Origin of the sequence: Stenotrophomonas sp. DDT-1, assembly GCF_001580555.1 — a bacterium.
In the GTDB taxonomy this organism is placed as follows: domain Bacteria; phylum Pseudomonadota; class Gammaproteobacteria; order Xanthomonadales; family Xanthomonadaceae; genus Stenotrophomonas; species Stenotrophomonas sepilia.
Genome location: NZ_LEKR01000011.1, coordinates 1 through 110650 on the forward strand (window position 1 = coordinate 1; position 110650 = coordinate 110650).

General features: G+C 62.6%; 125 protein-coding genes, 1 tRNA gene and 3 pseudogenes (1 of these 129 cut by a window edge). 41 read left to right on the forward strand and 88 right to left on the reverse strand.

All coding sequences use genetic code 11. The annotated features are described in order from the left end of the window. Nucleotides 1-190 precede the first annotated feature (190 nt). The 7 genes from AB839_RS07640 to AB839_RS07665 all read left to right on the forward strand — a co-directional run bounded on the left by AB839_RS07640 (nt 191) and on the right by AB839_RS07665 (nt 5183). Nucleotides 191-610: an HD domain-containing protein gene (locus AB839_RS07640; protein ID WP_061478903.1), complete on the forward strand. Its 420-nt coding sequence runs from the start codon at nt 191-193 to the stop codon at nt 608-610. Between the two features lie 127 nt (nt 611-737). Then, on the forward strand, nt 738-1949 hold the full coding sequence (locus AB839_RS07645; protein ID WP_061478904.1) for an MFS transporter: 1212 nt from the start codon (nt 738-740) through the stop codon (nt 1947-1949). A 150-nt stretch (nt 1950-2099) separates the two neighbouring features. Then, complete coding sequence (locus AB839_RS07650; RefSeq protein WP_061478905.1) at nt 2100-2369, forward strand: hypothetical protein; 270 nt, start codon at nt 2100-2102, stop codon at nt 2367-2369. A 124-nt stretch (nt 2370-2493) separates the two neighbouring features. Then, nucleotides 2494-2739, forward strand: a complete 246-nt coding sequence (locus AB839_RS07655; RefSeq protein ID WP_061478906.1) for a hypothetical protein — start codon at nt 2494-2496, stop codon at nt 2737-2739. A gap of 113 nt (nt 2740-2852) precedes the next feature. Then, complete coding sequence (locus tag AB839_RS07660; protein ID WP_005417258.1) at nt 2853-3101, forward strand: hypothetical protein; 249 nt, start codon at nt 2853-2855, stop codon at nt 3099-3101. 10 nt (nt 3102-3111) lie between these two features. Then, nucleotides 3112-3294 (forward strand): hypothetical protein, encoded by a 183-nt coding sequence (locus tag AB839_RS21465; RefSeq protein ID WP_134968024.1) that lies wholly within the window; start codon nt 3112-3114, stop codon nt 3292-3294. 185 nt (nt 3295-3479) lie between these two features. Beyond that, on the forward strand, nt 3480-5183 hold the full coding sequence (locus tag AB839_RS07665) for a PAS domain-containing sensor histidine kinase (RefSeq protein ID WP_061478967.1): 1704 nt from the start codon (nt 3480-3482) through the stop codon (nt 5181-5183). Between the two features lie 8 nt (nt 5184-5191). On the opposite strand, the pseudogene AB839_RS07670 reads toward AB839_RS07665, so the two are convergent. After that, nucleotides 5192-5923, reverse strand: a pseudogene (locus AB839_RS07670) (FAD-dependent monooxygenase); the annotation flags it as partial. A gap of 124 nt (nt 5924-6047) precedes the next feature. Between AB839_RS07670 and AB839_RS07675 the strand changes: the two are divergent. After that, a complete protein-coding gene (locus tag AB839_RS07675; protein ID WP_061478907.1) occupies nt 6048-8189 on the forward strand; it encodes a TonB-dependent receptor in 2142 nt (713 codons plus the stop codon). 192 nt (nt 8190-8381) lie between these two features. On the opposite strand, the gene AB839_RS07680 is transcribed toward AB839_RS07675, so the two are convergent. Beyond that, nucleotides 8382-8591, reverse strand: a complete 210-nt coding sequence (locus AB839_RS07680; RefSeq protein WP_061478908.1) for a hypothetical protein — start codon at nt 8589-8591, stop codon at nt 8382-8384. A 188-nt stretch (nt 8592-8779) separates the two neighbouring features. Here AB839_RS07680 and AB839_RS07685 point away from each other — a divergent pair, with 188 nt between their 5' ends. Both AB839_RS07685 and AB839_RS07690 read left to right on the forward strand, forming a co-directional pair. Beyond that, nucleotides 8780-11530: a UvrD-helicase domain-containing protein gene (locus tag AB839_RS07685; protein WP_061478909.1), complete on the forward strand. Its 2751-nt coding sequence runs from the start codon at nt 8780-8782 to the stop codon at nt 11528-11530. Nucleotides 11531-11557: 27 nt separating this feature from the next. Then, a complete protein-coding gene (locus AB839_RS07690) occupies nt 11558-12043 on the forward strand; it encodes a DUF6713 family protein (protein ID WP_229298463.1) in 486 nt (161 codons plus the stop codon). Nucleotides 12044-12334: 291 nt separating this feature from the next. Here AB839_RS07690 and AB839_RS07695 read toward each other — a convergent pair whose 3' ends face one another. Then, nucleotides 12335-13129, reverse strand: coding sequence for a M15 family metallopeptidase (locus tag AB839_RS07695; protein ID WP_061478910.1), 795 nt, complete (start codon nt 13127-13129; stop codon nt 12335-12337). 256 nt (nt 13130-13385) lie between these two features. Here AB839_RS07695 and AB839_RS07700 point away from each other — a divergent pair, with 256 nt between their 5' ends. Next, nucleotides 13386-15146: an adhesin gene (locus AB839_RS07700; protein ID WP_061478911.1), complete on the forward strand. Its 1761-nt coding sequence runs from the start codon at nt 13386-13388 to the stop codon at nt 15144-15146. Between the two features lie 589 nt (nt 15147-15735). Here AB839_RS07700 and AB839_RS07705 read toward each other — a convergent pair. Next, complete coding sequence (locus tag AB839_RS07705) at nt 15736-16518, reverse strand: hypothetical protein (protein ID WP_125893882.1); 783 nt, start codon at nt 16516-16518, stop codon at nt 15736-15738. Nucleotides 16519-16657: 139 nt separating this feature from the next. On the opposite strand from AB839_RS07705, the gene AB839_RS07710 reads away from it, so the two are divergent. Beyond that, complete coding sequence (locus tag AB839_RS07710) at nt 16658-17113, forward strand: GIY-YIG nuclease family protein (protein WP_012480680.1); 456 nt, start codon at nt 16658-16660, stop codon at nt 17111-17113. On the opposite strand, the gene mobF is transcribed toward AB839_RS07710, so the two are convergent. The 12 genes from mobF to AB839_RS07770 all read right to left on the reverse strand — a co-directional run bounded on the left by mobF (nt 17103) and on the right by AB839_RS07770 (nt 30459). Beyond that, nucleotides 17103-19937: a MobF family relaxase gene (gene mobF, locus AB839_RS07715; protein ID WP_061478912.1), complete on the reverse strand. Its 2835-nt coding sequence runs from the start codon at nt 19935-19937 to the stop codon at nt 17103-17105. The two genes, AB839_RS07710 and mobF, sit on opposite strands and share 11 nt — an antisense overlap. 63 nt (nt 19938-20000) lie before the next feature. Next, nucleotides 20001-20723 (reverse strand): HIRAN domain-containing protein, encoded by a 723-nt coding sequence (locus tag AB839_RS07720; protein ID WP_012480682.1) that lies wholly within the window; start codon nt 20721-20723, stop codon nt 20001-20003. Nucleotides 20724-20744: 21 nt separating this feature from the next. After that, the gene (locus AB839_RS07725) at nt 20745-22619 is read right to left on the reverse strand and encodes a helicase HerA-like domain-containing protein (protein WP_061478913.1); all 1875 of its coding nucleotides are present in this window, start codon (nt 22617-22619) and stop codon (nt 20745-20747) included. Further along, nucleotides 22597-23043 (reverse strand): ankyrin repeat domain-containing protein, encoded by a 447-nt coding sequence (locus tag AB839_RS21870; protein ID WP_230548553.1) that lies wholly within the window; start codon nt 23041-23043, stop codon nt 22597-22599. Before AB839_RS21870 ends, AB839_RS07725 begins: the two co-directional genes overlap by 23 nt. A gap of 416 nt (nt 23044-23459) precedes the next feature. Beyond that, nucleotides 23460-23687 carry a hypothetical protein gene (locus tag AB839_RS07735; RefSeq protein WP_099475959.1) on the reverse strand — a complete coding sequence of 76 codons (228 nt, stop codon included), beginning with the start codon at nt 23685-23687 and terminating at the stop codon, nt 23460-23462. Between the two features lie 227 nt (nt 23688-23914). Further along, complete coding sequence (locus AB839_RS07740) at nt 23915-24118, reverse strand: hypothetical protein (protein WP_012480686.1); 204 nt, start codon at nt 24116-24118, stop codon at nt 23915-23917. A 137-nt stretch (nt 24119-24255) separates the two neighbouring features. Continuing rightward, on the reverse strand, nt 24256-24780 hold the full coding sequence (locus tag AB839_RS07745) for a hypothetical protein (RefSeq protein ID WP_061478969.1): 525 nt from the start codon (nt 24778-24780) through the stop codon (nt 24256-24258). Nucleotides 24781-24866: 86 nt separating this feature from the next. Continuing rightward, complete coding sequence (locus AB839_RS07750) at nt 24867-27848, reverse strand: TraM recognition domain-containing protein (RefSeq protein WP_012480688.1); 2982 nt, start codon at nt 27846-27848, stop codon at nt 24867-24869. A 23-nt stretch (nt 27849-27871) separates the two neighbouring features. Beyond that, complete coding sequence (locus tag AB839_RS07755) at nt 27872-28204, reverse strand: hypothetical protein (RefSeq protein ID WP_061478914.1); 333 nt, start codon at nt 28202-28204, stop codon at nt 27872-27874. A gap of 65 nt (nt 28205-28269) precedes the next feature. Next, nucleotides 28270-29334, reverse strand: a complete 1065-nt coding sequence (locus tag AB839_RS07760) for a hypothetical protein (protein ID WP_232503858.1) — start codon at nt 29332-29334, stop codon at nt 28270-28272. 59 nt (nt 29335-29393) lie between these two features. Continuing rightward, complete coding sequence (locus AB839_RS07765) at nt 29394-30029, reverse strand: hypothetical protein (RefSeq protein ID WP_012480691.1); 636 nt, start codon at nt 30027-30029, stop codon at nt 29394-29396. A gap of 28 nt (nt 30030-30057) precedes the next feature. Beyond that, on the reverse strand, nt 30058-30459 hold the full coding sequence (locus tag AB839_RS07770; RefSeq protein ID WP_012480692.1) for a hypothetical protein: 402 nt from the start codon (nt 30457-30459) through the stop codon (nt 30058-30060). A 767-nt stretch (nt 30460-31226) separates the two neighbouring features. Between AB839_RS07770 and AB839_RS07775 the strand changes: the two genes are divergently transcribed. Beyond that, a complete protein-coding gene (locus tag AB839_RS07775) occupies nt 31227-32282 on the forward strand; it encodes a hypothetical protein (protein WP_235650001.1) in 1056 nt (351 codons plus the stop codon). 42 nt (nt 32283-32324) lie between these two features. Continuing rightward, nucleotides 32325-33209, forward strand: coding sequence for an HNH endonuclease signature motif containing protein (locus AB839_RS07780; protein WP_061478915.1), 885 nt, complete (start codon nt 32325-32327; stop codon nt 33207-33209). 224 nt (nt 33210-33433) lie between these two features. Here AB839_RS07780 and AB839_RS07785 read toward each other — a convergent pair whose 3' ends face one another. The 4 genes from AB839_RS07785 to AB839_RS21470 form a co-directional block, all read right to left on the reverse strand. After that, nucleotides 33434-34003, reverse strand: a complete 570-nt coding sequence (locus AB839_RS07785) for a hypothetical protein (RefSeq protein ID WP_235650000.1) — start codon at nt 34001-34003, stop codon at nt 33434-33436. Between the two features lie 35 nt (nt 34004-34038). Then, a complete protein-coding gene (locus tag AB839_RS07790; protein ID WP_061478917.1) occupies nt 34039-34635 on the reverse strand; it encodes a ParA family protein in 597 nt (198 codons plus the stop codon). 114 nt (nt 34636-34749) lie between these two features. Further along, the gene (locus tag AB839_RS07795; RefSeq protein ID WP_049430686.1) at nt 34750-35214 is read right to left on the reverse strand and encodes a hypothetical protein; all 465 of its coding nucleotides are present in this window, start codon (nt 35212-35214) and stop codon (nt 34750-34752) included. Beyond that, nucleotides 35205-35378 (reverse strand): hypothetical protein, encoded by a 174-nt coding sequence (locus AB839_RS21470; RefSeq protein ID WP_156476632.1) that lies wholly within the window; start codon nt 35376-35378, stop codon nt 35205-35207. The genes AB839_RS07795 and AB839_RS21470 overlap by 10 nt, the downstream gene beginning before the upstream one ends. Before the next feature lie 222 nt (nt 35379-35600). On the opposite strand from AB839_RS21470, the gene AB839_RS21025 reads away from it, so the two are divergent. Further along, nucleotides 35601-37331, forward strand: a complete 1731-nt coding sequence (locus tag AB839_RS21025; protein ID WP_162292566.1) for a type 4 pilus major pilin — start codon at nt 35601-35603, stop codon at nt 37329-37331. 162 nt (nt 37332-37493) lie between these two features. Here AB839_RS21025 and AB839_RS07800 read toward each other — a convergent pair whose 3' ends face one another. From AB839_RS07800 to AB839_RS07855, 12 genes are all read right to left on the reverse strand, one after another. Next, entirely contained in the window at nt 37494-38255 is a 762-nt protein-coding gene (locus AB839_RS07800) for a hypothetical protein (protein WP_024956683.1), read from the reverse strand. After that, nucleotides 38252-39169 carry a hypothetical protein gene (locus AB839_RS07805; RefSeq protein WP_061478918.1) on the reverse strand — a complete coding sequence of 306 codons (918 nt, stop codon included), beginning with the start codon at nt 39167-39169 and terminating at the stop codon, nt 38252-38254. Before AB839_RS07805 ends, AB839_RS07800 begins: the two co-directional genes overlap by 4 nt. Before the next feature lie 88 nt (nt 39170-39257). Beyond that, nucleotides 39258-39698 (reverse strand): DUF6573 family protein, encoded by a 441-nt coding sequence (locus AB839_RS07810; RefSeq protein ID WP_044570520.1) that lies wholly within the window; start codon nt 39696-39698, stop codon nt 39258-39260. A gap of 263 nt (nt 39699-39961) precedes the next feature. Continuing rightward, the gene (locus AB839_RS07815) at nt 39962-40435 is read right to left on the reverse strand and encodes a hypothetical protein (RefSeq protein ID WP_061478919.1); all 474 of its coding nucleotides are present in this window, start codon (nt 40433-40435) and stop codon (nt 39962-39964) included. 25 nt (nt 40436-40460) lie between these two features. Then, the gene (locus AB839_RS07820; RefSeq protein ID WP_061478920.1) at nt 40461-40715 is read right to left on the reverse strand and encodes a hypothetical protein; all 255 of its coding nucleotides are present in this window, start codon (nt 40713-40715) and stop codon (nt 40461-40463) included. Between the two features lie 359 nt (nt 40716-41074). Then, nucleotides 41075-41563, reverse strand: coding sequence for a hypothetical protein (locus tag AB839_RS21475; RefSeq protein WP_125895662.1), 489 nt, complete (start codon nt 41561-41563; stop codon nt 41075-41077). After that, a complete protein-coding gene (locus AB839_RS07830; RefSeq protein WP_061478921.1) occupies nt 41556-41888 on the reverse strand; it encodes a hypothetical protein in 333 nt (110 codons plus the stop codon). The genes AB839_RS21475 and AB839_RS07830 overlap by 8 nt, the downstream gene beginning before the upstream one ends. A gap of 48 nt (nt 41889-41936) precedes the next feature. Further along, a complete protein-coding gene (locus tag AB839_RS21480; RefSeq protein ID WP_125895663.1) occupies nt 41937-42761 on the reverse strand; it encodes a hypothetical protein in 825 nt (274 codons plus the stop codon). A gap of 3 nt (nt 42762-42764) precedes the next feature. Beyond that, nucleotides 42765-43163, reverse strand: a complete 399-nt coding sequence (locus tag AB839_RS07840; protein WP_061478923.1) for a hypothetical protein — start codon at nt 43161-43163, stop codon at nt 42765-42767. A 291-nt stretch (nt 43164-43454) separates the two neighbouring features. After that, complete coding sequence (locus AB839_RS07845) at nt 43455-43937, reverse strand: hypothetical protein (protein WP_061478924.1); 483 nt, start codon at nt 43935-43937, stop codon at nt 43455-43457. Between the two features lie 58 nt (nt 43938-43995). Continuing rightward, entirely contained in the window at nt 43996-44358 is a 363-nt protein-coding gene (locus AB839_RS07850) for a hypothetical protein (RefSeq protein ID WP_061478925.1), read from the reverse strand. Further along, the gene (locus AB839_RS07855; RefSeq protein WP_241776755.1) at nt 44355-44969 is read right to left on the reverse strand and encodes a hypothetical protein; all 615 of its coding nucleotides are present in this window, start codon (nt 44967-44969) and stop codon (nt 44355-44357) included. Before AB839_RS07855 ends, AB839_RS07850 begins: the two co-directional genes overlap by 4 nt. Before the next feature lie 413 nt (nt 44970-45382). On the opposite strand from AB839_RS07855, the gene AB839_RS07860 reads away from it, so the two are divergent. Together AB839_RS07860 and AB839_RS07865 are read left to right on the forward strand one after the other, a co-directional pair. Then, nucleotides 45383-45736 carry a helix-turn-helix transcriptional regulator gene (locus AB839_RS07860; protein WP_082783312.1) on the forward strand — a complete coding sequence of 118 codons (354 nt, stop codon included), beginning with the start codon at nt 45383-45385 and terminating at the stop codon, nt 45734-45736. A gap of 96 nt (nt 45737-45832) precedes the next feature. After that, a complete protein-coding gene (locus AB839_RS07865; RefSeq protein ID WP_143568383.1) occupies nt 45833-46129 on the forward strand; it encodes a hypothetical protein in 297 nt (98 codons plus the stop codon). Here AB839_RS07865 and AB839_RS07870 read toward each other — a convergent pair. Both AB839_RS07870 and AB839_RS07875 read right to left on the reverse strand, forming a co-directional pair. Then, on the reverse strand, nt 46126-46914 hold the full coding sequence (locus AB839_RS07870) for a hypothetical protein (RefSeq protein WP_054172066.1): 789 nt from the start codon (nt 46912-46914) through the stop codon (nt 46126-46128). The two genes, AB839_RS07865 and AB839_RS07870, sit on opposite strands and share 4 nt — an antisense overlap. Before the next feature lie 12 nt (nt 46915-46926). Further along, a complete protein-coding gene (locus AB839_RS07875) occupies nt 46927-47613 on the reverse strand; it encodes a uracil-DNA glycosylase family protein (protein ID WP_235649996.1) in 687 nt (228 codons plus the stop codon). Nucleotides 47614-47788: 175 nt separating this feature from the next. Here AB839_RS07875 and AB839_RS07880 point away from each other — a divergent pair, with 175 nt between their 5' ends. Continuing rightward, nucleotides 47789-48877 (forward strand): hypothetical protein, encoded by a 1089-nt coding sequence (locus tag AB839_RS07880; protein ID WP_143568382.1) that lies wholly within the window; start codon nt 47789-47791, stop codon nt 48875-48877. A gap of 144 nt (nt 48878-49021) precedes the next feature. Here the strand turns inward: AB839_RS07880 and AB839_RS07885 are convergent, their stop codons facing one another. From AB839_RS07885 to AB839_RS07900, 4 genes are all read right to left on the reverse strand, one after another. Then, entirely contained in the window at nt 49022-49219 is a 198-nt protein-coding gene (locus tag AB839_RS07885) for a hypothetical protein (protein ID WP_046272122.1), read from the reverse strand. Beyond that, complete coding sequence (locus tag AB839_RS07890) at nt 49216-49395, reverse strand: hypothetical protein (RefSeq protein WP_046272123.1); 180 nt, start codon at nt 49393-49395, stop codon at nt 49216-49218. Before AB839_RS07890 ends, AB839_RS07885 begins: the two co-directional genes overlap by 4 nt. Next, on the reverse strand, nt 49385-49753 hold the full coding sequence (locus AB839_RS07895) for a hypothetical protein (RefSeq protein WP_061478930.1): 369 nt from the start codon (nt 49751-49753) through the stop codon (nt 49385-49387). Before AB839_RS07895 ends, AB839_RS07890 begins: the two co-directional genes overlap by 11 nt. 222 nt (nt 49754-49975) lie before the next feature. After that, the gene (locus tag AB839_RS07900; RefSeq protein ID WP_061478970.1) at nt 49976-50590 is read right to left on the reverse strand and encodes a hypothetical protein; all 615 of its coding nucleotides are present in this window, start codon (nt 50588-50590) and stop codon (nt 49976-49978) included. A 62-nt stretch (nt 50591-50652) separates the two neighbouring features. Between AB839_RS07900 and AB839_RS07905 the strand changes: the two genes are divergently transcribed. After that, nucleotides 50653-50952, forward strand: a complete 300-nt coding sequence (locus tag AB839_RS07905; RefSeq protein WP_100443809.1) for a hypothetical protein — start codon at nt 50653-50655, stop codon at nt 50950-50952. 88 nt (nt 50953-51040) lie between these two features. On the opposite strand, the gene AB839_RS07910 is transcribed toward AB839_RS07905, so the two are convergent. Beyond that, nucleotides 51041-51574 carry a hypothetical protein gene (locus tag AB839_RS07910; protein WP_061478932.1) on the reverse strand — a complete coding sequence of 178 codons (534 nt, stop codon included), beginning with the start codon at nt 51572-51574 and terminating at the stop codon, nt 51041-51043. Between the two features lie 126 nt (nt 51575-51700). Next, entirely contained in the window at nt 51701-51895 is a 195-nt protein-coding gene (locus tag AB839_RS07915; protein WP_061478933.1) for a hypothetical protein, read from the reverse strand. A 347-nt stretch (nt 51896-52242) separates the two neighbouring features. Between AB839_RS07915 and AB839_RS21775 the strand changes: the two genes are divergently transcribed. Beyond that, on the forward strand, nt 52243-52686 hold the full coding sequence (locus AB839_RS21775) for a hypothetical protein (RefSeq protein ID WP_061478934.1): 444 nt from the start codon (nt 52243-52245) through the stop codon (nt 52684-52686). Between the two features lie 389 nt (nt 52687-53075). Further along, nucleotides 53076-54521: an EAL domain-containing protein gene (locus tag AB839_RS07925; RefSeq protein WP_241776756.1), complete on the forward strand. Its 1446-nt coding sequence runs from the start codon at nt 53076-53078 to the stop codon at nt 54519-54521. 477 nt (nt 54522-54998) lie between these two features. Here AB839_RS07925 and AB839_RS21490 read toward each other — a convergent pair whose 3' ends face one another. From AB839_RS21490 to AB839_RS07940, 3 genes are all read right to left on the reverse strand, one after another. Continuing rightward, nucleotides 54999-55205: a hypothetical protein gene (locus AB839_RS21490; protein ID WP_153643642.1), complete on the reverse strand. Its 207-nt coding sequence runs from the start codon at nt 55203-55205 to the stop codon at nt 54999-55001. A gap of 564 nt (nt 55206-55769) precedes the next feature. Then, complete coding sequence (locus tag AB839_RS07935; protein ID WP_032971128.1) at nt 55770-56384, reverse strand: hypothetical protein; 615 nt, start codon at nt 56382-56384, stop codon at nt 55770-55772. Between the two features lie 48 nt (nt 56385-56432). Next, nucleotides 56433-56666, reverse strand: coding sequence for a hypothetical protein (locus tag AB839_RS07940; RefSeq protein ID WP_106468504.1), 234 nt, complete (start codon nt 56664-56666; stop codon nt 56433-56435). Nucleotides 56667-57716: 1050 nt separating this feature from the next. Between AB839_RS07940 and AB839_RS07950 the strand changes: the two genes are divergently transcribed. Next, nucleotides 57717-58238, forward strand: coding sequence for a response regulator (locus tag AB839_RS07950; protein WP_061478936.1), 522 nt, complete (start codon nt 57717-57719; stop codon nt 58236-58238). On the opposite strand, the gene AB839_RS21030 is transcribed toward AB839_RS07950, so the two are convergent. Next, on the reverse strand, nt 58202-58630 hold the full coding sequence (locus AB839_RS21030; RefSeq protein ID WP_065427813.1) for a response regulator: 429 nt from the start codon (nt 58628-58630) through the stop codon (nt 58202-58204). The two genes, AB839_RS07950 and AB839_RS21030, sit on opposite strands and share 37 nt — an antisense overlap. Nucleotides 58631-58645: 15 nt before the next feature. Continuing rightward, a complete protein-coding gene (locus AB839_RS07955) occupies nt 58646-59656 on the reverse strand; it encodes a PAS domain-containing protein (protein WP_082783306.1) in 1011 nt (336 codons plus the stop codon). A gap of 44 nt (nt 59657-59700) precedes the next feature. Here AB839_RS07955 and AB839_RS07960 point away from each other — a divergent pair, with 44 nt between their 5' ends. The 4 genes from AB839_RS07960 (at nt 59701) to AB839_RS07975 (ending at nt 61938) form a co-directional block, all read left to right on the forward strand. Further along, nucleotides 59701-60225: an EAL domain-containing protein gene (locus tag AB839_RS07960; protein ID WP_235649995.1), complete on the forward strand. Its 525-nt coding sequence runs from the start codon at nt 59701-59703 to the stop codon at nt 60223-60225. Between the two features lie 567 nt (nt 60226-60792). Beyond that, nucleotides 60793-61269, forward strand: coding sequence for a chemotaxis protein CheW (locus tag AB839_RS07965; RefSeq protein ID WP_046272126.1), 477 nt, complete (start codon nt 60793-60795; stop codon nt 61267-61269). Nucleotides 61270-61386: 117 nt separating this feature from the next. After that, nucleotides 61387-61620, forward strand: coding sequence for a hypothetical protein (locus AB839_RS07970; RefSeq protein ID WP_125892000.1), 234 nt, complete (start codon nt 61387-61389; stop codon nt 61618-61620). A gap of 39 nt (nt 61621-61659) precedes the next feature. Then, nucleotides 61660-61938, forward strand: a complete 279-nt coding sequence (locus tag AB839_RS07975) for a hypothetical protein (protein ID WP_125892001.1) — start codon at nt 61660-61662, stop codon at nt 61936-61938. Between the two features lie 212 nt (nt 61939-62150). Here the strand turns inward: AB839_RS07975 and AB839_RS22025 are convergent. The 8 genes and pseudogenes from AB839_RS22025 to AB839_RS21880 all read right to left on the reverse strand — a co-directional run bounded on the left by AB839_RS22025 (nt 62151) and on the right by AB839_RS21880 (nt 69269). Further along, a pseudogene (locus AB839_RS22025) lies at nt 62151-64378 on the reverse strand (methyl-accepting chemotaxis protein). Beyond that, a complete protein-coding gene (locus tag AB839_RS07985; RefSeq protein ID WP_125892003.1) occupies nt 64378-64719 on the reverse strand; it encodes a hypothetical protein in 342 nt (113 codons plus the stop codon). The pseudogene AB839_RS22025 and the gene AB839_RS07985 overlap by 1 nt, the downstream one beginning before the upstream one ends. Before the next feature lie 114 nt (nt 64720-64833). Further along, entirely contained in the window at nt 64834-65217 is a 384-nt protein-coding gene (locus AB839_RS07990) for a response regulator (RefSeq protein WP_046429004.1), read from the reverse strand. Nucleotides 65218-65277: 60 nt separating this feature from the next. Next, nucleotides 65278-65706 carry a BLUF domain-containing protein gene (locus AB839_RS07995; protein WP_061478940.1) on the reverse strand — a complete coding sequence of 143 codons (429 nt, stop codon included), beginning with the start codon at nt 65704-65706 and terminating at the stop codon, nt 65278-65280. 61 nt (nt 65707-65767) lie between these two features. Then, a complete protein-coding gene (locus tag AB839_RS08000) occupies nt 65768-66043 on the reverse strand; it encodes a hypothetical protein (protein WP_049452609.1) in 276 nt (91 codons plus the stop codon). A gap of 93 nt (nt 66044-66136) precedes the next feature. Beyond that, the gene (locus AB839_RS08005; RefSeq protein WP_006375649.1) at nt 66137-66571 is read right to left on the reverse strand and encodes a BLUF domain-containing protein; all 435 of its coding nucleotides are present in this window, start codon (nt 66569-66571) and stop codon (nt 66137-66139) included. Nucleotides 66572-68407: 1836 nt separating this feature from the next. After that, a complete protein-coding gene (locus tag AB839_RS08020) occupies nt 68408-68815 on the reverse strand; it encodes a hypothetical protein (protein ID WP_061478942.1) in 408 nt (135 codons plus the stop codon). Between the two features lie 76 nt (nt 68816-68891). Next, entirely contained in the window at nt 68892-69269 is a 378-nt protein-coding gene (locus AB839_RS21880; protein WP_306765945.1) for an H-NS family nucleoid-associated regulatory protein, read from the reverse strand. Nucleotides 69270-69558: 289 nt separating this feature from the next. On the opposite strand from AB839_RS21880, the gene AB839_RS21040 reads away from it, so the two are divergent. Beyond that, nucleotides 69559-69933 (forward strand): HNH endonuclease, encoded by a 375-nt coding sequence (locus AB839_RS21040; protein WP_082783308.1) that lies wholly within the window; start codon nt 69559-69561, stop codon nt 69931-69933. A 275-nt stretch (nt 69934-70208) separates the two neighbouring features. Here the strand turns inward: AB839_RS21040 and AB839_RS08035 are convergent, their stop codons facing one another. The 4 genes from AB839_RS08035 to AB839_RS08045 form a co-directional block, all read right to left on the reverse strand. Next, nucleotides 70209-70823, reverse strand: a complete 615-nt coding sequence (locus tag AB839_RS08035; RefSeq protein ID WP_157805966.1) for a relaxase domain-containing protein — start codon at nt 70821-70823, stop codon at nt 70209-70211. Between the two features lie 10 nt (nt 70824-70833). Continuing rightward, complete coding sequence (locus tag AB839_RS21045) at nt 70834-71532, reverse strand: ankyrin repeat domain-containing protein (protein WP_157805965.1); 699 nt, start codon at nt 71530-71532, stop codon at nt 70834-70836. Nucleotides 71533-71730: 198 nt separating this feature from the next. Next, entirely contained in the window at nt 71731-72291 is a 561-nt protein-coding gene (locus tag AB839_RS08040; protein ID WP_061478945.1) for a hypothetical protein, read from the reverse strand. Beyond that, a complete protein-coding gene (locus AB839_RS08045) occupies nt 72288-72830 on the reverse strand; it encodes a hypothetical protein (protein ID WP_061478946.1) in 543 nt (180 codons plus the stop codon). Before AB839_RS08045 ends, AB839_RS08040 begins: the two co-directional genes overlap by 4 nt. Before the next feature lie 156 nt (nt 72831-72986). Between AB839_RS08045 and AB839_RS08050 the strand changes: the two genes are divergently transcribed. Next, nucleotides 72987-73535, forward strand: a complete 549-nt coding sequence (locus AB839_RS08050; RefSeq protein WP_061478947.1) for a hypothetical protein — start codon at nt 72987-72989, stop codon at nt 73533-73535. A 93-nt stretch (nt 73536-73628) separates the two neighbouring features. After that, on the forward strand, nt 73629-73967 hold the full coding sequence (locus tag AB839_RS08055; RefSeq protein WP_046272133.1) for a nucleotidyltransferase domain-containing protein: 339 nt from the start codon (nt 73629-73631) through the stop codon (nt 73965-73967). A 138-nt stretch (nt 73968-74105) separates the two neighbouring features. Here AB839_RS08055 and AB839_RS08060 read toward each other — a convergent pair whose 3' ends face one another. Together AB839_RS08060 and AB839_RS08065 are read right to left on the reverse strand one after the other, a co-directional pair. Then, nucleotides 74106-74897 (reverse strand): hypothetical protein, encoded by a 792-nt coding sequence (locus AB839_RS08060; protein ID WP_046272134.1) that lies wholly within the window; start codon nt 74895-74897, stop codon nt 74106-74108. Continuing rightward, entirely contained in the window at nt 74894-76663 is a 1770-nt protein-coding gene (locus AB839_RS08065) for an ATP-binding protein (RefSeq protein ID WP_082783310.1), read from the reverse strand. The genes AB839_RS08060 and AB839_RS08065 overlap by 4 nt, the downstream gene beginning before the upstream one ends. Before the next feature lie 663 nt (nt 76664-77326). Between AB839_RS08065 and AB839_RS08070 the strand changes: the two genes are divergently transcribed. Beyond that, nucleotides 77327-78046: a hypothetical protein gene (locus AB839_RS08070; protein WP_049430732.1), complete on the forward strand. Its 720-nt coding sequence runs from the start codon at nt 77327-77329 to the stop codon at nt 78044-78046. Between the two features lie 7 nt (nt 78047-78053). Here the strand turns inward: AB839_RS08070 and AB839_RS08075 are convergent, their stop codons facing one another. From AB839_RS08075 to AB839_RS21050, 9 genes and pseudogenes are all read right to left on the reverse strand, one after another. After that, on the reverse strand, nt 78054-80249 hold the full coding sequence (locus AB839_RS08075) for a fimbria/pilus outer membrane usher protein (protein WP_061478949.1): 2196 nt from the start codon (nt 80247-80249) through the stop codon (nt 78054-78056). Between the two features lie 3 nt (nt 80250-80252). After that, nucleotides 80253-80912, reverse strand: coding sequence for a fimbria/pilus periplasmic chaperone (locus AB839_RS08080; RefSeq protein ID WP_061478950.1), 660 nt, complete (start codon nt 80910-80912; stop codon nt 80253-80255). Between the two features lie 130 nt (nt 80913-81042). Continuing rightward, nucleotides 81043-81543, reverse strand: coding sequence for a spore coat protein U domain-containing protein (locus AB839_RS08085; protein WP_061478951.1), 501 nt, complete (start codon nt 81541-81543; stop codon nt 81043-81045). 113 nt (nt 81544-81656) lie between these two features. Continuing rightward, a complete protein-coding gene (locus AB839_RS08090; protein ID WP_125892007.1) occupies nt 81657-82112 on the reverse strand; it encodes a hypothetical protein in 456 nt (151 codons plus the stop codon). Then, nucleotides 82105-82401 carry a hypothetical protein gene (locus AB839_RS08095; RefSeq protein ID WP_049403041.1) on the reverse strand — a complete coding sequence of 99 codons (297 nt, stop codon included), beginning with the start codon at nt 82399-82401 and terminating at the stop codon, nt 82105-82107. Before AB839_RS08095 ends, AB839_RS08090 begins: the two co-directional genes overlap by 8 nt. Nucleotides 82402-82660: 259 nt before the next feature. Next, nucleotides 82661-83140: a DNA repair protein RadC gene (gene radC, locus AB839_RS08100; protein ID WP_061478952.1), complete on the reverse strand. Its 480-nt coding sequence runs from the start codon at nt 83138-83140 to the stop codon at nt 82661-82663. A gap of 216 nt (nt 83141-83356) precedes the next feature. Next, nucleotides 83357-84559: an ankyrin repeat domain-containing protein gene (locus tag AB839_RS08105; protein ID WP_075677511.1), complete on the reverse strand. Its 1203-nt coding sequence runs from the start codon at nt 84557-84559 to the stop codon at nt 83357-83359. A gap of 66 nt (nt 84560-84625) precedes the next feature. Then, the gene (locus AB839_RS21510; RefSeq protein WP_125892011.1) at nt 84626-85057 is read right to left on the reverse strand and encodes a hypothetical protein; all 432 of its coding nucleotides are present in this window, start codon (nt 85055-85057) and stop codon (nt 84626-84628) included. Nucleotides 85058-85285: 228 nt separating this feature from the next. Further along, a pseudogene (locus tag AB839_RS21050) lies at nt 85286-85477 on the reverse strand (transposase); the annotation flags it as partial. Between the two features lie 114 nt (nt 85478-85591). Between AB839_RS21050 and AB839_RS08115 the strand changes: the two are divergent. Next, complete coding sequence (locus AB839_RS08115; protein WP_006375894.1) at nt 85592-86566, forward strand: hypothetical protein; 975 nt, start codon at nt 85592-85594, stop codon at nt 86564-86566. Nucleotides 86567-86776: 210 nt separating this feature from the next. Here AB839_RS08115 and AB839_RS08120 read toward each other — a convergent pair whose 3' ends face one another. Continuing rightward, the gene (locus AB839_RS08120; protein ID WP_006375896.1) at nt 86777-87133 is read right to left on the reverse strand and encodes a hypothetical protein; all 357 of its coding nucleotides are present in this window, start codon (nt 87131-87133) and stop codon (nt 86777-86779) included. Between the two features lie 347 nt (nt 87134-87480). Here AB839_RS08120 and AB839_RS08130 point away from each other — a divergent pair, with 347 nt between their 5' ends. Then, complete coding sequence (locus tag AB839_RS08130; protein WP_061478953.1) at nt 87481-87762, forward strand: hypothetical protein; 282 nt, start codon at nt 87481-87483, stop codon at nt 87760-87762. Here AB839_RS08130 and AB839_RS08135 read toward each other — a convergent pair. Both AB839_RS08135 and AB839_RS08145 read right to left on the reverse strand, forming a co-directional pair. Next, on the reverse strand, nt 87729-88067 hold the full coding sequence (locus AB839_RS08135; RefSeq protein WP_032971199.1) for a hypothetical protein: 339 nt from the start codon (nt 88065-88067) through the stop codon (nt 87729-87731). The two genes, AB839_RS08130 and AB839_RS08135, sit on opposite strands and share 34 nt — an antisense overlap. Before the next feature lie 379 nt (nt 88068-88446). After that, entirely contained in the window at nt 88447-89019 is a 573-nt protein-coding gene (locus AB839_RS08145; RefSeq protein ID WP_061478954.1) for a hypothetical protein, read from the reverse strand. Nucleotides 89020-89222: 203 nt separating this feature from the next. Between AB839_RS08145 and AB839_RS21055 the strand changes: the two genes are divergently transcribed. Continuing rightward, on the forward strand, nt 89223-89501 hold the full coding sequence (locus tag AB839_RS21055; protein WP_006375898.1) for a hypothetical protein: 279 nt from the start codon (nt 89223-89225) through the stop codon (nt 89499-89501). Nucleotides 89502-89920: 419 nt separating this feature from the next. Beyond that, on the forward strand, nt 89921-90640 hold the full coding sequence (locus tag AB839_RS08150; RefSeq protein WP_024956731.1) for a hypothetical protein: 720 nt from the start codon (nt 89921-89923) through the stop codon (nt 90638-90640). 77 nt (nt 90641-90717) lie between these two features. On the opposite strand, the gene AB839_RS08155 is transcribed toward AB839_RS08150, so the two are convergent. The 12 genes from AB839_RS08155 to AB839_RS08205 form a co-directional block, all read right to left on the reverse strand. Next, nucleotides 90718-91743 (reverse strand): zincin-like metallopeptidase domain-containing protein, encoded by a 1026-nt coding sequence (locus tag AB839_RS08155; RefSeq protein ID WP_006375900.1) that lies wholly within the window; start codon nt 91741-91743, stop codon nt 90718-90720. A 68-nt stretch (nt 91744-91811) separates the two neighbouring features. After that, nucleotides 91812-92027: a hypothetical protein gene (locus AB839_RS08160; protein WP_024956732.1), complete on the reverse strand. Its 216-nt coding sequence runs from the start codon at nt 92025-92027 to the stop codon at nt 91812-91814. A 118-nt stretch (nt 92028-92145) separates the two neighbouring features. Further along, the gene (locus AB839_RS08165) at nt 92146-94077 is read right to left on the reverse strand and encodes a DUF5906 domain-containing protein (protein WP_061478955.1); all 1932 of its coding nucleotides are present in this window, start codon (nt 94075-94077) and stop codon (nt 92146-92148) included. Nucleotides 94078-94146: 69 nt separating this feature from the next. Next, nucleotides 94147-94329 carry a ribbon-helix-helix protein, CopG family gene (locus AB839_RS21515; protein WP_141098938.1) on the reverse strand — a complete coding sequence of 61 codons (183 nt, stop codon included), beginning with the start codon at nt 94327-94329 and terminating at the stop codon, nt 94147-94149. Between the two features lie 502 nt (nt 94330-94831). Then, entirely contained in the window at nt 94832-95095 is a 264-nt protein-coding gene (locus tag AB839_RS08170; RefSeq protein ID WP_006375902.1) for a hypothetical protein, read from the reverse strand. A gap of 9 nt (nt 95096-95104) precedes the next feature. Continuing rightward, nucleotides 95105-95356: a hypothetical protein gene (locus AB839_RS08175; RefSeq protein WP_006375905.1), complete on the reverse strand. Its 252-nt coding sequence runs from the start codon at nt 95354-95356 to the stop codon at nt 95105-95107. Further along, on the reverse strand, nt 95349-96005 hold the full coding sequence (locus tag AB839_RS08180) for a DNA N-6-adenine-methyltransferase (RefSeq protein ID WP_049400621.1): 657 nt from the start codon (nt 96003-96005) through the stop codon (nt 95349-95351). The genes AB839_RS08175 and AB839_RS08180 overlap by 8 nt, the downstream gene beginning before the upstream one ends. A gap of 107 nt (nt 96006-96112) precedes the next feature. Next, nucleotides 96113-96466, reverse strand: a complete 354-nt coding sequence (locus AB839_RS08185; protein WP_012480712.1) for a hypothetical protein — start codon at nt 96464-96466, stop codon at nt 96113-96115. Nucleotides 96467-96571: 105 nt separating this feature from the next. Beyond that, the gene (locus tag AB839_RS08190; RefSeq protein ID WP_006375976.1) at nt 96572-97303 is read right to left on the reverse strand and encodes a hypothetical protein; all 732 of its coding nucleotides are present in this window, start codon (nt 97301-97303) and stop codon (nt 96572-96574) included. Continuing rightward, nucleotides 97303-98826 (reverse strand): site-specific integrase, encoded by a 1524-nt coding sequence (locus AB839_RS08195; protein WP_012480713.1) that lies wholly within the window; start codon nt 98824-98826, stop codon nt 97303-97305. The genes AB839_RS08190 and AB839_RS08195 overlap by 1 nt, the downstream gene beginning before the upstream one ends. 83 nt (nt 98827-98909) lie before the next feature. Further along, nucleotides 98910-98999 (reverse strand) — tRNA-Ser (locus AB839_RS08200). 155 nt (nt 99000-99154) lie between these two features. Then, on the reverse strand, nt 99155-100147 hold the full coding sequence (locus AB839_RS08205) for a LysR family transcriptional regulator (RefSeq protein ID WP_005410175.1): 993 nt from the start codon (nt 100145-100147) through the stop codon (nt 99155-99157). 127 nt (nt 100148-100274) lie between these two features. On the opposite strand from AB839_RS08205, the gene AB839_RS08210 reads away from it, so the two are divergent. Both AB839_RS08210 and AB839_RS08215 read left to right on the forward strand, forming a co-directional pair. Further along, a complete protein-coding gene (locus AB839_RS08210) occupies nt 100275-100862 on the forward strand; it encodes an NAD(P)H-dependent oxidoreductase (RefSeq protein ID WP_061478956.1) in 588 nt (195 codons plus the stop codon). A gap of 137 nt (nt 100863-100999) precedes the next feature. Continuing rightward, complete coding sequence (locus AB839_RS08215; protein ID WP_061478957.1) at nt 101000-101356, forward strand: hypothetical protein; 357 nt, start codon at nt 101000-101002, stop codon at nt 101354-101356. 117 nt (nt 101357-101473) lie between these two features. Here the strand turns inward: AB839_RS08215 and serS are convergent, their stop codons facing one another. Beyond that, nucleotides 101474-102754, reverse strand: a complete 1281-nt coding sequence (gene serS / locus AB839_RS08220; RefSeq protein WP_061478958.1) for a serine--tRNA ligase — start codon at nt 102752-102754, stop codon at nt 101474-101476. Nucleotides 102755-102867: 113 nt separating this feature from the next. Here serS and AB839_RS08225 point away from each other — a divergent pair, with 113 nt between their 5' ends. Both AB839_RS08225 and AB839_RS08230 read left to right on the forward strand, forming a co-directional pair. Next, the gene (locus tag AB839_RS08225) at nt 102868-103506 is read left to right on the forward strand and encodes an energy transducer TonB (RefSeq protein ID WP_049438027.1); all 639 of its coding nucleotides are present in this window, start codon (nt 102868-102870) and stop codon (nt 103504-103506) included. A gap of 121 nt (nt 103507-103627) precedes the next feature. Further along, nucleotides 103628-104200, forward strand: a complete 573-nt coding sequence (locus tag AB839_RS08230; RefSeq protein WP_061478959.1) for an energy transducer TonB — start codon at nt 103628-103630, stop codon at nt 104198-104200. Nucleotides 104201-104310: 110 nt separating this feature from the next. On the opposite strand, the gene aroA is transcribed toward AB839_RS08230, so the two are convergent. From aroA to AB839_RS08250, 4 genes are all read right to left on the reverse strand, one after another. After that, the gene (aroA, locus tag AB839_RS08235; protein ID WP_061478960.1) at nt 104311-105618 is read right to left on the reverse strand and encodes a 3-phosphoshikimate 1-carboxyvinyltransferase; all 1308 of its coding nucleotides are present in this window, start codon (nt 105616-105618) and stop codon (nt 104311-104313) included. Between the two features lie 76 nt (nt 105619-105694). Further along, on the reverse strand, nt 105695-106894 hold the full coding sequence (gene pheA, locus AB839_RS08240) for a prephenate dehydratase (protein ID WP_061478961.1): 1200 nt from the start codon (nt 106892-106894) through the stop codon (nt 105695-105697). Nucleotides 106895-106945: 51 nt separating this feature from the next. Then, a complete protein-coding gene (serC, locus tag AB839_RS08245) occupies nt 106946-108031 on the reverse strand; it encodes a 3-phosphoserine/phosphohydroxythreonine transaminase (protein WP_061478962.1) in 1086 nt (361 codons plus the stop codon). 181 nt (nt 108032-108212) lie between these two features. Continuing rightward, nucleotides 108213-109022: an FHA domain-containing protein gene (locus AB839_RS08250; protein WP_061478963.1), complete on the reverse strand. Its 810-nt coding sequence runs from the start codon at nt 109020-109022 to the stop codon at nt 108213-108215. Nucleotides 109023-109147: 125 nt separating this feature from the next. Here AB839_RS08250 and AB839_RS08255 point away from each other — a divergent pair, with 125 nt between their 5' ends. From AB839_RS08255 to AB839_RS08265, 3 genes are all read left to right on the forward strand, one after another. Next, on the forward strand, nt 109148-109423 hold the full coding sequence (locus AB839_RS08255) for a polyhydroxyalkanoic acid system family protein (protein WP_005417302.1): 276 nt from the start codon (nt 109148-109150) through the stop codon (nt 109421-109423). Nucleotides 109424-109504: 81 nt separating this feature from the next. Further along, a complete protein-coding gene (locus AB839_RS08260) occupies nt 109505-109996 on the forward strand; it encodes a phasin family protein (RefSeq protein ID WP_005417304.1) in 492 nt (163 codons plus the stop codon). Nucleotides 109997-110232: 236 nt separating this feature from the next. Beyond that, on the forward strand, nt 110233-110650 hold the 5' end (the start) of the coding sequence (locus tag AB839_RS08265) for a restriction endonuclease (protein WP_061478964.1). Its footprint extends 587 nt past the window's final position; 418 of the gene's 1005 nt are visible here — the first part of the coding sequence; the start codon lies at nt 110233-110235; the stop codon falls past the right edge of the window.

Consider the following 110650-nt stretch of genomic DNA (forward strand, 5'->3'; position numbering starts at 1 on the left):
GGACACCGCTACCAGCTGATAGCGTCCACGGGTTTCCAGCACATGCCTGAATTCCTGCATCTCACTCCTCCTTGTCGGGGCAACACTGCGTCCCCTGCCTCGCCATCATGCCCGTGGCAGCGTCATGGGCGCATCCACAACCGCTGCGGCTTTCGCGCGAAACTGTGCGCGGATATCCAAGGAGACTGCAATGGACTGGGTAGCACTTGCCCGTACGCTGGCCACCGAGGCCCACGCGGGGCAGATCGACAAGGCCGGCCAGCCTTATATCGGCCATGTGGCGCGGGTGGCGGCCGCCGTGCGCGGCGACGATGCCGCCGAAGTGGTGGCCTGGCTGCATGACGTGGCCGAGGACTGCCCGGCGTTTACCGCGCGGATCGAGGTATTTCCGGCGCCGCTGCGCGAGGCGGTGCAACTGCTCAACCGCGATGCAGCTCCTGACGCGGACAGCTACTACGCGCGCATTGCCGCCCACCCGCTGGCATTGAAAGTGAAGCGCGCCGATCTGGATGACAACGCCGATCCACAGCGGCTGGCGATGCTGGACGGGACCACGGCAGGGCGCCTTCGCGACAAATACGCTCATGCCCGGGCGGCGCTGGGCATCTGAGCCGGCCGCGAGGCGGCGCGGAGGGCCGGCGTGTCACCGATCAAACGCTGATTTACCCTGAGTGCTACTGCTCCTGTTGCAGTGCAGCAGTACAATGGACGGCTCCCCCGCCCCATCGCGCCCCCGCATGAGCCCCAACTCTTCCCTGGCTGCGCGGCTGACGCCCCGCCAGCGCACCCTGATCATCCTCGCCCTGTCGCTGGGTGGATTTGCCATCGGCACCAGCGAATTCGCCAGCATGGGGCTGATGCTGGAGATCAGCCGCGGCCTGTCGATTTCCGAAACCCAGGTCGGGCACCTGATCAGCGCCTACGCCATCGGCGTGGTGGTCGGTGCCCCGATCCTCGCCTTCGTGGGTGCCAGCTTCCCGCGCCGCAAGCTGCTGTTGGCGCTGATGGGCTTCTACGCGATCGGCAACCTGGCCAGCGCGCTGGCACCGAATTACGGCACGATGCTGGTGGCACGCTTCGTCGCCGGCCTGCCGCATGGCGCCTACTTCGGCGTTGCGATGCTGGTGGCCGCTGCGATCAGCCCTGCCGGCCAGCGCGGCCAGGCGATGTCGCGGGTGCTGCTGGGCCTGTCGATCGCGATCCTGGTCGGCAATCCGTTGACCACCTGGCTGGGCCAGCAGTTGAGCTGGCGCACCGCCTTTGCCCTGGTCAGCGTGCTGGCCATTGCCACGGTGGCGATGATCGCGCGCTTCCTGCTGCCGGACCCGGACGAAGTGCGTACCTCGCCGATGCGCGAACTGCGCGCCTTCAACACCTCCCAGGTGTGGCTGGCGCTGGCGATCGGTGCGGTCGGCTTCGCCGGCATGTTCTGCGTGTTCACCTACCTCGCGCCCACCCTCGTGCAGGTCACCGGCGTGGCCGAATCGTGGATGCCGCTGGCAGTGGGCGTGTTCGGCATCGGCGCGATCATCGGCAACATCGCCGGTGGCTGGCTGGTGGACAAGTTCCACTTCAAGGCCGCCGCCGTGGTGCTGCTGTGGTCGATCGTGATGCTGCTGCTGTATCCGCTGGCCGCACAGTCGGTGTGGACCATCGGCCCGATGATCATCACGGTCGGCACCATGGGCGCGCTGGCAGCGGTACTGCAGACGCGCCTGATGGATGTGGCCGGCGAAGCGCAGACGCTGGCGGCCGCCTCCAATCATGCCGCCTTCAATACCGCCAACGCACTCGGCCCGTGGCTGGGCGGCATGGCGATCAGCGCCGGCTTCAGCCCGGCCAGTACCGGCTATGTCGGTGCGGCCACCGCGATCGGCGGCCTGCTGCTGTGGTGCGCGGCGGTGATGCTGGACAGGAAGCGCAAGACCGTCGCCGCCGGCAACCACTGAAGAACGGGCGTCCAACCACCGCATTCACAGGTCGACCAGTCGACTGCGCGGTCTTCGTCGCGCACCTGGCGCGCGATGAACACATTTCGTGGATGTGCATTTCGGCACAGTGCAGCCGACGCCGCATTCTCGGCCTGCACCGGACCCGCAATGCACCACCACCGCGCACCTGCCCGCCACGATGCCATCGCCTTGCAGGCCGGCATGCTGGGCAGCGTGTTGGGGGTGGCGTTGTCCAAGGCCATTGCCTTGTCTGCGATGGCAGTCGATTCGATGATGGGGATCGGGCTGTGGGTGATGGCCTGCGCGCTGCTGGCAGCGTGGGCGCTCGCAGCCTATCTGGCCTGCCTGGCACTGAGCCGTCGTGTGTTCGTGCTGATGGTGGCGCTGTGCATGGTGCTGATGATCTGCATCGCCTGACCCAGCAGGGGCCGGACTATTGCGCATTTGTTACAGAATAACAAGTGCAATGGGTCCGATTGTGCATGCCCGGCGTCACGGATTTGAATTCCATGGCCATCCTGGCATTACCCGAGGCCATCTCATGACTCTGCAGTCTTCATTCCGCGCCACCCTCACTGCCATCGCCCTGGCGTCGCTCAGCGCCTGCGCCACCTATGACGACAGCGCCATGCATCCGGCCTGCCAGGAGTCACCCCATCTGAAGGATCTGCCGCGCGAGGTCGCTGCCCGCGAGAGCCGTTGCAACAAGGGTGTGGAAGTGTGGTCGAGCGAGCGCGGCGGCAGTGACAAGCCGCTGGACCTGAGCGGAAAGAAAAAGGATCTCTGAAAAGGAGCGCTGCCGGTTGCCGCGGCTGTCTTGATCATGCCCATGCACCTGGCTGACTGGCCCATCACAACCGGCGCGCGACGATGAGGTCTCCCCACCCTGTCGAGATTCAGATGCCGGACACTGCCCACCCTGTCATTCGCGCGTTCGAGGCCGTGTTCGATCTGTCAGGGGGCGTGCAGCGCATCACCGCGCTCACGGTCACCTGCCGGCATTGCACATCGACCAGCTCGGCCAGTGAGGACAATCTGGTGCACTTGCCAGGTGGAGCATTGTTCCGCTGCGACGGGTGCGGCTGCCATCAGCCGGTCAGCCATGCCCGGCTGTCGGACTGGCAACCGGCGTCGTTGCTGGGTATTTGAGGACCGCGACGTGGCAATGACTGCGGAACAGCGGAAAATACTCCAGGCCATCGCCGCTGCAGAACCGGTGCGCGGTGATGCCGCCACGTGGGCGGTGACCGCCGGGTGGGCGGTACAGGCAGAGGACGGGGATATCGATCTCACCGAGGCTGGCCGGGATGCGCTCACCGCGCAGGCAGGTCGTGAGGGCTAGACCCGCCGCTCAGGCCAGCGTCGCCTCCCTTCGCGCTGCGCCGCGATAGCGGCAACCTGCGGAACAAGGGGTGCATCGCTGCCACGTCGGCTGCGAAGTGGCGAGGCCTTTCATGTCGGCGGTGTGCAGAGCGTCATGACATGCGCTCGGCTATGCTGCGCCACCTTCCTGCGCCAATGGCGGCCATGCATCCTTTTCCCCTGCCAGTCTCTGCACCTGATCAGCTCGCCTACCGACTGCTGCAGGACAGTGACTGGGCCCGCTCGGCCACTGCCGCAAGCGCACCCGCCGAACTTCGCACGTTGCTGGCGATGATCCTGGATTCGCCAGAACCGCTGTGGCTTGCCTGGGGCAAGGAAGACAAGGCGTTCTTCTTCAATGATGCCTACCTGCCCATGCTGGGTGAAAAACTGCACGGCGCGATGGGCAATCGCCTGGAGGATGTCTGGGCGGACGTATGGCCAGACGTGGTGCAGGCCGTCAACGATGCCTTCGCCGGCACCAGCCGCAGCTTCAAGAACCTCCCGTTGATGATGGATCGCGACGGCACGCTGCGTGAAACATTCTGGACGTTCTCCTATTCGCCGCTGCGCGTCGGCTGCGGCAGTGTGGCCGGCATCCTGTGCGTGGTCAGCGAACAGACCGAACGGGTGATCGAGCGCGATCTGCACAGCCGCCAGGTTGCAGCGATCACCGAGCAGGCGCGGGAGGCCCACCTGGAACTGGTGCGTGCCCGCGAGCAGCTGCGGCAGTCGCAGAAGCTGGAGGCGATCGGCCAGCTCACCGGCGGGGTGGCCCACGACTTCAACAACCTGCTGCAGGTCATCACGGGTTCGGTAGACATGCTCCTGCACACGTGGCCCGCAGACGACACCCGGCGCCGCTACATCCAGGCCATTGCAACAGCGTCGGACCGCGCCACCAAGCTGACCGCGCAACTGCTTGCATTCTCACGTCGCCAGAGCCTGTCGCCGGAGGTCTTCGACCTCTGCGAAAGCGTGCACGCGCTCTCGGACATCATCACCACGGTACTTGGCGCGCGCATCCAGGTGTCGTTGGCATTGCCCGATACACCGATGCCGGTACTGCTGGACCGGACCCAGCTGGACACTGCATTGATCAACATCGCGGTCAATGCCCGCGACGCGATCGAGGGACACGGCCGGGTGACCATCGAAGTGGAACGGGTAACCGCCGTGCCTTCGGTGCGCTTCGCCGCGCCGATGAAGGGCGACTTTGCCGCGATCAGTGTGACCGACACCGGAGCGGGCATCGACCCTGCGGTGGTTGACCGCATTTTCGAGCCCTTCTTCACCACCAAGAGCGTGGGCGCTGGGACCGGGCTCGGTCTCAGCCAGGTATTCGGCTTCGTCAAGCAGTCAGAAGGCGAGGTGGACGTGCAGAGCCAGGCCGGCGCCGGTACCCGCTTTACGCTGTATCTGCCGCTGGCGCAGGCAGGAGAAACGGCGGAACGGCCGGCGGCGCAATCGGGGCTGCAGCATGGTCATGGCGTCTGCGTGCTGGTGGTGGAAGACAACGTCGACGTGGCCGAATTTGCGGTGGGCGCCCTGCGCGAACTCGACTACAGCGTGGTCCTTGCACGCAATGCGGACGAGGCCCTGGCCGAGCTGGAACGGGATGCCTCGCGCTTCCATGTGGTGTTCAGCGACGTCGTGATGCCAGGCATGAACGGCCTGGATCTGGCCCGTGCCATCCGCGCCCGCTTCCCGGAGCTTCCGGTGATCCTCACCAGCGGCTACAGCGAATTGCTGGCGCGGGATCCTGGCCATGGCTTCACCCTGCTGCGCAAGCCGTACTCATTGAAGCAGCTGGCCTCGGTGATGACCGAGACCGGGCACCGCGCCCAGGCCATGGTGGCATCACCCTAGCGCGCCGTTCACCACGGCAAACCGAACCAGCGTTCCAGCGAAGACTCCAGCCCCGACGCATCGCCGCCGACATCGCAGGCCCAAGCGACGATACCGTCAGGGCGGACCAGCACCGCGCCCAGTCCCATCGCATCGCGCGCCGTGGATATCACGCAGATAACCGAGCGTTGCCAGCGCGCAAAGATCGGGCCGAGTGAAACGCCGGTATCGAGCCCCAGCAGCACACCCTTCCCTGCGCGCAGCAGCTCCCCCATGCGATCGCCATTGGCCAGCTGGACGTCAGGCACGCTTTGGCCAACCCACGGATGCTCGCCGTCGAACACCGGTGGTTGTGCCACGCCCCACAACCGCTCAGCGAGATAGGTGGCACCGTCGCGGGTCGCGGCCAGGTCGGCGAAGACCGCCGCCAGCGCGCGCTGCCCTGGGCCTGGTCGCATCAACGCCACCTGCGCACGCGACCAGTCGAGCACCCGGGCGCCGATCGGATGGCGCTCAGCCTGATAGCTGTCCAGCAGCGTCTCGGCGGCGTCGCCTCGCGCCACGGCGGCCAGCTTCCACCCCAGGTTCATCGCATCGCCGATGCCGAGATTCAGGCCCTGACCTCCCAGCGGCGAATGCATGTGCGCCGCATCACCAGCCAACAGCACGCGGCCGCTGCGATAGGCCTTGGCCTGGCGCGCAGCATCGGTCCATGTGGTGGCCAGATGCAACGCGGTGATCGTTGCCTGGCGCCCGGACATGCTGGTGGCTCTGGCCGGCACCCCGTATACCGACCCGGGCCCGCGTCCATAGTGCATCCGGGGGATAGGCCCCGAAGCACTGCAAATGCTAATCTTTCTCATTTGCAGCCCAGCCTCGTCCCTCATGCCCTTTCCAACCCCGCTCAAGCACGCCCTCTGCCTGGCGCTGCCCCTTTCCCTGGCTACACCTGCACTGGCTTCCGAGGCCTCCGCTGACACCCCGAAAGACCTGGACAAAGTGGAAGTCCGCGGCCGCGCGCAGACCCTGTACCGCGCCAACGATGCAGCCGTCGGCACCCGCACCGATACTCCGCTGGAGCGGGTACCGCAGTCGATCCAGGTCGTGCCACGCGAGCTGATCGACGACCAGGCGGCGCGCCAGGTCACCGATCTGTACCGCAGCATCAGCGGCATCAGCTTCTTCAGCTATGCCGGCGTCACCCTGCGCGGGTTCCGCCAGGAGAACGTGCTCTACGACGGTCTGCGCGGCGATCCCTATGCAGGCTTCTCGGTGCCGCAGCTGTTCAACATCGAACGCGTGGAAGTGCTGAAGGGCCCGGCCGGTGCGCTGTACGGCGGTGGTGATGCGGGCGGCATCATCAACTATGTAACGCGCAAGCCCAAGGCGCGCGCCGAACGCCGCATCGAGCTGCAGGCAGGTGACAAGGACTTCCGCGCCGGATCGATCGAAGGCACCGGCCCGCTGAATGCCAGCGGCAGCACCCGCTATCGCGCCGGCCTGTATGCCGACAGCGAGCAGGGCGTGCGCTGGAATGCCGACAACGAAAGCGTGATCGGCGATGCCTCGCTGGCCTTCGACGTTGGCCAGACCGGCGAACTGGTGCTGCAGTTCACCGACATCACCCAGAACCTGGGCGGCAACCGGCTGCGCGGTGTGCCAGTGAACGATGCCGGCAGCTTCCTGACCGACAGGCGATGGAACCACAACGAGGCCAGCGACTTCCTCGACATGCGCGCCAGGGTCGCACTGGCGCAGTACCGCTTCGCACCGCTCGATACGCTGGACGTGGACATTGCTGCGCGCTGGTTCAGCAACAACGAGCACCAGATGTACCACGAGCCGATGGGGCTGATTGATCGTGACCGCGACGGGGTGCCCGAATGGATGACGCGCCAGCTGCGCAACCAGATCCGCGACAACGAGGCCTTCACCGCCAGCGGCAATGCCGTCTGGCGGATCAACACCGGCCGTATCGAACACAAGGTGCTGTTCGGCGCCGACATGTATCAGCTCGACGCCGACTTCACGGCGCAGACCGCCAACAGTGCCGACCTGGCACGCGGCGCCGGCCCGGTGCGCGGCATCGACCTGTTCAACCCGGTCTATGGCGCGAGCACCTGGCATGACTACAACCTGGCCGCCCTGCCCTGGCGCAGCACCGCCACCCGCAGCAAGCGCTACGGCGGCTATCTGCAGCATGAGCTGGCGCTGGGCACGCGCTGGCACGTGCTGGCCGGACTGCGTTGGGATGGCTTCAAGGATGAGGACCGCATGGGCGGCAGCAGCGTGGATGGCAACGCGCTCAGCTGGCGTCTGGGCAGTACCTTTACCGTCCGGGACGGCGTGAACCTGTACGCCAACATCGCCAGCGGCTTCGTGCCGCAGAGTGCCACCAACCAGAACCCGGCGACCGGCGGACCGTTCGACGCGGAGCGCAGCAGGCAATGGGAAGTCGGCCTGAAGTCCCTGCTGGCCGACCGTGTGACCCTGAACATGGCGGCCTACCGCATCGACCGCAGCAACATCGTGCAGGCCACCGGCGAAGTGGTCGGCGGGGTAAACCAACTCGCTGCACTGGGCCTGGTACGCAGCACGGGCATGGAACTGGACCTGCTGGCCGACGTGACCGAGCGCTGGGTGGTGAACCTGACCTACGCCTACAACGACGCACGGGTAAAGGACGCCGGACCGAACGGCATCACCAATGCCTCCGGCGACCGCTTCGCGAATGCGCCACGCAACAAGCTCGGCCTGTGGACGCGCTACGACCTGCCTTCGATCAACTCGGCCATCGGCTTCGGCGCCGACCACGTGGGCGAGCGTGTCAGCCTGGATGGGCAGACGGTCAAGGCTTACACGGTATTCGACATGAGCTGGAAGACCACGTGGAAGCAGTGGCAGTTCCAGGCCAACGTCAAGAATCTGTTCGACAAGGTGTACGCAGCCAGTGGCTTCATCGAACGCAACGGGCATTTCCCGGGCGAGCCGCGGCGGGTGTATGTGCAGGCGGCATACAGCTTCTGACGCAGGGCTGCGAACCATGATGACAGGGGGAGGTGGCTGCCTACCTCCACCGCACTTTCGTATCGCGAGCGTGACAGTGACGGAGATCGCCAAGGAACGATAGCCTGTGACGGAGCGCATCTTGCAGCACCGAGGGTCTCGTACGCTTGAGTGATTCAGCCACTACTGCTGACACAGCAGGTTCTGGATCTCCTAACGGATCCGGCCAGGCGCCCGTGCCAGACGCATGATCCCGTCCGGTGGAATGACGGTGCCATCGTCCATCACGATAAGCATGTCAGAGACTTCGCCCTCGTGCCCTTGCTTCGCAGTGGTCACCAGGATGTTCAATGGATCCGTCCGGATATCGTAGCCGCCACCGATGTGCTTCAAGGTTCCGATCTGGTACCAGTCAATTTCCATGGCCAGCTCTTGGATTCAGGCCTTTCATGGTGCCATGCGCCGGGCGCTTGGGCGAGCTGAGATAGACGGCATCTGGATGCGCCCTGCCCGCGCAGGAAAGACCCCATGCAACGTCAAGGCCCCTTATCATGCGGGCTTAGGGGCTCTACATGCCCGATTGACGTTTGCAAGGCAGTACCTGGATGTCTATGGAATGGCGCCCCTCGGGCTGGGGCCAACGTGTGACACGCTCGCCACACTGGCGGTTGCGGCTGGATGGCGAATGCATCGAGCTGAACATCGCAGGCCAACAGTACCGGCAGCGCGTGGATGACGATCACAGCGTGCAGGTCATTCCAGGGTTTTTCTGGGCCAGCGTTTCATTGCAGACCGACAGCGGTTCCGTGTCCGTGGGCGGCCTGCCCAACGGGCAAGCGTCCCAGCTTGCAGGGGCTGTGCGGGGCCTGCTCTTCGCGCGCAGCACGCGCGGGCGCAAGGATCTGTTCGAGAAGATCCTCGAACAGATCCAAGCCTGGTTGAGCGCGGCGGACGCACTGACTGATCGAGGTCACGCCAGCCGACGCTGGATCACCCATGAGCAGCAGCAGGCGTTGCTGGCTGATCGGCCTGCCCTGCCGCTCTCCCCGGATGAGCTGGAGAGTCTGTTCCTCGATGCGAGCGTGCACGGCGACCTGCGCTCCAGCCGCCATCTGGCCGCGCTTGAGGCACTGAATGACTGGCACCTGGATTGGCCCGCCATCTGGGCCGACGCCAACGCGACCATGGCAACGCGTGAGCAGGTGCTGGCCAAGGACTTCCTCGACCGGGTCGAGAGCAAGCCCCTGACCGAGGAACAGGCCCGCGCCGTCTTCTGCTTCGACAACCGCGTGCAGGTCGTGGCCGCGGCCGGCTCTGGCAAGACCTCCACGATGGTTGCCAAGGCCGCCTATGCCATCGATCGCGGCTTCGTGGAGCCCCAACGGATTGTGATGCTCGCTTTCAACAAGGTCGCCGCGAACGAACTGGAGGAGCGCGCGCGACGATGCTTCGACCGGCTCGGCATGGGCGACATCGTGGTCGAGGCGCGGACCTTCCACGCCCTGGGCCTGGCCATCATCGCCGAGGCCACGGGACGCAAGCCTGATATCCCGGAATGGGCGATCGACGCCACGCTGGGCTTCAACAAGCTGGCCGAACTGGTGGACGACCTGAAGGACCGTTCGACCCACTTCCGCACCCAGTGGGACATGTTCCGCCTTGTGTTCGGACGCGATCTGCCGCCGTTGGGTGCCGACATGATGGCCGATGGTTACGACCGCGATGGCACGCCCTACATCCGCACCCTGCAGGGTGAGCGGGTGAAGAGCCAGGAAGAGTGCGTGATCGCTGACTGGCTGTTCTACAACGGCGTGACCTACGACTACGAACGGCGCTACGAATTCGATACGGCGACCGACACCTATCGCCAGTATCGCCCTGATTTCTATTATCCGGACGCCGGGCTGTATCACGAGCACTTTGCGTTGGATGCCGGTGGCCAGCCGCCGAAGCACTTTGCCAACTACAGCGAAGGGATGCACTGGAAGCGGCAGCAGCATGCGGCGCACGGCACCGCACTGGTCGAAACGACGTCGTTCGGCCTGCGCAGTGGACAGGCCCTGCAGGATCTGGCCGAGCGGCTGGGTGCGTCTGGTGTCGAACTCGACCCGAACCCGGACCGCGAGCTGCCCGACCAGGGCGCCAAGCCGATGCCGGATGCAGACCTGATTGGCCTGATGCGCACCTTCATTGCGCATGCCAAGAGCAACTGCCTGACGCTGGACGATATGGGCGCACGCCTGCGGCAGATGCCCGAAGACCAGTTCAAGGAACGCTACCGGCGCTTCCTGGAAATCGCCGGGCCGGTTTTCCAGGCCTGGGACAACGCACTGGCGGACGAACGTGGCATCGACTTCGAGGACATGCTCAACATGGCCGCCGGGCTGCTGGAACAGGGCCACTATGAATCACCCTACGATCTGGTGATGGCCGACGAATTCCAGGATGCCTCGCGCGCCCGTGCGCGCCTCTGCCGTGCGCTGGTCAGCCAACCGGGCCGCTATCTGTTTGCGGTGGGCGATGACTGGCAGTCGATCAACCGCTTCGCTGGCGCCGACGTTTCGGTGATGACCGGATTCCGCGAATGGATGGGGCATGGCCAGGTGCTGAAACTGGAGCAGACGTTCCGCTGCCCGCAAGCACTGTGTGATGTTTCCAGCCGCTTCATCAGCCGCAATCCGGTGCAGATCACCAAGGAAGTTCGCTCTGCTGCGCCGGCAATGGGACCTGTGCTGCAGGCGTTCCAGGTGAATCGGCGTGAGGAGGTGCAGGATGGTGTTCGTCAGTACCTTGCGACGCTGCACCAGCAACTGCTGTCAGGTGCAGTGCCGCAGGGCCGCAACGGGCGCGTGACTGTATTCATTCTGGGGCGGTATCGCGCGGACCGCAGCGCGATGCCTTTGGATTGGAAGACGGCCTTTGGCAGCACGATGGAGGTCGAGTTCCTGACCACCCATCGATCGAAGGGGCGCGAGGCGGACTACGTGATCCTGCCGGGCATGATCAACCGCAGCTTCCCGAGCCTGCGCGCGGATGACCCGGTGCTTTCGCTGGCGATGCCGGATGGGGATGCCTATCCGCTGAGCGAAGAACGGCGCCTGTTCTATGTCGCGCTGACGCGTGCGCGACGTTCGGTTGCGATGTTCACCCTGCAGGGCAGGCACTCGCCATTCCTGGATGAGCTGGCGAAGGACGGCGCCGTGGAAGTGACCGCGATTTCAGGCGCGGCCATCCACGAAGAGCGCTGCCCGGTGTGCAAGGTGGGCGTGTTCGTGGACCGGAATGGGCCGCACGGGGCTTTCCGGTCGTGCTCGAGTTACCCGTTGTGCCATAACAAGCCGAAGGGCGGGCGTCGTGGGTGAGCGTATTCTCTGCGCTTTCCTGGCGATGTGCGCACTGCCCTCACCGTCACCGTGAGCTTCGCCCAGGCGGAGATCGACTACTCACTCCGGCTGCTAGACTTTGCCGACATTCAAATGGACGACCCCATGGAACGGTGGTATCTGGCAACACTGCTGGCGTTGGTCCTGCACCAGATTGATGCAGCGTTCTGGCACGAGTGGGCCCTGTTCGGCGTTCCGGGCGGCATCCAGGGGTTTCTGGCTTTCAACCTGATCGCTGTGGGCGCCCTGCTGCATGGCTATCGCCAGGTTGTGCTGGCCAAGCCCTCCGCACGGGCGTATGCCAGCCTGTGCGGGACAGTTGGCGCCGGCACCGCCATGATTCATGTGGGCTTCGCCGCGGCCGGTCGTGACGAGTTCCTGCTTCCGCTCTCCATCGCAACGCTGGCGGCCTGCCTCGTGGCCGGCGTCGGGCTCCTCATGCAAGGCCGCCGTGCTACCCCGGCTCGCGTGCAGATCGATGGCGTGGACTGACGAGACGAAAAAGCCCCTGAATCCAGGGGCTCTTTGAATCAACTGGCGGAGAGAGTGGGACTTCCTTGAGAAGTGCCCTCACCCCTTGGACGGCTTGGGTTTCACGAATCTGGGAGGTGCCCTTGAATGTGCCCGCGATGAGCATACCCCTTGCGGTGCAACGGATCCAGCCGTTTTTGCCGCCCTTGGGATCGCCAATCTCGATCTTCTCCAAACCGGCGCGATCAGGGCAGATGACCCGTTCGCCCCCACTCTCCGCCGAAAAGGGAAGCAATCCGGTGGACCGCTTCCTCATGTGTGCCTCAGGGCAATTGGGGCCATGGGACAGGACGCCTCAGCAAACGGTTCTGGACGGAGTCCTTTCAACGGCGGCCTTACGCCATAGCTCCATGGCCGGCTCACCGTCGCCCACGACACACTGCAAAGCACGGATTCGCACGCCCAGTCCGGCGCCAGCTCGGAATCGACGCTCCAGGCCCAACGGGGTGCTTTCGGTGCGTCAGACACTGACTCGGCCTTGGCAATCACTGTTTGCAGCGATCGGCGGGGGGCAGATCCGCCACGAATGGCTACCAGGCACTCGCTGCGCATCTCGACGTGGGGCATGTCCTTGAAGCTCTTCCAAGCCCCGCCCCACCTCAATCCCGCCTGCTGGGCGAGCTCACCGAAGCGTTGGTAGCCCTGCCGCACCTGCTCGTCCTTCAGGTCCCAAGAAGGGCGCCCGCGCTTGTAGATGACCATGTCCGCGGCCCAACCGTGGTTGTGGCAGCTGCTGCCTGGCCCCACCTGGGTCACGCCCTTTTGGCTGGCGAGCAGCTCGGCCTGGCGCTGTTTAGAACGGTAGCCCTCCATCAGCCGCAGGTCGTAGCCCTCGTCCTTCATCTGCAAGGCGATGCGTTCCAGCGCTGAGCGAAGCTCGGGCTGGACACCGTCCCACTGCGGGGCGTCTTTGTGGCGGTGGAACAGGCGTTTGAAAAACCCAGGCTTCTTCCCGTGGACCTCAACGGAATCGGTGGCTGCCGCGTGCGCGTGGACCAAGACGGGTGCGCTGGCCAGTGCGAGCGCGAGCAACAAGCGTTGAAACATGAGTAGGCCTCCTTACTCACATGAGCGATACACCCATGCAAGCGGAGAATCGAAAACGCGCAAGGGGGCTTGCGGAATTTTTTCCCTGTCGTAGAAGAACAGGGGTGGGGAAAAGTCGGCCCCACCGCTTCCTGGCGCAACGGCCCCTCCTGCCGTTGCGCCGGGAAGTTTCGTTGGGGGGGGGCTTGCGCATTCCAGGATCTGATCTATTCGTGAGTGCACACGCTCACTCATTTCAGACCCAGGAGGCCACCCCATGAAACGCTCCCTCATCCACTGCGCTTTGCTGGCAGGCCTTGTTGCTGGCACGGCGCAAGCCCAGGTTCAAGTGGGCAACGGTGCCGTTGCCACCAAACCCGAGACCACTGCGGTAGGCGACCGCGCCCAATCGTTGACCGTTGGGGCCACGACCATCGGGGCGGACGCCCTCGCCGACGGCGGGATAATGGTGGATGAAAATGGCGTTCCGGGTGAGTGCCTGGGGGCCACTGCGGTGGGCAATCGCGCCACCGCTCGCGGATGCCATACAACCGCTCTGGGGTTCTCGAGCGAAGCGCAGGGCTCAAATGCGCTCGCCATTGGCTCTCGCGCACAGGCATTTGCGGTTTACGCCGTCGCCGTCGGAGCCCAAGCCCAAGCCACCGGCGATTCCGCGGTGGCCATTGGCGGGCACAGCCTGGCCAGCGGGATCACCGGTGTGGCCATCGGCTCTAGTGCCCGCGCGCTCGGGGATGGCGGGACCGCTGTAGGCTCAACCGCAAGAGCCGATGGAAACGGCGCGGCGGCTTTCGGGGCCGGGGCGAATGCTCAAGGCGATCGCAACCTCGCGTTGGGCGCCGCATCCCAGACCGAGGGCGAAGGTGCATCCGCCGTGGGGCCCGGTGCCAACGCAACCGCCGACTTTGCCGGCGCCTACGGTTACAGCGCTGGCGTTGCCGGCGAGGCCGGCACCGCCGTGGGTCCATGGGCACAGGCGTTTGCGCCCTACTCTGCCGCCTTCGGCGCGTCTGCCACGGCCAACGCCACAGAAAGTGTGGCATTGGGGCCCCGTGCCGTGGCCAACGCATGGGGATGCGTGGCCGTGGGCGCCAACACCACGTGCGATGAAGAAGACACTGCAGCCTTTGGCAACCGCCGCTTGACCCAAGTTGCCTTGGGCAAAGCGGACGACGACGCCGTGGCCGTCAGCCAACTGCGGACCGCCGTGGAAACCTTGGGCGCTGGCGCCTCCATGGTGAACGGCTTGATCGTGGCGCCGAACTACCAGCTGAGCAGCGGTAACAACTACACCACCGTGGCCGGTGCCATCTACGATCTCGATGGGCGCGTTCACCAGCTGGAACAAAACCCTGGCGGCGGTGGTGGCACCCCCGGTCCACAGGGCCCCACCGGTCCGCAAGGCCCAGCAGGCAAGGACGGTAAGGACGGAGGAAGCAGCACCACGGTGGCCGGGGCCAACATCGAGGTCACTGACAACGGGGACGGCACCCAAACCGTTGGCTTGAAAGACAACGTTGGACTGTCCGAAAAGGGCTCGGTCCAGGTGGCCAAGGCCATCCACAACAGCGACGGCTTCACTGTCCAGGGCGGTCCATCGGTCACCAGATCCGGGATCAACGCCGGCAACCAGCGGGTAACCGGGGTGGCAGCGGGGGCGATCGCCGCAGGGTCCTCGGACGCGATCAACGGTGGCCAATTGTGGGATTACCAGCGGCAGCAAGACGACCGCTGGAACCTGACGGACCGCCGTTTCCGCCAGCTCGACAAGCGGGTGAGCGGTATCTGCGCCATGGCCCAAGCCAACGCCCAGATGGCCACCTCGACGTCGGCCATCCATGGGGAGAACCGCAACCGCTTGGCCGTAGGCGTAGGTGGCTGCAGCGGCCAAGCCGCCATTTCCATCGGCTACACCCGCGACGTGACCACCCCACGCGGATCCCCATCGGCCTTCTCGATCGGGGTTTCCCGCAGCGGGCAGGACACGGCCGTGGGCGCAGCCTGGGCCATCGGTTGGTAACGAATATCAGCAGCGAAAAGGAGGTGATCGTGTCTCGGCAAGGGCCCTTCGGGGCCCTTGTTCGTGGCGTCAATTTATTGAAATTGTATCTATATACAATAACTTACGATTTACCAAGGCATTGGAAGCTGGTAGCATCTGCACCGCTAAGCAGTGTAGGAGCCGGACTGACAATCCCGCCTGCAGTGATTACCGCTGTCGTAGCACTACTCACGCCAATGCTTGCCATTGCCCTAGAAGCCGTCAGGGAATGGTTGACCAACCACGACGCAAAGGAAGATGACACATGCAGCACTAACAATTACAGGAACACTTCAATGAATAAAGAAACAACTAACAGCAACACGCTCGCAACACGCTTCAAGAAACACCCGCTTTGCAGAGCCCTTGGCGTGGGCTTCAAGGTGATTTACGACACGACAATTGCTGTAGGAGCAAGCGCGCTCCTTACATTACACAGGTCAACGCGCGGTGAGCCATGCTCCCCGTTGACCGATATGAAAAGCCCGGGCCCAGCCCGGGCTTTTTCTTTGGAACGCTGCTGCTATCCGCAGCGCCTCCGCTCCGGAAGAGCCGAAACCGCCCAAACCTAGCCCCGTCCTTTCTCCGTTGCCACGAACGCACCATCGGAATGAAGGAGCGCGAACGTGTTCCCCTGGACGTGCTCTGGCCAAACCTGTCCCGGCAGGCCCACGAACTCCAGCGGGAGGTTCGCCTCTTGGTCTGGCTCGAACCCAGCGAACGGGTCAAAGCTCTGCGGCTGCCAGTCCTCGAACTGAAAGTCCCTGTTCCAGACCATTGCAAAGGCCAGCGGATAGGCCTTCAGGACATAGATCGCCGAACTGCCTTTCCCGCCCAAGATGCCCAGCCCGAAGTCGCGAAGAACCGTTCGACCACTGTAGGGATACACCCAGTAGTGAAGCCGAACCTGGCGTAGAAGATCTGACCGGTCATCGAACAGGTGCTGGCTGTGGCGTTCGTCGTAGCGATTCAAGCCCACCGATGACAAGTGGCCCAGAACTCCCCTTGCCACAAGCTGCGGCTGGATGCGGATGCTCTGGTTGTAGGTGACCTTGCTTCGATCACGCAAGATCTCCGTCACCTGCCGGCTCATCGATACAAGTGCCTTGTCGTATCGAGAAAGCACCGAGCCGTTGCAGGTCCTGCAGATGCTCCTGAAGCAAACACCATTGGGCATCTTGTGGGACCGCGGCTTCTTCTCTCCACTGATTGCGTCGGCGACGCTGGACACCCTCAGAGCGATGCCTTGAGCCCACGCCTTGGGTGGCACGTGGTTTTCGGTCAGGTCGGTTTCCTGCCCGCATATGTTGCAACGCCCCTTGGAAGGTCCAACCGGGAACTTAAAGGTCACTCGCCCGCCCCATGCTCGCCATGAACTGCGAAGAGATTACACGCAAGCGACGTGTGGCCTCTCACGTCCTTCGCAGCAGGCTTGCCAACTTCAAATTCTGATCTATTCGTGAGTGGGTCGTTTTACTCACGGAGAGACCATGACCCACCGCCACAACCTGGGACGCAGCGAGAAGTATCACGCCCTGCCCCGCACCCTTTACGCCCTGCTGTTCGACGACGGGGGCTGTTACATCGGCCAAAGCTCAAACCCCCAGCAGCGGGAGAAGCAGCACCGCTCCCCCAAAGGCGGCTGGCACCGTCCCTTCCGGTTCCATGCGCTGGAGGTGGTGACAGCCACCCGGGCGGAAACCGAGGCGTATGAGCAGGCGTGGCGGGTGAAGGCCTCCCGGGAGGGATGGCGCATCTACGCCAAGCCACCGGGGATCGTGGTCAACCCCCACCGGCGGGCCACGGCCCACGTGCGCGGGTTGGCCCACCAACGGCGGTGGCAGCTGGGAACACCGGTCAAAGCGCCTTCCGAACGCGTGGGGTGGTGGCCGTGGGTAGTGGTGGTGATCAGCGTATTGACACTGGCCCGATGCGTCACCGGGTAAGCCTCATCTCGCGCCGTTCCGCGTTTGTGATTGGCACCTGGGTTTGCGGTTTCAATCCTGCCAACAGCTCTTCCACGTCCTGGACCAGGTTGCGCACCGGAGCAGCCTGGGTCTCGGACAAGCCGACGCTCAGCGCCATTTCCTTGTGCCGTTCGGTTCCCAGCCGTTCGGCCATGCGCTCCATCATCTCGTCGGTCGTATACATGCGGTAGCTGCCCTTGGTGAGGCGGGTGAACGCCACCAAGGCCGACTGCTGGTCGAGCATGCCCATGTTCGTGGCCAGGTGGTAAACCTCGGATTTCCCCTGCCCCTGCGCCTTGTGAACGGTCATGGCATACCGGTGGGCCAAGGCGTTGTGCTCGCTGGTGTTGAACTTCAAGATGCGCCCGTCCTCTTTCGGGTTCGAAGAGTCGATGCGCACCACCAGGTCGTAGCCACCGGATTTGTCCTTCCGAATGCTCTCAACCGTGCCCTCGGTGCCGTTGATGACGCCCAAGTCGTTGTTGGTCGCCGTGAACATCACACGGTCGCGGCGGGAGAGCGTCAGGTCCTCCCACTGCCCTTTTACGATCGAGCGGAAGGTGAACTCCTCTTTGTCCAGCACGCCTTGCTCCTGGAGCCCCTTTCGGATGCCCGTGGTGAGGGCTTTGACTTCAGAGCGCGTGTGGGCCAGAACCAACTTCTCGTCCATCGGGGTGGGGTCTTTCAGGTAGTCGTCCACCAACGCCTTGATGGCCTGCTTTTCCGTGCCGAAGTCGTCGATGCAATTTCTCTCCTTGAGATTGCGAAGGGTCTGCGCACCCATATCGAGGGTGCCTTGGCGGCTGCGGTGCCCGCGGCGCATGTCCTTGACCTTCCCCTGGTGGTCCCGCTCGTAGAAGCTGTTGGCAGTGATCAGGTCACCGGCGTTCTTCTGCCGGCGGATTTCGGTCAGCTTCGTGTCGCCCAAGGCAATCTTCGCCAGCTCAAAGCCGTTGCCCGCAGCGATGGGCTGAAGCTGGTCACTGTCTCCCTGCATGACAAGCTTGGCACCGACCCCCTGGCAGTAGGTCATGAGCTTCAAGGTGTCATCGGTAGCCACCATGCCGGCTTCATCGAGCACCACCACAACATTCTTCGTCAGAGCAACCTTGCCCTGCCGGAGCTGGGAAAAGAACTTTGCAACCGACATGCAGAGCATGCCGGACTCTTCTTCCAGCTTAGCCGCGGCTTTACCCGACACGGCCAAGCCCATCAACTGCTTTCCTTCGGCTTCGAAGCACTGCTTGTAGACCTCGGCCACGGTGGTCTTGCCGGTCCCGGCCAACCCTGACATAACGCCGACACCTGCCGTTCCATGGGTCAAATGACCAATGGCAGCCTTCTGCTCTTCGGTAAGGGTGAACCCCTTTCGCTTCTCATAGGCGGCGATTTCCCGGTCTACGGTGGAGCGGAACAGCTTCAGGTCCGTCTCGTTCTCCCGCTCCTTCGAACGACGGATGATCTCGGCTTCCCATTCGACCATCCAGGTGGCGCAGAAGCGATCCTCCCGGTGCTTGCGTGCCAAACGAGTGCCACGGTCGTCTTTGTGGAGGTGTTCGGCTTTAACGCGCACCAGGTCGTCCTGTTCGGTGAACTCCTTCACCATTTTGAGGATCTCCTCCGCGTTCTTTTGCCCGGCGAACTCCATCCCCAGCTCCCGGACCAGGTCATGCTCGCAGAACATCGCCTCGTTCTCGTGCATGCGCTGCAAGACCTCGTCAAAGGTATGCGGGTCCAGGTGCTGGCCTTGGGTCTGCTTGAGCGACTGGGTGGTGGGAACCAGGTCTGGCCTTTCTCGGGCAATGTTGGCGAAGGTTTGCTGCCAGTCCTTGACCACCTGCTCGAAGGGCGGTTCTTCCTTCTTTTTGCGGGTGGCCTTGCAGGCCTCGTCGTGGCTGGCGTTGGGGTGTTCTTTGACGTAGTCCAGGATTTCCTGGCGGCGGGTCTTCGTCTGAAGCACCAGCTCACGGTCGATGCCGGCAATCGTGGTGAGAATCTGGCCCGTCTCGCGCCCTATCACGTCCACCTCGCGCTCCCGCTGAATCCCATAGCCCAGCGCTTTCATCGCGCTGTAGAGCTCGGCCTTGTAGAGGTGATCGGCCGCATGGCGGTGGCGGTAGATCTCGATGGCATCAAACGTGCCCCAACGGCCGTCCTCCCCCTTCGAAACACCAAAGACAAGATGGTGGGTGTGCAAATCGCACTGCACGTTCCGGTTGCTTGTGTGATCGGCGGCTGCCCACACCAACCCCTGGGTGTCTATAACGTCTTTCCCCGCTCTTCCGCGCCGGGTCTCTACCTTGCTCTCGATGTAGCGCATCGCCACGGCGCAGGCCTGGCGGTGCGCTTCCAAGATGGCCAGCTTCTCGCGTTCATCCGCAAGGGCAAACGCCACGCTCACGTCCCCGGGGGCGGAAATGGTCAGATCGAACCCCACCCGGTGGCCGCCCTCCCACTTCTCCATCGGCTTGCCGTCGTCGTCCAACCGCACGTTTCCCCATCGATCCGTCTTGATGACCAATCGGGCCTCCTTGCCCGCGTTTTTGCACAACGGCCTTCCGGTGGGTGAAAAGCCCTTCCCCAGCTTTTCCATCACCTCGCGGGTGACCGGCTGCCCTTCCAGGCAGAGCTCGGCGGCAAGGCTGCCGCCCCAATTGAGCGTCTGCCTCGGATCAGGACCGCTGCCCGCGTAGTAAGCCACGGCGCTGTCGATGGATAGGCGCTCGGTGGCCAGCATGTAGTCGAACATGTTGCCGTTGCGCTTGTTGTGGCCGCGGGCATCGATGCGGGTGCAATTGATCACAGGGACCTCCTGGAACGTTGATTGAACCAAGGTCCCAGAAAACCACCAATGCGCAAGGGGGGTTTACTTCTCCAGGCGCAGCGTGACCCAACGGCGTTTTATCTCCTCCACGACGGCGGTTACTGGCTCTTCGCCGAAGACTCCCGCGTGCTTGGACTTGGGCACCGAAAGCACCTTGAAACCCAAGCCGATGCTCTGCGCGTTGCTAAGGTAGTAGTTGACCGTGGTCCAGGAGTCCGTGGTCCAACCCTTGGTGCGCTGTTTCGGATGGAGGTGGCCCACCGCATCGTGCGGGATCCAGCACTTGAAGCGATATGCCCCATCGGTGTCCTTCTTGAACTCCGGGTCAGCGGTATGGCGGACCATCTCGGGATGAGTGACGAGGTGATCCGGATGCGGGTCGATGGACATGTCCAGGTCCACTTCCAAGATGTAGTCGTAAACCTTGTCCGTGGTCACCAGCCCGCCGGACAGAACCGCCTCACACGCAGACACCATGTGTTCGTAGCCGGCCTGAGCCATGCGCTGCCGATATTCTGCGGCCACCTCCCGTGGCAAATACCCAAGCATCCTGGGTGGCGCCTGTTGTGTCATGACGGCCACCGCGTTTTGGTCCGCCGTGTTGGTGTTATCGGGATACAGGACGACCAAAGTAAAAATCCGACTGGTGGAGCCCTTTCGATTGTTGGCCACCTCGTCCAGCTCCTCCCGAAAACGCGAGGTCAAGGCTGCCTTCACAGCGTATTTGGCGACTGGCTTCCAAATCGGCACGGTGATCGTTGCCATACTTGCTTCCCTACATGGTGTTCAACGGGAGAATAGCGCGTCGACTTCCTCGGGTGTCATGGTCAACACCCGCTGCACCGCATCGATGCCTTCGGCGGTGGTTGGGAAGGCCGACGCGCCAGCGTTTGAAGGGGACGTTGCCGGCGACGGCCCTTCAGGTCCGGCTGGCTTGGTGGTCCACGCAGCGGCCACCTGCCCCTCGCGAACCGTTGGATGGCTCTTCCCGGGCCATGTCAGCAACAGCACGTCCCCGCCCATCTGCACGATCGCCTCGATGCCCCACTTCTCGGGACCGTAGCGATTGCCTTTGCGGAAACCCAGCCGGTCGGTGAGCTCACCGCTGGAAACCAACGCGCGGCTTTCTTCGTGGACCTGGGCCTTGTTCTCGTGCCCGCGCCACGCGATTTTCCGCTTGCCGAGCTGGCTGGCCAGCTTGTCCCTGGTGGCTCCCATCTGCACTTGGCACACCACGTGGGTGCCCACCAGGGACGAGAGGGCCTGCGCGGTCTTGTCCCCGTAGACCAGCTCAACCTGGGAGTGATCCTGGACCGCCATGATGGCCACCACGCCTTTGCTGCGCCCCAACGCCAGCAAGGGATCGATGTTCAAGCGCCCGGCGCTGGTCAGCTCGTCGAACACGAAGTAGAGCCCACGCCCGCCCTCGTCGTCCGGCAAGCCCGGCCCAATGAGATCCGGGACGGCCACGTTGATCATGGCGGCGATGTAGGCCTTCGTCAGGGTTGGGTCCGGTCCGGATTGAACAATGACCTGCTTGCGCCCGTTGTAGTCGTCCCGTATCCACTCGGTCATCGAGAAACGGCGCTTGCCAACCTTGGGCCATGCGGTGGCCAGATCGTCGATAAGGCGGGTGAAGCCCCCCAGGGAAGACAGCACGCTGGACGTGGTTTGGCTCTCCGGGTCACGCACCAGTGCGGCACCGCGGGGGTAATGCGGGCGCATGCCTGCGGCCATCTCCGCGGCCGGGCGGCGCACCAAGGCCGCCAGATCGGGCCATTCCCACTCGCCAGGCCGGGTGTTTTGGAGCTCGCGCACGCACCCAATCAACAAGTCCTGGGCGGCCATGCTCCAAAATTTGGCGTTCCCGTCGCCCTCTGGGATGAGAGAGGCGGCGAACGCCGCCGCTTGGGTCGGGGTCCGCACGTCGGCGGCGACGTCCCACACGTGGGAGCGCGCATCGAAGGGCGACACGATGATGGGCCTTTTGAAAATCGACGTGAAATCACCCTTGATGTCGTAAAGGAACAGCTTTGCGTCCCTCTTTCGCGTCAGTTGTTCCAGGATGTGCTTGAGGATGACGCTCTTGCCCGACCCCACCGAGCCGGTGATCAGGACGTGGCGCGCCCAATGCTTTTTAGACAGCAACAGATCGGGGTGGAGGGACAGGGCGAAGGGATCCGCCTCGGCGTCTTTAGGGGTTACCGAGCGGTGCCGGGCTTCGTCCACGGCCTCCTTTCCTTCCAACAACCGCGGTCCGGACAGGTGCCAGGTGTTGCTCACCGGCTCGGTCGCCTTGAGGAACACCCGCAGACCGAGGCCCGCCGCCAGCAGAAGCGACACCCCGATCCGGGACCACGTCGCCACTGGGTGATGGTAGGACACCAGTTCGATGAACTCCCGTGCCGGGGCGCGAGCCGAGATGCCGACGGTCAGGAAGTGGTAGGCGGTCACCAGACCGCCTTTCAAAGCATCGGCGAAGCGGATGAGCGAGCCATCGGGATTCGGGATGAGCCAGGCAACGCCCATGCTCCCCACGTAGGCCAAGCCAAAAACGAATGCACCGGCAAGAACGGCGCGGTGCCAGTATCGGACCGGCTGGGAAGGCGCAACGCTGCCGGGCACGTCGCCCAGCGCGTCAAAGGGCTTGGGTTTGCTCATGTCGGTGCATGCGCGTTGGGGTCCGCCCCCGCCACCCTGGCTGCTCAGGATTGGCGCCGTGGGCCATCAGGTGGAGGCAGGCCCGGGCGTGCTTGTGGAGGGCGGCAAGGTGGAGCGGCGCCCACCCGTGGGCGTTGAGGGCCGCCACGTCGGCGCCGGCTTCGACCAGAGGCGTGACCAGCGAGAAGTGACCAAACCGGGCCGCATGATGCAGTGGTGTGTTGCCGCTGGCATCGGGCAGCCGGGCGTCTGCGCCCATGCCGATGCAGGCCAGCAGTGCTGCTTCGTGGCCCGCCCGGGACGCCCCCACGAGCCAGCCCTGCCACGGTGCGTTCTCCCGCAACCGGTTTGCGTCCGACCGCCGAGCCCGCGCCTCCTCTACCGCCATCGCCATGCCTTGGAAGAGCGAGGTGTGCTCAGCCATGGACCCAGCCACCCTCTCTGCCAGGGTGCTGTAAACCATCGGTTCGTTACGGTCTGCCAAGCGCCTCTCGTAAGCACGCACCAGGTCCCGGGTGGAGGCCCGTGAGGGTGCGTCCAACCCCAGCCGATGCAAGCCCCAACGCAGGTCCACTTGCGGTGCCCCATCGTGCTCCCGCTGGCGCACCTGCCAAACCAGATCGCCCAATCGACCCTCGACAGGGGCAACGCTCAGGGCGTGGGCACGCGCCAACACTTGCGAATCGTGAAGGCCTTTGGACGCGCCGGCTTCGCGCGCGAGCGCGCCCGCCAAGGCCTCCGCTCGTTGGAGGCCCAGGGGACGCAAGAGGCGCAACAGAGATTCTTGGATGTCCATCTCCATTGTTGTAAAGCCGAATCCGCGACCGTCAAGAGAACGTGTTAGCTGTTGAGGCGAGTAGCCACCGCAACACTGAAATGCCGAAGAATCTCTGTGTCATGCCAGAGCTTCTGCCCTGGGCTACTGCTGTCCAGTTCCTGAAGCACACCGTCCAAGCTCCTTCCAGCCAGAACCTGGGAATCCACATACCCGCCGACCAAGGCGAAAGAACTCAAATGCTCGGGAGCAACGTCGGGAAAACGGTGGAAGTTGGTGTTGTTGATATTCATCGGGTCCTCCTGCAGTGGTAAGCCGATGTGCCTCATCGGAAAGGTCCAGCTCGATCGCTGGTGAATTAGTGGGCTAACGGGTTAAACGCTGTCGGGCGGGCCAAAGACGACCCAACCCAACATGTAGAAAATCAGCGCGGGATAGAACCAGAGATCAAACCCCTCCCAGTCAAACCGGCGCCAACGCTTCCTGCACCGCGCGCGCAGCTTGAGCCAGCGCCGCCTGCTCACCGGAAGGAACTCTGGACCACCACCCCGATGGTCACAAAGCCCACCGCCGCTATGGCCATTACCTTGAGCAGAACCGGAACGGCCGGAGGGTAGGCGAGGACAGCCGTTGCGAAGGCCGCGATCAGCAGGAACAAGCCGGTCAGCAGTGGGACCGCGTTCTCGAAAGCGAAGTCTTTGAGGGCATTGAACAACGTGGACATGGTGGCTCTCCCTGGGGTTTGTATGAGTAGGTCTACCTACTCGTTACTTAACCAGTAAAGCACCATAAAACTGGACGTCAAGACGCAAAAATGCCCGATTCTGCGAAGAACCGGGCAGATCTGAACATCGGTAAAGATTACTGTCGGAAGACGTTCGGCTGGGCCTGCTTTTGGTGCTTCTCCCAATCGTAATTTGCAGCGTAGTCCTTCATGAAAGCCGCCTCCTTCAACGAACTGCGGGCGTAATCGGCGTATCCCAGGCGCCCAGGTCCGTTCTCCATCCGCTGCTCACGGGTCAACATGGGAGGACTCTCCTCCCGCTGGGCCCCGCGTTGCTGCCGCCACTGCGCAACGGTCGCATGAACCACCTGCTCGCGCTTGTCGTCCGGCTTTGCATCACGAACGGCTTTGTCGGCCTCCTGGATCTTTGCCTGGAGCGCAGCGATCTGATCGGGCGAGGCCTTCTCTGCCCAATCCAGAACACGCTGTCGGCGTTGCTCGATGGCGGCTTGGTCTTGGGCCACGTTCTGCTCGAAGTCTGCCCGCGCCGCGCTGTCCTTCTGGGGCGGTGGGCGATCGCCCAGAAGCCGCTCGTTGCGCTGCGCCTGGAGTGCTCGCAGCTCGGTCATTTCTTCGATGGGTTGGGAGAGGGTGTTGCTCATGTTTGTTTCCTCCGCTGGGGTGAATAGGCTCATCGTTGATCAATCCGCAGGTTTGGCAAGGGGGCAAACCCCCTCGCCTATCCGCATCAATCCGCGTCGGGCAGCAGCTCCGCCAGGTCGAAGCGCTTGATGCCGGCACGGCTCAGCGCCACGATGGCGTGACCGCGGGGCTCAAGAAGAGCGGAGTATTCTTCCTGCAGGAAGAGCGGCTGCACCTCGCGCTTGCCCCCGGTGGGCATGTCGATGTCGCGCGCGATCTCGTCTTGGCCCAGCGTGTCCTCCGATCCAATCCGCCAGCGGCGACCCGTCACGGCGTCGATGCGCGAAGCCGTCAACCGCCCCGCCCCTTCCATGCGCATCTTGTCGTAGGCGGACGCGTATGCATGATCTGGGTCGTTGAGCACAGAGTGGCGCCAGTTGTTCATACCGCCTTGGTAGTCGATGCCCCGGGTGCGCTGCTTGAAGGTGGTCAATGTGGCCTGCCCGAACCGCTTTTCCAGGTATTCGTGGGTGTTGTGCGAGCACTTTAGCGCGATCACCGACTGCATCGTGTTGGCCATCAGCTCCGCCTCGTTGACCGACCCAAAGGCGTTGACCAAGCTCTCAAACCCTTGCGTTGCAAGCACGGGCATCAACCCCAGCGAGCGCGAAACGGAGAACAGGTTGATGTCATCGGCCGTCAACAGCAGGTGGGCCTCGTCCATCATCAACATCACTTCAATTTGCCCAGGCAACACTTCGCGCCACTTGTCGCCGAATGCACCACGCGCTTTGATTCCATTCATGACCCGCTGTTTGAGCAGGCGCATCATCATTTCACCCGCTTCACCGAATTGGGTCGGGGGCAAGAAGAGGCCTACCATGGCTCCGTAGAGCGCATCGGACACGTCCACCTCGCCCTTCTCGATCGAGTGCCATGGCATGTCCGTTCTGCTGTCACGCAGCTTTTCGCCTCGCAAGAGCTTCTCCAGCAGCCCTCGTGAGTTGAGCGTGAACGATTGCCTCTGTTCCGGATGCATCGCGGGAATCTCAAGGAACGCCCATTCCAGCGAGCTCTGCAGCTGAGACATGGGACGGAAGAGATCCGGGTGGATGGTCTGCGGAGCGCTCTCTTGACGAAGGCGGTGCTGTTGCAGGTAGGCCGCGTAGGCCAGCCGCCCTTCTTCGTCATGGCTCGTGTCCGCCTCTTCCAAGCCCAAGTATTTCACCACCTCCATCAGCTTTGCATTGGCACGAGGCGCGGGGCTGGCGGGAATCACGCGTTCCACAATGGACAACAACTTGGCGTGGTGGAATGGCGTGTATTGCCATTGTCTGTCGTCGCTCACAGGGATTCGATGGATGGCGATCTGCTCGGCGATGCGCTCGAGCAATGCCTCAGTCTCGGCCACGTCCTCGTCCAGCTTGCGCTGTTTGACCAGCTCAAACTCCGCGTCCAACTGTGCACGCTCCAGCCCTTCCAGCTTGGCCGAACACCAAGACCTGTAAGCCATCTCGTGATCCACGAGCGCACGAAGGATGATGCCGGTGTGGTAGAGAAACGCGTCACCGCCGTCCGTCCAAAGCTTGGATTTCTCGTCCACTCGCCCACCGGCTGCACCGCGCAATGCCCGGACGACCTGATCGGGCGCCAACCCCTCGTATGGCGCCACCCGCATCCCGGGTTTGACGACGATATCGAACAAACCTTCCAAGTCCGAGATGATCGCCCCGTCTTTGCCGTCGGCGATGAGCGCGCCACCGCCGGCAAGCTTCTGCTGCTTCAAGCGCTCCCTTGCATCTGCGTGGCCTGGCGCCACACATGCCATCGCCAAAGCGGCTCTACGGAACCGACGAGCGATGGGTCTGAGCGCGGCGAAGGATTTGCCAGATCCGATGGCTCCGAACACGAGCAGGCCCTGCTGACAATCCCTCCACGAGAACATCATCACGGTGCCCAGGTCGGGCGAGTAGCCATAGCCCTTGTCGGAAAGGTGTCCCGTGGCGCGCCCAATGGTGATCAGCGGGGTCTTGTCCCGCAGTGCCGCCTCAGCTTGCTGTTCACGCGCCTTGACGTGCGCGTTGATCAGCGCCCCCTGGGTGGCCAGGTTGTTGTCGTTGTTCTGCAGGTAAAGCCGGGCGGCGTTTTGGACAAAGTTGCCTTCGGCGTATTGCATCGCATACATGCATGCCAGCACGTAAGGCGCCGCCTCGCCCAAGCCAAACGGCAGGACCTTGGCGACCACCAGTGTGGCAAAGATGAGCCCCACCCACTTCATCGCTTGAATGAAGCGCGCGGCTGTCCCGCCAATGACGCCCCGGTGCGGGTGCGAGGCCGCCGCCACAAAGCAAACCACAAACAGGATGCCGACCAAGCCAAAGGCCCACCACAGGTAGGTCTTGGCCATCTGGGCATACACAGCCATGCCGCCGGCTTGCATTGCCACCTCGGTGCCGCCCTTGCTGCCGCCGACCATGAACTGAAGCGCCATCGGAACCCATTGCAGCAGCACCAGGGCTTTCAGGGCCTCCTTCATGCCCTCGCCTTGCTTGAGGGCGATGAAGTATGGAATGGTCAGCAGCAGCGCGGCCCAGCCTGCCCAGCCGATGAGGCTCACTAGGAAGGTCGCCAGAACGCCGATCACGGGGAAGGCGAGATACATCAAGGGAGTGGCCAGGCTGTCGCCGCCCTGCCCCATGTCGTTGCCCTGCAAGAAGCCCTCGGCACGCCGTCCAAGCTTCGTCGTGATGATCCGCGATTGGGTGTCGCGCAAATCTTCCGAAACCTTCGGCCACCACTCCTGGAATTCGTCCTCACTGCGTCCGTCGGGCACCTTGAACCCCTGGGCGTTCTCGTCCCAGACGGCGCCGCACTCCAGCGCGAAATCCCGGTCAGCCTCTGGCACATCGAGCTCTCGACTGCGAACGCGATCGGTCACGTCAAAGCGCCCCACCAGGTTTTCATACTCCTCGGCGGATCTGACGATGATTTCTTCCTTCACGTTCCAAGGCTCGCCGCTCTTCCGGCGGAACTTGCGCCCCAGGCCGCTCGTCCAGTCAAGCACGTTGAACAAACTGATTGCTGCCATCTCTGTCTCCCTCCCCTGTCAATTCAACGAAGCCAATGCGCCAAGACGGCAAGCACCAAGCAAAGCGGCGCGCACGCCAGAAAGCCCGCTTTGGCCACCCAGCGCTCTGCGACCTGCTCAACCTTGCTCGCGTAGAGCCGATCCTTGGTCCATGCGTCATACGCGGCGTCGTCTCTGACCGGAGGCCTGCGATCGGCGCGCAAGTAGTAGAAAGTGCGGCGGACGCCTTCGCTCAGGTGGCCCATGCCAAACGATTCAGGGCTGCCGAGGAACAAGCGCCCGTGCACGTTCAGCCACTTTGAGCCGAAATGAAGTTTTCCGGGCTCCCGGTATTGCGTGAACAGCCACTTGAACATGCTTCCCCCTTATTCGTGAGTAGGTCACTTCTTTCTAGATCGAATCCGCGGATGCGCAAGGGGGATCAGTCGATCCCCGACTTCTTCGCCCAAGCGTCTAGGTCTGCATTGGCTTTTTGCTGCCAGTCGTTCCGCGGTTCGGCGGCGGGTGCGGGGGGCTTCCTCGGCAATGGGGCGGTTGCACGTTTCGGCGAAGGCATTGGCTGGGGCGCAATTGGCGCTGTCGTCGATACCGGGGGAGCGGCGACAGGTGCGGGTTTCTCGATCGTGGCTTCTGGCTTGGCCTGTTCTGAAAGCACTGCTGGAGCAGGCGCAACCACGGGGACTTCCACCACCTCGGGCAACTGCTCGGGAGCGGCTGGAGTGGCAACCGGTGCCATGGGAGCCGGTGTGCTTGGAGGCACTTGGTTGTTCTTCCCAAGCAAGAAGTAGATCGCCCCCACGACCAATGCCACCGCCACCACACCGGTCAAGACCCAAGGCAAACGAGAGCGGGGGCTGGGTTGGATTGGAGTTACTGGCTGCTCTGGTGACGCGGCCTCCGGGGGCCGGTTGGACCCTTCAGGCCCCGCGGAAACGGACAGGACTTCCACCGCGTCCTGCTGAGACAGCTTGACCAAGGCTGCCGTATCTTCATTGCTCAACGCCTTGGCGTCCACCGAAGGGCCACCCAATCCATCTGCAACCTGTGCGCCGGGCTCTCCAAATTCATCAACCAGCTCCCAAACGGTGCACATTCCCTTATCACCCGCTCCTACGAGAACCGGTGCAGCTGCATCGGACGTCAGTTGCCTAACCAACATTTCCTCCTCCAAGGTGAGCGGAGCGTCTTGAGGCTTCTCTTCGACAGCACGATGTTCCTGGGCTTCCCGGGCGCGCTTCGCGTCCAGCTGTGCCTTGGCTTCCTTTGCCTTCTCTGCAGCGGCAGCAACGCCCTTCTGGGTCAACTCGGCAGTGCGCTTGCTGATCACTCCAGCCCAGTGACTGGCCGCTTTCAGGTTTTCTTTCATGCCGTCGGAAACCAGCCGCTCTTCTTGCGTGGGCGATGCGGTCGGGGTTGCGTTGGCACGCTTCAGCAATTCTTCGCGCTTGCGCTTCAGGATTCTCTGGTTCTTTTCTTCTGGGGTCATGTGGGCTCCTCGGAAGGGGGAAGGAAGCCCGAGCATCGAGCGACACCCGGGCACTGAGATCACCGGACGTCAGGCACCGGGGTAACGACGATCACGGGCTCACCGCTGCCGCAGCGGTCGTCCACCGTGACCTTGGACAGCGCGCCACGCTTGGCCAGCTCAACGATGGGCACTTGGCAGGCGGCCTTGTCGGCTCCTTGGAACACCACCGTCAACCCGTTGCTGGACTTGTTCAACAGACCTGCGAACTTGTCGAGGAAGGCCCGGGTGTCGCTGTTCAACCGCTTCATGTCGGTGGGGTTGTAGTTCAAGCGCAACGAATCCAGGACGGCTTCCTGCTTGCCCTCCACGGTTTCGGTCTTGGTGACCACTTCGGCCTTCATGCCAGCCGCACGGGCAGCGTCGGCGGCCTGCTCGGCGTGTTCCCGCTGCTGCTTCACGTAGGACGCGGAAGCACCCACTGCAGCACCCGCGGCGCAAGCGCCCAAGGCCTTGTCTTTCTTGCCCGTGAGCAAGGCGATGGCTCCGCCGGCCACGCAACCGATGCCTCCGGCCTTGAACAGGCGCCTCTTATCGGCCTTGGGCTTGCCATCGTCCTCTGCGGCATGGACCGCATCAGCGGCGGCCTGGGCGGAAACGTGAAGCGGCATGAACGCCGCCAGGCAGAGAGTGAGAGAAAGGGAAAAACGTTTCATGGGTTGGATCTCCTGCTGTGGGGGAAAGTTAGGTGCGTGGAGCAGTCATGGGACCGGCTGCGGGCACCTTGGCCGCACCAGAACCTTTGGGAGAGGGTTGCGAGAGGGCCGCCGTCACCACCTTGCGAAGCGCTTCTTCGTAGCGCTGGATGGCGCTGTCCTGTTCCGCCTTCGTTTCGTCTCGCAGCCGCCGCAGGTCTTCCTGGAGCGCACTCCGGAACAACGCGTTCTCTTCCCGCAACTCGTCGATGAGCTGTTCCAAGTGAGCGTTAGAGTTCTCCAGCACACTCGCCACAGACATGGAAGTGTTGTGTCGCTCCAGCGCCTCTCGCACGTAGGCGCTAAACCCACTGCCCGATTCACGGGCAAGCCGCTGAGCAAGTTTCAGTTGCCCACGGTCGAGGTTTACGTTTTGACGAACCAACGCCATTGGTCGAGTAACTCCGTTTCTGGACTACTCCACCGATACCGCGAATCTCGGAGTTGGCAAGGCCCCACGTCAGGAGCCTGAAAAACATGGGCCAAACGAGCTAACAAGCACTGACACTGTCTCCATTCAGTGGTGACAGGGTCAGGCCTTGATTGCATTGAGGTTCCGGCAGATGTGAGGCCGATTTTTGGGCGAAAAGCGCACTCCCACTTCAGTGCGTCATGTGTATGACGACTCTGGGGAACCGTCCGGGCTCCTGCTTCTCTGCCCCTGCCGACACTGCTTCCACCCACGTTGGGCTCTTGCAGTTGCTTTTCGGCGGCCCCTTGCGTGTTGCCCCAACTGCGCTATTGGTGGTCTACGCCCCCTCGCCCCCACAGGACCACCGCCCACGCCATGCCCACGCAACGCTCCCGCTCTTCCACCCCTCACGCCCACCGATGCCCCACCCCAGGAGTCCGTGTGGAGTTTTTCAGCCCACCGTTTCGCATTGCCCCGGATCCCCAGGACAGGTTGCCCTCACCCACCCGCAGCACCGACCCACGACACCCAAGCCACATTGGTTTTAGTCAAACGTGTGCAGTGCCCATGGATACACCGCCACCGTGTTTTCCGAATCACAAGTGGGGAGCCAAAGAACCCCTGGAAGGGAAGCGCGGAGCCCTCGCCGCATTTCGTTTTAGTCAAGCGAGGGTGCGCCCCATGACCTCCATTCACCGCCATTGGCCCATCGGTGATTTGCCGGCTTTCGTTTCAGGAGCGCTCCCATGACCACCGCTGACCTGGGCGCGTTTGCCCGTCGCGTGCTGGCCTTCCATGGCGCCCGTGCGCCTGCCACTCCCCGTTGGACGCTGGACGTGGCCCGCCGTTCCGAACGCCCTGTGTGCGCTTTCTGCACCGCCCCCCTGGACTTGGATCGTCGCCACGCCTGGGGGCTCTCACCGCTCGTTCCGTTGAGCCTAGCCGGCCCAAGGGACGCCGAGAACCTGCGCATGGCTTGCAAGCGCTGCATCACCGAGCGGGGCACCCGTGACCTGTTGGCCTGGCCCGAGTTGAGCCAGCGGCTGCCACCAGAACCCCTGGACGCCCTGCTGGCCGACCGACTGTTTGTCCTGCAGCGCTCCGATAACCACCTGGTCGAGGTAGGGCGCTTTGCCAAGCCAGCCACCGTCCTTGCCCAGCTTCAAGAGCGCTGGAAACACCCCCGATTCGTCGTTCATGCCGAACGGCATTCGGACACCTGGATGCTGGGGTGGCCACTGGCCCACCGTGCCCATCTGACGCGAAACGACTTGGCGGCGCTCTTGCGCAACGTGCACCAAGGCGAATGGCTGGAACACCCCGAGGTGGTGGCCTTCCGGTTGACCGAGGATGTTTTTCAATCAGCGGTGTGGCAACTGATCGCCCTCCACGCCTTGGTCATCCCCCTGGCCCAAGAAGAAGCACCCCCTCCCGATCGAACGTTTGAGAATCGGTGGATGGCCCGGTATCCAAGCCTGAGCCAGATCCGCCGGCGGCGACAGGGCGCGCACGAAACACCCTGGCCTAGCCAAGGCAAAGACCATGCCCGGACTTACAGCGACAAGCCCAACGCGGTTCGCATGCGGACACAGCGCCAAGCCACTCGTCAGGAGGAAACCAAGGCACAGTGGCTCAATGCCCGGCGCCGTTTAGCGGACCGGGACGCTGGGGTGGCCAGTGGGACGTTGAGGCCATGGCTCCCTGGGGAACGGGCCGCGCTGCAGGCCGACGTGGACGATCTGGCGGCTGCGTGGTTGAAAGCCCGCCAGCGGAAAGCGGAAGGCCGCTCTCAGCGGCCGTGATCCACTACCATTGTTCAAGCCTCAAACGACCAGCTAGCCACCATGGACGACACAGACAAGGAACGGATTGCAAATTGGCGTCTGACGAAGCAGATGCGGCGAGAGAGAAAGTGGGACGAGCAAAACAGCAGGTCCTACATCAGTCATTTCACCTTGACGGACAAGGACGCTGCAGATGTAAAGGAGTTCGAAGAGCACCTGGTTCGCAAACACTTGGGGAAGGGCCAGCTCACCCGACGCATGTCCACCAATGAGCTTGGGCTAGCATTGCGCACCTGGAACCTAGAAGAGCTGAATCAGCTCTGGAGCATGCGCCGAGAGAAGCTCACTTACCTCGAAGACGCCGCCCTCCTGTTGGCCCATATCCGACACCGATCCGGCATTGACCCAAAGCTGCGCCCGGCAGCAGAGCTGCTTGGATACGACGCCATCCAAGCCCTCCAGGGCGTCCTTGAGGAGAGCGGGCGGTTGGCAGTGGAACAGGCACTGCCCCCAGCGGCGGAAGCCGTCGTTGCCGAGGGCAAGCGGGTGGAACAAGTCCTTCGGGTGATCCGAGAGGGCCAAGCGGAGTTTCGTAAACGCCTAGTCGCTCACTACGGAGCCGTGTGCATGGTCACCGGGACCGCCTTGGCAAGCGTCATCGACGCCGCTCACATCGTCCCCTACAACGGGGCAGCCACCAATGCTTTGAGCAATGGCTTACTGCTACGGAAGGACATCCACGCGTTGTTCGATGCAGGCCTGTTAACGATCGGGCCGGACCTGGTCGTCTACGTCAGCGCGGGGGTGGACGATCCGTTCTACCGTTCGTTGGACGGAAAGAAGCTCTCGCTGGACACTCCGCCCAAGATGTCCAAAGAGGCCCTGCGGCGGCGACTGGCGGGCAATGAATCGTCCGAACTGGAGGTTGCTAGCCTTCCCCAATGAGCCGCCCCAAAGCTCCGGCTGATCGGACAAATCGAATCATTGCTCATGATAGGAACGCCCTCCGCGTGGATCCGGAAGTTCAATCAACGGTTCTTCGCGCCGTAGGCGTATGCCAGCTCCCGCCAGGGGACGCTTTTTCAGCTGCTTTTGCTCTGCCCACGGGATGATCCACAGACACAGAAAAGCGGCCATAGCCGCTTTCTTCGTCCCCCTGATTGTGAGGGTCAGTAGATCTTTCCGTTCTTGCTCATCCCCAAGTTCCGCACCGCTACCCTGGCGGCTTTGCGGTCCTCCGCGTGCTCGTCCACCGGCGAGCTCACGATCAACAGCGTGTTGTCTTGGATGAGCGACGCGGCCGCGTAGTCTGCCAGCGCCACCATGGCGGTGGTCAACGCGACTTCACTCCCGGCGTCCTCCGAATCGTCAAAGCCGAACAGCTTGGCGATGTTCTCGCGGAGCTTTGGCGGGATCGTCACCATGGCCCGGTGGTGGCGCAGCCCGTCCTCCCGACGGCGGTAGTCGTGCAGGGTGACCGATCGGGGCATGACCATGTGAACCCGCTTGCCTCCCACGCTTCCCGCCTTCTGGCTGTCGTCGTAGTCAAAGTAGGACTTGCGCTCCGGGTAGTCGCCTGGCCCCAGCAACAGGTGCTCCGGGATGCGGGCAATCGGAACGCTTGCCGATTTGCTGGCCCGGCGGGGCTTGGCATGGGTCACGTCCTTGACGTCATCCAAGGTGCGCTTGACGGCCTTCTTCGTGGCAGCCTTCTTGGCAGGAGCTTTGCGAGTGGCCATGGGTAGGTCTGGGAGGGAAACCAAGGGAAGCTCCATCATGCCGCAGCCCTCCGGCCTGCACCAGCAGCCAGGATGTCGCGCACCCGGACCGCCAAGGCGTGGATCTCCTCCTGGGCCACCCGGGCCCAGCGGCCGTTGGCGTCGAACACGGTCTTTCCCTCCTCGTAGCAGTCCGCAAACAACGCACGATCCCGCACCAGCATGGCGCCCGACATCTTGGGGTGCTCCAGGCGACGTCGATGGGCTGCCCGCCTCTCGTTGGCCCGGTTGGCGATGGGCAGGAAACGCTTTCCCTTCTTTTCAAGAACATCCACGGTTCGCAGGAAGATGAGGAAGCTGGCCCCGTCGAGCAACGTCGGCACCAGGTAGAGGTCCGCCTCGGGAATCACCTCGTTGTCCGGCAGACGCGGCGGGGTGTCGGTGATCTCCACGTCGAAGCCAGGGGAGCGCGATCGCCCGACACTGAACGGTGTTTCGTCCGACAGTGAGGCAAACGCGCAGGCCCCGCCTTGGGGGTCCCGGTCATTGACCAGCACACGCAGGCTGGGGTCACGGGCATAGCACCCGGCTAGATTCAGGGCCAGCGTCGTGCGGCCGACGCCACCCTTGAGTGAGAAGTTGCACAGTCGCATAGGACATCCTTTCGTGAGTAGATAGGGGTTTCTCTCGAATCTACCCCGACGCTGCCATAGCGCAAGTGCATGTTTTTGCAACCCTTTCGGGCCGTTCAGCCCTTGGATTATTTTCTATCCTTCCGACAAGGCGGCTGGACGACGGCAGTCCCACCGCAGCGTGTGGGCGGTGTTTGACGCCGAGCAATGCAGATCGAACGGCTGAGAGGCCATCCATGCTTTGACAGACGGTGGCGCAGCGCCATGCAGTGCTTCGATGATCGTCCAGCGTTGTTTTGCCGGACCGAACTCCGCGAACACGTCCGCTCCGGCTTCAGCCAGCATTCCAGCCATCTTGTCGTAGCACTGTCGCTTGGCCGGGTCATCCTGGTTCACGTGCCACGCCATGCAAGCGACGTGGAAAGCGGTGATTCCGTTGGGCCCCACCGGGTGGTCCAAGGACGGGAAAGCCGTCAGGCCCCTCCACGCCTTCAGACGTGCCTCGCGGATGGCCGCAATGGTTCTCTTCAAAGCCTGTGGGTTGCGGTGCTCGATGGCATCCAGAAGCCGTTGAGCACGCCGGTCTGTGGTCATTTCCATTTCAGCTCCTTGCGCAGCTGGCGCTCGAAGTGGCGTTGCTCGCGCGCCAGGCGGGCTTGCCGGCGAAGTTTGCCTTCGGGCAGGAACGCGGGAACCGTGGGAGGGATGTGCGCGAAAGGAAGGCCAGCAATAAGGCGGGACAAGTTGGCGGGGCTTTCAATCATGGTGGCGGTCTCTTGGGTTGTTTGGAGCTACGTTCGTGCGTAGGTCGACCCACTCACTTGACCTCATGCAACCAGATCGCCGAGCAATGTCAAGATGAAAAATCGACCTTTTTTTGACTAAAAACAGGGGCTTGCGGAATCCCAGGTGCATCGCATGCTGAGTGCATGACGCACACAACCCGCCCCCGTTGTTCGCCCACTCTCACCCACGTTTCCAAGGGCGTGCGCAGCGCGCTGGGCTTCACCCTCACCGAGGCCTTGCTTGCGCTCGGGGCCGTGACCGCCGCCACGGGCGCGATGTTCCTGTTCTTTGGCCAGGTCGATGCAAAGTCCAAGGTGGCCAGCGAGACGCGCAACCTGCGCGAGCTGTCCCGTCGTCTTGAAAGCAGCTTTGGGGTGGTGGGGACGTTCCGCGGGGTGAGCACCACGGCCGTGGTGGTCGATGGATTGGCCCCTGAATCCCAGCTCGGCGCCGGGGAAAACGTTTTGACCAACGCGTGGGGCGGCGCGGTGGACGTCCAGCCTTACACCGTGGATCGCTTCGGCGATTCGTTCTCCGTGAGCTACGCCGGCCTTCCTCGTCAAGCGTGCGTGGCCCTGGTCGCGGCCAACGCGGGCGGGGTGTGGGACGCGCAGGTGTCGGACGTGTCGGTGATTCGAAACACCGGCGGCCAACTCGACGTCGGATTGCTGAGCCGCACGTGTGCGGACAAATCGCGCGTGGTCTTCGTCTACCACAGCGGATTGTTGGGAGGCGAGTGGACCGGATCGCCTCTAGTATTGCCGCCAGCAACACCTCCGGCCACTCCACCCGGTTCTCCGCCCGTGGGATTCCCGGTGGGGCCCGTGGGGCCGGTGCCACCTTCCACGCCGGTGTCGCCCCCAACCGCCCCGCCACCAAGCGTTCCGCCCACGACGCCCCCACCGGTCACGCCGCCCGCTCCCCCGGTGAGCGTGACGCCTCCGGCTCCGCCCACTTCACCGCCGGTCACGCCGCCGCCGATCAGCACCACGATGCCGTGCCGAGAGTGGAGCGAGAACCGAACGATCAACTGCCCAGTGGGCCAGGTGGGCCAGGTGTTCCAACACCGCCGTCACCACTGCGGAACCGACCCGAGTGTTTACGAGGCGTGGGCTGGGTCCACGACGGCCGGCAGTTGGACCACGACCAGCAGCACCTGCACTCCGTGCCCTGCTCCCGAGACCCGCAACGTGGGATGCCCTGCAGGTCAGTTTGGCTCGATCGGCCAGCGGCGGACCTTCTCATGCACGGGCACCGGTTCGTGGGACGCTTGGACGCAAACCAACACCACCTGCGCGGCTTGCCCAGCACCTTTCCCACAAGCCGAAACCCAGTGGGTCGCCGCGAGTGCCGCTTGCCCGGCAGGCCAAAGTGGATCGCACACGTGGCAGGCCGAGCAGCGGCGGACCAGGATGGGGTCTTACAACTGCCCGGCCACCACGTGGTCGCTGCCCAGCCCGACGTTCACCACTTGGACAAATTGGGCGGAGACGGGGGTTCGTCGCAACGAGGCCAATACATGCACACCCAACGCACCACCCCCGACGTTTCCCGAATACACCGGGCGATCTTGGCATTCGTGGGGAGACGGAGGGCACTACGGCTGGGCGATCTTCTGCAACGCTCCCCGGACCCTGGCCGAGCTTCAAGCCACCTCGTTGGCATGCACCTGGCAATACGAAACGAACGACACCCCCACGTTTACGCCAGAGCCACCTGGCGTGACCCGCCCAACACCGGCTTTGGAAGCCTGTGTCTACGCGCTGCGCGCCAACTTAACTCCGATGCCAGGTTACGGCTTCGTCAACCACCCAGGCACCGCGGTTTGGCCGGCGGCTTGCTCGTGCAGCGTCGTGGGTCCAGGCGCGCGGTTCTACTGGCAAGACCTGGGAGCGAGCGACTGGGTGGGCTTTGAATTCAAATGCCCCTGACGGCAAAGAAGGCGGGGGGCATCCCTCACGTTCGAAGTGGCAAAGCTTCGGATCTCCAAAACCGACCGGAGGCAATGCCCTCGCACCAAGCGTGCTTTTCAGAAGGCAGGTGGCTTGGCCACCTGCGGCGGCTTCTGGGCTCTTCGCTGTTGTGCCTCGAAGTCAAACCCCAGCCAGGGTTTTCCACATCGCCTTGCCCTGGGCTTCGTGAACCGATGCGTATTGCTGTGGATCCCAGCTGGTCCCGGTCAGCAGCAGCCCCAGCTCTGCCACGATGGCCTGACAGCGATCGCCAAAAGCCAAGACCTCATTGAAGGTCAACCCAAGCGTGTTGATGTCAAACGCGCCAGGCTCCTCGTCCAGCTTGCGCATTTCCAGGTGGGCGTGGTGCTTGTCCCGTAGGGTCTTGATTTTCGCTGCCACGGGATCAGCCGAAAGGATCACCATTTCATTGGAGACCTTTTCCCAGCCATTATCGAAGCGCGAGTAATTTTCGTCCCGATCGCTCTGTCTGAACTTCTCCTGGAAAACAGCCGAGCTTTCGGGCGGCAGGTCACTGATCGGTTCGTCGTGGAAGTGATCGAACATGCGCCCGTAGCGCTCCCGGTAGTGCTCCTTGATGGCTGGATCTGCTTGCAGCTTTCTCCACAGGTTGGTCAGGCTACCCGACCTGAGATCGTTGTCCAGAAAAAGCCGTGACTGATCGCGCACCAGGTCTTGCCCAAGAAGCGGAGCCAAGTGGTTCCACGCATTGGCGCCGGGGGTCTTATCCAATTTGGCTTTGAGCCCTGCCTGGATCGCGGGGTCTTGAATGAGTGGGGACAAAATGTGCCGGCGCTCGTCGAGGATGTGGCACTCCTGCGTGAGCACCCGAACGAATCCATCGATTTGGCGAATACGTTGTTCCAGTTCCTCAGGCTTCATTCTTGCTCCGCCTCCAGCGGCACCTGCTGGAAACGCACCTGCAGCCGCTTGATGAGCGCACGGGTTTCCGCGTTCGGAGCGCGCGTGGACACCAGCACCGCCTCCCCGTTGGGCACGTGGCGGATGGCCTTCTGCTCGGCCCGGAGAACGGCGCGGTATTTCACCGCTTGATAGACGCCTCGCTGGAGTTCGTCCTCCGAGCACTTGCTGGTTTTAACTTCCACCGCCAGGCGATGTCTTCCGTTATCGAAATGCGCGTCCAGTCGGTCACCCGAGCTCAACAACTTCTCGTTGCTCCCCATGGGGAAGTACCCAAAGTCCACGAACTCTTCGGGATGGCTGGCCACCCACGCCTTCAACGCTTTGTGCTCGTCGCTCTCTGGCCGCCCCCCCTCCTGGACTTTAGGAAGGGGAAGAGGCGCATCCGCTGCCACCTCTTCAACCGCCCCGGCGGACGGGGTCAGCATGGTGGCTCCCAGAGCGCGGGCGACCCGGTCCCAATTGGGATAGGTGAAAACGTCTTCCATCGCCTCTCGCAAGTGCGCACGGCGCTCTTCCTCGGTGTCCAGCTTCTTCCCCGCGAAGTAAGCTGGCGAGATGGTGATCGCCCCCTCGCCAGGGTGTTTCGTGTTCTTGTTGACGACGATTGCGTGGAGGGGCGGGATGGGTTCCTTCCACTGCTCGCTGAGCCACTGCAGGGCCTGGGCCACTCCCCCGGCGACGGTGCCGTAGAGGTCTTTGCGGGGTTTGATCTCGTGTCCGAAGGTGTCGTGCAGCTCTTGGGCCAGGTCGCTGTAGGAATGAGCTTCACCCTCCTGCGCCCACCGGATGAGGATGGGCAGCGCGTCCGGGATAACCCGGCTCCGCCAGGGTGTGCGTGCAAACTCCACCTTCGACCAATCGAACTTTTCCATCCTCTACTCCTCCCTTGTCGTCTCGCCATGGTAGCGGCGGGACCAGCACGGGAAAACGATGGGGGCCGATGTCCTGCCCCCTCCCTTCTCAATCCTCGTTGGGCAGCATGATGGTGACCACCGGCTCCAGGGCGTCCCCGGGCCCACACAGTGCTTTCAAGGTGACAAGGCGATGGGTCGACCGCGTCAGGCCAGACCCGGCCTCCGGGTGGGCTTCGTTTGACAACCAGTCGCCGGCGTCGGACAGAGCCACGTGGAGCTGGTAGTGGATCTCCGAACCGTTGCCCTGATGCCGCTTGATGGCGACGTGGAGCATAAAAAGCACATCCCAGAGCCGGCCGTCCACCGACTGGCCGCGCACCTCCAGTCCCGCGGGCACTTCCACGTAGCGTGCCCACGCAGCGCGGGTGATGGCCACGGGCAACTTGAAACCGGCTTCTTTGGCCACGTCGGACACGTCCACTAAGACGCCGTCCTCGATCGCCTGGGCGCGGGTGTAGGAATGGATGAGGTCGGAAGGCTCGAACATGTTGTTTCCTCGCTTGGTGAGTAATGGCCCGGTCCAGGGCATCCGGTGCGGATGTCTTGGAATGGGAAACCCACCGCCCCACCGCTCGGCGCGGTCAAGGGAGGAAATGGAAGGGCTGGCGCGGCCCGCAGCGAAGCGAGGACACGGGCCCTGGAATGGCCCTTGACCGGAGAAGCCGGGCGTTGGGGCCGCGCGCAGCGCACAGGGCTTGAATGAGGTGCCGCGGGCGGCACACCGATTCGGCGTTGAACTTGGGAATACCGTCAGGCCTGGGCGCAGGCCAGAGGGACCCGGTCCATCCAGGTGCTCTGCCCTGCCGATGCTTGGGCGGTGAGCGGGCCAAGGCCCTGGACAAACGTCAGGCGTGCAAGCTCGACGTCGCTCTGGGGCCAGTAAGGACCATCCGGCGAGAACACGAAGTGGTCCCCTTGAAGGGCCCCACAGGTGGTGCAGTGATGGGCCAGGTAGGTTTGCCCTGACGTTCGAGTAGTGGCGAAACGAAGCCAGGGCGCGTGGCCCGCCACGAAAGCGACAGTGTCCTCGTCCAAACGCTCGATGTAGCGCAACACGGCACCCTCCCCCTGATCCACCAGACCCTCGTCGTCGTGCTCCTCGAGCGAGGGCACCCAGATCGCGGCGGTGGGGGTCGGGGCGTGGCAGAAATGGCACTCGGTGTGGCCGAGCAGCAGGCCGTAGGCCGGAGCCTGAAGGGTGGATGGAGGGGCAGCGTGGGTCATGGAGCCATTTTGCCCTGCCTGGGTGTCAGCCGGTGAGACGAGCCTGCGCTGAATCATGGGTGTTTCGGAGCGTGCCCCGCTGTGAACCCAGCCACGCCATTTGCTTGTATTCGTCTTTGCTGAGCAACTTGGACACTCCCAGCCACTGCACCAGGTGGTAGTGCGCAATCGTTCGTGGGTAGCGCTGAATCCCCTCGTGCAACAGTTTTGGCAGGTAACACACAGAACCATCGCGGCGCTCGTATGCGTAATAGCGGTGGCGGGCGGCACGCGTGGTCATGGCGTTTCCCTCAGTGCGCCCAAAGGGCACGATCGATGCAGCGTTCAAGGCGCTGGGCCAACCTAACGCTGAAAGGAAGGGCGATGGGGGCAGCGATGGCGAGAAGAGAAAGGGTCATGTCGGCGGTTCCAGTCGGTGGGTAGAGCGTTGCGTTCTTCCTGATCCCAACGTAGACCGCCCTGGAAATTTGTCCACGGTTGTAGTGGACAGAATCTTGACAAAAAGTAAAAACTGCGGAGCTAAGGCCGCAGTTATTCCTAACATCCCTTCTCGCGCCGAAGGCGTCACCTGCTCTTTTCCACCGCTGCTTCTACAGATGCCGGCGCGCAGCGACCGGTGGCGGCGTTGGGCCGTTGGCTCTACAGCCTTGCCCGCTTTGCACTGACACTTCCCCGGGCTGCCCATGCATGCTGCAGGTGGACAGCACGTTGTTCGGCTTCCACCGTGGCCACCACGTGCGGCATCGCCGCCTTCAGCGATGGCGTGTTCCAGAACGGGCTGCCCCGGTGAGGGTTGCCGCCCAGCCGCAACAGCAGCAACGCCGTCTGTTCAAGTCGGCTGCGCTCGTCGGCGTCGTCGCTCAGCTGGTAGTCCGCCGCCAGCTTTTCCAGCGGGCGCTCGCACCAGTGGTTCCTCTCTTGAGGGTGCGCACCAGCTTGCAGGAGGGCTTCGACGATGCGGGGCCAGGCAAGTGCGGAATGGAGCGCGGGACCTTCGTTGAGGCGCCACGCGTTGGGGTTGGCGCCCTGCCGCAGGGCCTGTAGAGCGCCGAAAAGGCTTCCCTCGACGCACGCGTGAATCAGCTCAGCGCTCGGACTTCCTGGCGGTGGTGGGTGGCGGTCAGCCATGGCGGCTGCCCCGAACCTGGTTCCGAATGAGATGTCCTTGGACGTAGTCTCGGATGATCTGGCGCACCGCTTCTGCGGTGGAAATCCCAGCGTTCACCGCGCCCTGCTCCACCGCCTCCAAGACGCTGCGCTGCAGCGGAAGGTAGGCCAGCCGCACGTCCCGTTCCCCACCCAGCCGACGCTTGCTCAGTGGGTAAGGTTTGGCGGCATACATGGCGAGCACTTGGCGCACGGCTTCGTTTCGCGTGACCTGCACGCGCGCGGCGGCCGCCTGCAAGCGCTCCAGATCACGGGAGTAGCCCCGGGAGGACGGAAGGGTGGCCAAGTCTGGGGAACGGACGGGTTTAAGCACTTCTCTTTCCTTGGACGGCGGTCACAGACGCACGCGCTGACGGGGAGGTTCCAGGGCCGCCGCCGGAGCTGGCGCTTGGCTCTGGGCCTCTTGGCGCGGGTTCCACACTTCCCCACCGATGATCATGCTCGGGCCACCTGTAGCAGGAAGGACCTGCGAAAGCCTGGCTTGCTTCGCTGCGGCGTTGAGCGCACGCGCGGTGTCCTCCTGCATGCTTTTGGCTTCGTAGATCACCGGCCCCTTCAAGTGGCCCTGCGCTTCGTCCACAAGGGCGGCAAGGGTTCGACCGAACTTTGACTTTGGCCCTTGGTTGCGAGCATCGACGTCCCAACGCTCGATCACTTCGAACGCCTTCTCGTGACGGTGGCCAGACTTGTTGAGCTCGCCAAGCGCCGCTTCAGCGTCTTGCACGTTGAAGCGAATGGCGGAGAGCTTCACCGGGTGCGCGTAACCACCACCACTCGATGCCGATTGCGTGATGGCGACCGCTTGGTTTCCGTCGCTGACGAGGTGATGAATTTTCATGTCGATTTCCTTGGTGGTTTTCGGAAGGCGCGATTGCCCATCCACAAATTCAAGGTAGATCGCACTGGAGTTTTGTCCACGACTGTAGCGGACAAAATCTTGACTAAAAGCAAAAACTGCGACACTGAGGCCGCACTTTTTCCTAACATCACTTCTCGCGCCGAAGGCGTCACCTGCTCCTTTCCCACCCCCGCTTTTACAGAAGCCGGCGCGAAGCGACCGGCAGTGGCTCTGGGCTTTGTTTTTTTCAAAAAAAAAGCCCCCTGGCGGGGGCCTTAAAGGACATTGGTTGTTCTTACGCGAGTATTCTTTTGTCAGCACGTCTCACTCCGCGCACTCCACGTCGATCCATTCTTCATCGAACCATTCGTTCAGCGTCGCCAGGTCTTTGACCTTGCAATTGGTGCCGTAATCCGACCCTTCGATGTCGAGCCCCACTTCATAGAGGAGCTCCCCGTCCTCTTGACGCTGCACATTGACAGAGACGGTTTGCTCAGCCAGCAGCTCGTCGTCTTCGCGTCCCAGCTCTGCCCAATTGCGGTTCAGCAGGAAAGCCAGCAATGCGTCTTCAGTGGAAGACTGGAACGCGGGATAGCCCGCCGCGCCGGTCGAATAGGTATACCCAGACAACTGGTCAAACAAAGTGCTGGCAGCGGCATGCGCAGCTTCGTGAGCTTCCTTGACGGTGATGGTGTCGTTTGTGATGAGCATCGTGTGGTTCATGGCGAGATCCTTGTTTGTCGGTTGGCACTATTGCCTTCCCATGTATCCAAGGTAGATCGCCCTGAAAATTTGTCCACGGTTCTGGTGGACAAAATATTGACTAAAATCAAAAACTGCGGAGCTAAGGCCGCAGCTTTTCCTAACATCACTTATCGCGCCGAAGGCGTCATCCGCTCTTTTCCTACCCCCGCTTTTACAGAAGCCGGCGCGAAGCGACCGGTGGCGGCACTGAGCTTTTCTTGGCACAAAAAAAGGCCCCCTCGCGGGGGCCCCAAAGGACATGGATTGATCTTACAGGCTGGTGGAGCGCCAAAGCTTGCCTGCGATGCCACCGACGATGAGGGCCACCGGCATGAGCGCCGTCAGAGCCATCGGGGGCACGGAGGTGAAGAAGTTTCGCTCGCTCTCCTCCAACCCCGGGTAGAGCAGGCCCACAGCAACGCTGGCCAGCTGCAGGGCAACGACGACAAGCAAGCCCACCAGGGCGCCCTTTCCAAAGCCACCTTTGGGCGGCGAAACCGGGAGCCCGCTGGCCCTTGCCGCGCGCACGCGGGCCGCTCGCCAGTTCAACACGTAGAGAATCGCCAGCAAGAGCAGCACGGCTGCCCCACCAGCGGCTGCCAGGCCGGCCTGCCAGCCGTAGCCCTCGTTCTGGCCGATCTCTTGGGCCCCGGCAAGAAACAGCAAGCCCGCTCCCCCAAGGATCACAGTGGCGGGGGCCAACAAGCCCCACTGCATGTGACCGCCGGGGGTGTGGTGAGCGTTGTAAGACATGGGACCTCCTTAAAGTGGTGTTCCTCAATGCATACCGCGATTCCGGTCCTTGGCAAGGTCAGCCCTTCTTCTGGGCTCCGGCCGGCACCCAGCCGGTGGGCTGCTTCTCAAAGACGAAGTCGTAAGCCGGCGGCACGGGGACGGGATCGGGCTTCAACTGCTGCCCGCCCTGGAACCCGACCACGTCCAACGTTCCACCGGTCACGCACGTGGCACGCTGGGGACCAGTTGAGGTGCAATCCGCGGTGAGGTCTTTCCAACCCCGGACCTCGATTCGTTGGCCCATTTCACTGGAGAGGTTGGCATTGGCATGCGCCTCGTAAGCGTGGGCGACTTGTTCGATGGTGGGAAGATCAGCTTTGCTGCTGCAGGCAGCCAACCCTGCGGTGATCAGGCCGAGGGAAACGAGGGTTGCTTTCATGCCGGAGCTCCTTGCGTATGGGTCAAATCAACGTCGATCGTTTCATCGCGGTATCCGAGCCGAACCCTCTCTATCGTCACGTCCATCTTTGGCACCGTTCCCTCCACCCAGACCCGGTTGACGGAGAACACCACCAAATCGTCGCGGTAGCTGCGACCTTGTCGCGCCAAGTTCGCGGCCTCTTGGGCGTCCATTCGGATGAGCAGATGGAAGCGGCCGGCGTTGGGTGGGCTGGACACCCCCGTGGAGGTGCGGTGAACCCACGGCACAAAGCCCTTGCCGGTGACGCTTTGTCCCGCCGCGGACACCTGAGGCATCGGGATGAATCCTTCCAGCACGCCACGGTCGGCCCGATAGGCGACATCGCCCAGCGCTTGGAACGTGGGACGAATCGCAAACCGTCGGATGGCCTTGAAGCGCTGCAGGCGCGCGTCGAAGGCCGGGCCATAACGGCGCTCGATGGCAGCCGGATCATTGCCCGAGACACCGTTGGCGCCGTGGGCCTTCGTGTCCATCAGCCACCATTGCCTCAGGCACCACTGGCGCTTGTCGGCGTCGATCCGATAGGCCGAATGGGCCATTGCCAGCAGCTGCATGTCGCAGGTGTCCACGCCCCCGCCTCCGACAGCCGTCACTCCGGCCCGCAGGTGTTGAACCCCTTCCAAGCCTTCCTGATCCAGGTCCCAGTAGGTCCCAGGCGGCTCAAGGTAAGGGCTCCGCGACCTATCGCTGACCACCTTCGGCGTGCCTTGGATGGCTCGGCCGATGTGGCGAAGCAGGTCCGATCCGGCCCTCGATTGTGCCTGCGCTCCAGCCGCTGCAGTCAGGGCAAACGCCCCGATCAGCACGGTTCTTCTGACCCTCTTCATGGAACCCCCTGTTCCCACCAATAGATTTGGGATCTTGCGGCCAACTTACGTGGCACGTAGAGTCTACCCGGGGCGTAGCCTCTGGGTCATCCTGTCCGCATGCCTGCATTGCATCCGTTCAGCCCGTGACTGCCGCCCCGCCCGCTCCCCGAGCCGTGGTTGCCGCGCGTTTGCGCCAAGCCCGCGTCCTGCGGGGCTTTAGCCAACGCGAGGTCGGAGTGCGGATGGGGATGGACAAGGACGCTGCGTCGGCCCGCATCTCTCGGTATGAATCCGAGGGCATGTCGATCAGCCTGGAAGCCCTCTTCGAGCTGGCCCAGGCCTTGGAGGTGCCCCCGGCCTATCTCTTGGCGACCAGCCCAGCGATGGCCGATGCGATCTTGGCTTTGGGCGAGCAGAGCGTGGCCCAGCAGGAACGTTTTGCCGAACTGCTGGGCGTTTTGGGTGAGCTGCCGGCGAAGAAGCGCAACGCACTCATCGAGCAACTGTTACCGCCCGTCAAGGATTAGGGCATCGGCGAACAAGGACGAATCGACCCCATGTGGACATGGATCACCCACCTCTGCCGCCGCAATAGGACGGAGCCCACCCGGTCCGCCATTGCCATGGCCACACTGATCGAACTGAACATGCTGGAGCTCAACGCAGCGGAGGCCCGCAACCGCGTTGAACTGGACCCACCGGGGCATGAAGCAGCACTTCTTGAGAGATTCAAGGCATCGGCCCAGCTGATCCTCAACGAAAAGCCTCCATCCGACGCCGCAGACTCAACCTGGGAATCCCTTGGCCAGAAGGCACGCCGCCTAAACCGAGGATTCGCAGACCTCCGATTGCAACTCTCCCCGCCAGCGATCGTTGGTGGGGATACAGAGCGGCACGACAATACGCGTCCGGTCCTTTAAGGCGGCCAGGCCAGCTCTTCCATGCGGGCTTTCCTCCGTTGCATGTAGTGCAACATCCCGCTGGCGCACTGCTCAACAACGGGGCTTTCCTCAAAGGCCCCAACCCCAACCGCCGTCAGTGCTGCAATGACGCACAAGTTGGTGGTGGCCACCGCGTTGACGGTGGTCTGAAACAGAATGGCTGCCGGCACGTGCGCCCCGATCTGTCCATTGGGATCTTGATACATCACCCGAATGGCCTTCCCGCCATGGACCAGCCCGCAAAGAGGGTCCCACGAATTGGTCACCGTCCGAGCCAGCTTCTGAGGCTCATCGTCCTGCCCGATGCGTGCAATGGCCTGCTCCACGTCCGCGGCCAGGTCTTTGAGGGCAATAGCCACCCACTTTCCTTTCTCGTTTTTCCTTCGAGGGCCCCGATCTTCCTGGAGAAAGTCCGCCAGCTGTTCGTCGTCGGCAAGGAACTGGACAAACACCGCCCGCAGGAATTGCTCAATCTGGGAGCGGTGCATTGCCAAGGCCACCGCTGGAAGATCGATGGGATGGGTTTCCAACAGGAACAGCAACGCACGCCCGTAGTCCATCGAGGCCCTCAACAGTTGGAAAGCCGCCCGGTGACGCTCGCTGCCGGCGGGAACAGTGATGCGGGCCATGCAGGACATGTTCGATTCCAGGCTGGCCTTGGCCTCTCTGGCCTCCTGTGCGATGTCCAACGCCGTGGGCTGCCGCGTGGCAGCACGCGGCTCCAGCGCATCGCGGATCGCATCCTTCAACGAATTGTGCGTCATATCCTTTGCCCTTCATTCGCGTATTTCAAAAGATGCCTCAGAGCTGCGGCACGATCTTCCCAGCAATCTACGTTCCAAGATGGATGGTAGACCCAAGTCATCCACGCCCCCCCCGTTGCCATAATCGAGAGACCATACGTGGCGCTCCTCCAGATAGCGCCGCCTCCTGCCCTCGGAGTTGGCATGGCGAGCCTGGAAGGTAGGCTGGTCCGACCGCTTCCCGTGATCGAACATTCGCCAAGCGGTGCGGCCGAGCACCAGAATCACCTCTGGCCGGAGCAGAGGGAGGATCACCTCTACCAACAACTTCCCGCCTTGACTGAAGTCGGTTCCTGACGGACGGTGTCCAGCTCTCTTGCCGGCAAAGCGCTGGGACAAGTTGCAAAATGCGACGTGCTGCCAGGCGTGGGCGGCATCCACAACATTTGGGCTGCTTTGACCAGTCAGCAGGCGATCCAGCTCATCAAAGAACTTGCCACCACCTGTCCTCTTGCAAGTCTCCATGTCGCCGAACGTCTCGCGGGTGAATGGACGAGTGATAACGGGGTCGTCGGTCCACCCAGCCTCCCGGTAGTGGGACTCGCCCAGTAGCAAGACGCGGCGCCCTTCAACTCCCTTCCAGTAGCCGCGGCCGACGTAGGGCACGAAGGCCACCTCAGCCGGCCACGCTTCCATGTTCAACTCAGCCGGATCATCCATGCCATTGACCTTCGTATGATGGTGTCAGGCTACTCCACACCGTGCTGCCACGCAGCTATTGCACGCCATCCCATGCCATCCCATTTTTCCGCCACATTTAGCCGACAAAAAGCTCTTGCATACCGCTCGCACGTGCTTTAACTGTATGGGCCTTCAAGGATCCTGCGGAGGCCCCATGACAACTCACCATGGCTGGCAGGCGTGCCGCGCATGCCATGCACCAGGACTTGATGTGCGTGTGGAGGGAGGCTGGCACCTCCGTGCCAATCCCGGCTACTGGGGAACCAGCGTCCCTAAAACCTTGGTCCTGGGGTTTTCCAAGGGGGCCACCCAAATTGCCGCCGCCCAACACGGGAGCTTCGATGGGGTCGCCTTCGCGGGTGCTATGCGCCCTCGCCTCGCAGCTGTATTGCACGAGCTTGGGATCGATCTGGGTGGGCAAACGATCAACGACGCCCTGACCGCCGAAAGCCGCCACATGGGCGCCGCCTCCTTGGTGCGCTGCGGGTTGTCGGTGATGGACAACGGCAAGCTGGTCAGCAGTGGCACCATCATGCCCAAGGCCATGCGTTCGTCGTTGCCTTTGGAAGCCATGAAAACATGCGTGGCACGCCACCTGGACCCGTTGCCTGACAGTGTGGAGCGCGTGGTCTTGTTGGGGACCACCGATGCCTACATGAAGGGGGTCAAGGCGCTCATGCGCCAGCAATTCAACGACTTCCAAGAAATCAACGAGGTAGCCTTCAGCGCCCAAGGCCGGACATGGGTGTTTGCGTCGCACCCCAGCCCGGCCAACGGGACCTTTCAAGCCTGGATCGACGGTGACACCGCCACCGAACCGGGCCGCAAGAAGCAGCTGGCGCGCCAAGCGTTGGGTCACAAGGCCCCAGCGCAGCCCCTTTCAGCTCCGCCTCGCCCGGCACCGGCACCGATCCAGCGTGCCACGCCGCCTGACCCGATTTCACCAGCTAGGGCGTCCAACGGCGACCGTTTTGCCCGAGCCTTCCACCTGGTTCGCCACGATGGAAGGGTGATCGTCGCGGTGCGGATGAGGGACCGAGACACGGGAAACGTGGCGTTCCGGGTGGCCAAAATGGGCAACACCAAGGATGGCCAGCGCGAGATCCACGACGAAGCTGAGCTGTTGCGCTTGTGCGAGAGCGGGCAATACCAAGTGCGCGCCCAACCGTTGGACAAGTCCACACCGGCCAACTTTATTCGGCCGCTGCGAAACCACCGGATCGTGAAGACCCCTGCCCGTTGATCGCCGCACGGCGCGCCAATCCCTCGCAAAGCAACAAGCGAACCATCTCGCTGACATGCAGCCCCTCCCGGGCTGCCGCCTGTTCCAGCCGGTCTTTCAGCTCCTGTGGCACGCGGACGGCCATCTGCACGTAAGGTGGCCGGCTCACGTGGACAGCCTCGCCAGGGTGAGCACCCACGCCAGCACTAGCCCAGCCAGGATTTGGGCACGCAAGCGGTAACGCACACGAAGCGCCCCGCTGGCGTGCCGTGCATTGACCCAGAAGATGCCAGCCAGGCCCAACACGGTGGCCAGGAACGCTGCAGCCAGGACGGCGGCCAACACCGCGCCCACGGTGGTCATGCCAGCGCCCCTGCCATGGTGGCCAGGACGAACCACTGTCCAGCGATGAGGCCGTAGCCGATGAGCAATCCCTCCAAGCCCGCCCAGCGTTGGCCGGGGGTGCGCAGCAGCGCCGCGCTGTCGTTGAGCAAGGACCACCCGGAGAGGATGGACAGCCACTCAAAATCAATGGTCATAGCGGTCATAGATCGAGCCCTCCCCTCCAGCGGAATTGATGGTGGAGGGCAACATGACCTCCTCGTTTTTCACGCGTCCGAACACGCTGGCAAACACGTCCAACAGCGAGGTGCTTTGGGCCGCGTCCCGTTCGGCCTGGCGCGCATACTCGTCCAACCCAGACGGGAAAACCTGGCGTGCGCCGTTGACGGCGCCGCGCAACCCGCTGGCGTTGGGCATGCTCGCCCCAAAGGTGCGGTTCCACGTGTCGGAAAACCGGTCCAAGCCGTCCATGCCCATAAACAGCAATCGCGCCAGCACCAGGACAACCACGGCGTTGACGACAAGCCGCTTCGTCAGTCTGAATCCAATGAACATGTTCCCCCCTTTCGTTTCGTTGGTCGGTGTCAGACGCACGCATCGCGAACGTCATACGTTTGGGATACACCGACACGCGAAACCCACAAGGGGGTTATTTTGACTAAAGCTAAAAATTGGGAGAAAAGCCCGATCACGCTGCAGGCGCGGCTGCACTTGCCCGTCAGCCGGCGCTCGACTGGGGCATTGCTTTGAACGGTTCGACTGACGAAATTGGCAGGGCTAAATCGGGCCCAAGTCTTTGACCACCGCCTGGCCAGGCTTCAAAAAGCCCAATAGCAACCGTCCGCCGGCGACGGTCCGCCTCATGCTGGCGTTGAGGTATCGAGCCTGGAGCTGCGCTGCCACCAGCAGCTCCTGGGTGGCCATGCTGGGCGGCCGCTCCCTGAGCGGATCGCCGGGCGACGCCAGCTGTCCTCCTATGGGCTGGACAACCGCTGGAACGGTCAAGTCGTGCTTGGCATAGGCCGTGGCCATCATCCGGCCGTTCTTGGGCGACCAACCACCCAAGACCAACTCCGTGGTGCAGTGTTCCGCCGGCAACCCAGCCTCGGCAACGGCCTTCATGTAGTTGGGCCAAAGCTGATCGATCACGAGCCCGAGCTCAGCACTCAGTTGCTCCATCGTGAAATCGGCCCGAAAACTTGCCTCCAGGCACAGTTGGTAGATGCGAAAGAAGAACTGGGCTGACCCACGGGTCGCCAGCAACAGTTGGTGCTGGGGAATGAGGAGCAGTTTGGCTCCCGCCGAAGCTTGTCCGCTGTGCGCGTTTTCGGCCCATGTGTCCACGGTCACAACCAGCTGGTTGGCACTCAGCAGAACGTTGAGGATGCTCATCGCAAAAGTCTGGCGGCTTTCTGCCACTATCGGGCCTCATCTCCCCCCTGTCGAGCCCGATCATGGCCCAAACCCTAGAAGACCTGGCAGCGCGATTGGATGCCTGCGAAGTCGATCTGGAAGCCCATCGCGGATATCTCAAGGCGTTGGAGTATGGGCTGCGAACGATCATTGCCAGCCACCCGAGCCCCCAACTACTGCCTGTCGCTTGGAACATGGCTCTCGCGGGAATGGCCGACGCCCATGCCGGCCACCAGACGCTCACCTACAACACGACCTTGCAGCAGGGGCTGCAGGCGTTGACTCAACAATTCAATGCCCTTGGGCAAGGGCGCGACCGAGCATCCAACTTTCTTGGCTGACTGACTCGGGGGGCACGCAATGCCCCCCCACTCAGTCCACTTCACTCACCTGCCGGCTGAAGGCGTGGTGTTTTTGCGGCGGCCAACCTCAACGGGTCATGATGACTCGCGTGGATTCCCCATCCGAGAGCTTGACGCTTTGCATCAAAAGCCCACCCTGCGGAGGCATGAACTCTTGACCGGGAACGGACCACATGATGCCGGTGGTCAGGAAATATTCTCCTGCAGGCAGCCCAGTAAAACTGAAATTGCCTTGGGCGTCGCAAACCGATGTCTTACGCGCCTGCTTGTAATCGGCGCTGTCAGGGATGAACTGCACGTTGGCCGAACCCACGGTGGTATACCCGCTCTCGGCACTGCCGTAAAGCGCGAGCAGGCGCTCGCGACCATAGCCGGACTTGGGCTGCAAGGAGACTTCCAACCCCGCGCAGGTTCTGGGCTGACCACCCCGGGTTTGGAAGAAGGCTTGGCCGTTGATGGCGCCAGTGCCTTTCTCAGAGAACCAAGCAACTTCGCTGGGATCGAAAGTGGTGGTCAAAGCCACCTGCCGCGGCGGCGCTGGCGCAAACGTGGCGCAGCCTGACAGCAGCAAGATGCCGAGAGGAAGAACGAACTTTTTCATGGTGCCCCTGATAGCGCCTACCTTGGCGCGGGCACAGTTTACCGATTGCGTGACACCCCTCACAGTCTGCCCGAGCCGAGTTGGTCCCAGTGGCGTTTGTCTGGCATGGCATGGCAGCCAAAGCGGCTAGCCAAACCACCCGCGATCCACGCGCTCCAGATCGTGGTCTTCGCCAAAGGTGAGGGCAGCCTCTTTGGGCTGCAGGTCGCTGTAGCGGGACAACTCGGTGTCGGTGAGCCCCGCGTTCTGGATGGGGAGGGCGAAGTGCGCTTGCAGAGCGGCGTTGAAGGCGGTGCACCACTGGGCGTTGATGGTCGTCACGGGCGTTCTCTCTTAGGAAATGAAAGGGACCCCGAAGGGCCCCGTGGGGTTCAGGCGTCTTTGGGCTCCGGGAGGCGGAGCGCGACCACCCCGTTGACTGGCAGGGCGTTGAGCATGAACCTGCCGGCCGAACCTTGGCGATCATCGGCCAATGGGCTTCCCGGTCCCACCTCGGGGCTCCCTGGACGGGTGCGCCAGCAAGGGAGCGCTCGAGCGGTTTGAGGGCCGCCGCCGCCCCTAAAGACGGTCGAAGCCTCGGCCAACGCTGAACGCATAGAGGCTTGCGCCTTCGATCGCAGGGGATCACAGTGAAAAAAGGCCTTTCATGAGCAAAGACGACCACTGCTATGACCGTTCATCTTGATCAGTTCGCAGACCTGTGCATGGCTGCCCAGGGGTTTCGTCCCTCGCCAGCGAGGCTGACGGCGTTGTGTGATCAAGACCTGGTCTGGTTCCAGCCGGGCAAGCCAGCCCAGTTTGGACTCACCAAGCTGGGTAAGTCCCAGCTGATGGAGATGCTGAAGGCGTGTTGCTGCGGGACCGTGGATGATCCAATCGCCAGTGCCAAATCGATGCGACCGAACAACGCGGAGTTCTCGGCTGGAATGGCTTACTTCGACGAATTCGAGTGCAATTTGCGCTTGGGCGTTCGACCTGAAATTCTCCCGGACCGCCTTGCCTTCCTCGCTTGGCTGATCAAAGAGCAACCTAGCGCGCCCATGACCGCACAGAAAGCGCCATCGCCCACCCGACGCTGCCGACAGCCGTCCCGTCCGCACCTTGCACCATAGCACAAGGGCATGGCGTGTCTGACGGAGAGCGCAGGCGTGCTCTCGCAAGCCTAGGCGCTACCAAGTGCCCGCTTGCGCCATCCGTGCAACCGTATTGATCTTCGTAACAGACGCCGCAGGTGTCAATGCTGGCGATCGCCGGGCTCACGGCCTATTGCTGTACAGTTCAGACGCAGATGCATGGTTGTTCGATCGAGGCTTGCAAGCCAGTGGAGCTGGGGCTGAAGTTCATGGAAAGCTTGCCGATAAACCTGTAACAAGGTAAATGAGGCGAGAAGCCAAGCGAAGCGATGGCGCGTTTCAGATCGGGGGTTGCTTTGAGCGTTCGAGAAAATCGGCGTCGCTACGTCTCGACCGTAATAGGAGCCACGGCGGTGTGCCTCTTGGCGATGCTCGCGGTCGCCCAAGCCATCCTCTACGTGCGTGACAAGGAAGGGGCGGAGGCAGTGGCGGAAGCCGCGGTGACGCGCGCGGAGGCCATATCTCGTGACCGGCGCGTAGCGGCCGAACAAGCCTCTCGCATCGGACAGCCGCCTTGCTCCGACACCGACATCGACTCACTAAAGGAGATCGCGTTCCGCTCCATCTACATGAGCGACATCGGTCGCATCCGAGACGGACGCCTTGTCTGCAGCGCTCTCTGGGGGCGCTCGCGCCCCTACACCCTCCCCGCCCCACGCTTCTCCAGCGGCGCTGTCCGGCTTTGGCACGCGTCGGATCTCGTTGGCTCCCCCTACACCGGGTCCAATCTGATCGCCCAAGGCGACACGTTCACCGTGTCCTCCCCGTCTGCCTTCGAGAGCTTGGACCCTGCGCGCAGCAGCTCCATCAGCATCGAAACGAAGGACCGATCGTTTACATTCCGCACCTTGTCCCCGACCAGCCGCGTCGGCAGCCCGTCTCTCGTCCAAGCTCAACATTGCAGCCGGGTGGCCGACGTTTGCGCGTTCGTTACCAGCCCTAGGCACGTGGTGTCCGAACTGCCCTCGGCGTTGCTCACCACCATCCTGGCAGCGGGTGCCTCGGTAGGGCTTTTGCTCGCGTTCTTGCTGATCAAACACCAAATCACGGCTCGGCAAACCATCCAGCAACGGTTGGTGCTTGCACTGAAGCGCAGCGAGATCGAACTGGCCTACCAGCCACTGCGTCGAATTGGCACGCGGGAGCTCGTGGGATTTGAAGCGCTCAGCCGCTGGCGCCCGCCGGGAGACGATGAAATCCCGCCGGCCATCTTCGCGCCCATCGCCCACCGATTCGGCCTGAGTCCTGATCTTTTTCGATACGTGCTGGCCCGTGCCATGAATGATCTCGCCCCCGCGCTGAGGGAGCATAGGAACCTCTACGTAAGCATCAATGCCGAGCCCGTGGACATGGCCCAAGAGTGCGTCGTTCGCTACATCGGCAGCGTCACCAACGATTTTGGCGTGTTGCCAGAGCAAATTCGCATCGAGATCACCGAGCGGGAAGAACTCGTGTCCGCTGCCGCAAAGAGCAACATGCAGGCCCTCTCTGTTCTGGGATACCGGTTCTTGATCGACGACTTCGGGACCGGCAGCGCCAACTTCTCCCGCCTCGCCCAATCGCCGTTTCGAGGAATCAAGATCGATCGCATGTTCGTGGCCGCTATCAACGAGGACTCCCCCCTGCGGCCCGTTTTGCCAGGGATGTATCGCATCGCACGTGAGCTTGGGCTGGATGTCATCGCAGAAGGCGTCGAATCAGAGGCGCAAGATTTGCTGCTCTACCGGATTGCTCCAGAGGCTATTGGCCAAGGGTGGCACTATGGCTGCCCTCTCTCAACCAAAGACGCGCTTGCCGCCATCCAAGTTGGGTAGCCCTCGCGCACGGGTCGACCCGAGCGCGTTCACTGGCGCTTGACGTTCGCCCTAGCAAGATGTCCGTGCGTCCGATGGACGCGACAATCGTGAAAATCTCCGCTATGGCGCTGACCCCAGTTGGCGCCGCCGAACCCAAAGGGGTGACTCCCCCTCCCCTAGGTGACGCCCCGGCAGTTCAGGGCATCGTCGTGATCGGCACCCCTAGCAGGCGGCCTCTTTAGGGCAACGCGCGACACACACCCTCAGCAGTGGTCGCAACCGACTGGCCGCCGGTCTGGCCTTTTGCTGGTTAACGAACTGGCTCAGCGCTTTCCAACAGCGCCGCTCGGTTACTTCCCTGTGCCTAAGGCTGTCGCCGTGCAGCCCGCCTCTTTATCATGCTCCTGCGACGGCAATAGAGGGATCGGACAGCGGTATCTGGCGTGCGGACTGCGCGGACGACCCCGTAGATGAATTCTTCAGAATCCAATTGTCTCATCTGGTTCCGGTGGGGTTGTCGCGGTGCATCATATGCATTCCGCTCTGTTCAGCTTTTTGTTCATCTTCATGCCCAACATTGGACGTTTCTTCATCGATCAGGTTGAGGGTGTGCGGCGGGCCGACGGCTCGCTCTTGCAGGTCACGCGGATCAGTTGCGCTTGTCTGGAATGCGGCCGCCAACTGCGATTGGTTCCAGGGCATGGCCTGCTGGACTTGGACGGCGCCGCCGTGCTCACTTGCCCGCTCTGTGACAACCGCTAGGCGGTGGCACGCGCGAGGTTGGAAAAGCTTTGCCCCCAACCTAACCACCCGCGCATGGCGAGTCTTGATTGAAGAGTGGACCGCTGTGTGCTGGCCCGAAAGGGCCGATTGACGGTGCAGTCAAGCGGAACGCTCACCGGTTTCCAACGCTTGAGCTTGGGGCCACCCTGCTGCCAGACCGCGATTCGGTGGCCAGCCAATGGAGGAGGGGTATGCACAAGGCTGAGACGGAGGCGTTGGTCAAGTTGGAGCTCCGCCTGAGCGAGTGCGAGAGGCGCCTGCCCAACGCTGAGGGCGAAACCAATGCCTTGGAGTATGCGGTCAGGGCTTTGGTGGCCAGTTCTGCCAATCCCACCGCGGTGCGCCTTGCATGGGCCCACCTGATGCCCATGATCGTCGACATCCATGTGCCTCCCCAGCCAACGCTCCAATGCAGACTTTCTGCTTGGCTTGCGTCATGGACTGAGGTCCGTGGCCGAGCAAATCGACGCTTTGCCCTGCCCCCTAGAGACCTCCCAGATCGAGAACGGTTGCTTGGCCCTTTGAGAGAATTGCTGCCAACAGACGACCGCCCGCTAATGGCCGCTCGCTGTCGCCGTTGAGGTAAGCGGCTTGCAAGCGTCCTGCTGCCATCAACTCCGCCCGTCCCATGCCTGCTGGCTGATTCCGCAAGGGCTCTCCTGGCGACGCCAAGCCTCCCACCAGCGCTTGGACCACGGCGGGACGGCCATCTTCGGACTTTGCATAAGCGGTGGCAACCATGCGCTGGGCGTGCGCCGACCAGCCGCCCAAAACCAACTCGGTGTGCATAGCGCTGATGGGTATGCCAGCGGCTGCCGCCGCGCTCACGTAGTTTGGCCAGAGGCGATCAATCACGCCGCCAAGCTCGCCGGACAGCCGCTCTATCGTGAAGTCTGCTCGAAAACTGGCTTGGAGACAGAGCTCGTAGATTCTTAGGAAGAACTGGGCCGACCCACGCGTGGCCAAGACGGCGTTGTGCTGAGGCAGCAGAAGCAACTTGGCGCCCTCTGAGTGCGCCCCGGTTTGAGCATCTTGCGCAAGGGTATCGACGGTCACAGCCAAGTGATCGGCACTCAGCAACACGTTCAAAATGCTCATCTGCCGTCCTTGGGATCCATTCAGTCGATTGAACCTTCCAACGCCAATTCAGCCATAGGGGTTGTTGAGAATCTCAGACGCAATCCGCTCTCCCGCGTCCAACGCATGGAGGCACGACGACGCTTTGATGCTCAAATCCGAGCGCCCTCCCACGCCATGGACCTCGACAGCGAGAAGAACCCAACGGCTTTCACTGAGCCGCCAGATCTCGGAGGTGTAAACGTGCTCTCCCACCGACAAGGTGACCCGTTCTAAATCTTTGCCCGGCTTGGAAGTACCCATGGCCCTCGAACCCTGACTGTTCAAAAGCAGTGTGCACGCGAACGCCGCTGGCCTCAACTGATCGCCTTCCTGCGACGCGGGGAGTCACACTCAAGCGAAATGCCCCCCGATGGATCAGACCCAGTCCTCATTGGATGCCGGCGATGTGACCGTGACCTGCCCAACCTGGGGTGGCCGTCATGGCGTTGAAAGGGCGGGACATAGTGAGGGGGCCGCGCCCACCGCGTTCGGGGCATCTCCGGCCGACTCCACCGCTGAAATGGGCCCGATCTGCAGCAGAGCCAAGGCCGCCAAGCACGCCTGCCGACTGGCGAACGTCTCCCGGGGAGCCATCAAAACATGCCCGCGTGGCGCCACCAGCCGCCAGCGCCAACCTTCCGCCCCGGTGATCCGGGCCCAAAATCCCACCCGGTGGTATACCTCAACGTACATAGCTGCCTTGCGTGATCAATCTGCGATGCTAGCGCCATCGAACCGAGCTCGGCCTATCTTCCGGCCGGGCGTTTAACTCGTCTTTTGAACAACGCGCTCAGGCGTGCGTCGCTAGAGCCTGCTCCGGCCCCGGGACGCCCCGGCTCACAGGCTCATCCAGCAGGTTTGAGCCCCCAGGACGTCCGGGAAGAGACCGCAACAATTGACTCACCCTGTGGACGCTTCCTCCCCTACCCCCCTCCGCACCCAGCACGTAGAGAACCCGCCCCTCAAACTGGGCGGATGCCAGCTCAAGCCCCTCCACGTCTGCCAACTTCTTCGTCAGAAGAGCTCGCCACGACGCGGGCGGTTCGGATTCAAATTCGACGATCACCGCGGTATCACCGCACTCCAGCGGCATGATTTCGACGCGAAGGGCGTGGGGCGACGCTGCCGGCAAATCGGGGGCGGATCGGGCCATAGTGGGAGTGTCCAGGCGGGAGGGGGTGGGGATTGAGTATCCAGCCCTCGCGGCAAAACCGCGTCAAGGCGCGACGGCGCCCTCGCCTTCCCGTGATTGCCGTCATCACAGGGATGCACCAGCGCTTTACTCCCCGTCCTGCATGATTCCTCGAATTTTTGATCAACCAGGTTTGCTATGACTGCCTCTCGTACCCTCGCATCCTTCTTGTAGAGCACGACGTCGCCATCCGCGAATCGATGCAGGACGTTCTCAAAGACAGCGGCTATGACATCACTGCGGTCGGAGACGCTGAAGCGGCTGTGGAGCGCTTGGCACAGCAACCCGCCTTCGATCTCCTCATCTCCGACGTGGGCCTGCCGGGGATGAACGGGCACGATCTCGCCAAGCACGCCATGGCACGCCACCCTTCCGTGACGGTCCTGCTGGTCACCGGTCACGGGGGCGTTTCCGGCGCAGACCCACACTTCCTCGAAAACGACGTTATGCTGCTCAAGAAGCTTTCACGCTGCTGGAGTTGCTGGGAACGGTTCGTTCGACGCTTTGACGGCTTCCAGCAACAACTCGGTCACTCTTCTTTCCAACTCCCCCGCGGCGAACGGCTTGGTGAGTATCTCCATGCCAGACTCAAGCTGGCCGGCTCCTACCGCGACGCTTGCTGCATAGCCGGTGATGAATAACACCGGCGTGTCGGACGGCGCTGCCGGCCCGCGTCCGCCACCTGCCGCCCATTGAGCGAGCCCGTCAGGCCCACGTCCGTAATCAGCAAATCAAAGTGCTTTTCGCTGGCATGCACAGTGAGGGCGTCGCTGCCGTTTGCAGCCGCCTTCACGCGGTGGCCCAAACTGCTCAGCACCTCTTTCACCAGCGTGCGCATGGCGGTCTCGTCTTCTACCAGAAGGACCGAGCGACCAGGCGACGTGGCTGGGGGAAGCGCGGGCGTTTCCTGGATTCGGTCATCGGTATCAGCCGTGCTTTGCGGCAAATAAAGGTGCATCGTGGTTCCCACCCCAGGGATGGAGTCAACCGCCACCTGACCGCCGGATTGGCGCGTGAATACGTAGATCGGCAAGCCCCACCCCGTGCCCTACCCGATCGGCTTGGTCGTGAAGAAGGGCTCGAACACCTTTTCAACAACGCTCGCGTCCATGCCGGTTCCCGTGTCTCGGACCGACAAGCGAACATAGGGTCCAGGCGTCAGCACCAAACGCTCCGCCAGTCCGCCATCGACGTGTGAGAGCTCGGCCTCAATCGAGATGCGCCCTCCATCCGGCGTCGCATCGCGCTCGTTGATGCACAGGTTGAGAAGGGCGTTTTCCAGCTGCGGAGCATCCACCCGCACGACGTCCTCCACTTGATCCGACCGCGTCTCGATCTCAATGGAGGGCCCGATGGAGCGGGCCAGGATGTGGAGCGTCCTGTTCACCATGGCCGACACGTGGATGGCCGACGGTGCCAACGTCCGCCGGCGAAAGAACGCCAACAGTCGTTGGGTTAACGCTGCAGCTCGGTCGGCCCCCGTTCGAGCCATCTCCACGTAGCGACCCAGGTCCTCCAAACGGCCTTGGCCAACGCGCATCTCCAACAGCTCCAAGCCCATGGAGACCCCGGTGAGCATGTTGTTGAAGTCGTGGGCAATGCCGCTGGCCAGTTGGCCGGGGGACTCCATCTTCTGGCCCTGTCTCAGCCGTTCCTCCATCGCCATCAGTTCGTCAGTGCCGGCCTGCACCCGCTCTTCAAGCGTTGCGGTCAACTGCTGCAAACGCTCTTGAGCCACGCGGCGATCGGTGATGCCGGAGGCTGCACCGAACCACTCGCTCACGTTGCCTTCGCTGTCCATCAACGGGACTGCCCGCAACTGTATCCAGCGGACGGAGCCGTCTGGCAACAAGGCGCGGTGTTCTACCTCCAACGGCGACGCCAACTCCGGGGCATGAGCAATGGCCAATTCCACCGCGGGCCTGTCCTCGGGGTGGATCAGCTGTTGACGCCAGTTGCCCCCAGTGGCCTTGAGCTCGGCCATGTCCCCTTGGCGATAAATCTGCTCCTGCTGCCAATCGGGGGAGATTGAGTAACGCGACTGGGTGGCCGCGGCCACCAGTGCCCCCAGGGGCCGCTCGCTTGCGCCTAGGATTGGCACAATTGGCGCAATGGAAGCGTGCTGGCCTTGCGTTGAGCCTTTCCATCAACCTCTCCGCTCGGAATGTCGCGCGGCAAGGAATGGCCGATGAACTCGTGGCCAAAATCCACGCGCAGGGGTTGGATTGCCAGGACGTGGAGGTCGAGATCACCGAGGGAGAATGGCTGCGGGTCAACTCGCTGCCGGGCGAGCAACTCAAGCGGATGGCCTCGTCAGGCATTCGGCTCGCGGTGGATGACTTCGGCAGCGGCTACAGCAATTTCGGATACCTGACCGAGTTGCCCATTCACACGCTCAAGCTCGACAAGTCGCTGATAGACGATATTTCCGAAGACCAACGCGCGTTGCTCAAGGTCCAAGCGATCGTCGGTCTGGCCCATGATCTGGGCTACTCGACCGTCGCTGAAGGAGCCGAGACGAACGGTCAGGTCGCCAAGCTCCAAGGCCTTGGGTGTGACGAAATTCAAGGTTTCGCGCTTTCCAGACCCATCAGCGCCATTGAGTTGGCCGAGCTCCTTGCGCCCTGACCCGAGGGAGTTTGATACTCGGTCTTCCAGCCGACGAACCGTCCCGGATGGAAGCACGCGGAAGGATCCTGCAGCGTGCGTATCGCTTTCAGGAAGTCTGCGAGATCGCTGAGGCCGCTGACTGCCTCTGGCCTATTTCAGGACCCTACCCGTGGCTAAACCGGTTTTTTTTTGCTTCGCTTTGTCAATGGAGAACTGACCTCCGACGGCGCTCTGGCGCGTCTGCATGCTGTTGAGGCCACTTGTAGCAGCTGTGGTCTCACCTCGCTGCTAGCACCGGGCGAGGGCCTGACGGACTTGGAAGGCGCCGGTGTGATGGTGTGCCCACACTGCCAGAACCACCAAGCGGTGAGCCGGATGAGGTTGGAAGAGTTCATGAAGCGAATGGCCGGCACGAACGCTACAGCCACCGCTAACCCATCGTCTTCGGACGACGGGCAGGTCTTGTCAGAGTGAGGCCCTTGGCCTGCCAATCTGAACGCCTCGGATTTCCTAGGGCATGAATTGCCACGGTGGACACATTAAGGGCATGATGCGATCGCCCTTTGGTCTTTGCCCACAGAAACCATGACCGTTCCCCTGCCTTATGATCCATTTCTGCAGGCCTCATCAGAGCCATTGCTGGAGCTGGTGATTGTGCGTGTGGGCTGCGATTTGTTCGGTGTGGATGTCGAGTCGGCCGTGGAAATACGCGGACCAGAGACGCTGACCCGAACCCGGGACCGCCAGTTTGTAGTCTCGATCAGAGGGCAAGACGTCCCTGTGGTTGATCTGGGCTTGATCACCGGAGGCGATGCAGTCGGGACGGGTTGTCCAGCAATGCTGTTGGTTCAATCCGCGGTTCAGCTGTTCGCCCTTGCAGTGGACGAAGTCTTGGTCATCGAGAGCCTGTCTGCCTGGCGTGCCGAGCCTGCCGCTCACAGCGACCGATTCGCTGAGCTCTGCCCGCAGGGCGTGCAGCTGGGGAACGGCAAACGCGTCGCCGTCATTGACCCTGGTCGTGCCCTATCCATTCAGCAACGGCTGGAGATCGATTCAGGTTGATTGCCCAATGCTGCACGGTGCTGCCGCTTTCAGTTGCAACCGATTCGCGCGCGTTCCAAGTTCCACGCTTTGCGGTAATCTCTGGCTGACAACGCGATTCCGTGCATGGGGCGCTCGATGGAGAAATTCGACGGAGCAACGTGGTTCCCACTGGACAGGTTTGAAGTCGGCATTGACGCCGAAACAGCAGTGGTTGCACTCGGGCTTTACCAAGTTCGCAACGCGGCCGGTGACTCGACCATGTGCGGCTCGACGATGACTCCGACGCAAGCGGAGCGAATTGGCAATGCCCTTCTGATCGCCGCCAACCGTGCTCGCCTGACGATCCCGGGCTCAAGCAGCAGCCACTGATCCTCTTCTGTGTTGATGTGCCTGCTCGCGGAGGGCTTGGTGAACGACGAGGTCAGGGACGCATTTTTGCGTCTTCAAGAAGCAATGAATCGCATGCATATACGTGTTGCGGCGCTGGAAGCCGCCACAGTGCTCCTGCTTCGCACGAACGCCGGCAACGCCAACGTCGCAGACGAGTTTGAGCGCAGCATTCGGCACTACCTCCAAGGGATGGACCAGCACCGGGACCATGTCTTCGCGTTCGAGGAGATCGTCGAGCCATGGCTGGGCATCCTGAGGGAACCATTGGCTGGCATTCCCCCGTCTCCGAGCCGCTGAACTGCCAAAGCGGAGCGGCCATCGGGCGGCCGTAACCTCGGCCAATGCCATTGCCGCCTCGCCGCCTCACGGCGCAAGGCGCCGAGCTTTCGGCGCGCTTGCGGGTCTGAGGCCGCCATCCAGGCGGCCTCACCCACGGTGACTTCAGCGGCAACTTCGGTCAACCATGCCCTGCGAGCGACCATGCGTTCGCACTGGCCTTGGAAGGGCGGTTAGAACTCCTGCCAGTGCGCTGCGTCCGCAGATACCTGCCGTGCGGGACGAGCTGGCAATGCCTTCGGCGGGGTTGGCTTGCCCGCGTAGGCGGTTTGAGAAAGGCGGGAGCCGTCCACAGCACCTGGCTTGGCCAAGCTTGCACTGGCCGTGGCTGGCGTCTTTCCCTGCGCGCGTTCATTCACCTTGAAGACCGCGCCGGCGGTTGCCAGCTGTACCGACTGGTCTTCCATGGATCGGGCAGCGGCGGTCGCTTCTTCCACCAACGCGGCGTTCTGCTGGGTCGTTTCGTCCATCTGAGAAACAGCCTGGTTCACTTGCTCGATGCCCGACGCCTGCTCCTGAGAGGCGGCAGATATCTCACCAATGACGTTGGACACGCGCTCAACCGAGCTGACAATCTCAGACATCGTCTGGCCAGCCTGGTCAACCAGCGCCGATCCTTGAGCGACCTTGGCCACAGAGTCCTCGATTAGCCCCTTGATCTCCTTGGCTGCAGAGGCAGAGCACTGTGCCAACGTGCGCACCTCGGAGGCCACCACGGCGAACCCTCGACCCTGGTCCCCGGCTCGAGCCGCCTCCACGGCCGCATTGAGTGCGAGGATGTTGGTCTGGAAAGCAATGCCATCGATCACGGAGATGATGTCCCCGATGCGGCGCGACGAGGCTTCGATACCCCCCATCGTCTCCACTACTTTCCCGACCACTCCACCGCCCTGCCCGGCCACGCGCGAGGCCCCACTGGCCAACTCGCTGGCCTGGCGTGCATGCTCAGCGTTTTGGTGCACGGTGGAGGTAAGCTCCTCCATGGACGCCGCCGTCTCTTCCAAGTTGGCCGCTTGTTGTTCGGTGCGTCGCGACAAGTCGCCATTGCCCGCGGCAATTTCCGTCGACGCGGTATTGATTGCCGTGGATGCCTGCTGGATGCGGGAGACGATATCGGTCAGCTGAGCCACGGTCGCGTTAGCGTCTTCGCTCATCGTCGCAAAGACGCCGCGGAAGTCGCCTTCCATGCGGTGGGTCAAGTCGCCAGAGGCAATGGCCTGAAGCAAGGTGGAGACGGCGCTGAGGCTGTGGTCAGCTGTCTCCATCAGACGGTTGAGGTCCGAAACCATCAATTCAAAGTCGTGCTGGAACGCAGACGTGTTACCGCGGGCGGAGAAGTCGCCGTCGGCAGCCGACACTGCCAACCGCTTGATCTCCGTGTTGATCGCCAGCAGACTTGCTTTGGCAGCGTCCATCGATTCGTGGAGCACGCCCGGGAGCCGGGCAGGCGTCGCGCGTCACGCCGCAGGTCACCGGCCGCATACTCGTTGAGCACTTGGATGGCATCCAGGATGGCCTCAAGGTGCTCGAACACCATTGTGTTCATGCCCTTGGCCAGCTCGCCGTAGACACCGGGCAGGTCCTCCGGAATCCGGTGCGAGATGTCTTCGGCCTCGTGAAGCTTGACCATGACCTTGGTGTCGTTCGAAAAACGCTCCAAGGTGGCAACCATTTGACGGAGGGAGAGCAGCATCTGGCCCGCCTCATCGCGGCTCTGGTAGTCGGTTCGCACGTTGAGGTCGCCATTGGCCACGCTGCGGATAGCGGGCAACGCCTCACCAATGGGCCGGGTGACCGAACGGCTGATCGCCCACCCCAGCACGCTTGCGACCAAGTACAGCACCGCCAAGACCAAGCCTGTGATCGACATCAGGTTGTTGAGGCTTGCTGCGTTGGTTGCGAGTTCAGCCTTCATGCCGCGAAGGCTGTATTCGCTGACTTTATCCATGGCGTCGAATAGCGCCACGCGCTTTGCCCTGGATTCTGTCACCGAGATCGTCTGCGCGGCCTCGGCATCGCCAGCGAGGAGCGCAGCGTGAAGCTGATCGTGGATGACAAAGTAATCGCTCAACGCAGCGCTGACCGGCTTGAACAACGCGGCATCTTCGCCATCGGCGAAGGACCGCAGGTATTGCTTCACCAGCTCGTTGATCTTGGCCTTGCCCGCCACGATCCGCTGTTCGTATTGCTTGACGGCCTCAGCGGAAGTGGCTTCGCTGACCTGGGAGGTTTCGTAGATGCGGAGATCGCCGAACTGCGCACGCATCTCTCCGATGGCATAGCTGCCAGGCGCCCAGACGGACTCAATCCTGGACAACTCCTGCTTCGAATGTGACGCGCGGACAATAGTGAAGATGCCCAACGCCAAGGTCATGCTGGTCGTTATGGCGAATGCCAGCATCAGTTTTTTGGAGATGCTTCCGACGTGGCTTCGTCGGCGCACAGGAAGAACACGGCGTCGCCGTGGCTTGAAGCACTCAACGCGCTATGAATGGAGATAAGCGCGGCGAAAGGAGACCTGACGAAGGCCTCCTGGTAACTGTGGCCTTTGATCTCGCTCGCCGTGGCCAACAGCGCGCGCTTGGCCTGCTCCGCTCGATCAGAAAGCGGCCGATTGCTGGAGTCGGGAAATCCAATGGCGAACGACGTATTCAGGAGCCAGTTCTTGAACGCTGTCTGCAGGACAACGATCTGGTCGCCGTCTTGAAAGTGACGGTGCTGAACGACAGTGCTTCTGATCATGCAAGTAGCGCGCATTGATGGGCAGCAGCGACGTTCGCTTCCAGCGTATCCACTGTAAAGAGGAAGGCTTGCGGTCCAATGCACTCCAAAGGGCGGATGCATGTTGCCAGTCAGCTAGCGCACGTGCGCGCCTGCCGGTTCGCCTCTGCAATCTTTGCCAAGCGCCTCGATCCAGGAATCGATCTGTTTGACGCCGTAGGGCTTGGACAAAACACCCCGATCCCGGTGCCGGCTGATCACATCGTTCGGATGAAGCGTGGAGGTAAAGAAGAAAGCGATGCCATCGCGCCGAAGTTCGTCTGCCAACTTGTATGCACTGCGCCGGGCGTCAGGGCTGGCGGGCACATCCAGAATGACGACGTCGACGTGCCCCGCTTGCGCTGCGCGCAAGGCTCCTGAGCTGAATTCCAAGCATTCGACGTCATAGCCGAGCTCTCTTAGTTCGACTCCAACCAACTCACAGATGGAGGTTTCAATGTCCACGAAGAGAACGTTCATGTGGATTGCCGTTCCACAAGGTCGGGTCAAATTTTCCACACGGTCAGCAGCTGGTTCAAGCTAGTTGGGACGACTTCTGCTTTCGGCAAAGCGCACAAGGAGATCCATCGCCGTTGAATTCATTGCGTCCGCATCGCCCCGCTGAGAGAAGCTGGCCCAGTCTGCCATCGCGATGCTCTGCAGCTGGCCCTCCTTGGCCAAAAACAGCCGCATAGGCCACCGCGGCAGCCGACGTTGCGAGACACGCCCGCGTGCCAACTCGATGAAGTTCAGGTGGCTGCGCACTTCGGATGCCCTGGCGTAGGCAACGCGAAGGCCATCCGGTGGACCCTCCAGGTAGGACAGGAACCGGGCCCCGTCGCACAAGGTCACCCCGGTCACGCCGGCCTGTCTGTTGAACCGCTCCGCGTCGGCTATCAACTCAACCAGCCGCCCAAGGCTAAGGTAGGGGCTGGCCTCACTCACAAAAACCACCGCACGGTTTGGCATGACACGCTCCTAAGATTGCTTCAGACCCAACAACCTGACGGGTCGGGAAGAGCAGCAAGTGCTACACGGCAACCTTTGATTTTGCCTTCCAGGCGCCTGTTTCCAGATCCTTCCGCAGCACCCAGTCCTTCGCCGGAATCTTTGCCCCACGGGCGGTCAGGTAGTCCGGCATGAATAGCATGATCTCCCCCCCTTGAATCAGACAGCTGGTCGAGAGGACCACGCCGTCACTGAGCTCGACCAAGCAGGTGGTTCTCTCGCCCAGTTCAGCCTGCTCGCCTGTCAGGGACGCGGTGGCCCCTGGGTAGATGTGGCTGTGAGTAAATTCCAACCGCATGGCATGCCCCTGTCGAATGCCTCAAATTCATGACTCCCCTGCTTCCACTGTGCAACGTGAATCGGGCGGCCTACAGAGGAAATCCGTTACCCATCACTGCGGAACGTCATCGAGACGATTGCCGACCAATGCGGCAAGCCGCTCCATCCCCGTTTCTGGGATGAATTTCCCTCCGAAGCGTTGGGAGAAATTCACCCAGTTCGACCTCATCAGTGCTTTGAGCTCGGCTTCTGAAATCCGCAGGAAGAGCAATGCATGCGCAGGGAACCGCAACTGCTGGATGGATCCCCGCGCCAGCTCAACGATTTCGGTATGCAGGGTGAAGGACTGGGTGTAAACGGAGCTCGCAGCCACCGCACTCGCTGTGCCTTCCAAATACGTTAAAAACCTGCTGCCGTCGAAGCATACAACTGCACGCGAGCCGCACTTGGCATTGAACTCTCGGCCTGCACGCATGACTTCGGGCAAGCGCTCCTCACCGATCTCTTCCACAGCCGCGCTTACGAACACCACCGCACACTTAGACATTACGGGCTACCTTTCACTCGGCACCAGTGCAAGCCGGCCAACGTGGATCAGCTGTGTACAAAACGCAGGCCAGCTTGAATTTCAGTTTTCAGTTGCGCTATTCCTGAACCTTTAAGAGTGCACCATGGCTAGCCCCGTCCCCGACTCAAGTTGGCTGCAAGAGCGATGACCTCGCTAGGGATCACGGCCCCGAGGTGCGCGAGAACCGCGGCTTGGACGACCTCTGTGTTGCAGAGGAAGAATATCCCGTCTCGCGGCCCAGCCGACGTCAGAGACCGGTTGACACTGATCACCGAAGCTGGCACATCGCTCACGAACACTTCGTGAAACTTCGACCCCGCAAAGCGCGCTTGGAGGGCTCTCCGACTTGCTTTCGTGTCCTGCCGTAGCTCCACACCGTATTTTCCAGACAATCCGATGCCACTGGCGGTAAATACGTAATGATTTTTAAACGAGGTCAACCACACCAGAATCGGTCCGCCCTCGGCGAGAACGCGCCTGTGAGCAAGCTTGCTACGTATCATCGGGCTGCTCGTTGTTGGCCTGATTGATCGATTCGTCCCTCTTGTGGCTCCGTGGGCGGCGCGAATTGCGAGCTACGAACGATGGACAGGATCAGTATCCGACAGCGGCAGCGGTGAGAGCAACGCCTGCGCGCCGCCCGTCATTCTGGCCGTCCGGGTAGATGGGCTCCACGCACCACAAACGGCCGATCTGTAAGCGAAACAAACCGAGCGGGCTGTGTAGGGCTTAAATCCTTTGGCGGCCCGACAGGCTCAGCCGAAGCGATCATTGCTCCGCCGATTCAGACCCCCGGTGCACGCGAGACAGACGCCAGCCACCGTGCGACTTGAAATAGCCGGTGTCGCCCGTCAACGAATAGCGGACTCCGGCCCAAATCGATGTCGCTACGGAGCTGTGCCAAGCGCGAGCCTTCTGGTAGGCGTAGTGAAACGAACGCATCATCTCGCTCTCCTGCGGCGCAACCATTCCCGGCAGGACGGCGCCTTGAAGAGCGCGATTACAAGCTGGAGCAGCGCCAGACCAGTTGCGGAAGCCAAGATAACCATAGCAAGAGACAAAAGTAGTTCCATGATGGGGTCCTACAGTCCCACGGGTTGGCAGCAAGTCATAGCGCCCGGGCCATTGGCGCTCAGCGGCCCCCTGTCCGCTTGGGGGTGAAGATCGCCGCAACCGCGTGACATCGGCGTGAAAGTCATCTGCCGATCGTTTGCCTATGAATCCACCCAAAGGTACCCCTGCATCGGCGCTCTACCCCAGCCAAGTCGAGTTGATTGAACGGTTCAGGCAATGTGCCTATTTCCATCAGTTAGCCTTGCCAATCTTTCGGAAGAATCATCCGACACTGGCCGCTACGTTACCGATGGGTCAACTCCCGCACGTTGACCGTTCGACACAGTTTCCCCGCCGCTTCTAAAATCAACCGAGTAGATGCGGCGCTGGTGCGCAATCGATCGCGGATGAGGCGCCAAGAAAAAGCCTCCGGCGGACATCTACGCCCGATCAGCTTTAGCCGCTGAGGCCAATGGCAGGCAGCAGCTAGCTTCAATTCCCTCTGCCGCACCACACCCTCACCCATCAGTTTCGATATCAAGACTTAGGCCTTTACCGCTGCATCCTGATTTGATCGCATGCAGGACCAGATGCAACAGCAAGCCAGACGAACCAAGGCCCTTCGCGTGTGACCGCGGTGATCTGCGCTTGAATGGGGATTCTCGCCCCCGTCCCCCGTTGCCGGGTGAGATGGCCTCGACGGCACACCCACGGTAACCAAAGCTCTTCGGGCCACCATCAGGGGCCCATGGGCATCCGGTGTCAGACTTCTTCCCGGAACACGTCGAATTTCTCGGCCAGCCACTGCTCCACGGTTTTCCCTTTGAGCTCTTGGGCCAAGTAGCTGGCGCACAACGAGCTGCCGTCCGAACGCAGGTTGGCCACCGTGTGCGCAGCCATGACTGCAGCCCCAAACAGGTGCCCCTGGGTGCGCCCGTTTTCCTCCCACCCTTTGGGCAGCGATTCAATGGCCGCCAAGGCTTCTTGCCCTGACAGGTATTGGATGCAAGTCAGGTAGGACCATTGGAGGCCCACTTCCTCGCGCAAGCGCCTGCCGGCGGCCTTCTCGTCCAATCGGCCCTCGGCACTGTCCAGCAGCACGTGGGCGGCCGCGATGGCTTTGCCTTGCGGCGAGAGCCGGCTCTTCTTCTTGGGGCACAGGCCGCGCATGATCAGGCCTTCTTGCCGGCCTTCTTGGCGACGGCTTTCTTCGCAAGTTTCTTGACGGCCTTCTGGGCGGCCTTCTTCACCGGCTTGCCCGCCTTCTTGACCACCTTGCCCGGTGCCTTCTTCGATGCGCCATGGGCCGGGGGAACTTCGCTCCGGGGTTGGCCTGAGCCCACGCCTTGCCCTCGGCGGACTTGGCCCACGCGGTGAAGGCCTTGGGGGCCAAATCCCGACCTGCCCACGTCTCACCGGTTGGGAGGCGATACTTCGGCGCGACCTTGCCCAGCTTGCGGCCCTTTCGGGGTCCCGGGGCAGCATTGGCGGCGTGCGCCGGCTTGGCGTCGATCGTTTCTCCGATGAGCTTGGCCACCTGCCGCCGCTGGGCCGGACTGAGGACCTTCGCATACTTCTGCAGGACCGCCAGGGCTTTGGGCACCTCGCCGTCGCGCTTCTCCACCAGTTTCTTCTGGGCTTAGAGCTGTTTGATTTCGGCGTTGAGGGATTTCAGGGTGGTCAGGGCCAAAGGAGCGCTCCGGTAGGGAATCCAACGGTTATAGCCCATCGTTCCTAGCATGGCCACCCGAACGGGCCCCATCTTGACACCCACCACCCTGGGGCGCGATAACTCCCTTGCCGCGAGGGGAAATGCCCCCGGCGTATTGCCTGCTTAGCTCAAGGCAACAGGTTCCCGATTCGATCGCACAAGCGACGACGGGATGGTTTTTCCTGTTTTTTGAGATCTAAGCATGCCCAAACTCCAACGGTTGAGAACCGAGGCTTTCCTCGCCCAGAAGGGCCGGTGCTGCTATTGCAGCCTGCCGATGTGGAACGCCTCTCCCGATGAACTAAGGCCGTTCGGCCTGAGCGCCAAAACGGCCACGCCGCTCCGTTGCACCGCTGAGCACCTGGTGGCCCAGCAAGAGGGCGGCAAGGACGTGGTAGGCAACATCGCTGCCGCCTGCTGGCTCTGCAACATGCGCCGGCACAAACGCAAGTCGCCGCCCTCCCCCGAGGCTTACCGCGCGTTCGTGCAGAAACGCTTGGCGAAGGGCAAGTGGCACCCGCCGAGCGTGGCCAAGTTGCGCCTCAAAACGCGTGGAACGCAACCACCCGACGGATGAGTTCCGCCACGCTCACGTGCTGCCGCTGCGCCTCGCGGCGGACGCGGTCGGCCAGGTCTCGGGAAGCCCGGATAGGCGGCAAGCGGTCGTCCCTGGGGCCGGCAACGGGAGAGCGCAGCAGTTGGGGGCGCGCCAGGTAGGCGGTGAGCCATTGGCGCACGGCTTCGCTCTCGCTCACCCGGCTGCTCTAGCGCGTGCGGCCAATGCCTGGCGCAAGGTTGAAGAAAGGGACACTTTCGGCAGCACGGCCGTCAAGGGAGGCTTGGACGTCAGCGTCACAGCCTCTGCCTCAGTCGGCCCACGGGGGCTGGGCGGAAGAAGCGCTCCAATCGTTTGGTCTCCAGCAACGCTTCCATGAAGGCCCCCATGGCGTGGGTATAAGCGTCCTCGCTGGCCGCCAACCGCAAGCTCAGCGCAAGCCGTTCCCACTTTCCGTTCGGTGCGCATGCGATGGCGAACAACCAGTGGTGCGTCCAGTCATCCTCCAACCGATCGGATGCAACGAAGAGCACCCGGTGATCACGCTGGAACGGCAGGAACGACAGCGCCTGGTCAACCGCATGGCGGTGGGCAGCCTGTAGCCGTGCCCTCTCCTCGCCGTCGGTGTCCAGTAACGCCGCGAACCCTTTGGGCAGGCGCAACGAAACGCGGTAGCCCGCCGCCCGGGCGTGGTGGCCCTCGCCTTCGCACAACCGCTGCTGCCCATCGAAATCCTGGCCCATAGCGAAGCGCCGCATGGCCTCCTCGGTCACTGGCCCACCGGGCTTCAACTGGGTCAACCACGCACCACCCCAGCGCAACGCGGCCAAGGGCGCCTCCAGCAGTTCTGCGAAGGCGAACCCATCGGCGAACACGTCCTCCCGGCAGAGGCAGGTGAGTTGCAGGTTCATGGGATCACCCTCATAGCCGTGCCCTACTATTAGGAACGGCTTTCGTTGCGCCAGGGAGAGTCGCATCCAAACGCAGGGCCTCTTGTTCCGTTTCCCATCTGCATAGGCGATCGCGTATTTCCGGACGTTGCTGTTCGAGCCACGCATCGGGACGTGGCTCTGCATTGACAAACTGCAACCAAGCCTTCGAACGCGGATTGGCCCCTGCCTGCAACAACAGGTCGAGCAGCTCCACGTTGCCCGCCAGATAGGCGAAATAGATAGGTGACCGCCTTATCTCGCCACAGTCGTAATCCGCGTCCGGATCTGCGCCAGCTTCGAGCAGCACGCGACAAACCTCGAGCCACCTTCGCCCATTTTCTTCCCATGGACTGTCCTGCATAACAGCAAGAATAAGTGGCGTTTTTCCATCTTTTCGCTCCCGAGCGTTCACATCAGCGCCATCTGCAATCAACTGCTCAAGCTCCCTCAGCTGGAACCCTCCTTCGCGGTCGAATAGCTGAAAGATGGGTGGCATCCGGCGATGCCTTCTCCATTTACCCATGCGTTTCTCAATGACATAGCGGGGGATCAGGATTGGAGACAGCAGCGTCAATACAAGGAACTCCACGCGAACCTTCCAGATCGGCTCTTGAAATAGATTTGGTGGGTTACGCAAATCCTTTAACCATCCCCGCACACCCTTTTTTATACTTGCCACGAAATTCATGTCAGCCCCCATGGAATACATTTGTATCCCTTCAGATCCATGCAAGCAGAAAGGGACATCCTGTCCAGAGGGCTTTACTGACTAAAGCGGAAAAACGCTGGGGTTGCACGACAGTTTGCCAAACTGTCACCCTCCCCTTGCGCGTTTCCGCTACAGCGGAAAATCAGTGGGTCAGGAGGACGCATGGCCAACACCGACTTACTCGCTGCAATTCAACAGCGCAACCCCGCCCAGGTGGCCCTGGCGATCGGGCGCGGGGCCCAACCCAACGCGCAAGGCCTCAGTCAGGCGCTCCCAGGTTCCGTCGGGGGCGCAGGCGGTGGCGAACAGCCAGTGATGCGTCCAGTCGCCCCCCAAGCGATCGGACGCGACAAACAGCACCTGGTGATCCCGTTGGCATGCCAGCGACAACAACGCACGTCCAACGGCTCGAAGGTGGGCGAACCGCAGCAGGTCGCGTTGTTCCGCGTCAGCCATCGCCAACTCATCGATAAATCCCTCCGGCAGGCGAAACCCCACCCGGTAGCCCGCTGCACTTTCGTAATGAGCGGCGCCCTCCCACAATTGCTGAATCCCATCGAAGTCCTGGCCCAACGCGAAGCGCCGCATGGCTTGCTCGGTCACCTGTCCGCGCAACTTCAACACAGACAGGCACGAACCGCCCCAGCGAAGCCTGTCCAAAGGTGTCCCCAACAGCGCACTGAAAGAAATGCCGTGGGCGATGATGTCCTGGCGACAGAGGCACGAGAGATCAATCACCAGAGGCCTTCCTTCTTGCACGCCTCAGGGTATTGGCTGGAATGGCTGCAAGGACGTTCCAGAATGTTCTTCGAAAACTCATAAGCGCCAAGCGCGTAGTCGGCCTCCCAATCCACCAACTCCTTGTTGTCGCCTTTCAGGCAAACCGCCCATTGGTAGCGCTTAACCTCATCCTCTCCCCTCTGGAAGAGCTTGTAAGCCTCTATCTTCTCAGTGCCCGGCACGTTCATCCGGTAGAGCACCTTAAAATTGTCGGCTGCCGCCACACGCGCCTCGTTCAGCCTGCAAGTCAGCCCATCTTTTTCCCACGTTCCATCGGAGCATTCTTTGGGAACGCCCTCGTCGGCCACGGCAATGATCTCGGCAGCCATGGGCATCGCCTCCTCGATCGCCTGCGCCCTCTTGGTTACCGCATCCTTCTTTTCCAGCTTCTCCGTCAAAACGGCGATGGTGAAGAGGACGCAAAAAAGCGCCGACATCCCCAGGGTGAACTTACCAACCTCGCTCAGGATGTCCCACGCCCGGTCCCAACCCTTCATGCACCCTCCTTTCTGGAATACGTTTGTATTCCTTCTCCCCCATGCAAACAGAGAGCGGCGCGGTGTCCAGGGCTTCGGGACGGCTAAACTCAGAATGTGCGGCCTCTGGCCGACAGATTCAGAAGCCCGCATCCTCCACCGACCTTGAAGGCACCCATGCCCGTCTCTGATCCCCTCGCGTTCGACCTGCTGCGGGCGTTCGCGCAGTTGGAGTTTCGCCTCAAGAGCGACCCAGGCTTTCTTCGGGCCGGTCCCTACCGAATGGCCCAGGTGAACTGGCCTGCGGTGGATGAGGCGGTGTCACGGCTGGACGATCCACTCTTCTTCGATCGGGTGTCGGACAGCACGCGCGAGCAAATCCTCACACCTCCACGTGATCGCCCGATGGTCCAGGAGGTGGCGGTGATCAACGGCCTCAACCACGCTGTCTTCCAGCGCCTGCCCCTTCATCAATCCAATGCCCGCGCTTTGATCGAAGCGGCACGCCGCGTGCGCAACAACCTCTTCCACGGGGGCAAGGAGGAGCCGCATTTGGGCGATGATGACGAGTGGGCCGCCGCCGCACTGGACGTGGCCGAGTGCCCGCTTCACCTGCTGAACTATGGCACGCTTAGATCGGGGGTAGGCCCGTGGGGGAGATGGGACGCCCATGCTTTACCTGAAGACCGAATAGCTTGTCGCCGGCAGACACCGGCCGACCGGTAAGCTGCTGTGCGCGCGGCAGCAGATCCAAGAGCACGCATCATAGGATGATAAAGTCCGCCCCAGCTGGACAGCTGATCTGACATTGGAGTTGCAATGGACCTAGAAGTGATCGAAGCAGTGCTGCTGAAATGGGCTCGCCAAGAACCTATCATCGCGAAGATCCACTTGTTCGGGAGCCGGCTAAGAGGCGATCATCGCCCCGACAGCGACATTGACATCGCGGTGGAGCTTGATCTTTCAGCGGCACCAGGAGTCGACTTTAGCGATGGGTTCGCGACCTTCAGCCGATACTCCGAGCACTGGGAGGCCGAACTAGCGCAACGACTGCCCATCCCGGTTGACTTGGAGTTCTACCATGGCCCCGAGGAAACCCCGATCCTCCATGCGGGGCTCGAACGGTCGGGAAAGCTCATCTACGAAAAGTTTCGTTAGAACATCGCGCTCCGGAGCACCTAACGCCGCCGCCCCAGCCCCGACTTCCGCCCTGAGCCACGAGCGCTTCGATTCCACCATTTCACTATTTCGATGGAACCAAGCGCTCACCCGGGCTACTCAAAGAGACAACACCGGTTAAATGTCGTGCTGTTTGACAAAGCGAGATACCTTCTGCGCCTCAAGGTCTTTGTTCCAGGCCTTTGCAAAATCGTCTGGAACATCTAGGTTTGCCTCGTCGAACTTTACGGTAGCCGGCAATTCACGCCAGAACAGTTCAATAGACGCAGCAAAGTCATCGACGTGAACATCCGACACCTCCATGTCGGTGTCGTCGAACAAGTTCCATCCGTGAGAACTTGCTCGCAAGAACTCCGGGTAGCGCAGCTGGAGATCGTCCAATGACTTCCCCTCCCCGTGCTTGAACACATTGACGACCAACCGCATGGCATCAATGCGTGGGTAACAGGCGAGAGCAGAAAGGTCCAAGCCGATGGCTTCAAGCAACCTCTCCAGCTTCGCGCTATCCAGCTTCCAAAGAGCGCGCCGCGTGTTGTCGCCGATCACCAACTTGGGCCACCTAAACTCACGAACGAGGAAGCGTCGAAATGTCTTGTCCCAATGGTGATACATGCCAGCCACCACACTGAGGCGGGTTCGATCATGCATCTCACTTAGAAGCTGGTAGAACTCGACGCCGTGATCGCGCGCAGCGTCCGCTAGATCGCCAGGGTCGTGCCAGTCAGGGTCGAAGGACTGACCGCTGCGCTCCCAGTGCTCGGATTCCGCTTGATCGGCCTCCGCCTCAATGTTGGCGAACTGAGACAGAAGGCGGGTCTTGGCCTGCTCAACGTAGAACCGATGCTCCGAGACGCGGAGCTCCCGTTCGGAATCCACCAGCTGATAGGCGCTCCACTCGCGGCCGCTCATGCCGGCTGAACCGCAGGCGGGGCATCCAGCCATTCGATCAAGGATCGAATGCCATCTGCGTCCGAGCAGCAATCTTCCAGTGGCTCGCTCTCCAATCGGACTTGGAGAGATAGCCAGGCGTGTTCCGACTTCTCCGAAATCCCAAGGTGAGGCTCAATGGCACCAGCGCCCCACAACCAAAGGCCTTGAGCACGCAGTTTCTGTATTAAAGCAGCGATGTGGGGCTTTGCTTGGTCATCGGCCGCAAGCAACTCGAATGCCTTCGAAGCCGGCCCTTGAATCCCCTTGCAAGGCAACGCTCCGTCTAAAGTCACGACGCCCGCGCCTGCCATCCTCGCGAGAACGTTCTTGCACGCAGCAACATCGGGATCATCCGCCTGCAGGAAACCATGCTTTGTTGCTTGGCGGAAAGCGAAATCCAAGTCCACGATGGCACACGCAGGCAACCCTAGGGCAGACAAAACTTCCATTGACTTACGAGTATCCGAGACCCCACTCATCGCAACAATTGCCAACGATGACTGCCCCATGGTTTTGCCCGCCACCAACTGGAAGATGGATGGCAACAGCCGGAGTTCGGTCTTCCCTTCTGTGAGCACGACTTTGTCGGCAAACAATATCTGAGACGAATTTGTCAGGCTGAATAGCTGCTGGAGTTGATGCGTGGGATTGTCCACCAATTGTTCTACGACGGATTGCATGCGCGGACGGGCTTTGGTTCCCTCCGGATGCTTTTTCGTCATTAGCAGAGCGTTCTTCGCGTCCTTGGCCAAGATCATCTGAGCAGAGTGGGTTGAGAACACGACCTGATATCCAGCCTCTGACAACGCACGCAAGGCTTCACGCACCTGCTCCACTGCAAAGGGGTGCATGAAGAGTTCCGGCTCGTCCACCAGCAGTAGCGTTACTCCGCCCGCAGCCGCTGCTCCACGCTTGAGATCCGCCAGATGCCGGACCATGGCCATCTGGATGGCGCGCTGCGCGCCATGGCCGTATGACCCGAAGGCACGTCCACGCCCCTCCCCTTCGTAAACTTTGACAGTTCCCGCCTTAATGAGGTCATTGAAGACCGGCACTGGGAAATCCAGCTTGATGTGGATACCAGGAAAAAGATCCGAAATCTTACGATTGATTGAATCGTCGATGCGACCCAACTCTTTAAAACGATCCCCACCTTCTGCAGAGATCATTCCTAGGATGGCTGCCAAGTGCGGGGTCAAGGCCTCCTCGTGCTGCTCTTGGATAGCGGCAAGCATCGAGGCCAGCAGCTTGCCGATCGTGGTCGTCGTCTTGGCCTTACTGGCGTCCTCCTCAGCATTCTCCATTGCTCCGATGCGAATAGGATCTGGAAAGAGTGCTGAGATGGCGTTATCGATGCCCGTAGGGTTCGGCTCCCAGTCGCCTGTGTCGGGATTCATCACGGTCAGTTCGGTGTCGCCCCCAGGCACCTGCTGTTCGCGACGAACCATCAGCGCCCCGTCCCGAACGTGTCCTTCAATCTTCTTTCGGTGCTTTTGCTCCAGGACCGCCAGATCAGCCTCGGTGATCCCACGCAGTGTTCCCATCACTTGCACCGGCAGGGTCGGCTCGTGGAAATCTTCCACACCAAGCTTTGCCTTACGCACGAGCCATTGGAGCGCGGTAAGACAATTGCTCTTCCCGCAATTATTCAACCCAACCAGCGGTGTAAAGCTGGTCAGCTGCAAGCTTGTGGAAACACATGATCTAAAATTCAGAACATCCAAACTTGAGATGTAGACAGCCATTCCATTGCCCCCTGTTATCCTGATTACTTACCGATCGCTGCAGCTGATCGGTAAGGCTGCTGTTGTTTTCATCCCTCAACTGCGCGATGAGGCAGACGGCCCGCCCGTCGCTGCGCTCGGCCCACAACTGTCCGACCAGGCGCCCTCCCATTTTCCGGCCAGCCGTAGATCAGTCCCCGCCGTTGTAGTCCACCACCAGCAGGAGCCCTTCAGCAAGACGAGCGACGAAGCCTGGTTAGCCCCGAAGGTCTACCGTTGCCCAGCATATCAATCATTTATCACAACAATACTTTCGGCGATACTACCCTTTCCAGCCTTCAGATTCAGATCCATGGACCAGGGACAGTAGTGCTCCGGAGGTGATGAGCCTCCTTGCGGCAGTCACACGGTAGATGAGCCGTCATGCGAACCAGGCAATCGCTACGCACGACCTCCAAACCACCAGAGGACACGGCTTGTTGGCCCAAGCATTGTTCATAAGCAGCATATGAGCCCCCTCTCAGCCCCTGAGACAGTGGCCTCGCCTTGCCCCCCCCCCCTGTCTCGACACCTCTTGGAGCACCTGCCTCTCGCCCGGCTTGGGGTCGAGTGAGGTTAGAGTAGTAAAAACTGCGCAGGGGATGACAACGCGCAGGCTCTCAAACGGAAATTAAGGGGAACCGCATGGCTCATGACACAGACTCGCAGAAGATCAGCTTGCCCGAATGGCTGTCCATCAATCCTTGGGCGATCGTCTTGGTCGTCACTGCATTGATTGCAGGTATTCTCATGGGAGCACAACACAGCAAGGTTCCAGAGCTTGCCAACGTCATTGTCGGCCCGGCCGTAGGTTCGTTCCTTGCAGTTGGAGCTGGTGCATGGCTCGCGAATTGGCAGGAGCGCCGAAAGCGCACCGAAGCCAAAGTCTTCATCGCGCCTATCTTGGGTGAGATCACCCAAGCCATTGAAGGCGCCATCAACGGTTACGCAAATTACGAACGGCTTCTTCAGGAGCATAGACTCACCAAGCCAGCTCCAAAGGATGGACGGGTCGCCGCCGCCTCTTGCTTAGCAAAGCTTGAGGAAGAGGGCCACAAGATCAATCGCCGGCTGCACCAGCTCCAGACGGCCTTCAACTCCGTGGGCTATCAAGGCAGTGTTCTGTATGCAGACGCGCTGGAGATCCTCAAACGAATCCAGTCACGACTGGACAAGCACTCAGAGGAAATGGGGGAAACGGACGCTGACATTTCCGAGCGCACCGTCGGCGACCTCATTGATCTGTGGCGCTGGTCCGATTCCCTCAAAGCAACGGCCGTGTCTGGAAAATACACACCATCGATTCGGCCATTGCCCGATGGGGTCCGAAACGATCACCGCTGGAGTGCTAGCACGCCGTCCTGACAAATTTCTACTTGCAATCCAGATCGAGAGCGACCGTCGCGTTGCCCAAGTTGCTGGGCAACGTGGCCTTGCAGACCCCTTCCACCTCCACCGTCTGGCCGGGGCGCGGCTGCTTCAGGTAGAGCACCCCGTCATAGCCCACCTGGGTGGTCTCGGTCGCCGTCTTGGCCACCGTGCCCGCTTCGATGGCCGAGCCAGTGAGGCGGAAGGTGCGCGCGGCCTCGGTCAGGACCGGGAAGGTAAGGTGCATGCCGGCTTGGCGGCCAGCGGTGGCGGCTTGCTCGATCTCGGCCAATTGGGTGCCCAGTGGCAGCGCCCGATCGTCTACGCGGACCTCCGTGGGCACCATCGGGGTCACCTCGCCCACCACCAGGCGGCCTTGGGCGTTGGTCTTCCCCACCAATCTGCCGCCCACCCTCACCGGCACCCCGGCTTGGCCGGGCACGTCCACCACGGCGAAGGATTCGGCCGGACCTAGGAACGTCACGCCCTGGCGGTCCAGGTGGACGGCACCGGCCATCGAACCGGAAGCCCAGGTGCCGCTGGGCCCGTGCTCGGCGTTGATCTGGGCCCACCCTGCCCGGGTGGTCCAGTTGGCGTTGGCCCGGGCGGTCTGGCCAGCCGCTCCCTCGTCCACCGAAGCAGACAAGCCGACAGGGGTTCCCAACACCGTGGGACGGGCGCGTCCTTGGACGGCCCAAGCGGTGGCATCGGGGGCTTGCCGGGCCCTAACGCTCACGCCCTTGCCCCGGCCGAAATCGTAGCTGTAGCCCACCTCCACCCGGGTTTCCTTGCGCTCCAGATCGCGCAACGCGGAGACGGCCACGGTGTGCCCGTAGCCACGCCAAGTCAGCCCGGCGTCGGCGTAAGCGGTGCGAAAGCGTGGCGTGCGCACGTCCGAATAGCTGGCCCGAAGGGACCACTGGGGCGTGGGCCGCCAGAAGACCGAGCCTCGGGTGCGCTGCTCCACCTCCACCGCATTGGAGGCGCGCAGGCGCCAGTAGTCCTGTTGGCGCTCGTGCTCCAGGCGCACGCCAAACCCCGGGCCGCGGTAGTCGTAAGCCATGGCCTGCCGTTGGCCGCCTTGGGTTGACGTGCCCACTTCCAGATCCAGCGTGCCGTAGGTGCCAAGCACCGTGGTGGCCCCCAACGCCACGTTGGCCTTACCGTTCGATGAGGTTTGGGCGGTGCCGCGCAGGCTCCACCGGTCATTGAGGCCCCAAGCCACCGCCCCGGTCGCGCCCAACGCTCCATAATCGCTCTCCCCTTGGCGCACACGGCCGGCGGCGACTTCCCAGGTGGTGAGCCCTTTGCGGAGCAACGTGGGGGCGACGTAGAAACGCTGATCGCTCACCACGGTTTCGCGGCCGTAAGGGTCTCGCACCACCACTCGGGTTTGCTGCGCACCGGTGCCCAAGGCGCTGCCATCGGCCGTGAACGGCCCCTTCCCCACCTGGCCCTGCAGCACACGGGCGCGGTTGGCCAGGACTTCCACCGTGGCCGGATCGAGCGCCACGCCACCGAGCATCGGGACGGGATAGGTGGGCGTCAACGGGTCCAACGCCCGCGGGTCCTTGGCCACGCGCATCCCAGCCAGGTTGACCGGAGAGGACGACGGACCAGCGAACACATCGCCGGCCTGGTAAGTCACCAAGCGGTTGGGATCGTCTTTCTGCCAGCGCGTCACGCCGCGAACGTAGCCGGTGCCCGACGCGTCGGTGTTGACCTGCCCGCTGGTGCTGACAACGCCCCAACGGCCCGCCTTGCGGACTTCGTGCCCCAAGGAGAGCGCCTGCTGTTGCTCGGACACCATGCCCGCCACGCTGTAGTTCACCAGCACCCCGGGAGCGGGCGGCGCGATGGGGCCGCGCTCGGCGCGGACACGGGCCACGCGCTGGGCTTTGAGCCGGTCTGCCGGCAAGTCCAGAGCGACCGTGGCGCTGGCCTCGTCCACGGCAAAGCCCACGCCCAGCGCCTGGGCGCTCATCGGATCCGTTTGACCCGGTGGAAGCTGGAGTCCGACCTCGCGCCACGTGGCCGGCTCGGCGAACCACTGACCGCCTTGCTGCCAGAACGTGAGCGGATCCGCCTTGGCCTTGCCGCCGATCACCGGCACCAGGAACGCGGGTGCCACGCCTTCGGGCACCGCTGCGCTGGCCGACGATGCAGCCAGCAACAACAACGCCAAGGCGTGGCCACGCATGGATCACCGCCCCACAGGGACGGTGACGGGCTGGCCGTTGACGGTGATTGAAAGGTTTTCAGCGCGCTGCCCGGGCTGGGCCTCGTAGGTCATTGAGGCCCCCGGCAGGGTCCAACCCAACGCACCCTCGCGCCACGGCTTGCCACCAGCCGGGCCGATGGACGACACGCGGGCGGCGGTCTGGCCGTGGTTGGTCAGCCGGTAGCCCTTGGGCACCGCCTGGACGGTCACCTGGGGGACAGGCGCGTTGGCGACCTCAAAGGCCACGGGCAAGTCCTGGTTGACCAGCAACTGGACGCCTTGGACGTTGGGAGCCCTGAGCTGCATTAGCAGGACGCGGTAGTAGCGCCGCTCGCCCAGCGCGCCCACCCTCATCAACCGGGCGGTGCGCTTGGATTGGGGCGGGACGTCCACGAAGGTGGGCGCCCCCACGATATCCGTGGTGGGTGAAAACACGTTCTGCCCTGTGGCCTGATCCCACCCCACGGCTTTCACCTGGTAACGCACCGACGCGTCGCCGCTGTTGTGCAGGGTCACGGCGACGTGCTTGGCCGAGGTATCGGCCATCAGGGTGGTGGGGCCGACGGAGATGGAACCGGCGGACGCCGAAAAGGACAGCAAGGACGCGGCGGCCACGGCCAAAAAACGTTGGGAATGGGTCATGGGGTCTCCTTTAGGGGCGTCTCCATTCAAACTAGATCGGAATACCATTCCGTCAACCCATACCTACTCATCTTTTCGGCAACAAAAAGCCCCCGGGGCAAGCCGGGGGCGTCGGGACAACCGATGGGGATCAGTTGTAAGTGGCGGTGACGGTGACCGTGTCGGTGTAGTTGCCGCCCACGGCCTGCTTGAGGGCCAGGAAGCGCACCGCGTAGTTGTAGCTCTGGACGGTGCCGTCGCCAACGCCGGTGAACGCGTCGGTGTCATCCCCCCATACTTGGCTTCCCTGCGGGTCCTTGAAGAAACCGTAGGGGATGTAAGCCCCGGCGCCGTTGGTCACAGCCCGATAGGTCCCATACCCGGACAGCAGGCCGAAGTTCTGCCCCTGGCCCGGCGAAATGGAGTAAGTCGTGCCCGCGTTGCACACGATGCTCAGCCCGGAGGTGCGGGCGGCAGCTTCGGAGATGCCCGACCAGTCCATGCCTTCGATGGAGGTCACGGACAGCTGGCAGGTGTTGGTCAAGGTGCCCTGAATCGTCAGGTCCGCGGTGGTGTCGGCGGCGAACGCGGGCACTGCAAGCGAAGCCAGGGCGATGGGCAGAAGGGCGCGAAGGAAGGTCTTGCGTGTCATGGGTATCGTCTCCTTGAGAGGGATTGAGTGGGGATGAGTAGCCCCAGAATGGGCCATCCCCTTACCGATACCTCGAATCTGAAAACGCGCAAGGGTGGGCATTGAGCCAGCGGTCAGAGCCTGGCTCGTTTGCCACCGGCCGCTGACTGTCTCCATAACCCATCCAGCTCACGCGCACGGTGCTGAGCCATTGCCTCCTGAATCATCCGCTGAAGGACGAACGCAAACGCGTCAGTCACAAAAACGCCCACGCCGATCCCGCAATCATCCGGCAAGCTGGAAATCTGTTTTATCGATGGCTGGTGAATGACCTCGTCGAGCTCAGGGGGCAACGGGTCCACGAACGTGTCAATGAACGCCCTCACCTCGGTTTCGGCTGCTTTGCAAAGGTCGGCGTCAGTGAGCAGCGCCCGCAAGTCGGCAAGCGTGGGAAGCCACACCGTATTGAAGAGCGGGCCACCCACCGAGGGACTGACGAAATGGATGCCGTGAAGCACGGATGCCCTCTCACTCTTTCCGAGCTCTCCGTCTCCCCAATAACCGTTCATCGGAGGAGTCACGTCACCCATCATTAGCCAGTTCTGCGCGCCGCCCCTGCTCTTCTCGCCAGCACTTGAGCAGGTGTTTGTAACCGGGCTTGGCTTGGGGGACGTGGAAGGATCGTCCGTAAGTGTTGACCTTCCCGCCGTTGTGGAGCTCGACGGCATGAACCGCGGTCCAAGTGGTCGCCCAGCCCAGGCTGTCGTCCTCTTCAAAGCTGACGGGCTCCAAGGAGACCGCTGCATAATTTTCAATCAAGCCGGGATTCAATCCCAACGCGATCATCTTGGTTTCGTTGGTTGTGACGGTTGCGCTCATGTGACACCTCTTGGCTTGGTCGGCGGCATTGCCTACCCCTTAATTCAAGGTAGATCGCCCTGGAAATTTGTCCACGGCCTTAGTGGACAAAATCTTGACTAAAAGCAAAAAATGCGGCGCTAAGGCCGCAGTTTTTCCTAACATCACTTATCGCGCCGAAGGCGTTGGTGCTTTCCATCCATGCGGATGCTTTTTCAGATGCCGGCGCGCAGCGGCCGCCGGCGGCTTCCGCCGCAGGTCTTTGCTTTAAAGGGGGTGGTCACACCCACCCTCGTGAAGCCATCGACACGTGCGAGGTGCCCGCGATCACAAGGTGATCCAGCACTCGAATGTCGAAAAGGGCAAGGGCCTGCTTGAGGCGGTCGGTGATGGCGCGGTCGGCAGCGCTGGGCTCGGGGTTTCCGCTGGGGTGGTTGTGAAAGAAGATGACCGCGGCGGCGTTGTGGTCCAACGCCTTCTTGGCGACGATGCGGGGATGGACTTCGCACCCATCGATGGTGCCTTGAAAGAGGTGCTCGGTGGCAAGGATGCGGTGGCGGGCGTCCAGGAACACCGTGCCAAACACTTCGTGATCCAGGTGCGCGCAGCGGGCAGTGAGGTAGTTGCTGGCACTGGAGGGGTCGGTGATGGCCTCGTGGCGCTGCAGGCGACGCTCCAAGATGTGCGAGGCGGCCAAGAGGATGCCCTCATCGTCCATGGCCAGCTGGTATTGGGCCCGAATGTCGTTGGCTCGCTTCACTTGCTTTCTCCACCGGCGCGGGATTAGCGACGGGCGGGCGTGGTGTCTGCGGCGGAGGCGGTCAGTGGGAGCAGGCCGACAAGGGCCAGAGAAAGAACCAAGACGCGCATGAGGCCTCCTTTCATGAATGGGTTGCACTACCCATAACAAAAGGTTTGGTTTGCGCAACGGGATCTAGAAAAGAAAAAGGCGGCTTTCGCCGCCTTTCCCTTGGGCTTAGAAGCGCGCTCGCAAGCGAGGGGCTTCCTGGGTTTGGCTGTCCTGCCCGTGGGCCTTCATGGCCGCACCAACCTGGCGTTTGGCATCGGCCCCAAACCCGCCTTCCGGTGGCTTCCAAGCGTTGGCGGGCGGGAGCAGGCTGACCAGGAGCTTGGCCCTCTCTTGAGCCCGCAAGTCGTTGAAAAATGGCTTGCCGCTGTTGATCGGCGCTTCGCCCTTTTGGTTTTGGATGTGGGGATCTGCGCCCGCCTCAATCAGCGCACTCCAGACAGTGGCATCGCGGCCCGCATGAAGAGAGGTATTCCCGTTGTTGTCTTGGGCGTTCATATCCGCCCCTGCCTTGGCGAGCGCTTCAATCGTCTCTGGAAAAATCGCACGGTGGATCGGCGCCTGGCCGTCCATTCGCCGTGCAATGACGTCTGCGCCTGCACGGGTGAGCAAGGCCACCGCCTCGGGGTCCCTGGCTATATGCAGCGGTTGATTCCCCTGGTCATCGCTCGCCGCGGGATCAAGGCCTGCTTTCAGAAGTTCCTTAAGCGCGCCCGTGTTCGCCTCGAAGAGAGGGGTTCGCCCTCGGTTATCCCGGGCTAGGATGTCTGCCCCGGCCGCAATCAAGGCGCGGGCCTCCGTCTGCCCGGTTGCTCGGAAGAGAGGGGTTTGCCCTTCATTATTCCTCGCGCTGACATCCGCTCCCGCCTTCAGCAACGCTTTGAGACTGTCGTTGTGTGCGCCAAACAACGGGGTGTTCCCTTGGGTGTCGCGAGCGTTGATGTCAGCGCCAGCCTTCACGAGCTCCCTTAAAGCCCCTTCGCTCGCTCCGAAAAGGGGCGTTTTCCCTCGGTTATCGCGCGCATGAATGTCTGCCCCGGCCGCAATCAACGCCCTGGCATCCCCTTGCCCTCTCGCGTTAAAAAGCGGTGTTTCCCCTTGGTTATTCTGCGCATTGATGTCTGCCCCGGCCTTGATCAGTTCAATCACGGCTCCCTCGCTTGTCACAGAATGAAGCGGCGTATTTCCAAGGCCATCCCTCGCTTCGATGTCAGCCCCAGCATCCAACAGCCTCCGAACTTCGCGCGGGTGATGCGCATCATGAAGTGGCGTTTGATCCAGCCAATCTTCATCCCTTGCGTTCACATCAGCGGGGATTTTGGTAAGCCCGATTTGCTTCAGAAGAACGTCTTTGAGATTCGAAATATTCAACCCACACCTCCACAATAGTATTTTGACCTCCCACCATTAGCAGAAAATCAGAACCTCGCAAGGGAATTAAATAGAAGAAGACGGCTCTTGCCGCCTTTCTTTTTCCATGTCAAAACCGTTGTCGGATTCGAGGCTTCTGGCTTCCCTTTCCTCACCCTGGGCTTTCATGGCCGCACCGACTTGACGTTTGGCGTCGGCCCCAAATCCGCCTTCCGGTGGCTTCCAAGCATTGGCAGCGGGAAGGAGCTCGTCAAAAAGCTTGGATCGGTTGTGGGCACGAATGACCTGATCGGATTGATCATTACCTGGCCGCCCCAGAAGATCCGTGGGCGTTGTTCCTTCTAAATCGGGATCCTGAGGCGTGCGTCCAGCCTTGAGCAGGTCACCGGCCCATTCTGCATCGCCGCATGCAACAGCGAAGTGGAGCGGATACTCGGTCGCGGCCGTCAGGAAGGCCTCGTAGTCTTGCCGCTGTCGATGCGGGCGTCCTCCTTCCACTCATCTTAATTTGTCTCGTCGTCCCAATGCTCGTCAAAAGCGGCCTGGCGGAGCTCGTCGGGTAATCCCCCCATTTTTAGCAGCGGCCAAAAGTAGAAATAGGGATGGTCTGATCAATTCACACTGAGTCGTGGGTTTTCAGCGCCGGAGTCATCCTGGGCCTTCAGACGCGGCGGACTGCCATGTTTTCCGCTCTCGAAGTGCCCTTGCGGGCACCTCAAGACGGAGTTACCCCTGTGCCGCCAACAGCTTCCGGCGCACCATCCACAGGTTGGACAGCGCGAACAGGGTGAGCACCTGTGCCGTGTTCTTGATCAAGCCGAGATAGCGCACCTTGGTGTAGCCGAACTGCCGCTTGATCACCCGGAACGGATGCTCGACCTTCGCGCGCAGACTAGCCTTGCAGCGCTCCCAGCGCTCAACCTGTTCGAGCTCACGCGCGTTGCCAATGGGGAATTCAACCGGAGGATTGAAGAACGGGCTTGAAGGCTTGAGGATGAGCTACCTGGACCCGCAAACCGTCACGAGACCCCGATGGACTACCCTGACCTTGCCCCCCTGGAGGAAATCTCCGGTCCGTTCGCCCTTCTTTCGAAGGGCCCAAAATTCATCGCCGCCTGGCTTGCCAAGCGCACTGAGGAGCGCTACCGGGAGTTCACCCGTGCCGCGCTTGAGGGTCAGGTGTTCCCCGAGAACGCGGAGGCCATGACCTCGGAAGATTTTCTGGCCATGCTGCGGGCATTGGAGATGGACATCGAGGCCGAGAAGGCCACCGTCTATGGCCGCCTTGCCTGTTCAATCGCTACCGGCAAAACCGCAGGCCATCTCAAGCGCCACTTCATTAAGGCGCTGAGCGACCTGTCGTTTGGCCAGGTCGATCTTCTGCGACGCGCTTTAATCACCGAGCGTCACCACGTGTTTCCTGGCACCGGCGGGGGTAACCTGGACCCAAAAGAATTCCTTGGACTGCAGTCGAAAAGCAGCATCAATCGCCAGACCTTTGAACGCTGGGGCCTGATCGAAGAGAAAGGACTGAGCCTCGCAGGCCGACGGTTCGTGGAGGCTTGTTTTACCAGCGATGAGTTGGCGCCCTCCTCAGTGGGCTTTCAGGAATGGGCCAAGGGTCGCATCCACATCGTTTGCAACGAGATGGGCGCGCCGAGCTGCCACAGCGTCCTGGTCCAACTGACCGAAGATGGGCACCGCCGGGCCATCCATGTCCACAACAGCGCAGCACTTCGGGGACGCTCCAACCGCCTGCTGACACCCGGCCCCGTCATGGTGGTCCTTCTCACCGATAAACCCCAGCGTCTCGCCGACGAATGGACCACGGTGGAAGACACCATCCGAGGAAGAGTCCTGGCCGTGGTGGCCACGACCGATCCGAATGCGCCGTTGCCCGTCGCCATGACGGGCTTGGAACGCATAGATGCGTCACCGGACCGTGCCGCAGAAGCCGTGACGGCGATACTGGAGCGCTTTGAAGCAAAAGGGTTACGGGGCACCTGAGACCGCGATGTTAAACCCGATTCGACCGGTCATTGGAAGTGGCCGCCAACTTTCTGGCGGCCAACGAGCACTACTTACAGACCAAACGAGGCTTCACGGACAGCGACTTGCATGCCGGACAGAAGAGCCCCAAGTTGATCTTCCGCTGAAAGTGATGACTGCACTTCTCGCAAACAAAAAGGTAAGGCGCCCCTGGAACGAAGCCGGGCATCACTTTCCTTCCTTGCGCTTGAAAATGACCTTTCCGCCAGCCTCGTATTCCACATCGTAGCCTTTGTAGATTGCGAGGATCAAAGAGAGACCAAGGCTTGCGGCGGTGATGATGCCGATGATCTCGACTCCAGTGACTGTCGCGACCGCCCCCAGGCTGAGCGTGCTGAGCCCAGCCGTTACTGGAGCGAGCCCAACTGCAGCAACGATTGCTGCAACACCGACGGCACCAAGCTTGGCGAACTTGCGCGTCTTCTTCAGGTCGTCTGCCAACTTGCCCACAACCACAATCTGCTGCGCCTTTGCATTCTTGGCCGCTTCCAGCTCATCCCGCGTCCTTACTGTCACGCTTGCCATAACGCCCCCTGTTGTTAGCAATACCAGTGATGGATACCCTGGGCAGGATAGCCGAAGGGAACACCGTGTTCCTAGCAGCAATGATGGTGCCCAACTGTCTCTCCAGCTGAGACACGAACTCAACGCATCCGCTGCCACGGGTCGTCCTTGGGAGCCTCCACCGTAACCTCGGCAACGTCGTCTTCAGCGCGCCATGCCTTCCCTTCGAGCACCATGGTGGGACCCCTGGAACGTGCGATGGCGGCCTCTTTGGCGGTCGGCGGGTTCCATGACCGATGCTCCTCTAGGTAGCGCTCCGTGGACGGCCTCAACGGCAGGCCACCGCTCGGCAATGGCAACGTCCGATCATGGCGTTCGTCTTGCTGACGGGCATAGGCGACTTGCTCGGGCTCCCCAAGCGCCTCTCGGTGGGCATCCAGCAAGCGATCGACAGCGTCCACGTCCCCGCGGGCATGGAGCGATTCGGTGTAAAGCGCTTGAAGCAACGGGTCACGCTCTTCGTGAATCTCTTCGCCTGTGTCTTCGCCTTGGAACAGCCCATCCTGGCGTGGGCGGGCGTCGACGGGGTCTGGGCGCAACCGACCGTGACTCGTTCTCATGCCCGCCTCCGCGCCAGCCCGCTGCCGTGAAGCAGCCCGCATGCGATCGAATAAACGACAAGAGCCAGCGTGGATGACAGGTATAGGTTGGAAGGATCCAACCAGACTTGGCTCACCACGTGCTGTAGCTGGTAAGCCAGCAGTGCCAAGCACGCGTAGAACACGGCCAAATGCCACATCAACGCAACCACGGATGGGGCGTCCTCTTGGCCGGCTTGGAACGCCTCCCAGCCCCTGCGTGCGCTGCGGGCTTTGGACGCGCACAGCCACGCGATTCCGAAGGTGATCGCAAACATGGCGAGCTCAAACAGCACGACCACCAGAATAACGGTCATGGGATCCTCCTCTGGGTTGGGAGCAGGCCATGGGCCTGCAGGTAAGCGTGGACTGCCTGTCGGGTCACGCCCAGGCGCTTGGCAATTGCAGGGCCGTTGTTCCCCTGCTCCAGGAGGCGCACCACCAGAGCGTGTTGGTCAGCCAGTGGGCGCCGGGGCTTTTGACGCAACCCCAGGTGGGCCAGATCGGCGCTCACCACGGGCGATGGAACGCCCAGGGCTTGGGCGATGGCGGCGCGGCCGTGTCCCTCTCGGACCATCCGGGCGACTTCGGAGCGGCGGTGGGCAACGGATGGCCGCTTCATGAGCTCAACCAGAAGCCCGCAAGCCGTGCCTTCGCAATACACGCCTCCACCAACGCGTTCGCTTTTGTGCATCCTTACGGCCCCACGCGCACGCGAGCGCTGTTGTTGTCCGACCGGGCATTGATGCCAATGGCACAAGGGCTTCCGCACGAATAATCGCCAATGCGCACCGGCGAAGCATCAAGCGGCACCACCCGGGTCTTCTTACCCTTCCCCACCAAGAAGACCCGATCACCTTCGCGCACATCCACATCGGCGTCTTGGACCACCGCGAGGACGCGCTGGCGGCGATCGGACAGATCGCGCACGTAGATCTCCACCGCACGCCGGCCGCTGAGGCCCTTTTGAACCGCGGTTCCGGCAGCCGCACCGATGACGCCACCGGTCACCCGGGCTGCATTGCGGTATTCCCGGTTCTTGACCTGGTTAGCAGCCCCATAACCAACGGCCGACCCGATGGCGGAGCCGGCGTTCAGACGCTGGTCGGACGTCAGTTGAACCGTGCGAACCATCAGGACCTCGCCCAGTCGGGCGTCCTGGACGGATAGGGCCTCGGACGAACCGTAACGGCGAGCGGAGGTGGAATCGGCGGCAAAGGCGGCCGGAGCAGACAACGCCAATGCAAGGGCCAGAACGATGGGTTTCAAGGTGCACCTCCATTTCGTGAGTAGGTTCACCTATGCATAGATCGATTCTGGGAATGCGCAAGGGGGGGGGCTTCGGAGCGCGGTTACACAGACTGCAGTCCGCGTCATTAAATTGACGGAAAAGCGACAAAATGAAGCATATGGACAGAGATTGATGCTCAGGCGATGATTCTGCCCACAACTCAAAACCAACAGGGAAATGTATGGCAAGGAAGAAGAGTTCATCGGCCGCAGGTGCCGCGATTTCGACCGGCGGCGGAGCCGTCGCTGGCGCAACTTCTGCGATCCTCGGCGTAACCAGTGGTGCAGCGGCCGGGACCGCCGGTGCAGCCGCCGTGACCTCCGGCTTGGCAACCGTCGGGAGCGTTGTGGGCGGTGGCATGCTTGCTGGACTGGGGGTGGTCGCGGCTGCACCAATTGCGGGTGGTGCGGCGATGTTCGGCGTCTACAAGCTCTACCAGCGCATGGCATCCAAGAAGTAACCGCTCTGCCTGGCCCACTGCCACAAGCGGTTTCCCTCTACGTCGCGCAGGCTTCGTCAATGTCTGCAAGTGGCCATCCAAGCTAGCAACCTTGGTGGCCGCTCTTACCAACTTGTGGCTCAAGCCCTTGGACCAAAAGGCCACGTTGACCTCAATGCCCCGCTGGCGCAGCCAGAGTGCGGCGTGACGCTCAAACCCGAGCGCACTGAGGCCGTTCATGCAGGGCTAGCAGCCGGCGGAGTGCGGTGCAGTCCGCGCCTACACGTTGGGATGCACGATGGGTTCGCGCATGCTCGATAGCACACGGATCGGAATTTCTGTTACTGCACGTAGATCAGACTGGCCATTTCTTCCCCTTTCTCTCTCGCCCCTCCGCGTCTGGCAAGGAATCTGAAACCGGCAAGCTCTCCTGTCGTGCAATGTTCCTGATCGACATTCAACCTGTGATGATGTGGGAACGCTCTCCCTCAACCTGCCAAACCGTCTACGGAACTGGCAAAATTGCAGGATCACTCACAGGGGGAAATTGGATGTCCGACACAACCTACAGCCACCGCATCCTCAAGACTTATGGCCTGCTGGTGGACTTCGAAGGTAAACCACGCCTCAAGAACGTTCCGTCGCCTCTAACCGGTCAAAAGAAGGCAAAGGAGACGATGGAAAAGTGGACGCAGCGAGTGCTGGGGGATGAGGTCAGCAAGGTCCGCGTCTACCGACCGGCACGCGTTAAAAGTGACACACTCATTGCCAGCCTTACAGACACGCACGACGCCAAGCTGGTGCGTGACATTGTTCGCGGCGCCGTTCGCAAGAAGAGCAAATCAGCGAAAGCAAAGATTGAAGAGATCAAGGTGGAGCACGCCGCCGAGCTTAGAAAGCGCGGAGCCACCGCGAGAGAACTTCGGAAGGCACACGAAGAAGACCTGTCGGGAAAGCTCGATGATATCTTGGCTGCGACGGCCTATCTGCCGTTAGACGACCTTCAGGACTTGGTGGTGGAACTGGGAGAGGACTTGAGCCCATCGGTCCGCAACTGGGCACTTGCCCTGGCTCCGGCCAAGGATGCTGACGAGGTTTCCGTCATCGACGTTCTCAAGCAGATGCTCCTGCGCATGGACGTGCTGTCGAAGAATAAATAACCAGAATTTGTCAGCCACTGTCGCGCACCCTGCTGCCTCCCGACAGGCGGGTGCGCGTTCAGTCGCTTGTTCACGAATCAAACTGCCAAGTTCAGGCGCGCCCCTCTTGCCTTGAAGCGCGATCGAGACCGGTCGTTGGCGGCATGTTTTTCGATCTCATGCAGATTGGCCGCCACGGACTGCCGCTGCTGCTCAACCTTCTGGAGCGGCTCTCGAACCAACTCGGGCACCTTCAGGAACTCCACCACCCGCTCGGCCGCCGCCGCGGCTCGGAAGAGCTCCCGGGGATCGTCCCGGAGGATTTGGATCCACGACTTCACGTAAGCCGCGTGCTGGGTGGGATCGTGGCCAATGCCCAGGCGTTCGCCCATCAGCATGGATGACACCTCCGCGACCAGTTCTTCCTTGGCGTAGTCGATGCTCCCAAAAGCCCCTTTCTGATCGCGGTTGAGGCGGGTGGGAAAGCCGGTCCAGTGGCCCAGTTCGTGCAACGCGGTGGCGTAGTAGCCGCTGGCCGAGTGAAAGGTGTTGCGCTGGGGCAAGTGGATGCTGTCGGTCATCGGACGGTAGAACGCTTGGTTGCCCCCGTCGTGGTGGATCTCGGCTCCGCTGTCTCTCAGCACCGCTTCGCAGGCCTGGTGAATGTCGGGCTCTGGGCGCGCGGCTGGCAGGACCAGTGCCGGCAACCCATCGATCTGCATCGCGTTGAACACGCGTGGGAAGAAGACCTTGGGGTGGGCCTTGGCGATGAGGTCGGGGTCCCCGCTCTTCTTGGCCTCCTCCACCCGCGACCAATCCCAATACTCAATCACGCTGGCCTTCTCGCCCTTGCGCACCTGAGCGCCCACGGCCGCGGCTTGCTTGTAAGTCATCCACCGGTTGTCCTGGGTGTCCCAGGCGCTCTGAAGGGCCCACAGGTGGAGCAGGTTTCCGCCCCGGTAGCTCTTGCCAGTCGTGGGGTTCATGGGCAACCCGAGGTCCACGCGGGCGTCCCAGGGTTTGAGAAAGGGACCGGTGCCCTCCTCCATCTGGCGGATCAAGCGCTCGACGACGTCGCGGGAATGGCGCTGAAGGAAGCTTTCGTTGGGGGTGGCATCGGACACGGGCAGGCTCTCCTGGAAGGCAAGGAAAGGCGCCTGTCGGCAACGCCAAGGGGGTTAGGCTGGAAACTTCAATCGTGAATGGTGACGGCGCGTCCCTGCTCCAACAGGTTCTCCAGCAAAGCCAAGGCCCGTTCGATGGTCAAAGCGGTGCCGGGGCCCCCGTCGCCCTCCTGGAGCTGCACGCGGATGCCCTCGGGGGTTCGTTGCACGGTGAAACGGGGGGACGCCGCCAGGGAGTCCTGGCGGTCCATGCTGTCGTCTACAAAGGCATCGGAAGGGGTCATGGTTTCAGCATGCGACAGGATACGGATTTGGCAAGTCCGGGCTGGACCGTTAGCGTCACCGACCAATCCATTGGCTAGAGCTGATACGGAAGATGGGAACACGGATTTGGCCCCGCCTTTACGACCGCCGTTGGCGCGCATCCCCATCTCCCACCTTTCCGCCACCTTGGGTTTCGCTGCTTTCTCGGCCCGCCAACGGCTCACCGAACAGCGCACGAATCTCCAGTTCATTGATACGTTCCTGCAGCTGGAGTTGGATTGCCTTGGCTCTGGTGCGCCCTGCCTCCTCCCTCAACGCATCGGCATGGAGAGCTCCCATCTCAGCCGCCTGCTGCTGAGCGCTCAAGCGGTCGAATCGACGCTCTATCTCTTCCTGCCGAGCCCCTTGCTGTTCGAGGGTGGGCGTCACATCGGTTTCCCAAGGCTCCAAAGACTGAGAGCGCTCCTGCGCCACGCGCAGTGCTGTCACGGTCGCCGATGATCTCAACGGCAGATCGCCACAGGCCTCGCCGACGGTGGCTGCTCCGTTGATTCGCAGGCGCACGCATTCTTCCTGTTTGCCATTGATGCGACGGTTCGAGCGGGCGCCGTCGTCCAGGCCCATCTCTTTCAAGCCTCGCCAGAACTGGCGACCGGTGAGGAGATCGATGTCCGCCAGCCCTTGTCGGTAGCCCCAGTTTTTGTAGTTCTCGTAGACCTGCCGCATGGAAAGCGTGCACTCATCCGTCTCAATGCGCACCACGCGCTCGGCTTGAGCCCAAGCCATGACCTGGTCGCTGCCATGGCGGGCGGCCAGCTTCGCTGCGCGCACGGCTTCGGGCATGTCGGCGTCGGTGTCGGACAACGCCCTACCACGGGCCACGATGCGTCGGGCGCCTTCGAGCATCCAGTCCAGCACAAGCTGGCCTTCCTCTGCCAGGATGTTCTTGACCAGATCAGGGTCGTGCTGGTTGACCGGTACCGCCTTCTTCCAGTGCACGACGGTGAGGCGGCGCCACACCCCGTTGCTCTTGTCGCGGATGAAGGGGGCCGAATTGGACGTGATGATCCACTTGGCCGTGGAATGGTAGCTCGCCAGCTGCTTCTGGTTCTTCCGGTCGATGCCAATGCCATTGCCAGAGACCATCGTCTTGAACCGACCTTCGGCCCACTTCTCGCACTCCACTTCGTCCACCAGGATCAGGCTGGCGCCAATCATGGGTTCCAGGCTGAAGCGGTCGCCCAAAGTTTCAAGGTTGCAGCGGGCCACCTGACGGTGCATCGCTTCCACGATTTCCGCCAGGGTGGATTTGCCAGAACCTGCGACGCCGTGCCACCAGGCGGCCTGGCTGTAGACACCCGGCAACAGGGTCATGCCGCACTGCTCCTGGAGCAGGTCGATGACGCGCGGGTCGTCGTGGGCTTGGCGGAGGAACTTGGCGAATCGCGAGTCAGCCGGCAAAGGCTGGGGCTTGTATGCATGGCCCTGCCTGCCACCACAGGCCACCCTGACCGCGTGGGTCATGCCCAAGGCGGGATCAGGAGCGAGCACATGGAAACCGCCGGGAAGGATTTCCACGTAGCCGTCTGCCACCGGCACGATGGCCCGCTTGGCTTGGGCTGGCATGGGGTTTTTCTGGCGCAGCCGAAGGGAAGCCATGTCCCAGCAGTCCTTGGCGAGCTTGGGGCTGCCCGCGAAATCGGCGTTGCGGTCGATCCAATCGGATGCCACACCCACACCTTCCGCGTCGCTGATCGCTTGCCAGTAGGTACCGTTCCAATGGTGTACGATCTCGCCGGTGCCGCTGGTGGCTTGGCACGCCCACAAGCGATCGACGCATTCGGTGGTGCGGCGGGCAAACAGGATGGGGAGCGACGGTGGCTTGCGCTGGCCCTCTCGATCAACCGAGTGGCGGTAGAGCTGCTTGTGCTCCTCTGCCTCCAGGTTGACCTTGCGGGCGGAGGCTTCCGCACCCAGGAAGCGCGACGCTTCGAATGGCACGATGTTGCTTGGCTCTTCCGTCGTCGGGTTGACAGCCTTCCCTTTTGGGGACACATTGGTTGTAGACATTGTTGTTGGCTCCTCTCAAACCCTCGCCCTGGCCGGTGGGGGTTTGTCGTTGTGGGGGGACAGGCTTGCTCAGGCAGCGCGCGGGAGAGCGGTTTCCAAGGCGCGGCGAATGAACTCGCTCTCTGTCATCTCGTTTTCGGCCGCGGCGAGACGAAGGCGTTCGGCCAAGGGGCGTTTGATCCGAACGTGCTTTTTCACGCTGGCGCGGATGCTGTAAGTCGGCGGCGACGAGGGATGGGTGGCGGCGTTCACGGTGGCAACTCCGAAGGTGAAAGGTTTGGTGTGTCCCACATGGGGGACACTTCCACTCAACCACTCCAGGAGCTTTCCGCAACCCACGGTTTTTGACTAAACACGAAAACTGCGGAATCTCTCGCACTTTTTCCGGAAGCCCTGTTCTGCTGGCTTTCCCTTCCCTGCTGGTCTTCCATTAGCCAGCAGAAAGAGAAGACCAGCAGGAAGACCAGCAGGAAGACCAGCAGCTACAAACCCTTGATTCCAAAAGCTTTGCATTCATAGAAAACCGTTCCGCTGGTCTGCTGGGTCAAAAAAGAATCGGTTTTGAAATTTGAGATACCAACACTTTCCATGCGATTTGGACGCATTTGCACAGGGGAGTTGAATCGAAAGCCAGCAAGCCAGCAGCGCACTTTTAGTCGCAGAAATCCCTTGGGATTCAACGACCTTGCACTACTGGTCTTCCTGCTGGCCTTCGATCGCTGCTGGCTAGTGGAAGACCAGCAGCCGGAAGTTCCTACTCATTTTCGGCCAAACACTCCAGTTGCTCGCGCTTGCGATCGGTCAAGAACGGATGCTGAAACTCCCTCCCGCTTTCCACCTCCGTCACCACCACGTGTTCTTCAATCGTAAGGGCGCCATGGTGCCAATCGATGGCATCCAACTCCGCCAAGGACAGTCGCGCGAATGCCTCCATTGCCTCGGACTGGGTCTGGGCAAAGACCTCAATCACCTTGCTCACCAAGTAGTCACCCCGGACGACGAATTCGTAAGTTCCCATCGGCTCCTCCTAATAGTTGAGGTGGTGGCGCATGGTTGGACAAGGCCAGTTGAGATCTTCGCGTTCGGAACCATCGGGGCTGATGACCTCCACAAAGCCGTAGATCTCCTCCAACTCGGTACGCCAGCCACCGGCATGAATGTCAGCCACTCCCATCGAGTTCAGAATCTCCAAGGCTGCCGCCTCTGAGTCCGCGTCGATTCGGATTTCCAATTCGGCCGTCGCGCGGCCCAAGACAACAACGTTCCAGCGATCAGCCATTGGAGCTCTCCTGGTTCGCCGTGGCCACCTGCCCTACCCGCTGGATGGCAAAGAACTTCCCGTGCAACGCACCGCTCGCCTGCGCTTGCTGAAGGTGATCGGCGGCGCGCTTGCCGTAAGTCACCACCAACGATCCCGACGGCGCTGCCGTGCCGGTGGTTCCGTCGGGACGCACAAACCTCAGCCTCCCACGGGTGAACAGGATCGCCGTCGCGTTGGGGTGGGAAAGCACGCAGTCGTGCATCCATCCCGTCTCCATGTTGACCGGCACCAGGGCGATACCGCCGCCGGGGTGGTTGGCCAGCTTGCTCAACCACTTCTCAATCCCTTTTCCGTAAGGCGGATTCATCCACACGAATGCCTGCTTGGGCCACGGCGTAGCCAAGCCGTCCTGGCTCGGCGGGATCATCCGGCTGGCCGTGGGTGCGGGCAGCCGCGACGGGTCTTCGGGCGTGCAAGGATCGAGGTCAAAGCCGCGCCTTCCCCCCAGCGCCCTGACGATGGCAGGCGGGGTATACCAATCGACGCTCGTGTGGGCCTTGTCGCTTGCCTTGTAGCAAACGGAGGTGAGCCGGGTGGGTTTAGCCGCTACGAGGCGCTTGGAGCGGGTTGCTGCGTTGAACGGCAGAACGTTGGACTTGGGCTGCATGAGGATTCTCCAGGCAAGGCTCCGTCAGCACGGCTGCGTTGCCGCGTTGAAGAATGGGTTTTGGGAGTTGGGCTTGAACCAGCCCGAGAGGCGCTGCTGGCGGCGGGTTACCACCAAGAGTTGTAGAACACGTCCCAACCGTCGTTGATCAATGCGCGGGCCTGCGCAATGAAGTCCAGATCTTCTTCAGCTCGATCGGGATCCGATTCACCGAAGAAGAAGCCTTGGGTATAAGGCAAATCATCGTTCAGCACAGCCTGTTCCAACGCATCAAGATCGTCCAATCCAAGGAATACGGGAACTTGGTTGAAATCGAAGGGATCAACCTGCCCCGTCCTAGCACTGTGCAACTTGAACATCCAACCATGAAGGTTCGGATGCTTTCGCCAGTAGAAAAATAGTTCTTGAGTGCGATCTCGCACATCAGTGCGGGTCTTGACCGCATACATATCGAGGCCCATCGGCTTGCTCCATCGCCCCGACCACCGAGGCGTTGGAGTAATCATCCGAACTGAGAGCCTCCATCGATACGGATATTGGAGGCCTCCAATATCCGTTAGCAGCCGTTACATTCGCCCATTGCGCTTGTCGGGCATCTTTGGAGGCGCCGGCTGCAGGCGTTCGTGCAGCGCTTGTTCGATCACCCCAGCTCGCGAGGCGTCGAGCTGCTGAGCCAGGTCCCGCAGACGGCTGGCCTGGGCTTGGGCTGCGTTGTTGAATGCGTCCACCCACTGGCGCTTGACGTCAGGGTTTTGCCAAGGCTGGGCGAAGGCCTCGGTCAGCGTGCAGACCCGAATCCCAAGCCCGATTTGCACGCCCAATGCTTGGAGCTGGCGAATTAACGCATCGCTGATGGGTTGGTCAGTCAGTGGCTCCAGGAAGAACTGCTTAGCCTTGGACCCTTTGGCCACCAGAAACGGCAGTTCTGCAGTTAGGAGGGTGTCGATCGCAACGCCCCGTTCGCTCAACGGCTTCCACAGGCCCTTAGCCTTGAGCTCGGCTGCCCAGGCCATCAACGGAACAAGGGTGGTCGAGCGCTTGCGAGTTCCCTTCACCGTGAACAGCGTCCCTTTTGGGGAGTGTTCCTTCAAGAGGTGTTGCAATTGGGCCGTGCTGATCGCCAACACCCCAGCGGCCTCATTGAAGCTCAACGCCACGTCCACCTTGGGCCGCTGTTTCGCTAGGCGCAAATGGTCTGCGATCTTCTTCTCCATCTGGCCCACGTTTTCGGTGCCAGAGAGCTTGCCGAGAAAGCGATCGATGGCGCGGCGGTAAGCATCAGCAGCAGTAAGGGCCATTAGTTCGGCTCGCTCCCCTTACGGCCGACCTTTGAAGAGCGCGCGGCAGCATTGCTGCTTCGCCGCCCGACCTTGCGCGCCGGCAGGGTGCGCAGCGCCTCCAGGTCGATTCCGTAATCTAGGACACCCAAAGCTGGCGTTCCTCCGGCACCGTTGAGCTTCTCACTCACCGTAAAGGGCCTGCTGTAAGTCGCGTGGTGTTCGTCGTCCAATTCGTGGCCGACGATTTGGGCTCGCATCTCAGAGGCCACACCGCTGCCCTGCATCTCCTGAATCACGGTCTTTCGGAGACTATGGAAACCACGTTTCGCTTTCGACCACCCACCACTGTGCTTTTGGAGGTAGTAGCTGAACGCCTTCGATATCCAGTTCCCCGCACCATTCTTCGCCTTACTGTCAGCCTGCGGAAACAATCGCCAGTCCCCGCTCTCCCTTCGTTCGGCGACGTAGTCCAAGAAACCAAGCTTGATCAGGTCGGGATGCAACGGGACGACCCGATTGGAAACATCGGTCTTCAATCGCTGATCCTCCCCCTCATCGGTAAACCGTATGCACGGGATTCCCTCCTCTTCCTTGACGTCGAGGGTAAACAGCTGCCCCACCTCACCTGCCCGGGCGCCCGTATACAGGCCCAACAAAGCCGCCCAGCGCGCTCCCGTTGAAAGCTGCTTGAAGCTATCAGGCGCGAAGAGTTGATGAACCTGATCCAAGGTAAAGGCCTGGAAGCCAAATTTTCTGCGCTTGCGCTTCTCCGCCATCGAAACGCTGACGTGACCTGCGGCGACATTGTCTCCCTTGAGCACGTAGCCTGAAGCCATTGCCCAAGTGAAGAATCCTCTCTTTCCTGCGAGGTAGCTCTGGCGATTGTTGAGCGTAGAACGCGTTAACCCGCGCTTGGCCAAATGGTCGTAGAAGCGGGCCATCTCAGGCCGCGTGATGGTGTGCAGCTCGCGCTCGGCGCCCAAGAACTCGATCAGCTCTGTCACGGGAAGCAGTTTGATGCCGACCGTTTTGACCTCGATGTCCTCGGCGGCGACTTTATCCTGCCAGATTCGCTTCGCATCGATCAGGCTGATGGTCTCAGATGGCAGGGGCTGCGCCGCCGCTGATTCCAACGGGTTTGGCCCAGCCGCCGCCGGAACTGCACCCGCATCACGGAAGTGGAACTTGCCGATTTCTTCCAGCGCCTCCATTGCTCGAGCATGGTCGGCCGCATCCGTGGTCCGAAGACGGAAGCCCGGCAAGTCAATTTCATAACGCCGGGAGCCGTTCTCCGCGACGCTGCGCAGAACATCCTCAACCGTGAGTCCCTTCTTGGTCATGCACCCATCCCTGATGGCATCGAATGCTTGAGCATAACGCTGCGCGATGGCCAAGGCAGCCACTCTTGCGCTATGCAGTTGGATGCCCAAGGGATGCTTGACGAAAGGTTTGCCGACGATACCGCGCATGTCCGTCGGAACGCGCATGCGAAACTGGTAACGACCTGTGGAAGAGCGAGTGAGATAGCTTGGTAATCGCATCGGAGTTGTGCCCCGATTTGTGCCCCAAGCCGCCCTTCAAGACCTTAAAAAATGTCGTTTAAAAACAAACACTTACTAAGGATTGGCGGAGAGAGTGGGATTCGAACCCACGGAAGGTTTGACCCTTCGCCGGTTTTCAAGACCGGTGCCTTAAACCGCTCGGCCATCTCTCCAATCGGGTCCCGGTCGCCCGGGCAGCGGCGTATTCTCGCACGTGACGGGCATTTGCCCAAGACCACCATGCCCCTGCCCTCCGCATCCGGCACGGTGGAGCCTTCGCCGTAGAACAGCAACGCCGGACATCGCCCGGCGCTGCCTTCAAGACCTCTCAGCCCGCGTCCACCGCCAGCGCACCCAGCGCACTGGCCTTGATCCGCTCCTTGGCCTTCTCACAGGCGCCACCGCAATCCAGGCGCGAGGCCTCCAGCTGCGGCGGCAGATGTTCGGCCAGGAAGTCGATGAACACGCGCACCGCCGGCAACAGCCCGCGGCGCGAGGCGAACACGGCGTGGCACACGCCCTGCGGCAACGACCAGTCCGGCAGCACCACTTCCAGCTCGCCATTGCGCACGGCATCGGCGCACACGGTCTCCGGCAGCATGGTGATGCCGAAACCGTCCTTCACCATGCTCTGCAGCAGCGGGAAGTCGAAACCAGCCACGCGCGGCTGCAGGTCGACCCGGCGCACTTCGCCTTCCGGGCCATGCAGTTCCCAGCGCTGGCGGGCTTCGTCTTCGCTGATGCTGAGGGTGACATGCTGGGTGAGCTCTTCCGGGTCCTTGGGGCGGCCGGCGCGGTCCAGGTATTTGGGGCTGGCCACCAGCAGTTCCTGCACCTGGCCGAAGCTGCGCATCACCAGGCTGCCGTCGTCGTCCAGGCGCGAACGCACGCGCAGGGCGACGTCGTAGCCTTCATTGATGATATCCACGCGGCGGTTGCTGATGTTCAGCTGCAGGCGCACCTTCGGGTACTGCTCAAGGAACTTGGGCAGCAGCTTGGGAAGCTGCATCTGCGCCAGTGACACCGGCACGCTGGCGCGCACCACGCCGCGCGGCTCCGCGCTGAGGCGGTCCACCACTTCGCGGGCGGCCTGGGCCTCGGCCAGCATCGTCTGCGCATGGCGATGCACGCTGGTGCCGACGTCGGTGACCGCGAAACGGCGCGTGGAGCGCTGCAGCAGGCGTACGCCCAGGTCGGTTTCCAGCTGGCTGATGCGGCGGCTCAGGCGCGACTTGGGAATACCCAGTGCGCGCTCGGCGGCGGCGAATCCGCCGTGGTCGACCACCATCGCGAAGTAGTACAGGTCATTCAGGTCATGCATACCCGAGTTCCATATCTAGAACAATACGTGGCATTCAATCACCTTTATTCCGCCTTTGCAACAACCTATCGTTCTCTCCGTCGGCGGGGCCCCCCCGCCCCTTCCTCCCAGAACACAGGTGACTGCCATGAAGCTTCTGCATCTCGACGCCAGCGTGCTTGGCGACAACTCCGTCTCGCGCCAGCTGTCGGCCGCCGTGGTCGCCCGCTTCGCCAGCCAGATTGATGGCCTGCAGGTCGATTATCGCGATCTTGACGCCAATCCGGTACCGCATCTGCGCAGCAGCTCGCTGGCCAGGACCGACGCGGCCGAGGCGACCGATGCTGAACAGGTGATGCAGCAGTTCCTGGACGCCGACATCGTGGTGATCGGCGCGCCGATGTACAACTTCAGCATTCCGTCCACGCTGAAGGCCTGGATCGACCGCGTGGCCGTGGCCGGCCGCACCTTCAAGTACACCGAGAACGGCCCGGTGGGACTGGCCGGTGGCAAGCGGGTGATCATCGCCAGCAGCCGTGGCGGCATCTACACCGACTCGCCGGCCGACTTCCAGGAGCCGTTCCTGCGCCAGGTGTTCGCCTTCATGGGCATCAACGAGGTCGAATTCGTGCGCGCCGAGGGCATCGCCTATTCGCCGCAGCACCGTGAAGACGCCATCGCCGGTGCGCTGGCAGCACTGCCGTCGCACGAAGCGGCCGAACCCGTCGCCGCATAACGCGTTCCAACGTTCGGCGCCCCTCTCTCCTCGTCTGGGCGCTGAACGCGGGCCGGGATCCCCTCCCCCATCCCGGCCCACCCTGGCGGCCCCGCTGTGCGGGGCCGTTTTCTTTTGCGACGCGCTAGGCTGGGGGCATGAACTACATCGTGACGGCTGCGCACCGCAGCGAATTTCCGCACCCGATCACCCTGCGCCGTGGCCAGGCGCTGGTGGTGGGCGAACGTTATGAAGGCCCGGAGGGCTGGGAAGACTGGTTCCTGTGCCAAGCCGAAGGGCAGCAGCCCGGTTTCGTGCCGGCGCCGGTGATCGGTCGCGATGCGCAGGGTGGCGCGTTTGCCACGGAAGATTACTGCGCGCGTGAACTGGATGTGGATCCCGGGCAGGTGCTGCGCGGGCAGCACACGCTCAATGGCTGGGCGTGGTGCGTGCCGGAGACGGGCGAACCTGGATGGGTGCCGTTGGAGAAGCTGCGGGTTTCAGAAGCCCCGTAGCGCCCGAGCCCATGCTCGGGCGGCGGCGCGCGGAGCGCCGATAGAAACAATGCGGCCCGCGATGGGCAGGAGCAGCCGAGCATAGGCTCGGCTCTACAGGACACTGAGCGCCGGCTGTCAGGCGATGGTTTCCAGGCCGCCCATGTACGGGCGCAGGGCCTCCGGCACGGTGATGCTGCCGTCGGCGTTCTGGTAGTTCTCCATCACCGCGATCATCGCACGGCCAACCGCCACGCCCGAGCCGTTCAGGGTATGCACCAGCTCAGGCTTGCCGGTGGCCGGGTTGCGCCAGCGCGCCTGCATGCGGCGGGCCTGGAAGTCACCACAGTTCGAGCACGAGGAGATCTCGCGGTAAGTCTCCTGCGACGGCAGCCAGACTTCCAGATCGTAGGTCTTCACCGCCGAGAAGCCCATGTCGCCGGTGCACAGCAGCACCTTGCGGTACGGCAAGCCCAGCTTTTCCAGCACCACTTCGGCACAGCGGGTCATGCGCTGGTGCTCGGCGTCGCTGTCTTCCGGGCGGCTGATCGAGACCAGCTCGACCTTCTCGAACTGGTGCTGGCGGATCATGCCGCGCACGTCGCGGCCGCCGCTGCCGGCCTCGGCACGGAAGCACATCGAGTGAGCGGTCATGCGCAGCGGCAGACGCTCGGCGTCGACGATCTCGTCACGCACGATGTTGGTCAGCGGCACTTCCGACGTCGGGATCAGGTAACGCGTGGAGTCGCCCACGGCGGTCTTGAACAGGTCGTCCTCGAACTTCGGCAGCTGGCTGGTGCCGCGCAGCGAATCGGCGTTGACCAGCAGCGGCACGTTGGTTTCCTCGTAGCCGTGCTCGCCGGTGTGCAGGTCGACCATGAACTGAGCCAGGGCGCGGTGCAGGCGCGCGATCGGGCCGCGCAGGACGGTGAAGCGCGAACCGGACAGTTTGGCCGCGGTCTCGCCGTCCAGCCAGCCATTGCGGGCGCCCAGTTCAACGTGGTCGAGCACCTTGAAATCGAACTGGCGCGGGGTTCCCCAGCGCGCCTGCTCGACGTTGTCGTTCTCGTCAGCACCGGCTGGCACGTCATCGGCCGGCAGGTTCGGGATCCCCATCGAGATCGCTTCGATCTTCTCGCGCAGCTCGTCCAGCGCCACTTCCGAGGCCTTCAGCTCGTCGGCGAAGGCGGCGACCTCGGCCATGATGGCCGACACGTCCTCGCCCTTGGCCTTGGCCTGGCCGATGGCCTTGGAACGGCTGTTGCGCAGGCTCTGCAGCTCCTGGGTCCGCACCTGGATGCGCTTGCGATCGGCCTCCAGGGACTCCAAGGCAGACACGTCGAGCTCGAAGCCACGGCTGGTGCGCAGGCGTTCGGCGAGGTCGGCGGGCTGGTGGCGGAGCAAGGCTGGATCAAGCATGGCAGGTGTCGTGGTGGGTATCAGGGATGGGATTATCGCTTGTTATACGGATTTCTGCCGCCCGGTTCATTCCCGCCGTGGCAGAATCGGGGCATTCCGTACTGGTCCGGTCCATGTCTGCACCCCGCTCGCCGTCCGCCAAGTCGTTTACCGTGCATATCCCGCGCAACGCCCTGAAGATCGCGGGCATCGCCTTCGGCGTGGGCGTGCTGCTGTTCGTGCTGGTCTGGTTCACCGGTCGCGACAAGGAATTCTTCCGCGCCGACCCGGCCGCACAGACCCCGCAGGAGACGGCGCAGGTGGAACCGCTGCCCGAACCGCTGGCGGCGGCCGCCGGTTCCAGCGACATGCCCGATGCCAAGCCGGCCCCGGTCGAGGAGGAAGCCCCGAAGCTGGTCGAAACCCCGCCGCCACCGCCGGCGCCCGTCGCCGAAGCGGCCCCGGCCGCACCGGCTCCCGCGCCGGCTGCCACGGGCAACAGCCAGCCGATGCCGATTGCCGGCCAGTCGCCACCGCCGGCCTACCCGGCCGCCGCGCTGCGCGCCGGCGAGACCGGCAGTGTGGTTGTGCGCGTGGATGTGGATGCCACCGGCTATCCGAACAATGCCACGGTGATCCAGCGCAGCGGCTCACGCGAGCTCGACCGTGCCGCGACCGATGCGGTGCGCCGCTGGCGTTTCACCCCGGCACAGAGCAACGGCCAGGCCGTACCGGGCAGCATTGAAGTGCCGTTCGACTTCAAGACCCAGTAACTGAACGTTTCCCGGCAGGCAAACTGAACCCTGCCGGTTGCGTTGACGCAACGCTGACACTTCACGCCACTGGCCCGCGCAACACTCTCTCCCGTCGTCCAATTGACGGAAGGAGTTCGCGATGACCGCCACCACCCACGAAGACCTTCATTCGCCGCAGCTGCCGCAGGACGCCAGCGAACAGCACAAGCCCACGTCGCCCTGGATGTGGATCGCGCTGATCGTGGCGATGTTTGCCGCCGCGCTGCTCTGGCTGCGTCACTCGAACCAGGAAGACGTGGCGCCGGCACCGGTCGGCGAGCGCATGCTGCCCGCGCCCGAGCAGGCGCCGGTCGCCGACGTACAGCAGCCTGCGGCACGCCATGCCGCAGCGGCCGGCAACCAGCGCAAGGCCACCCCTGCCGTACGCAATCGCGAGGCGCGCCCGCTGGCAGGCAACAGCAAGCCGACCTACCCCGCTGCCGCGCTGCGCAATGGCGTGCAGGGCAGCGTGATCGCAAGCCTGAATGTCGATGCCCGCGGCCAGGTCACCAATGCTGCGATTGTTTCGCGCAGCGGCGAGCGCAGCCGTGACCTGGATCGTGCGGTGCTGAGCGCCGTGCAGAACTGGAAGTTCCAGCCGGCGATGCATGAAGGCCGTGCAGTGGCCAGTGTGGTGCGGGTCCCGGTGGATTTCCGTACCGGACAGCGTTGATCGCGGACGAGGGGTTCGTGATGTTTAGACGGAGGCTTCGGCCTCCGTCCTTTTATGTGGAGAAGCGTGCCAACCGAGGTTGGCACCTACCCGAAAACCTGATCGGCCGATCAGGCCAGGTTGAAGCCGGCGCTGCGCGCCAGGCCGTCGAAGTCCGGGAAGGACGTGGCGACGTTGGCGATGTCGTTGATACGCACTTCGCCGTCGCTGATCTGGCCGGCAATGGCAAACGCCATGGCAATACGGTGGTCACCGTGGCTTTCGATGGTGCCACTCCCCAGCCGAACGCCGCCGTGCAGGGTGGCGCCATCCTCGGTTTCGTCCACCTGCATGCCCAGAGCACGCAGGCCGGTGGCCATCGCCGCAAGGCGGTCGGATTCCTTCACTCGCAGTTCGGCCGCACCGCTCACCACGGTCTGGCCCTCGGCGGCCGCGGCGGCCACGAACAGCGCCGGGAACTCGTCGATCATGTCCGGCACCAGTTCTTCCGGAATGCGTGCGCCCTTCAGCGGGGCGTAGCGCACCACCAGGTCGGCCACCGGTTCACCGCCCTGTTCTGCCGGGTTCTCTTCGGTGATGTCCGCACCCATCAGGCGCAGCGCGTGCAGCAGGCCGGTGCGACGCGGATTCAGGCCGACCTGCTTCAGGCGCAGCTCGGAACCGGGAATGATGCTGGCGGCGACCAGATAGAACGCGGCCGAGGAGAAATCGGCGGGCACCACGATATCCGTGGCGCGCAGGCGCTGGCCACCGCGCAGGCGGGCCTTGCCCGGCGAAAACGCGATGTCCACGCCGAATGCGGACAACATGCGCTCGGTGTAGTCGCGGGTCGGGTGCGGTTCGGTCACGCTGGTTTCGCCCTGCGCATACAGCCCGGCCAGCAGCACCGCCGACTTGACCTGCGCGCTGGCCACCGGCGAGGCGAAATCCATGCCGTGCAGCGTCTGGCCACCATGCACGTGCAGCGGCGGTGTGCCGTCGTCCTGGGTGTCGATCCTTGCGCCCATCTGCGACAGCGGGCCAGTGACGCGGCGCATCGGGCGGCCGGACAGCGATTCATCGCCGATCAGCGTGCAGTCGAACGACTGGCCCGCCAACAGGCCGGCCAGCAGGCGCATGCCGGTACCGGCATTGCCGCAATCCAGCGGTGCATCCGGCGCCTTCAGGCCATCGATGCCGACGCCGTGCACGACGCGCTGCGACGGGCTGGGCGTTTCGATGCGCACCCCCAGCTGGCTGAAGATGCGCGCCGTGGCACGGGTGTCCTCACCTTCCAGGAAGCCCTCGATGTGCGAGGTGCCATCGGCCAGCGCGGCAAACATCACCGAGCGGTGCGAGACCGACTTGTCGCCGGGAATGGTCAGGCTGCCCTGCAGCGGCTGGCCCTTGCGGGCTATCCAGTGTTGCGCGTTGCTCATCGTTCGATCATTCCGTAAACACCGGCAGCGCCGGCGATGCATCAGGGAGCGGCGGCTGTTGCCGCCGCAGCAGCACTCAGGGCACGGCCACCGGATAGGAGCCCAGCACCTTGATCTGCGCCGAGTGCGCTTCCAGTTCGGCCAGCGCAGCCTGCATCGGCGCGTCGTCGATGTGGCCGGCCAGGTCGATGAAGAAACCGTACTCCCACTTGCCGTGGTGTGACGGCCGCGACTCGATGCGGTTCATGCTGATGCCGTGGCGGGCGAACGGGCTGAGCACGTCGAACAGCGCACCGGGCTTGTCATGGATGAACACCAGCACCGAGGTACGGTCGTGGCCGGAGGTCGGGAAAATGTTGCGGCCCACCACCAGGAAACGGGTGGTGTTGTCGGCATCGTTCTGGATCGGTTTGGTGACCACCTTCTTCAGGCCGTACACATGGCCGGCGCTCTCGCCGCCGATGGCCGCCGCGTCGTCGGCGTTGCGCGCACGACGCGCACCTTCGGCATTGCTCGACACCGGAATCTTTTCGGCCTTCGGCAGGTTCGCGCGCAGCCACGCCGAGGTCTGCATGAACGACTGCGGGTGCGCGTAGATGCGCTCGATGTCCTCGATGCGGCCGCTGCGCGACATCAGGTACTGCTGCACGCGCAGTTCCACTTCGCCACAGATCTTCAGGTTGGAGGTCAGGAACATGTCCAGAGTGATCTGGATGGTGCCCTGCCCCGAATTCTCCACCGGCACCACGCCGAAATCGGCGTTGCCCGCTTCCACTTCCTGAAACACCTCCTCGATGCTGGCCATCGGCAGGCCCAGCGCGGAGCGGCCGAAGTGCTTGAGCACCGCCTGCTGGCTGAAGGTGCCTTCCGGGCCGAGGTAGCCGATCTTCAGCGGCTCCTGCTGGGCCAGGCAGGCCGACATGATCTCGCGGTAGACGTGCACCAGCAGTTCATCGCTGAGCGGGCCTTCGTTACGGTCCACCACCATGCGCAGCACCTGCGCTTCGCGCTCGGGGCGGTAGTAGTCGACGGCGGCGGCGAGCTTGCCCTTGGCCTTGCCGACCTGATGGGCGAAGCGCGCGCGCTCGGCGATCAGGCTCTGGATGTCGCGGTCGATCTGGTCGATCTTCGAGCGCACATCGGCCAGCGCCAGCGGCGCCAGGGTGGGTGCCGGGTTCGAGGCGGCCTTGGCCTTGCCCTTCGCCTTGGTGGGCACGCTTTCATTGGCCGGTTCGGCCTTCTTCGGCGCCTTCTTGCTGGATTTGCTGCTTGCCATCGGAATTCCTTGTTGCGGGGCACGCACCCGACGGTGCGCGCCGTTCATTGCTCAGCCGTGACGCTGCTGGAAATCGGCCATGAAGGCGACCAGCGCCTCGGCCCCGGCCAGCGGCATGGCGTTGTAGAGCGAGGCACGGATGCCACCGACGACCTTGTGTCCCTTCAGCGCCAGCAGGCCAGCGGCCTTGGCCTCGGCCACGAAGCGGGCATCGAGATCGGCGTTGGGCAGGAAGAACGGGATGTTCATCCGCGAACGGGCCGCGTGTGCAACCTCATTGCGGTAGAAGCCGCCGGAGCCGTCGATGGCGCCGTACACCAGCGCGGCCTTGGCGGCATTGAGCCTGGCGAACTCGGCCACGCCGCCCTCGGCCAGCATCCACTTGAACACCAGGCCGGCCAGGTACCAGTTCCAGGTCGGCGGGGTGTTGAGCATCGAATCGCGGGCGACATGCGAGCGGTAATCGAAGATGTCCGCGCGCGGCTGGCCACTGCGCTCGAGCAGATCGCGGCGGATGATCATCACCGCGATGCCGACCGGGCCCAGGTTCTTCTGCGCGCCGGCATAGATCACACCGTAGCGGCGCACGTCCAGCGGCTCGCTGGCGATGGACGAGCTGAAGTCGGCCACCAGCGGCACATTGCCGGTATCGGGCACATCACGGAACTCGACGCCGTGGATGGTCTCGTTCGCGGTGATGTGCACATAGGCGGCATCCGGCGAGAGCTGCCAATCGGCGCGCGGCGGCAGCGTGCGATAGCCATCGGCCTCGCTGCTGGCGGCGATGTTGACGTCGACGTAGACACCGGCCTGCTTGACCGCGGTCTTGCCCCAGTGGCCACTGACCACGTAGTCGGCACGCTGGCCGGGGGCGGCGAAGTTGAGCGGGATCAGCGCCTGCTGGGTGGTGGCACCACCGGACAGGAACAACACCGCATAGTCCTCCGGGATATCGAGCAGGCGACGCAGGTCGGCCTCGGCCTCGGCGGCCACGGACATGAATTCCGCGCCGCGATGGCTCATTTCCACGATCGAAGCGCCGGACCCGTGCCAGTCCAGCATTTCCGCCTGCGCCTGGCGCAGGACCGATTCCGGCAAGGTCGCAGGGCCGGCACTGAAGTTGAACGCGCGCGTCATGTCACACCTGTGGGGCAAGACCCCTAGTATGCCGCAGTGCACCAGCCTTGCGGCCTTGTGCGGCAAGGGAAATTTGGTTTCATTGGAATCCATCGGCAACGCGACCGGGTAGTGCCGGCCGCTGGCCGGCAACCTCACGGATTCAGGGGCGGCGGTTGCCGGCCAGCGGCCGGCACTACCGTCAGCGCGCGCCGAACCAGAGCAGCAGGCTGAGCAGCGCGGCCAGCAGCAGCGCACTGACCAGCAGCCACGGCCAGCGCCGCACCCTGCGCGGCGCAACCGGCAGCACCGGCGCCTGTTCCACGTCCTCGCCCGACTCGTCCTCGACCGGCAACGACCGCCGACGCGGATCATGCGGCACTTCCAGCACGAAACGGTGCTGGCCATCGAACACCACCTGGTCGCCGGCCTGCAGCCAGCAATGGCGCACGGCCACGCCATTGACGCGGGTGCCGTCGGCACTGCCGAGGTCGCGCAGCAGCACGCGTTCGCCGTGCACTTCCACGCGGGCATGCTGCTCGGCAAAAGCCGGGTCATCGATGGCGATGTCGGCCTCGTTGCCACGCCCGATCAGGCGGGCCCGCGACAGGGTGAAGCTGCGGCCATGATGGAGGCCGCCGACACCGCGCAGCAGCCGCTGCTGCTGCTCGTCGCTGCCATCTTCGGTTTTCGGCGCAGGCGCCTGCAGCAGGCTTTCGACCTCGCCCTGCAGGACCATCTCCACGCCATCCACATACACCGCATCGCCTGCACGCAGCAGGGCCATCCGGCGTACCGGGCGACCGTTGACGTGGACGCCGCGGATGCCGTTGCCGACCTGCAGCCAGAGGCCGCGATCATCCATGCAGAACTGGGCCAGCAGCAGTGCGCCGTGGCCGGGATCTCCGAGCCGCACGCTGCCGTTGGCCTGGCGCACGATGCGCTGCACCCCGGGCCGCAAGGGCTGGTCGGGCTGTTGTTGTTGACTGAAGTGAACAAGCAGGTTCTGCACGCGGCGCAGCCTAGCAGGTTGGTCGCCAACGAAGAAGAACCCACGATGAGTGCTTGGCGCGGCGGCCCTTGATGCGCACAATGCTTGCCCTCTTCGACCTACCCCGCCCTGCGCCAGGAGCCTGCATGTCCACCATCGATGTCCGCCACGCCCACGCCCTGCCCGATGCACAGGCGCGCGCCGCGATCGAACAGGTCGCTGCCAAGCTGTCCGAGCGCTTTGGCCTGAAGTCGTCCTGGACCGCCGACGTACTGAACTTCTCCGGCAGCGGCGTGGACGGTGCGATCGAACTGCAGCCGGGTGCCGTGCGCGTAACCGCCAAGCTGGGCTTCCTGCTGTCGGCGATGAAGGGCATGGTCGAAGGCGAGATCCAGCGTGTGCTGAAGGAAAAGCTGGGCTGAACCCCGGCGGCGGCCGTCACGGCCGTGCAACGCCGGTGCGCGCTACTCTCGGGGGCAGGCCCAACTCCCACGGGAAGTGCGATGAACCACTACGAGAACGACGACCGCCGCAACGACGATGCCTCTTTCAGTGACCAGGCCGAGCGCTTCTCGCGCAAGCTGAGCGATTCGGCCCAGCAGGTCTGGCTGGCCGGGTTGGGTGCGCTGGGTCGCGCCCAGGCCGAGGGCAGCCGCTTCTTCGATGGCCTGGTGAAGGAAGGCGAAGCCTGGGAAGCTCGCCGCCGTGAACGCAACGGCGACCAGGGCCCGGGCTGGCGTGACAATGTCGAGACCTCGCTGGACGAGGCCCGCGAGAAGGCCTCCGGCACCTGGAACAAGGTGGAGAAGGCCTTCGATGACCAGGTGCAGGGCGTACTCAAGCGCCTGCATGTACCCACCGCCGACGAAGTGACCGCGCTGGAGGCCCGCATTGATGCCCTGCACGCGCGCCTAGCCAAGCTGGAAAACCGCGCCGCGTCCGGCACCGACGCCCCTGCTCCGGGCAGCCATCAGTCGCCGGACAGCGTGCCCTGAGCGCAATTGTTGCAACGCAATAAAAATTGGTCGACAATCGCGAGCAACCCGCCAATCGCTTCGGCTGCCGTTTGTTCCCTCCCCTCACGGCTTCAGGATTGGCGGGTTTTTCGTGCCCGCTGTGCGCCGATCTGCGCGCTCCATCACGCTTTCTGTCAGGAACATCCTGACCCGGCCAGGCACCGCGACCTTTACACTGTCGTCCTCCGCTTTCGCCCCTTCCGCCCTACTCCTGCATGCTCCCCTGGATCCTGGCCCTGCTGTCGGCCCTGCTTAGCTGTTCCCTGGCCGTTGTCTATCTGTGGTGGGTCAAGCGGCGGCAGAAGGAGATGCAACTCGGCCTGCAGGCCCTGGCGGGCATGCATTGGCGCGAATTCTCGGTTCTGGTCAAGCGCATGCTGCGCGAACAGCGCGGCCTGCGTGAGCTGATCGATCCGGCGGAAGAAGCCCGCGAGCCAAGCAGCGATTTCATGCTCAGCGATGGCCCCAACCACTGGCTGGTGTCGTGCAAGCATGGCCTGGCCTACCGCATCGGCACCGCCGCAGTGAACGAGCTGGGTGCGGCCGCGCGCCTGGCCGGGGCCAAGGGCGGCGTGCTGCTGACCGAAGGCCGCATCGAGCGCGACGGCCGCAGCGCCGCCGAGAAGCAGGCGG

Bases quoted from the DNA above. Each gene is read 5' to 3' on its own strand.
- aroA (WP_061478960.1), bottom strand. From the start codon at position 105,618: ATGAGCAACGCGCAACACTGGATAGCCCGCAAGGGCCAGCCGCTGCAG.
- AB839_RS08195 (WP_012480713.1), bottom strand. From the start codon at position 98,826: ATGCGATTACCAAGCTATCTCACTCGCTCTTCCACAGGTCGTTACCAG.
- AB839_RS08115 (WP_006375894.1), top strand. From the start codon at position 85,592: ATGGACTACCCTGACCTTGCCCCCCTGGAGGAAATCTCCGGTCCGTTC.
- AB839_RS08055 (WP_046272133.1), top strand. From the start codon at position 73,629: ATGGACCTAGAAGTGATCGAAGCAGTGCTGCTGAAATGGGCTCGCCAA.
- AB839_RS08260 (WP_005417304.1), top strand. From the start codon at position 109,505: ATGAACCACTACGAGAACGACGACCGCCGCAACGACGATGCCTCTTTC.
- AB839_RS07935 (WP_032971128.1), bottom strand. From the start codon at position 56,384: ATGAGCATTTTGAACGTGTTGCTGAGTGCCGATCACTTGGCTGTGACC.
- AB839_RS08205 (WP_005410175.1), bottom strand. From the start codon at position 100,147: ATGCATGACCTGAATGACCTGTACTACTTCGCGATGGTGGTCGACCAC.
- AB839_RS08065 (WP_082783310.1), bottom strand. From the start codon at position 76,663: ATGGCTGTCTACATCTCAAGTTTGGATGTTCTGAATTTTAGATCATGT.
- AB839_RS07925 (WP_241776756.1), top strand. From the start codon at position 53,076: ATGCTCGCGGTCGCCCAAGCCATCCTCTACGTGCGTGACAAGGAAGGG.
- AB839_RS07640 (WP_061478903.1), top strand. From the start codon at position 191: ATGGACTGGGTAGCACTTGCCCGTACGCTGGCCACCGAGGCCCACGCG.
- AB839_RS07840 (WP_061478923.1), bottom strand. From the start codon at position 43,163: ATGAACCACACGATGCTCATCACAAACGACACCATCACCGTCAAGGAA.
- AB839_RS21775 (WP_061478934.1), top strand. From the start codon at position 52,243: ATGACCGTTCATCTTGATCAGTTCGCAGACCTGTGCATGGCTGCCCAG.
- AB839_RS08180 (WP_049400621.1), bottom strand. From the start codon at position 96,005: ATGCAGCCCAAGTCCAACGTTCTGCCGTTCAACGCAGCAACCCGCTCC.
- AB839_RS08160 (WP_024956732.1), bottom strand. From the start codon at position 92,027: ATGACCCCTTCCGATGCCTTTGTAGACGACAGCATGGACCGCCAGGAC.
- AB839_RS07800 (WP_024956683.1), bottom strand. From the start codon at position 38,255: ATGAAGCCTGAGGAACTGGAACAACGTATTCGCCAAATCGATGGATTC.
- AB839_RS08165 (WP_061478955.1), bottom strand. From the start codon at position 94,077: ATGTCTACAACCAATGTGTCCCCAAAAGGGAAGGCTGTCAACCCGACG.
- AB839_RS21490 (WP_153643642.1), bottom strand. From the start codon at position 55,205: ATGCCCTGGAACCAATCGCAGTTGGCGGCCGCATTCCAGACAAGCGCA.
- AB839_RS07940 (WP_106468504.1), bottom strand. From the start codon at position 56,666: ATGGGTACTTCCAAGCCGGGCAAAGATTTAGAACGGGTCACCTTGTCG.
- AB839_RS07665 (WP_061478967.1), top strand. From the start codon at position 3,480: ATGCATCCTTTTCCCCTGCCAGTCTCTGCACCTGATCAGCTCGCCTAC.
- AB839_RS07695 (WP_061478910.1), bottom strand. From the start codon at position 13,129: ATGTTTCAACGCTTGTTGCTCGCGCTCGCACTGGCCAGCGCACCCGTC.
- AB839_RS07910 (WP_061478932.1), bottom strand. From the start codon at position 51,574: ATGAAAAAGTTCGTTCTTCCTCTCGGCATCTTGCTGCTGTCAGGCTGC.
- AB839_RS07845 (WP_061478924.1), bottom strand. From the start codon at position 43,937: ATGTCTTACAACGCTCACCACACCCCCGGCGGTCACATGCAGTGGGGC.
- AB839_RS07885 (WP_046272122.1), bottom strand. From the start codon at position 49,219: ATGACCACCGTGGGCGCGGTGTTGGCCGCCGTCCTGGCTGCAGCGTTC.
- AB839_RS07645 (WP_061478904.1), top strand. From the start codon at position 738: ATGAGCCCCAACTCTTCCCTGGCTGCGCGGCTGACGCCCCGCCAGCGC.
- AB839_RS08050 (WP_061478947.1), top strand. From the start codon at position 72,987: ATGCCCGTCTCTGATCCCCTCGCGTTCGACCTGCTGCGGGCGTTCGCG.
- AB839_RS07900 (WP_061478970.1), bottom strand. From the start codon at position 50,590: ATGAGCATCCTCAACGTTCTGCTGAGTGCCAACCAGCTGGTTGTGACC.
- AB839_RS07865 (WP_143568383.1), top strand. From the start codon at position 45,833: ATGGCCACACTGATCGAACTGAACATGCTGGAGCTCAACGCAGCGGAG.
- AB839_RS08215 (WP_061478957.1), top strand. From the start codon at position 101,000: ATGAACTACATCGTGACGGCTGCGCACCGCAGCGAATTTCCGCACCCG.
- AB839_RS07720 (WP_012480682.1), bottom strand. From the start codon at position 20,723: ATGGCAACGATCACCGTGCCGATTTGGAAGCCAGTCGCCAAATACGCT.
- AB839_RS08230 (WP_061478959.1), top strand. From the start codon at position 103,628: ATGACCGCCACCACCCACGAAGACCTTCATTCGCCGCAGCTGCCGCAG.
- AB839_RS07785 (WP_235650000.1), bottom strand. From the start codon at position 34,003: ATGGCCACTCGCAAAGCTCCTGCCAAGAAGGCTGCCACGAAGAAGGCC.
- AB839_RS07760 (WP_232503858.1), bottom strand. From the start codon at position 29,334: ATGACCCCAGAAGAAAAGAACCAGAGAATCCTGAAGCGCAAGCGCGAA.
- AB839_RS07735 (WP_099475959.1), bottom strand. From the start codon at position 23,687: ATGAATATCAACAACACCAACTTCCACCGTTTTCCCGACGTTGCTCCC.
- AB839_RS07725 (WP_061478913.1), bottom strand. From the start codon at position 22,619: ATGAGCAAACCCAAGCCCTTTGACGCGCTGGGCGACGTGCCCGGCAGC.
- AB839_RS07870 (WP_054172066.1), bottom strand. From the start codon at position 46,914: ATGACGCACAATTCGTTGAAGGATGCGATCCGCGATGCGCTGGAGCCG.
- AB839_RS07805 (WP_061478918.1), bottom strand. From the start codon at position 39,169: ATGGAAAAGTTCGATTGGTCGAAGGTGGAGTTTGCACGCACACCCTGG.
- AB839_RS08000 (WP_049452609.1), bottom strand. From the start codon at position 66,043: ATGCGGTTGGAATTTACTCACAGCCACATCTACCCAGGGGCCACCGCG.
- AB839_RS08225 (WP_049438027.1), top strand. From the start codon at position 102,868: ATGTCTGCACCCCGCTCGCCGTCCGCCAAGTCGTTTACCGTGCATATC.
- AB839_RS07895 (WP_061478930.1), bottom strand. From the start codon at position 49,753: ATGTTCATTGGATTCAGACTGACGAAGCGGCTTGTCGTCAACGCCGTG.
- AB839_RS21470 (WP_156476632.1), bottom strand. From the start codon at position 35,378: ATGATTGAAAGCCCCGCCAACTTGTCCCGCCTTATTGCTGGCCTTCCT.
- AB839_RS07880 (WP_143568382.1), top strand. From the start codon at position 47,789: ATGACAACTCACCATGGCTGGCAGGCGTGCCGCGCATGCCATGCACCA.
- AB839_RS08070 (WP_049430732.1), top strand. From the start codon at position 77,327: ATGGCTCATGACACAGACTCGCAGAAGATCAGCTTGCCCGAATGGCTG.
- AB839_RS07965 (WP_046272126.1), top strand. From the start codon at position 60,793: ATGACCGTTCCCCTGCCTTATGATCCATTTCTGCAGGCCTCATCAGAG.
- AB839_RS07680 (WP_061478908.1), bottom strand. From the start codon at position 8,591: ATGGAAATTGACTGGTACCAGATCGGAACCTTGAAGCACATCGGTGGC.
- AB839_RS07905 (WP_100443809.1), top strand. From the start codon at position 50,653: ATGGCCCAAACCCTAGAAGACCTGGCAGCGCGATTGGATGCCTGCGAA.
- AB839_RS21475 (WP_125895662.1), bottom strand. From the start codon at position 41,563: ATGGCTGACCGCCACCCACCACCGCCAGGAAGTCCGAGCGCTGAGCTG.
- AB839_RS07740 (WP_012480686.1), bottom strand. From the start codon at position 24,118: ATGTCCACGTTGTTCAATGCCCTCAAAGACTTCGCTTTCGAGAACGCG.
- AB839_RS07970 (WP_125892000.1), top strand. From the start codon at position 61,387: ATGGAGAAATTCGACGGAGCAACGTGGTTCCCACTGGACAGGTTTGAA.
- AB839_RS07750 (WP_012480688.1), bottom strand. From the start codon at position 27,848: ATGGCAGCAATCAGTTTGTTCAACGTGCTTGACTGGACGAGCGGCCTG.
- AB839_RS08080 (WP_061478950.1), bottom strand. From the start codon at position 80,912: ATGACCCATTCCCAACGTTTTTTGGCCGTGGCCGCCGCGTCCTTGCTG.
- serS (WP_061478958.1), bottom strand. From the start codon at position 102,754: ATGCTTGATCCAGCCTTGCTCCGCCACCAGCCCGCCGACCTCGCCGAA.
- AB839_RS07770 (WP_012480692.1), bottom strand. From the start codon at position 30,459: ATGGCGTTGGTTCGTCAAAACGTAAACCTCGACCGTGGGCAACTGAAA.
- AB839_RS08060 (WP_046272134.1), bottom strand. From the start codon at position 74,897: ATGAGCGGCCGCGAGTGGAGCGCCTATCAGCTGGTGGATTCCGAACGG.
- AB839_RS08150 (WP_024956731.1), top strand. From the start codon at position 89,921: ATGTTCCTGATCGACATTCAACCTGTGATGATGTGGGAACGCTCTCCC.
- AB839_RS08175 (WP_006375905.1), bottom strand. From the start codon at position 95,356: ATGGCTGATCGCTGGAACGTTGTTGTCTTGGGCCGCGCGACGGCCGAA.
- serC (WP_061478962.1), bottom strand. From the start codon at position 108,031: ATGACGCGCGCGTTCAACTTCAGTGCCGGCCCTGCGACCTTGCCGGAA.
- AB839_RS08005 (WP_006375649.1), bottom strand. From the start codon at position 66,571: ATGTCTAAGTGTGCGGTGGTGTTCGTAAGCGCGGCTGTGGAAGAGATC.
- AB839_RS07775 (WP_235650001.1), top strand. From the start codon at position 31,227: ATGACCACCGCTGACCTGGGCGCGTTTGCCCGTCGCGTGCTGGCCTTC.
- AB839_RS08255 (WP_005417302.1), top strand. From the start codon at position 109,148: ATGTCCACCATCGATGTCCGCCACGCCCACGCCCTGCCCGATGCACAG.
- AB839_RS07780 (WP_061478915.1), top strand. From the start codon at position 32,325: ATGGACGACACAGACAAGGAACGGATTGCAAATTGGCGTCTGACGAAG.
- AB839_RS08120 (WP_006375896.1), bottom strand. From the start codon at position 87,133: ATGGCAAGCGTGACAGTAAGGACGCGGGATGAGCTGGAAGCGGCCAAG.
- AB839_RS07875 (WP_235649996.1), bottom strand. From the start codon at position 47,613: ATGGATGATCCGGCTGAGTTGAACATGGAAGCGTGGCCGGCTGAGGTG.
- AB839_RS08035 (WP_157805966.1), bottom strand. From the start codon at position 70,823: ATGAACCTGCAACTCACCTGCCTCTGCCGGGAGGACGTGTTCGCCGAT.
- AB839_RS07765 (WP_012480691.1), bottom strand. From the start codon at position 30,029: ATGAAACGTTTTTCCCTTTCTCTCACTCTCTGCCTGGCGGCGTTCATG.
- AB839_RS08045 (WP_061478946.1), bottom strand. From the start codon at position 72,830: ATGAAGGGTTGGGACCGGGCGTGGGACATCCTGAGCGAGGTTGGTAAG.
- AB839_RS21045 (WP_157805965.1), bottom strand. From the start codon at position 71,532: ATGAATTTCGTGGCAAGTATAAAAAAGGGTGTGCGGGGATGGTTAAAG.
- AB839_RS08130 (WP_061478953.1), top strand. From the start codon at position 87,481: ATGGCGTTCGTCTTGCTGACGGGCATAGGCGACTTGCTCGGGCTCCCC.
- AB839_RS07990 (WP_046429004.1), bottom strand. From the start codon at position 65,217: ATGAACGTTCTCTTCGTGGACATTGAAACCTCCATCTGTGAGTTGGTT.
- AB839_RS08135 (WP_032971199.1), bottom strand. From the start codon at position 88,067: ATGACCGTTATTCTGGTGGTCGTGCTGTTTGAGCTCGCCATGTTTGCG.
- AB839_RS07660 (WP_005417258.1), top strand. From the start codon at position 2,853: ATGCCGGACACTGCCCACCCTGTCATTCGCGCGTTCGAGGCCGTGTTC.
- AB839_RS07655 (WP_061478906.1), top strand. From the start codon at position 2,494: ATGACTCTGCAGTCTTCATTCCGCGCCACCCTCACTGCCATCGCCCTG.
- AB839_RS08170 (WP_006375902.1), bottom strand. From the start codon at position 95,095: ATGGGAACTTACGAATTCGTCGTCCGGGGTGACTACTTGGTGAGCAAG.
- AB839_RS08090 (WP_125892007.1), bottom strand. From the start codon at position 82,112: ATGGGTGACGTGACTCCTCCGATGAACGGTTATTGGGGAGACGGAGAG.
- AB839_RS07710 (WP_012480680.1), top strand. From the start codon at position 16,658: ATGACCCACCGCCACAACCTGGGACGCAGCGAGAAGTATCACGCCCTG.
- AB839_RS08190 (WP_006375976.1), bottom strand. From the start codon at position 97,303: ATGGCCCTTACTGCTGCTGATGCTTACCGCCGCGCCATCGATCGCTTT.
- AB839_RS07675 (WP_061478907.1), top strand. From the start codon at position 6,048: ATGCCCTTTCCAACCCCGCTCAAGCACGCCCTCTGCCTGGCGCTGCCC.
- AB839_RS07700 (WP_061478911.1), top strand. From the start codon at position 13,386: ATGAAACGCTCCCTCATCCACTGCGCTTTGCTGGCAGGCCTTGTTGCT.
- AB839_RS07850 (WP_061478925.1), bottom strand. From the start codon at position 44,358: ATGAAAGCAACCCTCGTTTCCCTCGGCCTGATCACCGCAGGGTTGGCT.
- AB839_RS07685 (WP_061478909.1), top strand. From the start codon at position 8,780: ATGGAATGGCGCCCCTCGGGCTGGGGCCAACGTGTGACACGCTCGCCA.
- AB839_RS07995 (WP_061478940.1), bottom strand. From the start codon at position 65,706: ATGCCAAACCGTGCGGTGGTTTTTGTGAGTGAGGCCAGCCCCTACCTT.
- AB839_RS08185 (WP_012480712.1), bottom strand. From the start codon at position 96,466: ATGGGCCTCGATATGTATGCGGTCAAGACCCGCACTGATGTGCGAGAT.
- AB839_RS08210 (WP_061478956.1), top strand. From the start codon at position 100,275: ATGAAGCTTCTGCATCTCGACGCCAGCGTGCTTGGCGACAACTCCGTC.
- AB839_RS07810 (WP_044570520.1), bottom strand. From the start codon at position 39,698: ATGTTCGAGCCTTCCGACCTCATCCATTCCTACACCCGCGCCCAGGCG.
- AB839_RS08085 (WP_061478951.1), bottom strand. From the start codon at position 81,543: ATGACACGCAAGACCTTCCTTCGCGCCCTTCTGCCCATCGCCCTGGCT.
- AB839_RS08020 (WP_061478942.1), bottom strand. From the start codon at position 68,815: ATGCGCGGCCTGTGCCCCAAGAAGAAGAGCCGGCTCTCGCCGCAAGGC.
- AB839_RS07795 (WP_049430686.1), bottom strand. From the start codon at position 35,214: ATGGAAATGACCACAGACCGGCGTGCTCAACGGCTTCTGGATGCCATC.
- AB839_RS21870 (WP_230548553.1), bottom strand. From the start codon at position 23,043: ATGGCTGAGCACACCTCGCTCTTCCAAGGCATGGCGATGGCGGTAGAG.
- pheA (WP_061478961.1), bottom strand. From the start codon at position 106,894: ATGGCAAGCAGCAAATCCAGCAAGAAGGCGCCGAAGAAGGCCGAACCG.
- AB839_RS07650 (WP_061478905.1), top strand. From the start codon at position 2,100: ATGCACCACCACCGCGCACCTGCCCGCCACGATGCCATCGCCTTGCAG.
- AB839_RS07755 (WP_061478914.1), bottom strand. From the start codon at position 28,204: ATGTTCAAGTGGCTGTTCACGCAATACCGGGAGCCCGGAAAACTTCAT.
- AB839_RS08075 (WP_061478949.1), bottom strand. From the start codon at position 80,249: ATGCGTGGCCACGCCTTGGCGTTGTTGTTGCTGGCTGCATCGTCGGCC.
- AB839_RS07815 (WP_061478919.1), bottom strand. From the start codon at position 40,435: ATGACCCACGCTGCCCCTCCATCCACCCTTCAGGCTCCGGCCTACGGC.
- AB839_RS21040 (WP_082783308.1), top strand. From the start codon at position 69,559: ATGCCCAAACTCCAACGGTTGAGAACCGAGGCTTTCCTCGCCCAGAAG.
- AB839_RS21055 (WP_006375898.1), top strand. From the start codon at position 89,223: ATGGCAAGGAAGAAGAGTTCATCGGCCGCAGGTGCCGCGATTTCGACC.
- AB839_RS07745 (WP_061478969.1), bottom strand. From the start codon at position 24,780: ATGAGCAACACCCTCTCCCAACCCATCGAAGAAATGACCGAGCTGCGA.
- AB839_RS07820 (WP_061478920.1), bottom strand. From the start codon at position 40,715: ATGACCACGCGTGCCGCCCGCCACCGCTATTACGCATACGAGCGCCGC.
- AB839_RS07890 (WP_046272123.1), bottom strand. From the start codon at position 49,395: ATGACCATTGATTTTGAGTGGCTGTCCATCCTCTCCGGGTGGTCCTTG.
- AB839_RS08095 (WP_049403041.1), bottom strand. From the start codon at position 82,401: ATGAGCGCAACCGTCACAACCAACGAAACCAAGATGATCGCGTTGGGA.
- AB839_RS07790 (WP_061478917.1), bottom strand. From the start codon at position 34,635: ATGCGACTGTGCAACTTCTCACTCAAGGGTGGCGTCGGCCGCACGACG.
- AB839_RS07985 (WP_125892003.1), bottom strand. From the start codon at position 64,719: ATGATCAGAAGCACTGTCGTTCAGCACCGTCACTTTCAAGACGGCGAC.